Source organism: Streptomyces caeni (genome assembly GCF_042678285.1).
Classification (GTDB): domain Bacteria; phylum Actinomycetota; class Actinomycetes; order Streptomycetales; family Streptomycetaceae; genus Streptomyces; species Streptomyces caeni.
Genome location: NZ_JBHUDX010000030.1, coordinates 16,782 through 129,057, shown reverse-complemented (window position 1 = coordinate 129,057; position 112,276 = coordinate 16,782). Strand labels below are relative to the sequence as shown.

106 protein-coding genes and 4 pseudogenes (1 of these 110 running past the window's edge) are annotated in these 112,276 nt (G+C 70.9%); 28 read left to right on the top strand and 82 right to left on the bottom strand.

Going from position 1 to position 112,276, the window contains the following annotated elements; translation table 11 throughout:
- The 6 genes in view from zwf to ACFSL4_RS13140 are tightly spaced (at most 40 nt apart) and all read right to left on the bottom strand, a layout consistent with a single transcriptional unit that may run on beyond the window.
- On the bottom strand, positions 1-1,386 hold the 5' portion of the coding sequence (gene zwf / locus ACFSL4_RS13165; protein ID WP_381081933.1) for a glucose-6-phosphate dehydrogenase. It extends 51 nt beyond the left edge of the window; only the first 1,386 of its 1,437 coding nucleotides appear in the window; it begins with the start codon at positions 1,384-1,386; the stop codon falls past the left edge of the window.
- The gene (gene gnd, locus ACFSL4_RS13160) at positions 1,383-2,420 is read right to left on the bottom strand and encodes a phosphogluconate dehydrogenase (NAD(+)-dependent, decarboxylating) (protein WP_381081930.1); all 1,038 of its coding nucleotides are present in this window, start codon (positions 2,418-2,420) and stop codon (positions 1,383-1,385) included. The genes zwf and gnd overlap by 4 nt, the downstream gene beginning before the upstream one ends.
- A 13-nt stretch (positions 2,421-2,433) precedes the next feature.
- Positions 2,434-4,074, bottom strand: a complete 1,641-nt coding sequence (gene pgi, locus ACFSL4_RS13155) for a glucose-6-phosphate isomerase (protein ID WP_381081928.1) — start codon at positions 4,072-4,074, stop codon at positions 2,434-2,436.
- Positions 4,075-4,086: 12 nt separating this feature from the next.
- Positions 4,087-5,160 carry a transaldolase gene (gene tal / locus ACFSL4_RS13150; protein WP_381081925.1) on the bottom strand — a complete coding sequence of 358 codons (1,074 nt, stop codon included), beginning with the start codon at positions 5,158-5,160 and terminating at the stop codon, positions 4,087-4,089.
- A complete protein-coding gene (gene tkt, locus ACFSL4_RS13145; protein WP_381081923.1) occupies positions 5,157-7,244 on the bottom strand; it encodes a transketolase in 2,088 nt (695 codons plus the stop codon). The genes tal and tkt overlap by 4 nt, the downstream gene beginning before the upstream one ends.
- A 40-nt stretch (positions 7,245-7,284) precedes the next feature.
- Complete coding sequence (locus tag ACFSL4_RS13140; RefSeq protein WP_381081920.1) at positions 7,285-8,169, bottom strand: universal stress protein; 885 nt, start codon at positions 8,167-8,169, stop codon at positions 7,285-7,287.
- Positions 8,170-8,339: 170 nt separating this feature from the next.
- Between ACFSL4_RS13140 and ACFSL4_RS13135 the strand changes: the two genes are divergently transcribed.
- The 3 genes from ACFSL4_RS13135 (at position 8,340) to ACFSL4_RS13125 (ending at position 12,433) form a co-directional block, all read left to right on the top strand.
- The gene (locus ACFSL4_RS13135) at positions 8,340-9,083 is read left to right on the top strand and encodes an HAD family hydrolase (RefSeq protein ID WP_381081918.1); all 744 of its coding nucleotides are present in this window, start codon (positions 8,340-8,342) and stop codon (positions 9,081-9,083) included.
- Positions 9,080-11,428, top strand: a complete 2,349-nt coding sequence (locus tag ACFSL4_RS13130) for a glycoside hydrolase family 65 protein (protein ID WP_381081916.1) — start codon at positions 9,080-9,082, stop codon at positions 11,426-11,428. Before ACFSL4_RS13135 ends, ACFSL4_RS13130 begins: the two co-directional genes overlap by 4 nt.
- Before the next feature lie 252 nt (positions 11,429-11,680).
- A complete protein-coding gene (locus ACFSL4_RS13125; RefSeq protein ID WP_381081913.1) occupies positions 11,681-12,433 on the top strand; it encodes a YoaK family protein in 753 nt (250 codons plus the stop codon).
- A gap of 630 nt (positions 12,434-13,063) precedes the next feature.
- Here ACFSL4_RS13125 and ACFSL4_RS13120 read toward each other — a convergent pair.
- Both ACFSL4_RS13120 and ACFSL4_RS13115 read right to left on the bottom strand, forming a co-directional pair.
- Entirely contained in the window at positions 13,064-15,142 is a 2,079-nt protein-coding gene (locus ACFSL4_RS13120; protein WP_381081911.1) for an FUSC family protein, read from the bottom strand.
- Positions 15,143-15,301: 159 nt separating this feature from the next.
- Entirely contained in the window at positions 15,302-15,814 is a 513-nt protein-coding gene (locus ACFSL4_RS13115; protein WP_381081908.1) for a hypothetical protein, read from the bottom strand.
- Positions 15,815-15,902: 88 nt separating this feature from the next.
- On the opposite strand from ACFSL4_RS13115, the pseudogene ACFSL4_RS13110 reads away from it, so the two are divergent.
- The 4 genes and pseudogenes from ACFSL4_RS13110 to ACFSL4_RS13095 form a co-directional block, all read left to right on the top strand.
- Positions 15,903-16,007, top strand: a pseudogene (locus tag ACFSL4_RS13110) (IS5/IS1182 family transposase); the annotation flags it as partial.
- A gap of 153 nt (positions 16,008-16,160) precedes the next feature.
- Positions 16,161-16,373: a hypothetical protein gene (locus tag ACFSL4_RS13105; protein WP_381081906.1), complete on the top strand. Its 213-nt coding sequence runs from the start codon at positions 16,161-16,163 to the stop codon at positions 16,371-16,373.
- A gap of 319 nt (positions 16,374-16,692) precedes the next feature.
- Positions 16,693-16,896: pseudogene (locus ACFSL4_RS13100) on the top strand (GntR family transcriptional regulator); the annotation flags it as partial.
- A 215-nt stretch (positions 16,897-17,111) separates the two neighbouring features.
- On the top strand, positions 17,112-17,321 hold the full coding sequence (locus tag ACFSL4_RS13095) for a hypothetical protein (protein ID WP_381081903.1): 210 nt from the start codon (positions 17,112-17,114) through the stop codon (positions 17,319-17,321).
- Between the two features lie 214 nt (positions 17,322-17,535).
- Here the strand turns inward: ACFSL4_RS13095 and ACFSL4_RS13090 are convergent, their stop codons facing one another.
- Positions 17,536-17,706: a hypothetical protein gene (locus ACFSL4_RS13090; RefSeq protein ID WP_381081901.1), complete on the bottom strand. Its 171-nt coding sequence runs from the start codon at positions 17,704-17,706 to the stop codon at positions 17,536-17,538.
- A 469-nt stretch (positions 17,707-18,175) separates the two neighbouring features.
- Here ACFSL4_RS13090 and ACFSL4_RS13085 point away from each other — a divergent pair, with 469 nt between their 5' ends.
- Positions 18,176-18,523, top strand: coding sequence for a DUF1330 domain-containing protein (locus tag ACFSL4_RS13085; RefSeq protein WP_381081898.1), 348 nt, complete (start codon positions 18,176-18,178; stop codon positions 18,521-18,523).
- Positions 18,524-18,794: 271 nt separating this feature from the next.
- Here ACFSL4_RS13085 and ACFSL4_RS13080 read toward each other — a convergent pair whose 3' ends face one another.
- Positions 18,795-20,075 carry a S8 family peptidase gene (locus ACFSL4_RS13080; RefSeq protein WP_381081895.1) on the bottom strand — a complete coding sequence of 427 codons (1,281 nt, stop codon included), beginning with the start codon at positions 20,073-20,075 and terminating at the stop codon, positions 18,795-18,797.
- Between the two features lie 281 nt (positions 20,076-20,356).
- Between ACFSL4_RS13080 and ACFSL4_RS13075 the strand changes: the two genes are divergently transcribed.
- Positions 20,357-20,941 carry an NUDIX hydrolase gene (locus ACFSL4_RS13075; RefSeq protein WP_381081893.1) on the top strand — a complete coding sequence of 195 codons (585 nt, stop codon included), beginning with the start codon at positions 20,357-20,359 and terminating at the stop codon, positions 20,939-20,941.
- On the opposite strand, the gene ACFSL4_RS13070 is transcribed toward ACFSL4_RS13075, so the two are convergent.
- Positions 20,884-21,759, bottom strand: coding sequence for an LLM class flavin-dependent oxidoreductase (locus ACFSL4_RS13070; protein ID WP_381081890.1), 876 nt, complete (start codon positions 21,757-21,759; stop codon positions 20,884-20,886). The genes ACFSL4_RS13075 and ACFSL4_RS13070 overlap by 58 nt on opposite strands.
- 217 nt (positions 21,760-21,976) lie before the next feature.
- Positions 21,977-22,996, bottom strand: coding sequence for an aldo/keto reductase (locus ACFSL4_RS13065; protein ID WP_381081887.1), 1,020 nt, complete (start codon positions 22,994-22,996; stop codon positions 21,977-21,979).
- A gap of 186 nt (positions 22,997-23,182) precedes the next feature.
- Between ACFSL4_RS13065 and ACFSL4_RS13060 the strand changes: the two genes are divergently transcribed.
- Positions 23,183-23,749, top strand: coding sequence for a TetR/AcrR family transcriptional regulator (locus tag ACFSL4_RS13060; protein WP_381082149.1), 567 nt, complete (start codon positions 23,183-23,185; stop codon positions 23,747-23,749).
- A 102-nt stretch (positions 23,750-23,851) separates the two neighbouring features.
- On the opposite strand, the gene ACFSL4_RS13055 is transcribed toward ACFSL4_RS13060, so the two are convergent.
- The 4 genes from ACFSL4_RS13055 to ACFSL4_RS13040 all read right to left on the bottom strand — a co-directional run bounded on the left by ACFSL4_RS13055 (position 23,852) and on the right by ACFSL4_RS13040 (position 27,053).
- The gene (locus ACFSL4_RS13055) at positions 23,852-24,538 is read right to left on the bottom strand and encodes an SDR family NAD(P)-dependent oxidoreductase (protein ID WP_381081884.1); all 687 of its coding nucleotides are present in this window, start codon (positions 24,536-24,538) and stop codon (positions 23,852-23,854) included.
- Positions 24,539-24,691: 153 nt separating this feature from the next.
- Positions 24,692-25,150, bottom strand: coding sequence for a thioredoxin family protein (locus tag ACFSL4_RS13050; protein ID WP_381081882.1), 459 nt, complete (start codon positions 25,148-25,150; stop codon positions 24,692-24,694).
- Between the two features lie 138 nt (positions 25,151-25,288).
- Positions 25,289-26,251 carry an ACP S-malonyltransferase gene (locus ACFSL4_RS13045; protein ID WP_381081879.1) on the bottom strand — a complete coding sequence of 321 codons (963 nt, stop codon included), beginning with the start codon at positions 26,249-26,251 and terminating at the stop codon, positions 25,289-25,291.
- Complete coding sequence (locus tag ACFSL4_RS13040; protein WP_381081876.1) at positions 26,238-27,053, bottom strand: SDR family oxidoreductase; 816 nt, start codon at positions 27,051-27,053, stop codon at positions 26,238-26,240. The genes ACFSL4_RS13045 and ACFSL4_RS13040 overlap by 14 nt, the downstream gene beginning before the upstream one ends.
- Before the next feature lie 202 nt (positions 27,054-27,255).
- Here ACFSL4_RS13040 and ACFSL4_RS13035 point away from each other — a divergent pair, with 202 nt between their 5' ends.
- Positions 27,256-27,501, top strand: coding sequence for a hypothetical protein (locus tag ACFSL4_RS13035; protein WP_381081874.1), 246 nt, complete (start codon positions 27,256-27,258; stop codon positions 27,499-27,501).
- The gene (locus ACFSL4_RS13030; RefSeq protein ID WP_381081872.1) at positions 27,498-28,619 is read left to right on the top strand and encodes an Mrp/NBP35 family ATP-binding protein; all 1,122 of its coding nucleotides are present in this window, start codon (positions 27,498-27,500) and stop codon (positions 28,617-28,619) included. The genes ACFSL4_RS13035 and ACFSL4_RS13030 overlap by 4 nt, the downstream gene beginning before the upstream one ends.
- 605 nt (positions 28,620-29,224) lie before the next feature.
- On the opposite strand, the gene ACFSL4_RS13025 is transcribed toward ACFSL4_RS13030, so the two are convergent.
- From ACFSL4_RS13025 to ACFSL4_RS12925, 21 genes are all read right to left on the bottom strand, one after another.
- Positions 29,225-29,869, bottom strand: a complete 645-nt coding sequence (locus tag ACFSL4_RS13025; protein ID WP_381081870.1) for a Rieske (2Fe-2S) protein — start codon at positions 29,867-29,869, stop codon at positions 29,225-29,227.
- Between the two features lie 76 nt (positions 29,870-29,945).
- Positions 29,946-30,455 (bottom strand): DsrE/DsrF/DrsH-like family protein, encoded by a 510-nt coding sequence (locus tag ACFSL4_RS13020; protein ID WP_381081868.1) that lies wholly within the window; start codon positions 30,453-30,455, stop codon positions 29,946-29,948.
- A 95-nt stretch (positions 30,456-30,550) separates the two neighbouring features.
- Positions 30,551-30,688: a hypothetical protein gene (locus ACFSL4_RS13015; RefSeq protein WP_381081866.1), complete on the bottom strand. Its 138-nt coding sequence runs from the start codon at positions 30,686-30,688 to the stop codon at positions 30,551-30,553.
- 28 nt (positions 30,689-30,716) lie between these two features.
- Positions 30,717-31,172: a biotin/lipoyl attachment domain-containing protein gene (locus ACFSL4_RS13010; RefSeq protein WP_381081864.1), complete on the bottom strand. Its 456-nt coding sequence runs from the start codon at positions 31,170-31,172 to the stop codon at positions 30,717-30,719.
- Positions 31,173-31,178: 6 nt separating this feature from the next.
- Complete coding sequence (gene gcvH / locus ACFSL4_RS13005) at positions 31,179-31,619, bottom strand: glycine cleavage system protein GcvH (protein ID WP_381081861.1); 441 nt, start codon at positions 31,617-31,619, stop codon at positions 31,179-31,181.
- 282 nt (positions 31,620-31,901) lie between these two features.
- Positions 31,902-32,333 carry a hypothetical protein gene (locus tag ACFSL4_RS13000; RefSeq protein ID WP_381081858.1) on the bottom strand — a complete coding sequence of 144 codons (432 nt, stop codon included), beginning with the start codon at positions 32,331-32,333 and terminating at the stop codon, positions 31,902-31,904.
- Between the two features lie 5 nt (positions 32,334-32,338).
- Positions 32,339-34,558 carry a (Fe-S)-binding protein gene (locus ACFSL4_RS12995; RefSeq protein ID WP_381081855.1) on the bottom strand — a complete coding sequence of 740 codons (2,220 nt, stop codon included), beginning with the start codon at positions 34,556-34,558 and terminating at the stop codon, positions 32,339-32,341.
- A complete protein-coding gene (locus ACFSL4_RS12990) occupies positions 34,555-35,517 on the bottom strand; it encodes an electron transfer flavoprotein subunit alpha/FixB family protein (protein WP_381081852.1) in 963 nt (320 codons plus the stop codon). Before ACFSL4_RS12990 ends, ACFSL4_RS12995 begins: the two co-directional genes overlap by 4 nt.
- 8 nt (positions 35,518-35,525) lie before the next feature.
- Positions 35,526-36,275 carry an electron transfer flavoprotein subunit beta/FixA family protein gene (locus ACFSL4_RS12985; RefSeq protein WP_381081850.1) on the bottom strand — a complete coding sequence of 250 codons (750 nt, stop codon included), beginning with the start codon at positions 36,273-36,275 and terminating at the stop codon, positions 35,526-35,528.
- 32 nt (positions 36,276-36,307) lie between these two features.
- Entirely contained in the window at positions 36,308-37,315 is a 1,008-nt protein-coding gene (locus ACFSL4_RS12980) for a radical SAM protein (RefSeq protein ID WP_381081848.1), read from the bottom strand.
- Positions 37,316-37,410: 95 nt separating this feature from the next.
- Positions 37,411-38,523, bottom strand: coding sequence for a lipoate--protein ligase family protein (locus ACFSL4_RS12975; RefSeq protein WP_381081845.1), 1,113 nt, complete (start codon positions 38,521-38,523; stop codon positions 37,411-37,413).
- The gene (locus ACFSL4_RS12970; RefSeq protein ID WP_381081842.1) at positions 38,523-39,509 is read right to left on the bottom strand and encodes a radical SAM protein; all 987 of its coding nucleotides are present in this window, start codon (positions 39,507-39,509) and stop codon (positions 38,523-38,525) included. Before ACFSL4_RS12970 ends, ACFSL4_RS12975 begins: the two co-directional genes overlap by 1 nt.
- Positions 39,506-39,991, bottom strand: coding sequence for a glycine cleavage system protein H (locus ACFSL4_RS12965; RefSeq protein WP_381081840.1), 486 nt, complete (start codon positions 39,989-39,991; stop codon positions 39,506-39,508). Before ACFSL4_RS12965 ends, ACFSL4_RS12970 begins: the two co-directional genes overlap by 4 nt.
- Positions 39,988-41,013: a lipoate--protein ligase family protein gene (locus tag ACFSL4_RS12960; protein ID WP_381081838.1), complete on the bottom strand. Its 1,026-nt coding sequence runs from the start codon at positions 41,011-41,013 to the stop codon at positions 39,988-39,990. The genes ACFSL4_RS12965 and ACFSL4_RS12960 overlap by 4 nt, the downstream gene beginning before the upstream one ends.
- Positions 40,994-42,310 (bottom strand): (Fe-S)-binding protein, encoded by a 1,317-nt coding sequence (locus ACFSL4_RS12955; protein ID WP_381081835.1) that lies wholly within the window; start codon positions 42,308-42,310, stop codon positions 40,994-40,996. Before ACFSL4_RS12955 ends, ACFSL4_RS12960 begins: the two co-directional genes overlap by 20 nt.
- A 2-nt stretch (positions 42,311-42,312) precedes the next feature.
- Entirely contained in the window at positions 42,313-43,041 is a 729-nt protein-coding gene (locus ACFSL4_RS12950) for a hypothetical protein (protein ID WP_381081833.1), read from the bottom strand.
- A gap of 18 nt (positions 43,042-43,059) precedes the next feature.
- On the bottom strand, positions 43,060-44,124 hold the full coding sequence (locus ACFSL4_RS12945; RefSeq protein ID WP_381081830.1) for a CoB--CoM heterodisulfide reductase iron-sulfur subunit A family protein: 1,065 nt from the start codon (positions 44,122-44,124) through the stop codon (positions 43,060-43,062).
- Positions 44,125-44,184: 60 nt separating this feature from the next.
- Positions 44,185-45,375 carry a heterodisulfide reductase-related iron-sulfur binding cluster gene (locus ACFSL4_RS12940; protein ID WP_381081828.1) on the bottom strand — a complete coding sequence of 397 codons (1,191 nt, stop codon included), beginning with the start codon at positions 45,373-45,375 and terminating at the stop codon, positions 44,185-44,187.
- Positions 45,372-46,085, bottom strand: coding sequence for a 4Fe-4S dicluster domain-containing protein (locus ACFSL4_RS12935; protein ID WP_381081826.1), 714 nt, complete (start codon positions 46,083-46,085; stop codon positions 45,372-45,374). Before ACFSL4_RS12935 ends, ACFSL4_RS12940 begins: the two co-directional genes overlap by 4 nt.
- A 10-nt stretch (positions 46,086-46,095) precedes the next feature.
- On the bottom strand, positions 46,096-46,479 hold the full coding sequence (locus ACFSL4_RS12930; RefSeq protein WP_381081823.1) for a DsrE family protein: 384 nt from the start codon (positions 46,477-46,479) through the stop codon (positions 46,096-46,098).
- Positions 46,480-46,488: 9 nt separating this feature from the next.
- Entirely contained in the window at positions 46,489-46,734 is a 246-nt protein-coding gene (locus ACFSL4_RS12925; protein ID WP_381081820.1) for a sulfurtransferase TusA family protein, read from the bottom strand.
- Between the two features lie 129 nt (positions 46,735-46,863).
- On the opposite strand from ACFSL4_RS12925, the gene ACFSL4_RS12920 reads away from it, so the two are divergent.
- Positions 46,864-47,253 carry an RING finger protein gene (locus tag ACFSL4_RS12920; RefSeq protein WP_381081818.1) on the top strand — a complete coding sequence of 130 codons (390 nt, stop codon included), beginning with the start codon at positions 46,864-46,866 and terminating at the stop codon, positions 47,251-47,253.
- A gap of 445 nt (positions 47,254-47,698) precedes the next feature.
- Here the strand turns inward: ACFSL4_RS12920 and ACFSL4_RS12915 are convergent, their stop codons facing one another.
- Positions 47,699-48,616, bottom strand: coding sequence for a LysR family transcriptional regulator (locus tag ACFSL4_RS12915; protein ID WP_381081816.1), 918 nt, complete (start codon positions 48,614-48,616; stop codon positions 47,699-47,701).
- A 531-nt stretch (positions 48,617-49,147) separates the two neighbouring features.
- On the opposite strand from ACFSL4_RS12915, the gene ACFSL4_RS12910 reads away from it, so the two are divergent.
- From ACFSL4_RS12910 to ltaE, 6 genes are all read left to right on the top strand, one after another.
- Entirely contained in the window at positions 49,148-50,665 is a 1,518-nt protein-coding gene (locus tag ACFSL4_RS12910; RefSeq protein ID WP_381081814.1) for a 4Fe-4S dicluster domain-containing protein, read from the top strand.
- Between the two features lie 29 nt (positions 50,666-50,694).
- On the top strand, positions 50,695-53,562 hold the full coding sequence (locus tag ACFSL4_RS12905) for a molybdopterin-dependent oxidoreductase (protein ID WP_381081812.1): 2,868 nt from the start codon (positions 50,695-50,697) through the stop codon (positions 53,560-53,562).
- A gap of 31 nt (positions 53,563-53,593) precedes the next feature.
- Entirely contained in the window at positions 53,594-54,718 is a 1,125-nt protein-coding gene (locus ACFSL4_RS12900; protein ID WP_381081809.1) for an Mrp/NBP35 family ATP-binding protein, read from the top strand.
- Positions 54,719-55,249: 531 nt separating this feature from the next.
- Positions 55,250-55,603, top strand: coding sequence for an ArsR/SmtB family transcription factor (locus ACFSL4_RS12895; protein WP_381081806.1), 354 nt, complete (start codon positions 55,250-55,252; stop codon positions 55,601-55,603).
- Positions 55,604-55,829: 226 nt separating this feature from the next.
- Positions 55,830-56,132 carry an ArsR/SmtB family transcription factor gene (locus tag ACFSL4_RS12890; RefSeq protein WP_381081803.1) on the top strand — a complete coding sequence of 101 codons (303 nt, stop codon included), beginning with the start codon at positions 55,830-55,832 and terminating at the stop codon, positions 56,130-56,132.
- 180 nt (positions 56,133-56,312) lie between these two features.
- Positions 56,313-57,422, top strand: a complete 1,110-nt coding sequence (gene ltaE / locus ACFSL4_RS12885) for a low-specificity L-threonine aldolase (protein WP_381081801.1) — start codon at positions 56,313-56,315, stop codon at positions 57,420-57,422.
- 107 nt (positions 57,423-57,529) lie between these two features.
- On the opposite strand, the gene ACFSL4_RS12880 is transcribed toward ltaE, so the two are convergent.
- The 9 genes from ACFSL4_RS12880 to ACFSL4_RS12840 form a co-directional block, all read right to left on the bottom strand.
- The gene (locus ACFSL4_RS12880) at positions 57,530-58,972 is read right to left on the bottom strand and encodes an aldehyde dehydrogenase (RefSeq protein ID WP_381081798.1); all 1,443 of its coding nucleotides are present in this window, start codon (positions 58,970-58,972) and stop codon (positions 57,530-57,532) included.
- Complete coding sequence (locus ACFSL4_RS12875) at positions 58,965-59,165, bottom strand: 2-hydroxymuconate tautomerase (protein WP_381081795.1); 201 nt, start codon at positions 59,163-59,165, stop codon at positions 58,965-58,967. The genes ACFSL4_RS12880 and ACFSL4_RS12875 overlap by 8 nt, the downstream gene beginning before the upstream one ends.
- Positions 59,165-59,965, bottom strand: a complete 801-nt coding sequence (locus ACFSL4_RS12870; RefSeq protein WP_381081793.1) for a 2-keto-4-pentenoate hydratase — start codon at positions 59,963-59,965, stop codon at positions 59,165-59,167. Before ACFSL4_RS12870 ends, ACFSL4_RS12875 begins: the two co-directional genes overlap by 1 nt.
- On the bottom strand, positions 59,962-61,026 hold the full coding sequence (dmpG, locus tag ACFSL4_RS12865) for a 4-hydroxy-2-oxovalerate aldolase (protein ID WP_381081790.1): 1,065 nt from the start codon (positions 61,024-61,026) through the stop codon (positions 59,962-59,964). Before dmpG (ACFSL4_RS12865) ends, ACFSL4_RS12870 begins: the two co-directional genes overlap by 4 nt.
- Entirely contained in the window at positions 61,023-61,967 is a 945-nt protein-coding gene (locus ACFSL4_RS12860) for an acetaldehyde dehydrogenase (acetylating) (protein WP_381081787.1), read from the bottom strand. Before ACFSL4_RS12860 ends, dmpG (ACFSL4_RS12865) begins: the two co-directional genes overlap by 4 nt.
- Positions 61,964-62,758 carry a 2-keto-4-pentenoate hydratase gene (locus tag ACFSL4_RS12855; RefSeq protein WP_381081785.1) on the bottom strand — a complete coding sequence of 265 codons (795 nt, stop codon included), beginning with the start codon at positions 62,756-62,758 and terminating at the stop codon, positions 61,964-61,966. Before ACFSL4_RS12855 ends, ACFSL4_RS12860 begins: the two co-directional genes overlap by 4 nt.
- A 205-nt stretch (positions 62,759-62,963) precedes the next feature.
- On the bottom strand, positions 62,964-63,938 hold the full coding sequence (locus ACFSL4_RS12850) for a PEP/pyruvate-binding domain-containing protein (protein WP_381081783.1): 975 nt from the start codon (positions 63,936-63,938) through the stop codon (positions 62,964-62,966).
- Between the two features lie 436 nt (positions 63,939-64,374).
- Positions 64,375-66,123, bottom strand: coding sequence for a PEP-utilizing enzyme (locus ACFSL4_RS12845; protein WP_381081781.1), 1,749 nt, complete (start codon positions 66,121-66,123; stop codon positions 64,375-64,377).
- Positions 66,108-66,947, bottom strand: coding sequence for an IclR family transcriptional regulator (locus tag ACFSL4_RS12840; RefSeq protein WP_381081778.1), 840 nt, complete (start codon positions 66,945-66,947; stop codon positions 66,108-66,110). The genes ACFSL4_RS12845 and ACFSL4_RS12840 overlap by 16 nt, the downstream gene beginning before the upstream one ends.
- Positions 66,948-67,017: 70 nt before the next feature.
- On the opposite strand from ACFSL4_RS12840, the gene ACFSL4_RS12835 reads away from it, so the two are divergent.
- On the top strand, positions 67,018-67,818 hold the full coding sequence (locus tag ACFSL4_RS12835; protein ID WP_381081775.1) for an IclR family transcriptional regulator: 801 nt from the start codon (positions 67,018-67,020) through the stop codon (positions 67,816-67,818).
- A gap of 1,451 nt (positions 67,819-69,269) precedes the next feature.
- Here ACFSL4_RS12835 and ACFSL4_RS12830 read toward each other — a convergent pair.
- The 12 genes from ACFSL4_RS12830 to ACFSL4_RS12775 all read right to left on the bottom strand — a co-directional run bounded on the left by ACFSL4_RS12830 (position 69,270) and on the right by ACFSL4_RS12775 (position 79,623).
- Positions 69,270-70,331, bottom strand: coding sequence for an NADH:ubiquinone reductase (Na(+)-transporting) subunit F (locus ACFSL4_RS12830; protein ID WP_381081772.1), 1,062 nt, complete (start codon positions 70,329-70,331; stop codon positions 69,270-69,272).
- Positions 70,332-70,421: 90 nt separating this feature from the next.
- Entirely contained in the window at positions 70,422-71,336 is a 915-nt protein-coding gene (locus ACFSL4_RS12825) for a catechol 2,3-dioxygenase (protein WP_381081770.1), read from the bottom strand.
- Between the two features lie 9 nt (positions 71,337-71,345).
- The gene (locus ACFSL4_RS12820) at positions 71,346-71,699 is read right to left on the bottom strand and encodes a 2Fe-2S iron-sulfur cluster-binding protein (RefSeq protein WP_381081767.1); all 354 of its coding nucleotides are present in this window, start codon (positions 71,697-71,699) and stop codon (positions 71,346-71,348) included.
- Positions 71,700-71,709: 10 nt separating this feature from the next.
- Complete coding sequence (locus ACFSL4_RS12815; RefSeq protein WP_381081765.1) at positions 71,710-72,030, bottom strand: phenol hydroxylase subunit P4; 321 nt, start codon at positions 72,028-72,030, stop codon at positions 71,710-71,712.
- Positions 72,031-72,033: 3 nt separating this feature from the next.
- Positions 72,034-73,551 (bottom strand): YHS domain-containing protein, encoded by a 1,518-nt coding sequence (locus tag ACFSL4_RS12810; RefSeq protein WP_381081762.1) that lies wholly within the window; start codon positions 73,549-73,551, stop codon positions 72,034-72,036.
- 13 nt (positions 73,552-73,564) lie between these two features.
- The gene (locus ACFSL4_RS12805; RefSeq protein ID WP_381081760.1) at positions 73,565-73,915 is read right to left on the bottom strand and encodes an MmoB/DmpM family protein; all 351 of its coding nucleotides are present in this window, start codon (positions 73,913-73,915) and stop codon (positions 73,565-73,567) included.
- Positions 73,912-74,937, bottom strand: coding sequence for a ferritin family protein (locus ACFSL4_RS12800; protein ID WP_381081758.1), 1,026 nt, complete (start codon positions 74,935-74,937; stop codon positions 73,912-73,914). Before ACFSL4_RS12800 ends, ACFSL4_RS12805 begins: the two co-directional genes overlap by 4 nt.
- 85 nt (positions 74,938-75,022) lie before the next feature.
- Positions 75,023-75,451: a hypothetical protein gene (locus tag ACFSL4_RS12795; protein WP_381081756.1), complete on the bottom strand. Its 429-nt coding sequence runs from the start codon at positions 75,449-75,451 to the stop codon at positions 75,023-75,025.
- A gap of 215 nt (positions 75,452-75,666) precedes the next feature.
- Complete coding sequence (locus tag ACFSL4_RS12790) at positions 75,667-76,500, bottom strand: alpha/beta fold hydrolase (protein ID WP_381081753.1); 834 nt, start codon at positions 76,498-76,500, stop codon at positions 75,667-75,669.
- A gap of 281 nt (positions 76,501-76,781) precedes the next feature.
- Positions 76,782-77,816, bottom strand: coding sequence for a 4-hydroxy-2-oxovalerate aldolase (gene dmpG, locus ACFSL4_RS12785; RefSeq protein ID WP_381081750.1), 1,035 nt, complete (start codon positions 77,814-77,816; stop codon positions 76,782-76,784).
- The gene (locus ACFSL4_RS12780; RefSeq protein ID WP_381082147.1) at positions 77,813-78,757 is read right to left on the bottom strand and encodes an acetaldehyde dehydrogenase (acetylating); all 945 of its coding nucleotides are present in this window, start codon (positions 78,755-78,757) and stop codon (positions 77,813-77,815) included. Before ACFSL4_RS12780 ends, dmpG (ACFSL4_RS12785) begins: the two co-directional genes overlap by 4 nt.
- A 17-nt stretch (positions 78,758-78,774) precedes the next feature.
- Positions 78,775-79,623 (bottom strand): 2-keto-4-pentenoate hydratase, encoded by an 849-nt coding sequence (locus ACFSL4_RS12775; RefSeq protein ID WP_381081748.1) that lies wholly within the window; start codon positions 79,621-79,623, stop codon positions 78,775-78,777.
- Positions 79,624-79,743: 120 nt separating this feature from the next.
- On the opposite strand from ACFSL4_RS12775, the gene ACFSL4_RS12770 reads away from it, so the two are divergent.
- Positions 79,744-80,469 carry an IclR family transcriptional regulator gene (locus tag ACFSL4_RS12770; RefSeq protein ID WP_381082145.1) on the top strand — a complete coding sequence of 242 codons (726 nt, stop codon included), beginning with the start codon at positions 79,744-79,746 and terminating at the stop codon, positions 80,467-80,469.
- Positions 80,470-80,577: 108 nt separating this feature from the next.
- Here ACFSL4_RS12770 and ACFSL4_RS12765 read toward each other — a convergent pair whose 3' ends face one another.
- The 6 genes from ACFSL4_RS12765 to ACFSL4_RS12740 all read right to left on the bottom strand — a co-directional run bounded on the left by ACFSL4_RS12765 (position 80,578) and on the right by ACFSL4_RS12740 (position 86,443).
- A complete protein-coding gene (locus ACFSL4_RS12765; protein ID WP_381081745.1) occupies positions 80,578-81,078 on the bottom strand; it encodes an RNA polymerase sigma factor in 501 nt (166 codons plus the stop codon).
- 428 nt (positions 81,079-81,506) lie between these two features.
- Positions 81,507-82,379, bottom strand: coding sequence for a polysaccharide deacetylase family protein (locus tag ACFSL4_RS12760; protein ID WP_381081743.1), 873 nt, complete (start codon positions 82,377-82,379; stop codon positions 81,507-81,509).
- Complete coding sequence (speB, locus tag ACFSL4_RS12755) at positions 82,376-83,329, bottom strand: agmatinase (protein WP_381081741.1); 954 nt, start codon at positions 83,327-83,329, stop codon at positions 82,376-82,378. Before speB ends, ACFSL4_RS12760 begins: the two co-directional genes overlap by 4 nt.
- Complete coding sequence (locus ACFSL4_RS12750) at positions 83,326-84,177, bottom strand: SDR family NAD(P)-dependent oxidoreductase (RefSeq protein ID WP_381081739.1); 852 nt, start codon at positions 84,175-84,177, stop codon at positions 83,326-83,328. The genes speB and ACFSL4_RS12750 overlap by 4 nt, the downstream gene beginning before the upstream one ends.
- On the bottom strand, positions 84,177-84,902 hold the full coding sequence (locus ACFSL4_RS12745) for an SDR family NAD(P)-dependent oxidoreductase (protein ID WP_381081736.1): 726 nt from the start codon (positions 84,900-84,902) through the stop codon (positions 84,177-84,179). Before ACFSL4_RS12745 ends, ACFSL4_RS12750 begins: the two co-directional genes overlap by 1 nt.
- Positions 84,899-86,443, bottom strand: a complete 1,545-nt coding sequence (locus ACFSL4_RS12740) for an amino acid permease (protein WP_381081734.1) — start codon at positions 86,441-86,443, stop codon at positions 84,899-84,901. The genes ACFSL4_RS12745 and ACFSL4_RS12740 overlap by 4 nt, the downstream gene beginning before the upstream one ends.
- 197 nt (positions 86,444-86,640) lie before the next feature.
- Between ACFSL4_RS12740 and ACFSL4_RS12735 the strand changes: the two genes are divergently transcribed.
- Positions 86,641-88,182 carry a PucR family transcriptional regulator gene (locus ACFSL4_RS12735; protein ID WP_381081732.1) on the top strand — a complete coding sequence of 514 codons (1,542 nt, stop codon included), beginning with the start codon at positions 86,641-86,643 and terminating at the stop codon, positions 88,180-88,182.
- 238 nt (positions 88,183-88,420) lie between these two features.
- Positions 88,421-88,582, top strand: a complete 162-nt coding sequence (locus ACFSL4_RS12730; protein ID WP_381081730.1) for a hypothetical protein — start codon at positions 88,421-88,423, stop codon at positions 88,580-88,582.
- A 1,218-nt stretch (positions 88,583-89,800) separates the two neighbouring features.
- Here the strand turns inward: ACFSL4_RS12730 and ACFSL4_RS12725 are convergent.
- Positions 89,801-90,712 carry an MBL fold metallo-hydrolase gene (locus tag ACFSL4_RS12725; protein ID WP_381081728.1) on the bottom strand — a complete coding sequence of 304 codons (912 nt, stop codon included), beginning with the start codon at positions 90,710-90,712 and terminating at the stop codon, positions 89,801-89,803.
- A 141-nt stretch (positions 90,713-90,853) separates the two neighbouring features.
- Between ACFSL4_RS12725 and ACFSL4_RS12720 the strand changes: the two genes are divergently transcribed.
- A complete protein-coding gene (locus ACFSL4_RS12720) occupies positions 90,854-91,420 on the top strand; it encodes a TetR/AcrR family transcriptional regulator (RefSeq protein WP_381081726.1) in 567 nt (188 codons plus the stop codon).
- Between the two features lie 431 nt (positions 91,421-91,851).
- On the opposite strand, the gene ACFSL4_RS12715 is transcribed toward ACFSL4_RS12720, so the two are convergent.
- The 11 genes from ACFSL4_RS12715 to ACFSL4_RS12665 all read right to left on the bottom strand — a co-directional run bounded on the left by ACFSL4_RS12715 (position 91,852) and on the right by ACFSL4_RS12665 (position 105,754).
- The gene (locus tag ACFSL4_RS12715) at positions 91,852-95,286 is read right to left on the bottom strand and encodes a phosphocholine-specific phospholipase C (protein WP_381081724.1); all 3,435 of its coding nucleotides are present in this window, start codon (positions 95,284-95,286) and stop codon (positions 91,852-91,854) included.
- 343 nt (positions 95,287-95,629) lie between these two features.
- Positions 95,630-96,418, bottom strand: coding sequence for an SAM-dependent methyltransferase (locus ACFSL4_RS12710; RefSeq protein ID WP_381081722.1), 789 nt, complete (start codon positions 96,416-96,418; stop codon positions 95,630-95,632).
- 112 nt (positions 96,419-96,530) lie between these two features.
- Positions 96,531-96,983, bottom strand: coding sequence for a flavodoxin family protein (locus ACFSL4_RS12705; RefSeq protein ID WP_381081720.1), 453 nt, complete (start codon positions 96,981-96,983; stop codon positions 96,531-96,533).
- 135 nt (positions 96,984-97,118) lie between these two features.
- The gene (locus tag ACFSL4_RS12700) at positions 97,119-97,589 is read right to left on the bottom strand and encodes an SRPBCC family protein (RefSeq protein ID WP_381081718.1); all 471 of its coding nucleotides are present in this window, start codon (positions 97,587-97,589) and stop codon (positions 97,119-97,121) included.
- Between the two features lie 40 nt (positions 97,590-97,629).
- Positions 97,630-97,965 (bottom strand): DUF6191 domain-containing protein, encoded by a 336-nt coding sequence (locus ACFSL4_RS12695; protein ID WP_381081716.1) that lies wholly within the window; start codon positions 97,963-97,965, stop codon positions 97,630-97,632.
- A 135-nt stretch (positions 97,966-98,100) separates the two neighbouring features.
- Entirely contained in the window at positions 98,101-98,781 is a 681-nt protein-coding gene (locus ACFSL4_RS12690; RefSeq protein ID WP_417820693.1) for a transglycosylase SLT domain-containing protein, read from the bottom strand.
- A gap of 751 nt (positions 98,782-99,532) precedes the next feature.
- Positions 99,533-100,714, bottom strand: a complete 1,182-nt coding sequence (locus tag ACFSL4_RS12685; protein ID WP_381081712.1) for a S1 family peptidase — start codon at positions 100,712-100,714, stop codon at positions 99,533-99,535.
- A gap of 219 nt (positions 100,715-100,933) precedes the next feature.
- Positions 100,934-102,793 (bottom strand): GMC family oxidoreductase, encoded by a 1,860-nt coding sequence (locus tag ACFSL4_RS12680; RefSeq protein ID WP_381081710.1) that lies wholly within the window; start codon positions 102,791-102,793, stop codon positions 100,934-100,936.
- Complete coding sequence (locus ACFSL4_RS12675; RefSeq protein ID WP_381081708.1) at positions 102,790-104,151, bottom strand: hypothetical protein; 1,362 nt, start codon at positions 104,149-104,151, stop codon at positions 102,790-102,792. The genes ACFSL4_RS12680 and ACFSL4_RS12675 overlap by 4 nt, the downstream gene beginning before the upstream one ends.
- A 29-nt stretch (positions 104,152-104,180) precedes the next feature.
- Positions 104,181-104,897, bottom strand: coding sequence for a FadR/GntR family transcriptional regulator (locus tag ACFSL4_RS12670; RefSeq protein ID WP_381081706.1), 717 nt, complete (start codon positions 104,895-104,897; stop codon positions 104,181-104,183).
- Between the two features lie 137 nt (positions 104,898-105,034).
- On the bottom strand, positions 105,035-105,754 hold the full coding sequence (locus ACFSL4_RS12665) for a TetR/AcrR family transcriptional regulator (protein ID WP_381081704.1): 720 nt from the start codon (positions 105,752-105,754) through the stop codon (positions 105,035-105,037).
- 187 nt (positions 105,755-105,941) lie between these two features.
- On the opposite strand from ACFSL4_RS12665, the gene ACFSL4_RS12660 reads away from it, so the two are divergent.
- Positions 105,942-107,159 (top strand): saccharopine dehydrogenase family protein, encoded by a 1,218-nt coding sequence (locus ACFSL4_RS12660; protein ID WP_381081702.1) that lies wholly within the window; start codon positions 105,942-105,944, stop codon positions 107,157-107,159.
- 32 nt (positions 107,160-107,191) lie between these two features.
- Here ACFSL4_RS12660 and ACFSL4_RS12655 read toward each other — a convergent pair whose 3' ends face one another.
- The 3 genes from ACFSL4_RS12655 to ACFSL4_RS12645 form a co-directional block, all read right to left on the bottom strand.
- Complete coding sequence (locus ACFSL4_RS12655) at positions 107,192-107,386, bottom strand: hypothetical protein (protein ID WP_381081700.1); 195 nt, start codon at positions 107,384-107,386, stop codon at positions 107,192-107,194.
- Between the two features lie 137 nt (positions 107,387-107,523).
- Complete coding sequence (locus ACFSL4_RS12650) at positions 107,524-108,120, bottom strand: TetR/AcrR family transcriptional regulator (protein ID WP_381081698.1); 597 nt, start codon at positions 108,118-108,120, stop codon at positions 107,524-107,526.
- A gap of 59 nt (positions 108,121-108,179) precedes the next feature.
- Positions 108,180-108,878 (bottom strand): NADPH-dependent F420 reductase, encoded by a 699-nt coding sequence (locus ACFSL4_RS12645; RefSeq protein ID WP_381081696.1) that lies wholly within the window; start codon positions 108,876-108,878, stop codon positions 108,180-108,182.
- Between the two features lie 207 nt (positions 108,879-109,085).
- Between ACFSL4_RS12645 and ACFSL4_RS12640 the strand changes: the two genes are divergently transcribed.
- The 3 genes and pseudogenes from ACFSL4_RS12640 (at position 109,086) to ACFSL4_RS12630 (ending at position 111,415) form a co-directional block, all read left to right on the top strand.
- Positions 109,086-109,976 (top strand): aldo/keto reductase, encoded by an 891-nt coding sequence (locus tag ACFSL4_RS12640; protein WP_381081694.1) that lies wholly within the window; start codon positions 109,086-109,088, stop codon positions 109,974-109,976.
- 19 nt (positions 109,977-109,995) lie between these two features.
- Positions 109,996-110,469: a TetR family transcriptional regulator C-terminal domain-containing protein gene (locus tag ACFSL4_RS12635; protein ID WP_381081692.1), complete on the top strand. Its 474-nt coding sequence runs from the start codon at positions 109,996-109,998 to the stop codon at positions 110,467-110,469.
- 69 nt (positions 110,470-110,538) lie between these two features.
- Positions 110,539-111,415, top strand: a pseudogene (locus ACFSL4_RS12630) (SDR family oxidoreductase).
- Positions 111,416-111,642: 227 nt separating this feature from the next.
- Here ACFSL4_RS12630 and ACFSL4_RS12625 read toward each other — a convergent pair.
- Both ACFSL4_RS12625 and ACFSL4_RS12620 read right to left on the bottom strand, forming a co-directional pair.
- Positions 111,643-111,937 (bottom strand): annotated as a pseudogene (locus ACFSL4_RS12625) (lipase); the annotation flags it as partial.
- Positions 111,938-112,058: 121 nt separating this feature from the next.
- Positions 112,059-112,276: TetR-like C-terminal domain-containing protein (locus tag ACFSL4_RS12620; protein WP_381081690.1), on the bottom strand; the 218-nt coding region annotated here is incomplete at its 5' end.

Below are 112,276 nucleotides of genomic sequence, written 5' to 3'. Positions count from 1 at the left end.
GCCGACCGCCGGTTCCGGGCCCCAGCTCCCGGGAGCGTACGGCTGAGTCTGCGGCGGGCTCTTCAGCAGCGGGGCCGAGATCTCCCAGATGCGCTCGATGCCGTCCGACCGGGTGAACAGCGACTGGTCGCCCAGCATCGCGTCGAGGATCAGCCGCTCGTAGCCTTCGAGGCCGTGCGACAAGCGGAAGGAGTCCTCGTAGCGGAAGGTCATCTCGGCCGGTGCGAGGTCCATGGCCGGGCCCGGCTTCTTCGCGAGGAAGCGGACGGCGATCCACCCCGGGTCCGCGAAGTCGATCACGATCTCGTCGGCCCGGTCCTTGTCCCGCCCGGCGATTTCGGTGGGGAACATCCGCAAGGGAGGTTCACGGAAGCCGAGGGTGATCACCTGACGCTGCTGGGCCAGGCGCTTGCCGGTGCGCAGGAGGAACGGAACCCCGGCCCACCGCCAGTTGTCCACTTCCAGACGCAGCGCGGCGAACGTCTCGGTCTGCGAATCCGGTGCGACGCCGGGCTCGTCGCGGTAGCCCTCGTACTGGCCGCGTACGACATGCGCGGGGTCGACGGGGCGCAGCGCCTCGAAGACCTTGGCCTTCTCGTCCCGCAGCCGCTGGGCGTCGAGCGAGACGGGAGGTTCCATCGCCACGGTGCCGAGCACCTGGATCAGATGCGTGACGACCATGTCCCGGAAGGCGCCGGTCTCCTCGTAGAAGTGGGCGCGGCCCTCCAGCCCGAGGGTCTCGGGCACATCGATCTGCACGTGACTGATGTGGTCGCGGTTCCACACGGGTTCGAGCAGGCCGTTGGCGAAGCGGAGGGCGAGGATGTTGTCCACCGACTCCTTGCCCAGGAAGTGGTCGATGCGGAACACCCGGGACTCGTCGAAGACGGCGTGAACGGTGTCATTGAGCGCACGGGCCGAGGCGAGGTCGGTGCCGAAGGGCTTCTCGACGATCACCCGGGAGCCCTCGCTCAACCCCGTTTCGCCGAGCAGCTTGATGACGGACCCGAACGCGGCGGGCGGAACGGCCAGATGGAACAGCCTGCGCGGCCGTCCGCCGATGGCGTCCTCGGCCGCCCGTACCTTGGCGAGCAGCGGCCCGGGATCGTCCGGGTCGGCGGAGCCGAAGGACAGGGAGGCCTCGAACGTCCGCCAGGCCTCGCCGGTCGGCTCGCAGAGCCCGAAGGCGGCTACCGCGTCGCGTGCGTGCCGACGGAAGTCGTCGTCGTCGAGGGCGAACTGCGCGGGGGCCGAACCCACGACGCGGTAGCGCTCCGGCAGCAGGCCGGCCCGGGCGAGGTGGAACAGCCCGGGCAGCAGCTTGCGCTTGGCCAGGTCGCCGGTCGCGCCGAAGATCACGACCACGTGGTCGTCGGGGCGCCTCATGACCGGCTCCGCTTCTCGGCGTGGCCGCCGAACTCGCCGCGCATGGCGGAAAGGACCTTGTCCGCGAACTCACCGGTCCCCCGGGACTGGAACCGCTCGCCGAGGGCCGTGCTGATCACGCCGAAAGGCACGCCCTCGTCGACTGCGGCGAGCACTGTCCACCGGCCTTCGCCGGAGTCCGACACGCGTCCGGCGAACTCCTCCAGCCGCGGTGACCGGGCGAGGGCATCGGCGATCAGGTCCACCAGCCAGGATCCCACGACCGAGCCGCGCCGCCACACTTCGGCGACCTCACCGACGTCGATCTCGTACTGGTAGGCCTCCGGTTCGCGCAGCGGGGCGGTCTCGGCGTCGGCGGCACGCTCGCGGCACCCGACGTCCGCGTGCTCGATGATGCTGAGGCCCTCGGCGATCGACGCCATCATCCCGTATTCGACCCCGTTGTGGACCATCTTCACGAAGTGCCCGGCGCCGCTGGGGCCGCAGTGCAGATACCCGTCGGGCGCCGTTCCGTCCGTCCGCGTCCGGCCCGGTGTCGGCTCCGCGGAGGCGGCTCCGGGAGCGATGGTCCGGAAGATCGGGTCGAGGCGGGCCACGGGCTCCGGCGGGCCGCCGATCATCAGGCAGTAGCCGCGTTCCAGACCCCAGACGCCGCCCGAGGTCCCGCAGTCCAGGTAGTGGATCCGGCGTGGCGCGAGCTGCTCGGCGCGGGCCATGTCGTCCCGGTAGTAGGAGTTGCCGCCGTCGATGACCGAGTCGTCCGGGTCGAGCAGCTCCGCGAGCCGGTCGAGGGTGGGCTGGACGACGGCGGCGGGCAGCATGAGCCAGACGGCCCGGGGCCGTTCCAGCTTCGCCACGAGGTCCTCCAGTGAGTCGGCGCCGACCGCGCCCTCGCCTTCCAGCTTGCTCACCGCGGCCTCGTCGAGGTCGTGGACGACGCAGCGGTGTCCATCGCGCATGAGCCGGCGGACGAGGTTGGCGCCCATCCGACCGAGGCCGATCATGCCGAGCTGCATGGGGGTGTCGGTTGCCATGGCTTCCCTCCTGCTACGACAGGCCCTGGCGTTTCAGGGCGCGGTAACGGCGGATGAGGGCATTGGTCGAGGAGTCGTGGGTGAGCTCCGGCTCGGCCTGGGAGGTCAGTTCCGGGGTGATGCGGACCGCGAGGACCTTGCCGAGCTCCACGCCCCACTGGTCGAAGGAATCGATGTCCCAGACCGTGCCCTGGGTGAACACACTGTGCTCGTAGAGCGCGACGAGCGTGCCGAGCAGACGTGGCGTCAGAATCTCGCCGAGGAGCACATTGGTCGGACGGTTGCCCTCCATCACCCGGTGCGGCACGGCATCCGGCGGGGTGCCCTCCGCCCGGACCTCCTCCTCGGTCCTGCCGAACGCGAGCGCCTGGGCCTGGGCGAAGATGTTGGACGAGAGGATGTCGTGGTGCTCGCCCAGCGGATTGAGGCCCTTGCCGAAGCCGATCAGGTCGACCGGGATCAGCCGGGTCCCCTGGTGGATGAGCTGGTAGAAGCTGTGCTGGCCGTTGGTGCCGGGCTCGCCCCAGTAGACCGGCCCCGTGTCGTAGTCGACCACGGAGCCCTCGAGGGTCGCATGCTTGCCGTTGGACTCCATCGTGAGCTGCTGCAGATAGGCCGGGAACCGCTTCAGATACCGGTCGTACGGCATGACGCCGACGCTCTGGACCCCGAAGAAGCCCGAGTACCAGACGACGAGCAGCCCCATGAGCACCGGGAGGTTCTCCTCCAGCGGGGCCGTGCGGAAGTGCTCGTCCATGGCGTGGAAGCCCGCCAGCATCTCATGGAACCGCTCGGGCCCGATCGCGATCATGGTGGAGAGGCCGATGGCGGAGTCCATCGAATAGCGGCCCCCCACCCAGTCCCAGAACTCGAACATGTTCGCCGGGTCGATCCCGAACTCCGCGACCCGGCGGGCGTGCGTCGAGACCGCGACGAAGTGCCGCGCCACCGCCTTCTCGCTGCCGAGGGCGTCGACCACCCAGTCGCGCGCGGAGCGGGCGTTGGTGAGGGTCTCCAGGGTGCCGAAGGTCTTGGACGCGACGATGAAGAGGGTCTCTTCCGGGCCCAGGTCCCGGGTCGCCTCCACGAAGTCGGTCGCGTCCACGTTGGAGACGAAACGGAACGTCAGATCGCGCCGGGTGTAGGCGCGCAGCGCCTCGTACGCCATGACCGGCCCGAGGTCGGAGCCGCCGATGCCGATGTTGACGATGTTCCTGATCGGCTTGCCGGTGTGGCCCGTCCACGTACCGGACCGGATGCCCCGCGCGAAGGACGCCATCCGGTCCAGTACGGAGTGGACCTGAGCGACCACATCGGCCCCGTCCACGACGAGTGTGCTGCCGCGCGGCATGCGCAGCGCCACGTGCAGGGCGGGCCGGGCCTCGGAAACGTTGACGCACTCGCCGCGGAACATGCTGTTGCGGCGTTCCTCAAGCCCGCGCTCCCGGGCGAGTCCGCACAGCAGCCGCATCGTCTCGTCGGTCACCCGGTTCTTGGAGTAGTCGAGATAGAGTCCGGCCGCCTGCGCGCACAGGCGCTCACCGCGGAGGGGATCGTCGGCGAACAACTGCCGCAGATGAATGCCTCCGATCTCACGGTGGTGCTGTTCGAGTGCCTTCCACGACGGCTGCTGCCGCAGGGGGGTGATCGGCATCTCCCGGTCCTCTCAGACGAGGGCTGCGCGTTGTGCCGAGATGCGCGCCATGAGGTCGTTCCAGGACGCCACGAACGATGCCGCGCCGTCGCTCTGCAGCCGTGTGGCCAGGGCCCCCACGTCCACGCCCGCCCCGGCGAAGCGGGCGAGCACCTCGTCGCAGCCGTTCCCGTCGGCCGGCATGGGCTCGCCCACCTCGCCGTGGTCGTAGAAGGCCTCCAGCGTGGCGTCGGGCATCGTGTTGACGGTGAACGGCGCGGCGAGCCCGCGGACATAGAGGGTGTCCGACGCGGCGGGGTCCTTGGTACGGGTGCTCGCCCACAGCAGCCGCTGCGTGCGCGCGCCCGCGTTCTCCAGGCGTTGCGCCCGGTCCGAGTCCAGCAGCGTGCGGTACGCCCGATAGGTGTCCTGGCCTACGGCGAGGCCGAGCCTGTCGTGCAGGTCCTGCGGCGTCTGCTCGGCGACGGCCACGTCCCAGCGGGACATGAAGACCGAGGCCACCGACCCCACCGCGGGGTCGAGCCCGCGCTCGGCCCGCCGCTCGACACCCGTCAGATACGCGTCGGCGGCGGCCCGGTAGTGGTCGGCCGAGAACAGCAGGGTGACGTTCACCGGGACGCCCGAGGCGATGCACTCGGTGATCGCCGGCAGCCCCTCGGCGGTACCGGGGATCTTGATGAACAGATTGCGGCGGCCCGCGCGTGCGTGCAGCGCCTTCGCCGCCTCGATCGTGCGCGCCGTGTCGTACGCCAGAAGGGGCGACACCTCCAGGGACACCCAGCCGTCGATGCCGTCCGTCCTCTCGTGCACGGGAAGGAACAGGTCGGCGGCGCGCCGGAGGTCCTCGACGGCCAGTTCGAAGAAGAGGTCCTCCCCCGACAGCCCGGCCGCGGACTTGGCACGGATGGCGTCGTCGTAGGCGCCGGAGGAGATCGCCTTGTCGAAGATCGAAGGATTCGATGTCAGGCCGGTGACGGCGTAGTTGTCGATGTAGTGCTGGATCCTGCCCGAGTCGAGCATGCCGCGGGTGATGTTGTCCAGCCACAGGCTCTGCCCGTGTTCGTGCAGGGATTGCGTCGCCTTCACGGCGTCACCTCCTCACCGGGACCGCCCCTGTCCGTCCGAGCCAGCACCTCGCGCGCCACCTGCGCCACCCGCTCGGGAGTGAATCCGAACTTCGTGAGCAGCTGCTTCAGCGGCGCCGATGCGCCGAAGGTGTGCATGCCGACGACCGCTCCGCCGTCGCCGACATACCGGTCCCAGCCCAGCGTGGACGCCTCCTCGACCGCAACCCGGGCCGCCACTTCGGGCGGCAGCACCTGGTCGCGGTACTCCCTGGGCTGACGGTCGAACAGCTCCCAGCACGGCATGCTCACCACCCGGGACGCGATGCCCTCGGCGGTGAGTTCGTCGTGCGCGGCCAGTGCCGTCGCCACCTCGGAGCCGGTGGCGAGCAGGATCACCCGCGGTTCGCCCGAGGGCGCGTCCACCAGCACGTAGGCCCCCTGCGCGACCCCCGAGGCGCCGGCGATCCGGCCGTCGGCCCGGTCGAGGGTGGGCAGGGCCTGGCGGGAGAGAACCAGCGCGGCGGGCTCGTGGCGCAGCGCGGCGACCACCCGCCAGGTCTCCACCACCTCGCCCGCGTCGGCGGGCCGGAAGACCAGCAGCCCCGGCGTCGCGCGAAGCCCCGCCAACTGCTCGACGGGCTGGTGTGTCGGCCCGTCCTCGCCGACCCCGATCGAGTCGTGGGTGAAGATGTGCACCGTCGGGATCTCCATCAGCGCGGACAGCCGGATGGCCGCCTTGGCGTAGTCCGAGAAGATCAAGAACCCCGACCAGTACGGCCGGAGCTTCGTCAGCGCCATGCCGTTCGCGACCGCCGCCGCCGCGTGCTCCCGGATTCCGAGGTGGAGGTTGCGCCCGGCCCTGTCGCCGGGCTGGAAGTCACCCGCGCCGGCGAACGCGAGGCGGGTTCTGGTCGACGGGGCCAGGTCGGCGGAGCCGCCGAGCACCCAGGGCACGGCCTGGGCGACGGCTGTCAGCACCTGGCCCGACGAGTCACGGGTCGCCAGGCCCTTCGGGTCGGCGGGGAAGGCGGGCAGCGCGCTGTCCCAGCCGTCCGGCAGTTCCCTCCGCTGAATCCGTTCCAGCTCGTCGGCGAGTGAAGGGTGCGCACCGCGGTACGCGTCGAAAGCCTTCTCCCAGTCCGCGCGCAGCCGGGCGCCCCGTGCGCCGATGCCGCGGGCGAACCAGTCCTCAATGCCGTCGGGGATGTGGAACTCGGCGTCCGGCGGCAGGCCCAGGAACCGTTTGGTCGCCCTGACCCCGTCCGGGCCGAACGGCGTCCCGTGTGCCTTCGGTGAATCCTCGACGGGCGAGCCGTAGCCGATGTGGCTGTGGACCAGAATCAGGGTGGGACGTCGGCTCTCGGCCCTGAAGGTGTGGAACGCGCGGCTGACCTGGTCCAGGTCGTTGGCGTCGGCGACGGTGGTCACGTTCCACCCGTAGGCCAGGAAGCGCGCGGCCACGTCTTCTGTGAAGGTGATGTCGGTGTGGCCCTCGATGGTGACCCGGTTGGAATCGTAGATCCAGCAGAGGTTGGGCAACTGCAGGTGTCCGGCCAGCGAGGCGGCCTCGGAGGAGATGCCCTCCATCATGCAGCCGTCCCCGGCGAGCGCGTAGACGTCGAAGTCGAAGAGCGTGTAGTCGTCGCGGTTGTACCGCGCCGCCAGCCACTGGCCCGCGATGGCCATCCCGACGGAGGTGGCCACCCCCTGGCCCAGCGGGCCCGTGGTCGTCTCGACGCCGCTCGTCCAACGGTACTCAGGGTGTCCGGGGCAGCGCGAGTCGAGTCGGCGGAAGGACTTGAGGTCCTCAAGGGTGACCGCGGGTCGGCCCAGCACCTCGTAGTCGGGGTCGACGGCGCGCACCCCCGTCAGGTGGAGGAGGGACCAGAGCAGGGCGGATGCGTGTCCCTCCGAGAGCACGAAGCGGTCGCGATTCGGCCAGATGGGGTCGGCGGGGTCGAAACGCAGGAACCGCTGCCACAGCGTGTAGGCGACCGGTGCCATGCCCATCGGCGTCCCCGGATGCCCGGAACGGGCCTTCTCGATCGCGTCCATGCACAGCCCACGCACGGTGTTCACGGACAGTGTGTCCAAGTCGCTCATGTCTCAGGCCTTCCGCGCTCGTCGGCAAGATGCAGGCCCGTCAGGTGTGCGGTACGACGGCGACCGGGCAGCCGGCGTGGTGGATGGCGGCGTGGGTCACCGATCCGATGTGCGGGCCCAGGGGCCCCCGTCGCATGCGCCGTCCCACGACCAGCAGCCCGGTCGTCGACGACACGGTCTGGGCGAGGTGCTCGCCCGCCCGCCCGGCCACGACCTGCTCGACGACCTCGACCTGCGGGAACTTGCGCCGCCATGGGCCCACGGCGGCGGCCAACTCCTCGGTCCGCTCCGCCTGCGGTCCCGTGCGCGGACCCGGTTCCCCGGCCTCACCGGACGGGTGCCGGAACGCGGCCGGGAAGTGCCAGGCGTGCACGATGCGCAGGGGAGCCGTGCGCCGCGCGGCCGCATCGAACGCGAACGCGAGAAGTTCGTCGCGGGGATGCCGTACGTCCAGTCCGAGAACAATCTCCCGGCGTCTCGCGTCCTCGTCCGGGGCCCCGGCAGCCGTCGTGACCGGGCGTACCAGGACCACCGGTCTCTCCGCCTCCGCGACGGCGGCCTGCCCCACGGACCCGATCAGGAACCCGGCGGCGGCGCCGAGCCCCCGTGAACCGAGGACCAGCAGCTGGGCGTCCGACGCCGCGTCCAGCAGGGCCGTGGCGGGGGCGTCCTCCACCGCCACGGGGGTCATGGCCAGTCCGGGATGCCGTGCGCGACCCCGCTGCGCCGCCTCGCTCAACAGCCGTCGGGCCAGATCCTGTTCGCTGACGACCGTCGGCTGCACCGCGTTCGGGTGCTTCTGCCACCGAGAGGCGAACACCAGCCGCAGCTCCGCACCGCGCAGCGCCGCCTCGTCCGCGGCCCAGTCCATGGCCGCCATGCCTTCTGCGGAGCCGTCCACTCCCACCGTGATGTGTCCGGACATCCGGCCTCCCTACCCCGGTCTTCTGGTTCATCGGCGGTTCTCGGTTGACGACGGCGACGGCTGCCTCCCACACACGTGACAAATCTCATTCTTCACGACTTACGGGCGATTTGTCCTGCTGTGGCCGCGCCTGCCGCTCCACAGGGCCGTGCGCTCCTAGGCTCGCTCACATGCTGGGCCTCCCGAACCAGGTACGTGCCTGCCTCTTCGACCTCGACGGTGTCCTCACCCGGACGGCGAAGGTGCACGCAGCCGCGTGGAAAGAGATGTTCGACGACTACCTGCGTCACCGGGCGCAGCGCGACGGCACCCCGTTCGCGCCCTTCGACGCCGTACACGACTACGACGCCTATGTGGACGGCAGGCCGCGTGCCGACGGGGTCCGCACCTTCCTGGCCTCGCGAGGCCTCGACCTCCCGGAAGGCGCGCCGGACGATCCGCCCGGCACGGAGACGGTGCACGGCCTCGGCACCCGCAAGAACGACCTGCTGCTCCGCAGGCTCCGCGAGGACGGGGTGGAGGCGTACGACGGCTCGGTGGCCTACGTACGGGCCGTCAGGGAGTCGGGACTGCGGCGCGCGGTGGTCTCGTCGAGCGCGAACTGCCGCGCCGTACTGGATGCCGCCGGCATCGCCGACCTGTTCGACGAGCGGATCGACGGGGCCGTCGCAAAGGCGCGGCACCTGCGGGGCAAGCCGGAGCCGGACACCTACCTGGCGGGCGCCCGCTCCCTGGGGGCGGAGCCCGGCGAGGCCGCCGTGTTCGAGGACGCCCTGGCCGGGGTGGAGGCGGGCCGGGCAGGACGGTTCGGTCTCGTGGTCGGAGTGGACCGGACGGGACAAGCCGACGAACTGCGCCGGCACGGCGCCGATGTCGTGGTCCAGGACCTGTCCGAACTGCTGGGGCGCCGATGATCGAGCATCCCGCTTACACGGTGGAGCCGTGGTGCCTGCGCGAGACCGAACTCAACCTGACGGTCCTCGCTCAAAGCGAGTCCGTGTTCGCCCTGGCCAACGGGCACCTCGGCTGGCGCGGCAACCTCGACGAGGGGCCTCACGACCTTCCCGGGTCCTACCTCAACGGCGTCCACGAGCTGCACCCACTCCCGTACGCCGAGGCCGGATACGGCTACCCCGAATCCCGCCAGACGATGATCAACGTCACCGACGGGAAAATCATCCGACTTCTCGTCGACGACGAGCCCTTCGACCCGCGTTACGGTGAACTGACCGCGCACCAAAGGGTGCTGGACTTGCGCGAGGGCGTGCTGCGTCGCACCGCCGAGTGGACCTCCCCGACCGGTCGCCGGGTGCGCATCACCTCCACCCGGCTCGTGTCCTTCACCCAGCGGGCCATCGCCGCGGTCCGCTACGAAGTCGAGCCGCTGGACGACCGGACCTCCGTCGTCCTGCAGTCCGAACTGGTCGCCAACGAGCACCTGCCCGGCGGCGACGGGGACCCGCGGGCCGCCGCCACGACCGCCTCCCCCCTGCAGCACGAGCAGGACTTCGCCCAGGGCACCCGGCTTCGCCTGGTGCACCGTACCGAGCGCAGCAAGCTGCGGATCGCGGCCGCCGCCGACCACATCGTCGAGGGACCGGAAGGCACCACCACGTCGGCCGAGAGCGAGCCGGACGTCAGCCGGCTGACCGTCGCCGCCACCCTCGCACCGGGGCAGGTCCTCCGGCTGGTCAAGTTCGTGTCGTACGGCTGGTCCGCGCGGCGCAGCCTGCCCGAGGTCCACGACCAGGTCGACGCCGCCCTGGCCGCGGCGCGCAGCACCGGCTGGGCGGGGCTGCGCGCCGAGCAGCGAGGCTATCTGGACAACTTCTGGGCGTGCGGGGACGTCGAGGTGCACGGTGACGCCCAGGTCCAGCAGGCGGTGCGCTTCGGTCTCTTCCACGTGCTGCAGGCGGCCGCCCGCGGCGAGGAGCGGGCGATTCCCGCCAAGGGCCTGACCGGGACCGGGTATGACGGGCACTCCTTCTGGGACACCGAGTCCTTCGTCCTGCCGGTGCTGACCTACACCGCGCCGCAGGCCGTCGCCCCGGTGCTGCGCTGGCGGCACACGACCCTGCCGGCGGCGCGCGCACGCGCCCGCCAGCTGGGCCTCGAAGGCGCCGCCTTCCCGTGGCGGACCATCACGGGTGAGGAGTGCTCGGGGTACTGGCCGGCCGGGACCGCGGCCTTCCACGTGAACGCCGACATCGCCGACGCCGTGCTCAGGTACGTCGCGGCCACCGGGGACGAGGACTTCGAGAAGGGTCCGGGACTCGACCTGATGGTGCACACGGCCCGTCTCTGGCGGTCACTCGGCCACCACGACACCGAGGGAGTCTTCCACATCGACGGGGTCACCGGACCCGACGAGTACAGCGCCCTCGGGCGCGACAACCTCTACACCAATCTGATGGCGCAGCAGAACCTACGGGCCGCGGCCGAGATGGCGCTGCGCCACCCGCAGCACGCCCGGGAACTGGGCATCGGCGACGAGGAGGCCGCGCTCTGGCGGGACGCCGCCGACAAGATGGCCGTCCCGTACAACGAGGCACTGGACGTCCACGAGCAGTCGGCCGGGTTCACCCGGTTCCAGCCGTGGGACTTCGACGGGACCGGCCCCGACAAGTACCCGCTGATGCTGCACTTCCCGTACTTCGACCTCTACCGCAGGCAAGTGGTCAAACAGGCGGACCTGGTCCTGGCGATGCAGACGCGCCCGGACGCCTTCACCGCGGAGCAGAAGGCGCGCAACTTCGCCTACTACGAGCCGCTGACCGTCCGCGACTCCTCCCTGTCGGCCTGTACCCAGGCGGTGCTCGCCGCCGAGACCGGCCACCTCCGGCTGGCCTACGCCTACTTGCGCGAGGCGGCCCTGATGGATCTGGAGAACCTTGAGCACAACACCCGTGACGGCCTCCACATCGCCTCACTCGCCGGCACCTGGATCGCCCTGGTGAAAGGCTTCGGCGGCATGCGGCGGCACGGCAGATCCGCGGCCTTCGCCCCGCGGCTGCCCGAGCAGTTGAACCGGCTGTGCTTCACCGTGGTGCTCCGGCAGCAGGCACTGCGGGTGGAGGTCACCGGCTCGGCGGCCCGCTACCTGCTCCTGGGCGACGAGCCGCTGGAGATCACCCACCACGGTGAGCCCCTGCCCCTCACACCGTCCGTAACCGTGGAGCGGCCGATTCCTCCCGCACGGTCCCAGCCGGAGCCGGAGCAGCCACCGGGACGGAGACCGGCGGGTGCCCGGAAGTCCTGAGAGGCCGGCCCTGGCGACGCACAGGCCCGCGGCGGCCGCTCCCGCCTCCGTACGCCCGCGCCGGCGCAGCACCGACGCCCACCACCGCGGCGCCCCTTCCCGCGCGGCGCAACCCCCCCGTACCCGTTGCACACGGTGGCGGCCTCGCGCGGAGCCGCTCGCCGAGCACAGGCCGGTCCGTCCGCCGGCCGCGCTCGGCCCACGGACGGCGCGATTGCCGGGCGGGCGGCGGCACGTAGCGGGATTCAAAGGGTGAACCCCAGGAGGAGTGCCGCTCTGACGGCGGCCACGGTGGTGCTCACCATGACGACGGGGATGGTCGAGGCCGTCAGCTACCTCGCGCTCGGCCCCGTCTTCACCGCCACGCAGACCGGCAACCTGCTCTTCCTCGGCTTCGCCGCCGGTGGGGTGCAGGCCCTGTCGGTGGTCGCTTGCTCGGTCTCGGTGGCCGGATTCGTCGTCGGCGCGGCGCTCGGCGCCCGGTTCGAGTCGAACGTGGACCTCCGCGGCCACCGCTGGTTCGCGACGGCTTTGCTCGTCGAGGGTGCCGTGCTGGCTGTCGCGGGGCTGGTGTCATGGGGGGTCGGCGTCGGCGACGGGCCGCAGACCAGTCGCCACTACCTGGTGACATCGCTGGTGGGCGCGGCCATGGGGATGCGGAACGTGACGACGATGCGGACCCGTGTGCCGGATCTGACGACGACGCTCATCACCCGGGCCCTGACGGCCTTCATCAGCAGTTCGCCGCTTGCACACGACACCAAGATCCCCTCCGGGCCGGGATCCGAAGCGCGGCGCGGGAGCTCGATGACCGCGATGTTTGCGGGCGGCCTGCTGGGCGCGTGGATGCTCCGCCAGGCGCTGGGCCCGCCGCTGGTACTGCTCGCGGTCGCCGCGACCGTGCTGGCGATCGCGGTCTGCTACGGCCTCATCGCACGCCACGGCACGTCGGCACCCGACTGTGGCGGTCCTTCGGGAGGCACCCCCAACAGCCTGGGACGGTAAGGCCGGTTGGCTGGAACGGGACTGCTGGGAGACCGTCGGACACCTCAGCGACGACCTCTTCAGCGGGTCTCCGCAGGCCCGCCGGTCCGGGCCTCGTCGACCAGCTGCGCAGCGACAAGCACGCCGTGCGGGTGGTCACCCGGAACCCCTCCTCGGCGAGGTTCGCCGAGGACATCGAGGTCGTGGCCGAGGACGTGCACGACCGGCCGTCACCCCTGCGCGCCGCGACCGGGGTGTCGCTGCCGGCCTGGCTGGAGCGCAGCCATCCTCAGTGCCCGTTACGGCCGAGCGCAGGCGTACCACTACGACGCCCAACGGGGCACCGCCAGGTGCCTGCCACATCTCAGGTTCCTACCGCGTCCGATTCTGGTGAACCATGACGTAGCGGCGCACGACGAAGCCCGTCGGGGGCTAGCGATCACACAGAGTTACTCGTTGCTTCGCGGCAGCTTCGGGAGCGCAGGGCACACCCGGCAGCGGAGCCTCCGGTGCTGTGAACGGCTTGTCTTTGCGGACCAGCCAGTTCTACCGGGGCTCCGCTTCTCGCGTCCGGCGTTCTTCCAGATCAGACATGACAATCGCGCGGATGTCCTGGTCCGGCGACCCGCTCGGTGCGGAGCGCCGGCATGGTCACCGTCGGTACTCCGAGGAGGGTCCCATCGCGGCGGCGGTCGCGGCGACGCGGTCCAGATCGACCGAGAGCGCCTTCAGCCACGCCTCGGCGTCGTAGTAGAGCGGCGATGCCGGAAGGCCCTGCGGTCGGCCGTGGGCGGCCTCTCCGGGTACCGGGGGGTGGGACCGGGACGGAGACTGGGGCGCGCCGTCGAGGAGACCGCCGACCAGTTCATAGCGCTTGGCCAGTACGTCACCGTCGGTGTCCAGCTCGATCTGCCACGCGGACGCGGGCGACCGGATGTCGGCCGGGGGCCCTCCTGCCAGCAGGCGCAGGGCCCCGCGCAAGGCGTGATGTCCGGCCATCAGTGCCGCATGCCAGTCCACGACCGCAGTGCCGGGTTGTTGCGGCTCGCCCTGGTACTGCGCGAAGGACGATTCCGCAAGTGTCAGGGCACGCCGCAGCGACGGCAGGCTGCTCCGTCTCTCCGCTGCACCCTGCGTGAGGACCGACGTGGTCGAGGTGATGGTCGAGCCGATGGCGCGAAGGAGGGCTGCGACATCTCGGCGGAGTTCCTTCTGGGCGCCTCGGGGCCAGGCGAGCAGCCCGAAGATCAGACCGATTGAGCTGCCGATGAGAACGTTGAGGAAGCGGAACTCGGCCAGTTGCCATGTGGCGGGCGCGAGCTGGGCGAAGACGATGGATACAACCAGGGTGAACAGGCCCTGAGCCCACCCCACGCCGCGCGTCGGCCCGATCCAGAACGCGGCCAGCGTGATCACCGGCAGTGCCACGGCATAGGCTGCGGTGTTTCCACTGACGAACACCAGCATCGCGGCCGCGGCCAGTGCGCCCAGCAGAGTACCGACGAGAGCCCGGGCCACGATCGAAACGGTCTGCGCGGCTGTGGTGCGGATCAGGGTGAGAACGGCCAGCATGGCCCAGAAACCGTGGGGGAGAGAGTCGAGTCCGGCCACCGTTCGAGCGGCTGCCAGCGCCAGGCCGATACGTATGGCGTTCTGGAAGTACACCGAGCGAGGGCTCAGGTGCGCCCACAGCCGATGCCCCCACAGACGCGCTGCGCCCTGCCGCGCGTACCAGAAGCTGCCATCCCGTGTCTCGGCGGACCCCGGGCGCCGTCCCAGTGCGAGGTCGGCCGCGACTGCGAGGGTCACGCCGGCGTAGGCGGCTTCGATGAGCATCGCCTGACGGTGCATGACGATGTCGATGGTTTCGGGCGTCTCCCGTTTCATCGCTACCGTGCGCAGCCGCAGGTAAACCGCCAAGGCTTCCTCCAGTTGTCCCGGGCCGGCCGGGCGGCCCGTACGCAACGCGGCGGTCGTCCTTTGGGCCGACGCCGCCACCTCGTGCAGAAGTGCGAGGGTCTGGGAGTGGGGGCCCTGCGGACCCGGTCCCGGCACCTCCTGCAGGCGGGCCAGCAGGACGCGGGCGGCCATGCCGGTGTGAGCGAGCGCTCGCTCCCGCAGTCCCGGTCCGGCGGGCCGCTCCGACTCCGGCACTGCGGAGGGGCGCAGTGCCTCACCGGCAGACCTCGCCGCTGTGTCCGCCCCGATCGACAGCGTCCATGGCGGCCGTGTCAGTTCGGTTGCGCAGCGCGCCGCGGTCATGGCCGCGTCCGCAGACAGGTCCCGATAGGAGGTGGTGGGCGGGTCGGGCAGTAGCAGACTCTCGGCGAGCACGAGCAGCAGGACGCCAAGTGTCATCCCGCCCAGCCGTTCGCCGAGCGTCTGCGGCGCGTACGGAGGGAAGCACGGCAGGATGTACAGCAGTTGCAGGCCCGCAGCCGCCCCGGCCAGCCGTGGACCGGCCACCGTCGAATACGCGAGCAGGAAGCCGATCACCAGTATCCCCACCGCCGCAGTCCAGGTGCGTACGGCGAGCAGGGTCCCGGCGGTGACGAGGAGCCAGCCGACCGGAAGGAGCTGGGTGATGACGACGGCGCGCTGTCGCCCGGTGCCGGGAATGCGGGAGAGCCCGGCCATCGCCACCACCGCGAACAGGCCGTATGTGGCAGCGAGGGGGTCGTGCAGGCCATAGAGGCAGATGTAGAAGGCGGCGACGGCTGCAAGCGTCACCCGAATGGCTCGCCTACCTGCGTACGCCGAAGTGGACGTACCGTGCCGCACCTCGGTGACGAGCCGGCGCAGGCGCGAGACACCGCGCGAACACGCGCGGGGGGTATTGCCGGTGCCCGTCCCTGAGCCCATGATCAGTCTTTCTGCCCTCTTCCAGTATCACATTCGCCCCGCGCCACGGCACGGCACGGCCTCACCGAGGTGCCCTCGCGTTCGCGTCCGTTCGGTGACGCGGAGATCGCGCCGAAGCCCGTGCGGATGATTCACACCGACCGGGGGCGGACAGGCGTCGCAGGCCAAGGTCTTCGGGCCTCTCCAGGTTCCACAGGCTGGTGAGGATTGCGCTGCGGCCCGTCGTGGGCGCCGGATGGCCGAGGTTCCCAGGCGATCCTCTGAGACATCATCATCGGACGGCGGGCCATGCGGATCGCCTCGTGAGAAGTCGCGCTCCCGACGCACGGCTTCCCCATCGCGGAGCGTCACGGAGATCCGGCACGGCGTCGCCGAAGGGAACTTCTGAGTCATCGCTGAATCCTCACGCACGTCGTTCCTTTCCACCGGCCATCGAAGCTGCGGGTCTCGTGCACGCTCGGCATCGAAGTCGCTGTATTCGGCAGGCTCGAGGAGTGCCGTGGCCGCGCAGCAGGGAAGTGAACGGGTGCGACCCCGCACGGCTGATCGGGTTGAAGGCCGAAGCGGTAACGCCGTTCCGCATCGACCGGCCGCAGGTCTCCACCATCACCGCATGAATGTCCTCGGCACCTTCAAGGCCCTGCGCAGGGTCAGCCTCGACACATCGGCCATCGCTCGCATCGCCCGGGCCGCCCTCGTCCTCCTGCGACTGGAACACGATCGCACGGCCTGAAGATCACGAAGCGTCACGGCGAGTTACCGAGAAGGGTTCACCGATCAGACGACACCCGGGCGGGGCAACCTGTGGCTGCGGCCCGGTACTCATCTGAGATTCGGCCGGTATCTCGCCGAGCGCGGAGCGGATGCCCTCGCACGAGCGGAGGACATGGCGCCGGGACCGTATCCGGGGATCGAACTCGGCGATCCGGTGCAGGGGGTCGGGCCGGCCGGAAGCGTGGTGTTCGCCCCCTACTTGCTCGCGCACAACGTCGGCGACCATGCCGGCTCGGAGAGCGACGAGCGCCGCGAGACCCTCTGCTACCGGCTGCGAGCCGACGGCCACCGAGACCGCCGGCGAGAAGTGGTCACCCGCCGTTGAGTGAATTCGCCGACAGCGCCTGCCCGTCCTGGGGGAAGAACCGGACTCGTCGGCCACCGCCACGGACGCCAGGGCCGGCAGCCCGTGGGCATGCCGATCTGGTCGCATTCCAGTACGGAGCGGAGTTCCGAGAGGGTCCGCGCAACGGTCGACATCACCTCTCCGTCGGGCGGACCGACGGCGCCACATGCGGGAGCCGCTGGCGTCCGCCAGCCAGCCGACAGATCGGCGATGGCATTGATAATCGATCATTTGCTGGAGCATCTAGGCTGATGGCACGGCCCAGACGGCTCGCACCTCCACTTCTCCGGGGAGGCCGATGCTCTCCGTGCAGGTGTACACACATCTGCGGGACGCGATCATGCGCGGGGACTACGCTCCCGGTGACGCCCTCAAACCGCAGGAGCTCGCCAAGGAACGGGGTGTGAGCCTGGCCGTCGTGCGCGAGGCGCTCGTGCGGGTGGCCTGCGAGGGCCCCGCCGACCGGCTGCCCAACCGCGGCTTCGCCGTCCCGGCCTTCTCCGCGGCCGGGGTACTGGCCCGGCACCTCACCCGGACCGCGGCCGGACCGACCGGCTCCACCCCCACGAACCCGTGTACGGAACACTGAGGTGCCGCCCGGCTCCCACCCGGCGTTCAGGCAGTCACAGCGGTCTTGCGGAGGGACCGCTGTCCCGCCTGCGGGTAAGCCGTCGCACCCGGGATGCGCGGCAGCCCGTCGCGGGTGAGGCTGGTGCCATGGCCAAGCGCGTGATCGTCTACCCGCCGCTGGAGAGCGGTGGCCGCAAGGTGGGCATCGACGACCGGATTCTCGGCACCGCGTACAGCCTCCACGACCTCACGGTCTTCCTGCAGAACGCCGGCCTGGCCGGCTGGGACGAACTGGATGTCGCCGAATCCGGCCTGATCGAATGGCATGAAGGCGGGCCAGAGGTGTGGAAGTGCTGACCGCGCGAGCGTCGCTCTGCGGCGCGCGGTAGCGCCGCGCCGCCGTGCGGCGAGTCAAGGTGTGGTCCTCGATCACGGTGAACAGGCGCACCGGCACCCTGGCCATGGTACGAGCGATCTGAAGCGGGGGACCGACGTTCGACTCCATGATGGTGTGGGAGTCGAACCGGTTGGCGTACGAGCGCCTCCACGCCCGGTGGCGACGGCGGGACACTCAGTCCAGGAACGCCTCGGCGGTCTCCGCCAGGCGGCCGGCGTCGTCGAGCCTGGCCGGCACCCTGGGCCGCAGCGAGATCGGGAACTGCTGAGGGTGAGCCGGCCCGGCCGGACAGAGCCGGCGGTGGGCGTCACAGCAGGGTGCGGCGATGATGTGCGGGCGTTCCACGAGGCTCTCAGCGACTACGCCTGCCTGGACGAGGACGCGTTCGGGGACGGAGAGTCGTTCTGCGGGCTCTGGTACCGCCCGGTGTACACCCGCCTGGACATCGGATGGCTGGATGCGGCGCGCGGTGGCCCGGCCGGGCTTCGGCGTCTTCGGCTTCCGCGTCCGACGTTTCGAACGGCCGCCTCTCCTCCTGGTGCCGGCACCGCGGCGCGGGCTCCGTGCGGGGTCTCCTGCCGGCGGCCCCGGGTCCTCGTGCCGTTGATGCGGACCCGTCGCGGACGCTCGGGCGACCAGCCCGCCCAGGCCGGCCGCCGTCGGGGCCGTGGCGGCCGACCGGCGGACGGGCCGGTGGTCACCGTCTTCGCGCCGGCATCGGGCCGGGGCTGCTTACCTGTCAGGTCATCGACCCCCGGCCGGTCCCGATGCCACGATCACCGGCGTACGGAGCCCGACCGACCGGAAGGACACCATGCCTGCCTACGCCATAGCCCACCTGCGGGAGGCCGCTCCCCACCCGGAGATCGCCGAGTACATCGAGCGCATCACCGCCACCTTCGAGCCGCACGGCGGCCGCTTCCTCGTGCACGCCGCGCAGCACGAGGTGAAGGAGGGCGGTTGGCCCGGACACGTCGTGGTCATCGGCTTCCCCGGGATCGCCGAGGCGCGGGCCTGGTGGGACTCACCCGCGTACCAGGAGATCGCCCCGCTGCGCTCGCGGCACGTCGAGGGCGACATCATCCTGGTCGCAGGCGTCCCCGAGGCCTACGACCCGGCCGCCACCGCGAAGGCGATGCGCGAGGCCCTGCAGGCTGGATGACCCTCGGGTCCGGGGTCGGGCTGCGGGCCAGGCGGTGCCCGGCCGCCCAGGGGCCCGCGGAGACGGCCGGCCGCATGCGGCGTCCCCGTCCCCGGCGTGGGAGCGCCCCCTCCCGGCACAGCGTCGACGAATCGCGCGGCGTGGTCGCTTCCTCGCGGTCCGGGCGGCGGCGCGGGGAGCAGGCCGCCCCCTGTTCTCCTGACGGCCCCGCAGCGCGTGACTCGCCGCCAGGATTGCACGGCCGGCCGCCCCGTGGGCCCGCCGGAAGCCGTCAGAACGCGGAGACCCCGAGGAGGGGTTCCTTGACGGCGTCCCCGTCCTGCGACGGCCAGCTCCAGTCCAGGCTGCCCGCTGCCTGCAGAGCGGACTTGACCGTCTGGGGCGACGCGGTGGGGTGGGTGGCCCGGTACAGCGCCGCACCGCCGGCCACATGGGGGGCGGCCATGGATGTGCCGGACATGGTGGCGTAGCCGCCGTTGAGGTACGTCGAGCGGATGCATACGCCCGGTGCGATCAGGTCGACGTCCCGGCCGTAGTTCGAGAAGTCGGCGAAGGTGTCGTCCTGGTCGGTGCGGCACGTCGACCGGCCGAGGCCGCCGGGTTTCCCGTCGAAGTCGGCCAGGGCGCTCACGGTGATCACTTCGTCGTATGCGGCGGGCACGGTCTGCGCCGCGTCGGCGTGGTCATTGCCTGCTGCCACGGTGTAGGTGACACCCCTGGCGACCGAGTTGCAGATCGCCTGGTGCAGGGCGTCGCCATTGGTTCTGCCGCAGTTGCCGTCGTCGGTGCCGGCACTGCCCAGACTCAGATTGGCCACGTCGATGCGGTCGGCGTTCTGGGTGACGTAGTCGATGCCGCAGATGACGCTTGAGGTGCTTCCGGCACCGAAGGGGCTGAGCACCTGCACCGGCCACAGCCGGACTCCCGGCGCCACGCCGACGACGCCGGTCCCGTTGTCCAGGGCCCCGATGGTGCCCGCCACATGGGTGCCGTGCCCGTGCAGGTCGGAGGGCGGCAGAAGGGGCATCCAGCAGTTCTTCCCTCCGGCGCGGTACACGTTGAGGTCCGGGTGGTTCAGATCGATCCCGGTGTCGATGACGGCCACATCCGCATCGACCCGAGTGTCCGCACCGTCGATGGCCGCGGTCGGGCTGAGATCGGCATCGACCCGGTCCACACCGGTCGGAACCGCCTGACCTGTGGCGTAGACCCACTGGTCCTGCTGCACCGACTGCACCTGCGGGTCCTTGGCGAGCGCGGCCGCGGTGCGTGAACTCATCGACGCCACGTAGCCGTGGAGGGCGTGGCGATAGACGTCGTGCACCACGGCGCCCATGGTGGAGGCGTGCTCGACCGCCGCCGTCACCTGGTCGCCCGCGTCCTTGGTGGTCTCCTTGAGCGCAACGATGTACCGTCCGGGGATCTTGTCGGCCTTGACCGCCTCTGTGGTGGCTGCCGGCGGGGACCCGGCCGCGGGCGACGTGGCAGCGGTGCCCGCCGTACCGGCCGCCAGAGCCAGCGCAAGGAGGGTCGCGCCAAAGATGTTGGGCATCCTGGACCTTTCTGAAAATCGTCGGAGCGACGAGACAGCTCAACCGTGATGCGTGGGATGTCCGCATTTCTGCGGTCTCTACTGCTAGCAGGTCCGCGACAGCGGGCGACGGCCGAAGTCCGGCGACGCGTGATTCTTCAACCGCCTGTCAGCCGTGTGGCCGTGCGGCCTGCTTGCCGTAACGTTTCCTCCGTCGCCGCTTCGAACTGGCCGTCCTTCACTCCGACATCGAAGACACACGAGCCGGGCGTTTGCCGGAGCAGGGCGGGCATCATGTCGAGGTGGCTGCTCCCCACGCTCCCCCGCTTGCCGTCGACTGTCGCGGCAACGCCCTGGTCTCCTTCGCCGTGGGAGCGGAAGACAAGCCGCCAGGTGATGCGCCTCCGCCCGTTGCACTGGTGGCCCTGTGGCGCGGTCATCGCGTCCTGACGGCCTTCAACCGGTTCCGGCGGACCTGGGATCCGCCAGGCGGACGGGTCGACCCGGGCGAGAGGCCTCGCCAGGCGGCCGCGCGCGAGCTGTTGCGGGAAACCGGCCACGTGCCCGACGGACCGCTCCGCTTCGTCGGCTTCGCGAGCTTGGCTCTCGCGCCTGACCGGCGCGCCGAAGACGGTGCCCCGTTCACCGGCCGGGCTGTTGACGTCACCCGGCCGTTCCGGCCCAGCGACGAGATCGAGGCCATCCGGTGGTGGGACCTTCGGGAGGCTGTGCCGGGCGACTGCGGCCGCTGGACGTCTGCCTCGCAAGACTCAGCCGCGACACGCCGCCGAGCACCCGCCGCGGGACGGCCGGAGCTTGAAGGGGCCTGTCAGGCCGACGTACGGATGAGTTCGTCCGTGACCCACCGTGCTGTGCCGGCCGGGTAGGGCGCGGACCGTCCGAGGACGATGTGCCGGAAGCCGGCTTCCAGCGCGTCGCCGATCGCGTTCCGTGTCAGGCCGGGCCGGTCGTAGGAGACGGGCAGATGGATCGAGCGGGTGACCGAGGCGGGGTCGCGGCCGTTCTCGGCGCAGTAGCGGTCCAGCAGTGCGCTGCGGCCGATGACGTCGTCGATGTCGCCGCCCGGGATGTTCCACACGTCGGCGTGCTCGGCGACCACGCGCAGCGTCGCGGAGGAACGTCCGCCGATCAGGATCGGCGGATGGGGGCGCTGAACGGGTCTGGGGTCGCCGTACGCCCCGGTGAGCCGGACGCAGGCGCCGTGGAAGTCGAACGGTTCGGGCTCGGTCCACAACCGCCGGATCACCGTGCAGGCTTCGGCGAGGCTTTCCACCGCATGGGCGGTGTCGTGGAAGGGGAGGCCGTGTGCTTCGTACTCGCGCCGGGCCAGAGGATGGCCGGGGCGCGAACCGACACCGATGCCGAAGTCGAGCCGTCCACCCGAGACGATGTCGACGGTCGCGGCGATCTTGGCCAGCAGGGCGGGTGGCCGGAAGCGGTTACTGGTCACCAGTACGCCGAGCCGCAGTCGTCGGGTGTGGGCGGCGAGGGCCGACAGCAGTGTCCGGCCTTCGTAGGTCGGGCCGTCCGGGGGGCCGCCGATGGGCATGAGGTGATCGAACAACCAGGCATGCTCGATCTCCGGGATCGCGTCCGCCTCGCGCCAGACTCGCAGGACGTCGTGGTAATCGACCTGCGAGGGAGCGGTCATGACGCCGAAGCGAGGCCGGGGCGGGTGTGACATGGAGTCCTTGGTCCTTTCCGTTCCTTCACCGGCGCGCCGAACCGGACGTGGTGCCGGGGCTCACACGGAACATGTCTGCGGCAGGGTGCGGAAGTTGGTGCGATACCTCCGTCCCGGGGCCGCCGAGCGAGCCGGAGAGCGGCTTCTGGCCTGCGTCTGCGGGATTCCCGCGGGCCCGGGAGCCGCGGGAGAGGGTGTGGAGCCGCCCCTCGGACGATCAGCGGCGTCGCAGTGACGGGTCGAGCAGCGCGGGCGGGGTGTCGTACTTCTCGTGCGCGGCCAGATCGGTGCCGGGAGCGACGATCGCGTCGATCGCGTCGAGCACGTCGGCGGAGAGCACGGTGTCAGCGGCGGCGAGGTACGAGCGCAGATGCTCCAGCGTGCGAGGGCCGATGAGCGCGGTGGTCACGGCGGGGTGCGCGGTCACGAATCCGAGCGCGAGCTGGATCAGGGTCAGACCGGCCTCCTCGGCGACCTCGGCCAACTGCTCGACGGCGTCGAGCCTGGCCCGGTTGGAGGGGATGGCGGTGTCGAAGCGTTGCGGCATGAACGTCGAGCGGCTGGTGGTGATGTCCCGGCCCTCACGGACCGCGCCCGACAGCCACCCGGAGGCCAGCGGGCTCCACACCAGCACACCGAGTCCGTACTGCTCGGTCACCGGCAGCACGTGGGACTCGATTCCGCGCTGCAGGATCGAGTAGCTGGGCTGTTCGGTGACGTAGCGGCTCAAGTGGTTTTCCCGGGCGGCCCATTGGGCCTGCACGATGCGGTGCGCGGGGAACGTCGAGGAGCCGAAGCAGCGGATCTTTCCTGCGCGTTGCAGGTCGGTCAAAGCCGACAGCGTCTCCTCGTCGCTGGTGGTGGGGTCCCACCGGTGGATCTGGTAGAGGTCGACGTGGTCGACACCGAGCCGGCGCAGGCTGGCGTCCAGTTCGGTGACCAGCCAACGGCGCGAGCTGCCCTGGTGGTTGCGCTCGTCACTCATGGGCATGCCCGCCTTCGTGGCCAGCACGATGTCGTCGCGGCGGCCGGCGATCGCCTTGCCGACCATCTCTTCCGACTCGCCGCCGCTGTACATGTCGGCGGTGTCGATGAGATTGATCCCGGCCTCGAGAGCTGCGTCGACGAGGGCGGTGGCCTCGTCCTGAGTGGTGCGCCCGATCGCGCCGAAGTTCATCGCGCCGAGCGCGAGCGTGCTGACCTGCACACCAGTGCGGCCCAAGGTGCGGTACTGCATGACCGTGTTCCTCCATTGCGGGTGAAGGCGGGTGGAGCGTGGCGGCGATACATGGCTCGTCGGCCCTCTGCTCTGGCATCATGAGCAAACGGAACCGCGTCCCGTTTGACGATACGGAACCACGTCCCGTTTAGCAAACCCGGCGGTGGAAGGATCGGTGCGGTGAAGGACAACGGCGAGAGTGCGATGCGTGCGGCACGGCCCAGGCGGGCGGACGCCCGGCGCAACGAGAAGACCCTGCTGGACGCGGCCGCCGCGATCTTCGTCACGTCAGGCGTCGAAGCGCCCGTGCGCGACATCGCGGCCGAGGCCGGCGTCGGGACGGCTACGATCTACCGCCACTTCCCGACACGAGCGGATCTGATCATCGCCGTCTACCGGCACCAGGTGGAGGCATGCGCCGAGGCCGGCCCCGCCCTGCTGGCGAGCAGCGCCACTCCGTACGCCGCACTGCGGCAATGGATCAACCTCTTCGTCGACTTCCTGGTCACCAAGCACGGGCTCGCCGCCGTGCTGCAGTCCGACAGCGCCGGCTTCGGCAATCTGCACGCCTACTTCCTCGATCGGCTCCTGCCCGTGTGCACCCAACTGCTGGACGCCGCAGCGGATTCCGGTGAGATTCGATCCGGCCTGGACGCCTACGCGCTCCTGCGCGGCGTCGGAAACCTGTGTATCGGCGCGGACAGCGATCCCCGCTACGACGCACGTCGGCTGGTCGAGCTCCTCATCGCAGGGCTCCGTCGACCGCGCTGACTCGGCCGGCCCGCGCCGGAGCACCGGCGCTTCAGGGCACCGGCACGCGGTTCGGCGTCGCACGACCGGGCGTCGCCGCGCCGGATGCGGATGGTTCCGGCGTCAGACAGCCCCCCGGCCGCGGACCGCCGTGGAGCGCAGGAGGAGCAGGGCGGTGTCGTCTGTGCGTTCGTTCGACGGCTGGGCTCGCGCGATGAGCCGGTCGGCGAGTGCGTCGAGGGGTCCCGCACGGACGAGGCCGGGCGAGACCGAGTTGACCCGCACCTTCGGGGCCAGCTCACCCGCGAGCTGCTGGGCGAGGTGCAGCAGCGCGGCCTTGCTGGTCCCGTACGCCCCCACGTTCGGACCCACGTGCGCGGCGCCCTCGGTGCAGATGTTGACCACAGCGCCACCGTGCTCACGCATCCAGGCGCGCCAGGCGCACTGCACGAGCCGCAGCGGCGCCTCCACATTGACGGTGAACGCTTCGCGCCAGCGGTCGGGCGCGGCGTCCATGAGCGGCCCGTAGGGCTGATTGGCCGCGGCGTTGTTGACGACGATGTCGATCCGTCCGAGAGCGCTCAGGCCGAGCTCGGTGAGCTCCCGCAGATGAGCCGGGTCGGCGACACTGCCCGCGAGCCCGACGCCACCGAGTTCCCCGGCGACGCGCCGTACCGCGTCCGGGTCCCGGGCGCTCACACACACCCGTGCACCGGCCCCCGCCAGCGCCTCGGCGACCGCCCGTCCGATGCCGCGCGAGGCACCCGTGACGATGGCGGCCCTGCCCTCCAGTCCGTACCGCGACGTCATCCGCACACCGTCTCATGACGGACCGTCAGGCAACAGCCGCGGGACACCGCCGGATCGGCGGCGGGGGCAGGGGCGGCCGGGCCGTTCAGGGGGAGACCGCGGCCGCAGCGGCCGGCATCCTCGCCCCCGGCGGCGCGGGGACCGGAGCCGGCGTCATCCACCGCGCCGGTGCGGACCTCGGCATGGCCGGCGGGCGCGCCGCTTCGCCCCGGGGATCTTCTCCCCCGACGGCGCACGGTGCTGCGCGGGGGACGGTCCGCGAGCCGTCATCCGGCGGCGGAGGTCGTCCATGTCCACAGCGTTGACCTTGTCCAGGAGGCTTTCCAGGACGCGCTCGGGCAGCGTGCCGGGTTGCGTGTAGAGCACGATACGATCCCGGACGATCATCAGGTTCGGCACCGAGGCGACCCCGAGGGCATCGGCCAGCCTGGACTGCTCGGTGACGTCCACCGCGGCGAACACCATGTCGTCATGGCGGTCGGAGACCCGCTCGAAGAGGGATGCGAAGACGGCACAGGGCCGGCAGTGCTGGGACGAGAAGCCGATCACCATCGTGTCAGCACTCGAACCGACCTCGGCGAAGTTGTCGTACGTCAACTCTATGGTCGTCACCCCGACCTCCCCTTCACGAGGTGCCTCTGCCGGCCGTGCGGGCTGCCCCGGGGCCGTGAGCAGCACCGCACGGACACTTTCAAATACCCCAGGGGGTATTTGAAAAGGGAATCTAGACCACTGGTCGCCCCCCGACAACTACCCGTCGCGAGTTCCCCGCGGGGCGGGACCGTCGACGAACTCGACCGCACCGCCGCGGCGGGCGAGCGAGCGCAGGACCCGGCCCGGGCCCGCCTCCCACAGCTGCTCGACACCCAGCCCTCGTACCGCTTCCAGGGTGTCCGACCAGAGCACCGGCCGCACCAGGGCCGACTCCAGCAGGGCGCGGAACGCCTCCGGATCACGGTGGGGGCGGGAGTCGATACAGGAGACGACGGTGACCCGGCTCGGGCGGATGCCGAGCGACCGCAGCTCGCGCCGCCAGTGAGGCAGGGCACCGGCCATGAGCGAGGAGTGGAACCCACCGCCGATCGGAAGCAGCACCCCCCGGGCGGACGAGGTCTCCAGGCGCGCGGCAACCGATGCCACGGCGGCCGGTTCCCCGGAGAGCACGATCTGCCGGCTGCCGTTGACCCCCGCGATCTCCAGCACGCCGTGCCCTTCGGCCGACACCTGCCGGCGCAACCGGTCTGCGGCCGCGAGGTCGAGCCCGATGACGGCGATCATCGCGCCGGGCCGGCGGAGTTGCTCGGTGTGGCAGATCCGCCCCCGGGCGAGGGCGAGCCGCAGGCCGTCCTCCGGGCGGACAGCGCGGGCGTAGACGAGGGCCGTGATCTCCCCGAGGCTGTGCCCCACGACGACCGGCACGTCGGCGGCCGGACCGAACCGGCTGTACGCCTCGACCAGACCGGCGACGTACGTCGCCGCGGTCGACACTCTGATGTCCGTCAGGTCGAGCTCATCGGCCGCAGACGAGCCCAGCTCGGCCAGCAGCATGCCGACCAGGGGGTGGTCCCGGTGGGCGTGCAGGACGGCCCTGATGGCGTCGGCCCGCACTCCCTGACCGGCGAAGGCGATGCCGGGCGAGCGCCGGCCCGCGTGTATCGCCGGCGGCTCACCGTCGATCACCGAGACGGCGCCTCCCTCTTCACGCGTGTTCATGGACCGCTCCGTTCACTGCGGCGGGAGCCACGGCTCCGGCGAAGGGCGCGGCCATGAGCGACAGGCCACCGTCGGCGACGATCACCTGGCCGGTGATCCAACTGGCCGCGGGCGAGGCGAGGAACACGACGACCCCGGCCAATTCCCGCTCCGTGCCGAACCTTCCGAGAGGTGTCGCGGCGCGCATCGTCTCCCAGGCGGATGCCCGCGGGGCGTACTGCCGGACGGCATCGCCGTCGAGCGGGCCGGCGGACGCGGCATTGACGCGGACGCCCCGCGGCGCGTACTCCACGGCCAGGTAGCGGGTGAGGGCTTCGACCGCGGCCTTCGACGTCCCCACGGCCGCGTACCCGGGAGGCGCCGTGCCGGCCCCGAGCGAGGACAGGTTGACGATCGCCCCGCCTTCGGGCATCAGGGCCGCTCCCTGCTGCGAACACCACAGGGTGCCGCGCAGATTGGTGTCCAGCGCGCGTGTCCAGTCCTTGTCGGTGAGGTCGCCCAGCATCCCGAACGCACCGGAGGCGGCGTTGTTGACCAGAATGTCCAGGCGGCCGTGGCGGGCGGCGACCGTCTCGAACATCCGGCCGACCTGGTCCTGCCGGGCCACGCTGCACCGGAGCAACTCGGCGGACAGTCCCCGGTCGGCCAGTTCCCTCAGCGCCTGCTGCGCCGCGGCTCCGGCCCGCAGGTAGTTGATGACCACATGGGCACCGCGTTCGGCGAGTTGATCGACCACCGCGCGACCGACCCCGTGCGCTCCCCCCGTCACCAGGGCGATCCGGCCGGCCAAGTCCTCTCCCATGACCCCTCCACAACCGACGGGTGCTGCGTCGCGGCGGACGACAAGGGACGGCTCGTCACATGCCTTGCTGCCACCTGTCCACGATGCTAGCGTCTGCGCATATAAGCATATGCGCGTAGACGCATTTAGATAGTGCCCGCGACCACGCGAATACGCGTCCGTCGCCGGTCACGCCGCAACCGCCTCCGAGGAAAGAGGTCAGATGTTGTCGACCACCCCGCAGGAAGTGGCACTCGAAGTGGGCGGCGTCTCGTTCACTTTGCTTCTGTTTCCCAGTACGAGCGGACTGCGCGGCCAGGTGTGGCACGGCGATGAACGGATCGCCGGGCTGCGCCTGTTCCACAGCTCCGACGCCGACCGGCTCGCCGAACTCGCGAGCCGCAACAGCGCCGTGCTCCGCGCGGCCGCACGGCTGTCCGGCACCGCCTCGGGCGGTGGGTCGCGGTGACCGACCACGACGACGTCCTTGAGGCACTGCGCGGTGTCGACGACCCGGAACTGCACCGATCCGTCGTCGACCTGGGCATGGTGCGCGAGATCGTCATCGAGGGCACGGAGGTGACCGTGCGTCTTGCGCTCACGATCGCCGGATGCCCCCTGCGGGAGTATTTCGAGCGCGTGGTGCCGCAGAAGGTGCGTGCGGCCTGTCCCGAAGTGACCGCGGTCCACGTGGACCTGACCGCCATGACCGAGGAGGAGCGCTCGCGCGTCATCGGCGACGTCCGGGTGAAGGTGCCGCGCGTGGGCGACGCCGAGTCCCGTACCCGCATCATCGCGGTGGGCAGCGGCAAGGGCGGTGTCGGCAAGTCGACCGTCGCCGTCAACCTCGCCGCCTCCCTCGCCGCGCTCGGGCACCGGGTCGGCCTGCTGGACGCCGACATCTGGGGTTTCTCCGTACCGCAGATGCTCGACGCCACCGGGCGGCCCACGGTGGTCGGCGACCTCATCATGCCGCTGGAGTCCCATGGGCTCTCCGTCCTGTCCATGGGCAACTTCGTGCCCGAGGACGGCCCGGTGGTGTGGCGGGGGCCCATGCTGCACAAGGCCCTGGAGCAGCTGCTCGGCGACGTGCATTGGGACGACCGTGACTACCTGGTGATCGACATGCCGCCGGGGACGGGGGATGTGTCCATCTCGCTGGCGCAGTTCCTTCCCCGCGCCGACTTCCTCCTGGTCACCAGCCCGCACGAAACCGCCGAGCGGGTCGCGCTGCGCGCCGGGCGGATGATGACCAAGACGGGGATGAATCTCGTGGGCGTCGTGGAGAACATGGCGGGCTTCGTCTGCGACGGCTGCGGCCAGGAGCACGAGTTCTTCGGCAAGGGCGGCGGCGAGCGGCTGGCCGAACTGCTCGGCACACCGCTGATCGGCCGTATTCCGCTCGACCCGGCGGTGAGCGCGGCCGGAGGCGACGGAGCACCGGCGGTCATCGCTCACCCGGACTCCACGACCACCAAGAGGTTCACCGAGCTGGCGCACACCGTCGTCGCGCGGTCACCACGCATCCGGCGGGCCCTGCCGTTGCTCACCATGGGGACCGAAGCCCGCGGGTGCGGCTGCGGATAGCACCGGCGGTTCCGGCCGGAAGAGGCCTGCCGGCGCGCCTCGTCGGACACGGAACGGCCGGCGGCGGCGAAGTCCCGCCGTACGCCGGCCGTCGACGCCGTGCCGGGAGCCGCGCCGGGCTCCGACCGGCCGCGCCTCGCGGCGGGAGCGCGAGCGGATCACGACACGCGTCCGCACCGTCCGTCACGAACTCCGGGACGGGTGCGTCGCCGCACACCGAGATGTGAACCAGCGTCACGCGGCCGGTCGCGCACGCCCTGCGGCGCGACCGGCCGCGGAGGAGCACCGGTTCGGGCCATGTCAGGCATCGGCCCTCGGGGCCGGTGGTGTTCCACCACGACCGGTGACCCATCGAAACCGCGCGGTTCCCCGTCCGCAAAGGCGGCCCCGTGAATGTCCCGCTGCGGCGGGTCGGACACCCGACCCGGCACAGCCGCCGTCTGCGCCCCGCGGAGTCCTGCGCCTCGGTCCCCCGCACCGTACGCACGGCACGGGTCTTGCGCATCACCGCGCGACCGGGCGCGGTCGTGCGGTCACCGCACACCGGGGGCCGGCTGCCGTGGAGCGGACAGCCGGCCCCGGGACCCGACGCGGCCGGTCACCGGTCAACGCAGCACCAGGAAGACCTGTCCTCCTTCCTGGACGAGGGTGAACCTGTCGATGCCGGTGTCGGACGGCCCGCGCACCCGCTCGCCGGTGCAGAGGTCGAACTGACTGCCGTGGCCGGGGCATGTCACCACCGTGCCCTCCACCTCCCCCTGGGACAGGGCCGCACCCGCGTGCGGGCAGCGGTCCGCCACGGCGTACAGCCGACCGCCCAGCCGGTACACGGCGAGCGGCCCGACCGGTGAGTCGCCGGTCCGGAAGACCAGGCCGAGACGCCCGGCGGCGTCGGCCGCCTCGAACAGCACGAACCGTCGCGAGCCCCGCCCTTCGGCGTCCTGCTCGGCCAACCGCGCCGCCAGGCGCAGGGGAAGCGCGCCGCGGTTGACCACGAGGTCGCATCCGGCGCGCTGCGCCTCGACCCACCGGCCGGGATCGGGTACCGCCGAGAAGCCGGCGATCAGTGAATCCGGCCAGCGGCCACGCCAGCCGCGTACGGTCTCCACGGCGTCGGGCTCGTCGATGTCGAGAACGGCCACCGCCGGCTGCCCTTCCACGGGTTCCGTCCGGGACATGGACAGGTTCCGCTCGTCCGCGATCCGGCCGAGCCGGGACGCCAGAGCGGTGTTACCCGTGGCGAGCACCATGGTGGGGACCAGAGCTCTGCTTTCGGATACCAAGGCCGCGACCTCTTCCGTACGGTGGAGCCGTTCGACGGCGGTGTCAGATGAAGAGCTGGATGTCCGCCTTGGCGGCCATGTCGATGAAGCTGGCGGCTCCCAGCGACGGCTGCAGGCCGTCGATGAAGTCCGACGACTTCAGACCGTACAGATCCATGGTCATCTGGCAGGGGTGCATCCGGACGCCGATGGCCATGGCCATCTCCATCAGCTCCGTCGGGCTGGCCACCTTGTAGTCCTTCGCCAGCTTTTTGATCATCTTGGTGCCGGCGCCGCCGAAGTGGATCTTCCCCAGCTTGAGGTGGTCCGTGCCACCCCGGTCCACCAGGGACTCGCCCTTCTGCATCCAGTTGGTACCGGTGATCCGTCTGTCGTTGCGCTGCAGGACCCGCAGGCCCCAGAAGGTGAAGAAGATGTCCACCTCGACATCGGAGGCGGCCGCCGTGGTGGCCAGAATCAGGGTCGGCCACACCCGGTCCAGGTCGCTGCTCCAACAGACCATGGCAAGCCTCTTCGGCTGCTCCTCCGTGCCAGGCACCATGTCCTCGGCCATTTCACACCTTCCAGGTTCTCTGTGGTGGACAAGCTGATCCGCGGAACCACCCGCACGTGCGGGGTTCCCTGACAAACACTCCGGGGTGGTGAGGTTCAGGCATGCTCCACCAGCCAGACCACCCCTTGCGCCATGCGGAACGCGAGGTATCCGACGAAGACGACGGCGAGGAAGATCCAGAACCTCGATACACGGGCCCGGCGGTCTCCCGGTCCTTCCGGAACGGCGCCCATCGGCGTCTCCCTTCTTCTGCGGCTCCGCTCAATCCGCGCAGCGGTAGCACCGGATGTCGTGTTCGGCGATGAACGCCTTGTACTGCTCGAACGCGGTGCGGCCGTCGACAAGACGAGACCGCTCGTCCTCCATGTGCGACGGCCGCAGCCGCGCCATCCAGCCGGCGCCGTACGGGTCCCTGTTGGCCACCGCGATGTCCTCCTCGAACGCCGCTTCGTTGATCGCCAGCAGTTCCCCGGTCAGCGGCGTCGGGAAGGGGCCGACCCACTTGGCGCTCTCGATGACCGCGAGCGGCCGGCCCCGGGTGAAGGTCCTTCCCACGCGCCGCCAGGTGATCTGGACCATCCGGCCGCCCATCGTCTGCGCCACATCGGTCATGCCGAGGACGACCTCGTCGCCCTCGGCCCGTACCCAGACGTTCATCCCCACGTCGTACAGGAGGTCGTCCGGCACCGCGCATCCGTACCAGACCTGGTCGGTCATCGCCCGTCAGCCTCCGTCGCAGACGATTCCCTCGGCATCGAGAAAGCTCTGGTACGCCTCCAGGCCCGCCGCTCCCGTGACCAGGTCGGCCGAGTCCGCCTCCCAGTCGGCGGCGCGGATCTTCGCGACCCAGCCCGCCTGGTAGGGATCGCTGTTGATCAGGCTGGGCGAGCTCACCAGTGCCTGATTGACCTCGACGATCTCTCCGGACACCGGTGCCGGCACCGGGCCGACCCATTTGCCGCTCTCCACCGTCGCGACGTTGCGCCCCTTCCTGACGGTCTTCCCGGCGCCCTTCAGCGTCACCGAGATGATCGTCTTGGCGAGGTTCTGCGCCACGTCGGTCATTCCGACGACGACCAGGCCGTCCTCCTGACGGGCCCACACATGCCGCTCGACGAGGTAGTACAGATCGTCGGGGAGGTTACATTTCTTGACCAGTGCCACCGCTCGGGCTCCTGTTTTCTGTGACTTCGTGTTCTGCCATCAGGTGATGGACGAGCATGTCGAGTGCGACCATGCGGATTTCGCGATCGAATTCCTCGAGAAACGACGGATCGCGTTTCCCTTTCCGGAGACTGTGCTCGTACCGGTCTCCGCACACCGGGCACGTCACCTCGTAGAAGTGGTTGCCCCGCCGTTGCGTGGTCTGGACGGCATCGCGGTGCCGGTCACCGAGATGCGCGTGCAGACCACGGACGGTGCCGTCGAACTCACACCACGGGCACTTCATGCCTTCACCGCTGTCGCCGCCGCGTCCGCGATCCCCTCGACCAGTTCGAGGACCCCCTCGCCGGCCGCGGTGATCGCCACGCGGTCTCCGTCAAGTTCTCTGCCGGCCAGGCCCGCCTGCAGCAGATCGTTCACCTTCTCCCAGGCGACGATCCGCGGACAGGCGAGCACCGCGCCGAGTTCCACGGTCGTCGCTTCTCCCTCGCGCAGCCGGACGAGCACCTTCCAGCCCTCCGGATCGCAGGCCACGCGCAGGGCTCGCCGCACCAGGGCCGCGGCCGCGGCCGACACGTCGTCCTCCGGGAGCCGGCCGTCCGCGGGCTCGGCGGTCTCCCAGGACCGGAACACGAAACCGTCGTAGCGGCGCAGCGTGACGGCCAGTGCCTGCAGCCGCCTGCCGATGTCGGCCCCGATCATCTCCGGACTCACGGGCCTCACACCCCGGCGACTTCGGGTACGCCCGGCGACGCCGGCTTCCGCTGCGCCTCCTTGACCAGTTGGATGATGTCGAGCACCGTCATCGCGTCCTCGTTGCCGGTGGTCTTCACCGCGTCCGAGAACATGGTCATGTCCTTCGGACAGGAGACGATGAACTTGTCGACCCCGACCCGCACGGCCTCACGGATCCGGTTCTCACTCGGCCGTTCGTCCAGCATGGAGTCGTCCATCCAGATGCGACCGCCGCCGGCGCCGCAGCAGAAGGTGTCCGCACGGTTGCGGGGCATCTCGACGAGTTCGCAGCCGAGCGCCTTCAGCAGCCGCCGCGGCGCGTCCACGACACCGTTGTAGCGGGCCAGGTAGCACGGGTCGTGGTACGTCACCCGGTAGCCGAGCGGCTCCACCCTGATGGCACCGGACTCGACCAGGTCGGCCAGCAGCTCCGTGTAATGCCACACCGTGTACGTCGCACCGCGCTCGGGGTACTCGTTGCGCAGGGTGTTGAGCGAGTGCGGGTCCGTGGTGAAGATCTCCTGGAACTGCGCCGCTTCCAGCGACGCGATGTTCTGGTCGGCGAGCATCTCGAAGAGACCTTCCTCGCCCACGCGCCGCACGTCGTTGCCCGCGTTGCGCTCACCCTCGTAGAGCAGCCCGAAGTCGACGTCCGCGTCGTGGAGTATCGACGCCAGCGCCTGCGAGTTGCCCTGCAGCCGGTCGTCGAAGCTCGCGAAGTCGCCTACGAACCACAGGTACTTCACGGGCTCCTTGCGCGCATCCTTGATCTTGAAGTCGAGGCCCTTGGTCCACCGCGACCGCATCCGCGCCGACTTGCCGAACGAGTTGCCCTGCTTCGACAGGTTCTGCAGGGTCTGCTGCAGGGTGGCGTCCATCGTGCCTTCGTCGACCAGCCCGCGACGCAGCTGGACGATGGTCGGCACATGCTCGATGCCCACGGGGCAGACCTCGACGCAGTGCATGCACGTCGTGCAGGACCACAGCGTCTGGGCCTTGACGACATCGCCGGCGAGGGCGGTGTCCGCACCGGTGGCCAGCGGGCCGGTGGCATCCGCACGGGTCTCCCGGTCGAGCAGCGTGATGCCGGACGACTGGGTGTCCGCCCACTGCCGCAGGTCCAGGATCAGGTCCCTGGGCGAGAGCGGGGCGCCCGCGGTACGGGCCGGGCACACCTCGTGGCAGCGGCCGCACTTGGTGCACGCGTCGAGGTCGAGGAGTTCCTTCCAGGTGAAGTCGGAGATCTCCTTGTACCCGACGTGCTCCGCGTCCTCGGGGGGCGCGGGCAGCCGTCTGGCCGTGGACCGGTCGTGCACCAGCAGGTTCACACCGTCCACGATCATGTGCATGGCCTTGGAGAAGGGGATGTACACCACGAACCCCAGGGCCATCAGCGAGTGCACCCACCAGTCGGCCATGTGCGCCGTCTCGGCCGTGGAGGACGACATGCCCGCCGCTTCGAACCCCCGGGCGAGCAGCCAGCCCAGCGGCGACCACACCTCGAAGGCGGGGAAGTGGCCGGCCAGGATCCGGAACGCCTCCAGCAGGTAGCCGGTGACCAGGATCCCCCCGAACAGGTAGATGAACGCCCAGTCCCCCGCGACGATCCTGGCCCGGGAATAGCCGCCTTCCGGCTTCTCCGCACGGGTGTAGTCCAGCTTGGCGGGCCGTCTGACGCCGCGGCGCAGCGCCATGTACGCCAGGCCCAGTACCGCGGTGAACCCCATCGTGTCGAGAACGACCGAGTACACCAGGTAGAAGGCGCCCTTGAAGAAGCTGACCTCGTGCCCCAGGAACAGCGTCCCGGCCTTCCGGACGATGTCGAAGTCGATCGTCAGGATGACCGTTCCGATGAACAGGGTGATGAAGCCCCAGAAGATGAAGAAGTGCGCGATGCCCGCTGCCCGGTCCCTGCGGAACACCGAGGAGTTGGTGGCGACCGCACCGACCGACCAGTTGTCCTCCCGTTGCCCGACACCCTTCGCGGGCCTGCTGACCAGGGACTGCCACAGGACGGCCTTTCTGCCTGCCGCCCGGCCGCGGCGGTACTTGCGCACCCGCCGCCAGAAACCCCAGAAGAACACGCCCATGGTGACGAAGGCCAGGACGTAGAACGCTATCTCGCCCACGGCGGAGAAGCCCTGGAAGACCTCCCGGGTCTCCTCCGCCGCCGTGACGGGCATGTCCGATGACGCCACGGTCACCCCTGAACCCTTTCGGCCAGTGCGGGAACCAGGTCGAACAGGTCCTCGGTGGTGCCGAAGTGCGCGACGTCGAAGATCGGCGCGTTCTCGTCCGTGTTGCACGCGATGATCAGTTCGGCGTTGCGCATGCCCTCGAGGTGCTCGGGTGCGCCGGAGATCCCGAACGCGAGGTACGCCTTCGGCTTGACCTTGAGGCCGGACTTGCCGACCTGACGGGTCTTGGGCAGCCAGCCGGAGTCGATGACCGGCCGCGAGGCCGACAGCGGGGCACCCAACGCGTCGGCGAGTTCCTGCACCAGCTCCAGGTTCTCCTGCGACTCGATGCCGCGCCCGGCCGACACCAGGACGTCGGCCGCCGTGATGTTGACGTCGCCGCCCTGCGGTTCGACGACCTGCCGCAGGGTCGTGACCAGGCCGCCGAACTCGTCGGGGGCCGGGACCCGTAGGACCTCGTGGGCGCCGGCCACCTGGCCCGCCGCGGACGGGAAGCTGCCGCCCACGACGGTGCAGATGCCGCGCTCGCCGGTGATCTCGACCTCGGCGAGCACCTTGCCGCCCAGGATCTGGGAGGTGGCGACGACCGCGTCCCCCTCGGCCTTGAGGTCGGTGACATAGGCGGCCAGCGGGGCCTCCCACAGGACGGACAGCGCCGCACCCAGGTCCAGGCCGATCGTGGCGTTGGACAGCAGCAGCAGGCGCGGTGAGCGCTCCCGCAGCACATGCCGCAGTGCGGCCTCGTACGCCTCGGGCACGTACTCCGCCAGCGCGGGGTGATCGATGGAGACGACGGCGTCGGCGCCTTCGAGCTGTGAGCTCAGGTCGGCGGGCCCGAACACGGCCACTTCCGCCGTGCCGCCCCAGCCGGCCGCGAGTTCCTTGGCCTTGCCCACAAGCTCGTGGGTGATCTCGGAGATCTGCCCGCCGGCGTGCTCGGCGAGCACAAGAACGTTGCCACTCATGCTTTTCCTCATCCCTTGATCAGGCCGCGCTCGCGCAGCAGCTCGACGATCTTGTCCGCGATCTCGTCGGTGCTGCCGGTGAGCATCTCGGCGTGGCTGGTCTGCTCGGGCCGGTACATGCGTCGCACCGACAGACCCGAGCCCGCGGTCTCCTCCGGGACGGAGACCTCCCGCAGCTCGCCGGCCTGCATGGCCTGACGGATCCGGGTGATCGGGGCGTAGCGCGGTGTCTCGCGGGAGGCCTGGAGGCCGATGACCGCGGGTACCGGCAGCTCCAGCTCGTGCGACCGGCCGCCGGCGAACTCCTGGCGCACCACGAGCCTGCCGTCCTGCGCCTCGACGCCGATCACCACCGAGATGTGGCGCTGGCCCAGGCGCGCGGCGAGCATCGGAGCGAGCTGTCCGTCCAGGTCGTCGGGCGCCTGCACACCGGTGATGACGAGGTCGGCCGGCTCCTCGGCGAGGTAGGCGGCGAACGCGGCGGCGCGGGCGTGGGTGTCGGGGCCTCCGCCGTTCAGCTTGACCGCACCGTTTGCGCCCTTGGCGATGGCGGTGTAGAGGGCCTGGTCGATGTCGGGGTCCTCGCCGAGGCCGACGGCGACGACCTCGGCGTCACCGGTGGCGTCCTTGATCAGCAGCGCCTCCTCCAGCGCCTGGTCGTCCCACTCGTTCAGTACGAACTTGAGGTATTCACGGTCGATGTCGGTCTCGTCGGGAGTCAGCTCGATCTCCTCGACGAGGTCCGGTACTGCCTTCATCGCAACGACGATGCGCATGAGTACATGTCTCCCTAGCTCAGGACTTCGTCGAGACGCATCTGCTGACGGATCTCGACCAGATCGTCCGCGGTCGGAACAAACGGGTAGTCGCGGAAAGGCTCTGCGGGACGGTAGGAGCCGTAGGGCCTGGTACACCCGGGCTCGCCGTTCTCTCCGGGACATCCGTTGGTGACGAAGGGGATCCCGGTGTCGACGATCGCGTCCACCGTGGCCCGGTCGGCGTCGATGGAGAGCAGGTTTCCCTCGTCGTCGAAGCGGAAGCCGTCCAGGCCGTAGCCCTCGGTCTCGATGAGGTGCTTGGCCAGCTGGACGCGCCGCCACCGCTGGATCGGCGACTTGGGGTGTTCGGCCATCCGGGAGTCCGGCTCGGGGTTGAAGCAGAACAGGTAGGAGAAGATCTCCTGCTCCCGCAACTGCACGAAGAGCCGGACCAGATCCTCGTCCGCCTCGCCGAGCCCGACGAGGGTGTGCACGTTGACCTTCCACGGACCGAAGATCTCGCGGGAGTCGGTGATGACCTCCCAGTACTTCTCCCACTTCAGCCCACCGGCCGGGACGTCGGTGCGCAGACTGCGGAAGAGTTCTTCCGTCACCGCGTCCAGTCCGATGCCGATCATGTCGACGCCCAGTTCCTTGAAGCGCTCCAGGCGCTCGCGGTTGAGGGTGGGCGGCGCGGCCAGGATCGACAGGGGAGCCCGCACGGCCTTCACGATGCGCTCGGTGATGTCGCAGGTGTCACGGTAGGCGTGACCGTGCGTCACCATCGAGATGCACAGTCTCGTCATGCTGCTTTCGAACTCGGCCATCCGCTCGACGAGTTCGTCGGTGCGCACCAGCGGCCACTCGACCCGGATGAACGACTTGTCGTCGTAGGCACCCGGGCGCGTGCGCGCGAGGCCGCAGTAACCGCAGTCCGACTGGCAGCCGTCGCTGTAGTTGAGCAGCAGGTTGATTCCGCCGAAGTCGAAATCGCGGCTGAACCGCCCGGAGCGGAACCGCAGTGCGATCGCGCTCGCCATCGAGATGCGAACCCATTCCGGGCTGGTTTTCCGTTGCGTCGCCTCCGTCGGCGACGGGAGAAGGGGAAGCTGTCGGCCCATCTCGTCTGTGCCTCTCAACTCTGCTCGGGGAAGTAACACGAGCCCGCGGACCGCACGGGCGCGGCGGTGGCCAGTCGTGCCGCCCGCTGTCCGGCGGTCAGGACGGCGGTGGTGATCTGCTCCGCACCGACCTGCAGCGCCTGGTCGGCGCCCGCGGCCGATACGACCTTGGTGACGGTGTCCCTGCTCAGCCGCTGCCAGCGCAGGTCGGACTCCAGCTGCACCACGGCCGACGGCAGTTCGGCGAAGTCGCCGACGATGACGGCGCTCTTCACCAGGTCTCCGTGTGTGGACAGGTACAGCCGCATCAGTCCGGCCGGCGTCTTCAGCACGGCGGTGCCGCTGCCGTCCGGGACGACGCTCCGCTCGCCGAGCCAGGACTGCGCCCGGTAGCGTTCCTCGGCGAGCACCGCGGCCCGGGCCAGTTCGCCCTGCTCGGGCACGCTCGGCTCGAACTCGGCTCCGAACGTCCGGGAGAAGCCGTACCGGATGGAGTCACGCAGCGCGGCGCCGTCGTAGGACCTGCCGGTCTCCCGGGTCACGGTGGTCACCCGTTGCCGTACGGCACTCGCGGCCTTGTCCGCCAGCTTGGCCGCGGGGATCCGCAGCACACGGAGCATGAAGTCGACGTCGAGGTCGGCGAGGATGCTCGCGTGGAAGAGCATGCCGCCCCGCTCGTCGACGTACAGGCCCAGGCCGGCGATCTTGCGCCCCTCCACCTCCAGGTCGTTCTTGCCCCGGAAGCCAGCGGTGATCCCGAGTTCGGCGAGCCCTGCCACGATGGCCGTCGAGCACTCCTCGATGATCTCCCGGGGGCGTTTGTCGGCGGGAGCGCGGTCGACCAGCGCCAGGCCCAGCTGACCGGCGCCCATGATGATCGCCCCGCCGCCGGTCGGCCGCCGGCTCACCTCGGTGCCGGTGCGGCTGCACGCCTCGAGATCGACCTCGGCCTCCAGGAGCTGGTAGCGGCCGATCAGCGCACACTGGCTGCGGTAGGTGTACAGCCGCAGGGTGGGCGGCCGGTACGGCGCACCGCGCGCATAGCCGTCCATCAGTGCCTCGTCGAGCGCCAGGCCGTCCGCGGCACGTGCGCCGTCGTCCGCGAGGAGGCGCCACCGGGCCGGCATCAGGCCACCTCGACCGTCTGGTAGGAGACGTCGTCGTCGCCGGTCCAGGTCAGTGAGCAGCAGTACTCGAAGAGCCGGGGCTCCAGCCCCCGTGAGCGGGCGTACTCGATCGCGCCGTCCGCCGGGTAGGCGATCCCGTTGAGGCCCAGGTCGACGGCCGCCTGATCGAGGTCCTTCTTGGCGTCGCCGAGCGGCCGTGCGCAGCCGAGGTTGATGGTGGTCGCGGGGGCCGCCAGCCGCGCGGTACGGAAGAAGTCCGTGACGTCGTCGACGGGCGGGGGCGGGATGTGCGCCATGGGCGTGCCCACCAGGGGCACCAGGACCACCAGAATGATCGTGGACACGGGGTACTTGGTGATGATCTCCAGTGCCCGGTGCTCGCCCAGGAACTTCCCGTAGTGCAGGCCCAGAACGATGTGCGGGATGATGCTCAGCCCGTTCTCGGAGAGCAGCGCCAGCGCACGGTCGAAGTCGGAGACCTTCAGATCCAGGTGGTAGACGTCCCGGATGGTCTCGTCGGCGCCGATGATGTCGAGCATCACCCCGTCGACGCCCGCTTTCGCCAACCCGGCGGCCAGTTCGGGGGAGACCACGCCCGAGTGGACGATGACCTTCATCCCGAGTTCCTCGCGGATCCGCGGGATGTGCCGCAGATGCGGCAGCAGCGGGACGCCGCCGCCGCGGGTGGACCCGCCGGAGACCAGCAGGCCCTCGCTGCCCTGCGACTTCAACCGCTTGGCCAGGGCGAAAAGGTCCTCGTCGGCCTTCACCGACACCATGCCCTCAAGGACCTTGGACTGGCAGTGGTCGCAGCTGAGCGCACAGGCCGACCCCGTCACCGACACCGGCAGGAACCGCTGCGGACTGGCCGGTGCCCACTCCGAGGTCTGCCACCGCTTCAGGCCGGGGGCGTAGAAGTCCATGACGTCGGGGAAGTTGGCCCGTCGTATGTCCAGGGCCGTCGTCGGCGCTGCCGGGAGACTCATCGGGCGATCACTCCCTTGAGGCGGTACTCGTCGGCCTTGGCCGCGAACCAGGCCGTGATGTCGTCCGGTGCCGACAGCAGGCCCGCGAGCTCGGCGTCCTCCTCGCCGAGCGACATCTCGATCAGCCAGCCCCGGCCGTACGGGTCCTGTTCGACCAGGCCGGGGTCCCCCAGTGCCTCGTCGTTGACCGTGAGCAGCGTGCCGGACAGCGGGCTGATCAGCGGGCCGACGAACTTCGCCGCCTCCAGCTGGCCGATCGGCCGGCCACGCACGATCTCGGCACCGGGCTCGATGAACGACAGCTGCGCCAGCGTGCCGTTCGTCTCCACCCCCAGGGCGTCGAAGCCGACCCGCACGGTCCCCGGCCCCGCCGGTTTCACCCACATATGGATGTCCCGGTCGTAGCTGCGGTCCAGTGCAAGCCAGAAGCCCTTCACCTCCACCAGGTCGCTGTGGTGGATGGACTCAACGTGTTCCGTCACAGGCTCTTCCCATCCGATGCCGCGAAGGCCGCGGCGAATTGGCGTCCAAGGTCCCCGTATGCGCCGAGCACGTCCGGCGCTTTCGCCAGCGGGACTCCGGCAAGTGCGTCCTCGGCCTCCCGCATCTCCCCGCCGGGGATGAGGGTGGACAGCCGAGCACGCTCCACCGAGTCGTCCACCACGCTCGCCATGACCAGGGCCTGTTCGTGCTGGGCCGCGAACACCCATACGCCGGCACGCACCTTGACCTCCCGGGTCCGCCGTCGCGGCCGGCGTGCCGGTCCCGCGATCCACTCGTCGCTTGTGAAGCGCTCATCGAGTTCGACCAGCGCCTCGCGTTCCACTCCGGTGAGGTCACCGGGCACCGGCTGGAGGCCGAGCGCGGTCGCATAGGCGTCGACCGCGGCTCGCCGGAACACCTCCGGGTCGGCGGGTGTGGCACTGACGTAGCGCCGCATCAGCCGCAGTACCTCCGAGCGCATTCCCTCGTCGGGAAGGCGCAGCACCCTGGCGGCACGCTCATGGTCGAACCCCTCGATGAGGTTGCCGCAGACCACCACCGCGTCCTCGATCTGGCCGGCGCCGTGTCCGCAGATCTTGCGGTCTTCGACGGCGATCTCCATGTTGCGGTCCAGCGATGCGTCCACCCCGGCGGCCCGGTAGGCGGCAACCGCCGGAGAGAGCATGTCGCGCAGGGCTCTGGCCCGTGACGGCGAGACATCGGCGGCGGGCAGGGCGATCTGGAAGAACAGCTGGTCGCTGTCCAGGTAGACCGGCCCGCCGCCGACCATCCGCCGGTAGACGGGCAGCCCCTGCGCCGTGCAGTACGCGAGGTCCACCTCCTCGATGCTGCGGTGGTATCCGAGGCACACGTACGGCTCGGCGGGCCGGACGAAGGACAGGGTGGGCGGCGCGCCCGCAGACACTCCGTAGGCGATGGCGTGCCAGAGCGTCTGCGAGCGCAGGGCCGAGGTCCGCCCGAAGTCGATCACTCTCAGAGAGCTATGAGGCAGCCGGTCCATGCCCCATCGCCTCGTCGATGATCTCGATGATGTCTCGGACCTTCAGGTGGTCGTTGCCGGTCGACTTCGCGGCGTCCTCGAACCGGGACACCTCGTAGGGGCAGCAGACGACCAGTGTGTCGGCACCGGTTGCGGCCGCCTCGCGGACCCGCCGCTCGGAAAGCCGTTCCGTGGTGTGGTCCCTGGTGAAGCCGTCCAGCCACATACCGCCACCGCCGCCGCCGCAGCAGTAGCCGTTCTCGCGGCAGCGGCCCATCTCGACGAGTTCGATGCCCGGGATGGCGTTGATCAGTGTGCGGGGCGCGTCGTACTCGCCGTTGTGCCGGCCGAGGTAGCACGGGTCGTGGAAGGTCACCGTGAGGTTCAGCTCGCGCTGCCACTCGATCCGGTCCACGAGCGGGGCCAGAAGCTGGGTGTAGTGCAGCACCTCGAAGGTGTGCCCCCGCTTCGGGTACTCCTTGACCAGTGCGTTGAAGCCGTGCGGATCGGGAGTGACGATCCGGTTGAACTCGTACTTGGACAGGGTTGCCGCGACGTCCTCGACGAGCGAGTCGAACAGTCCCTTCTCACCGGCGAGGCGCTGGGAGTCGCCGAGGGTCTTCTCCTCGTGGCCCAGGATCCCGAAGTCCACGCCGAGCGCGGTGGCCACGCGGGCGAACGCCCGGGCGGCCTCCTGCCCGCGGGGGTGGTAGCTCCAGTAGTCCTCGACGTAGAACAGCACGTCGACCGGGGAGGGGTCCTTGGGCAGGACCTTGACCGGCACACCGGCGTCCCGCGTCCACTGGGCACGCCTGCGCGGGTTCTCCCCGAGCGCGTTGCCGTAGCGGAACGTCTTCTGGAAGACGTCCTGCAGTTCCGAGGGCACATTGCCCTCGGCGAGCGCGCCCTCCCGCGCCTCCGGCATGATCTGGATCATGTCGACTTCCTTGGGGCACACCCTCAAGCAGTTCCCGCAGGTGGTGCAGAGCCACAGGTCGGGGTCCTCCAGCAGGTCCACACCGGTCTGGACCTTACGGTGGATCTTGCGCGGACCGTACTCGCCGACCAGGTCGACGGGGCAGACCGGCACGCACTTGTTGCACCCGTAGCACCACTCCAGCGACTCCGTGCCACCGCCGCCGGCCATGTCGCGCAGTCTGGCGAAACCGTCCGGACCGTAGTCGCTGAGCACCCGCGGTTCGAACATCCGGTTCCACATGGCCGGGAGTTCGACCTCGCGTCCGGAGATCGGTGAGGCGACGACCGCCGACTCCTTCTCGACAGCGGTCGGAGATACCTTGCGCCCTCCGATAGGCATGTTCAAACCTCCAGGTGGTAGACGCCCAGTAGGCGGCGGATGAGATCGGGCATGGGCGGCACCACCTGGTTGAACTGCTCTGTCATACGCATCCGCAGGATGGTGTACATGTAGACGCCGTAGACGGCGGCAAGGAACACATCGGTGCCGAACCGATTCCGGCCGTCGGTGGTGAGCCCGGCCGATCTACCGAGGTCGTCGACGAAGTCCAGGGCCTGCCCGACGGCCAAATAGGTCTCCCCGCGGGGCGAACCGGCCGCGAGATCGACGTCCTCGGTGGTGACCAGGCGGAGCGCACCGGTCTCGGTGCGGGGATCCCAGATCCACCGGGTCCACAGCCAGTACCGCTCGGGGGAGGTGAAGTGCAGCAACTCCCCCGGCAGGTCGAAGGCGGTGTCGGGGAACTCGGTGAGCACCGCGTCGAATCGCTCGATGCGCTCCGGCAGCCCGTCCCGGGCGTGCAGCAGGTCGTTGACTGCGGCTCCAAGACGCTCGGGAGACACCGATTCGATGATCCGGTCGGCGCTGCGACGGGTCGAGAAGACCCATCGCAGAACCGCCCGCAGTCCCTCGCGGTCGAGCTCTTCCGGTGTCTGCAGCAGCGTCTGCAGGGCCAGGGACTTGCGTTCCAAGTCCCCGGCTATCGCACCCAGTTCCTCGGCGGAGATCCTGTCGACGATCTCGCGCATGAACTCCTGGGCGCTGGGGGTGTCGACGACGGGTCCGAGCATGACGAGCCTCCGCGGGTCTCAGTTGGCGGCGGCTGCGGCCTGGGAACGGACGAACGCCATCGCCTTCATCGCCGCGTTGGAGGCGGACGAGACGGTGTCCTCCAGATCGGCGGGGCCCAGTGCCGCGCCGCAGGCGTAGATGCCGTCGCGGTCCGTGGAGACCGGGTCCAGTGGGGAGCCGGCCGCCTCGATGAAGCCGTACTTGTTCTGCTGCACTCCGAGTACCCGGGCCATGGTGCGGGTGCCGGCCGAGGGCTCCATTCCGACGGACAGCACCACCATGTCCATCGGAATCTCCATGGGCCGGCCCATGGTGGTGTCCTCGCCGCGGATGAGCAGGCCGTCGCCCTTCTTCAGGACCTCGGTCACCATGCCCTTGACGTACTGGACGTGGTGTTTCTCCTGCGCGGGCCAGTAGATCTGGCTCTCCCAGTAGCCGTACATCCGCATGTCGATGTAGAAGATGTAGACCTTGCAGTCGGGGAGCAGCTCGCGGACCTCGATGGCCTCCTTGGAGGCGATCCCGCAGCAGACCTTGGAGCAGTACTCGTTGCCGATCTGCCGGTCACGGCTGCCCACGCACTGGATGAAGCACAGGCTCTTCGGCGCCTCACCGGTCGACGGCCGCACCACCTGGTGCTGCTTGAGCATGGCCTCGAGGTCGGTCAGGGTGAGCACGTCCTCGTACTCGTAGTACCCGTAGAACTGGGTCTCACGTCCCGGGTCGAAGTGCTGGAACCCGGTCGCGACGATCACCGCGCCGACGTCCACCGACTCCTCGCCGTCCGGTCCTCGCAGCGTCACCGAGTACGAGCCCGGCTCGCCGGCGAATCCGACCACCTCGGTACTCAGCCGCACCTGGGCGTTCGGGTTCGATGTGACGGCCTCGGCCATGCTCTGCATCTGCGGTTCGGCCTCGGCCCCGTAGGGTGTCAGGCCGGCGTAGTTCTCGGCTACGGGGGTACCGCCGAGGAAGTCGCGCTTCTCGATGAGAAGCACCTTCCCTCCGATGTCGGCGATGCTCTGCGCCGCGCGCAGGCCGCCCGGGCCGCCGCCGACAACGGCCACCGTGTCGAATGCCATCTGTCCTTCCCTCTGCTCTTTCCTGCTCACCGCGGTTCGGCTTGCGCCGTTCCGGCACGGTCAGTTGTCGACGTCGTCCCAGTCGAGGAAGCGCTTCTCGCCGTTTTCGAGCCGCTTGAGGTCCTGCTGGAACTCGGCCCATGCCTGCTTCCAGTCGATGCCCATCTTTTCCAGCAGCGGCCGGTAATCGGCCGAGTGCCAGTGCAGTTGGCACACCTTGTACGGGTGGGCACCCATCGCCAGAGCGGCGAACTGGGCCTCGCTCATCACGGCCACACCGACGTTGCGGTCGTGCGCCTTGGCCGCGAACTGGCTCTTGTCGAGGGTGGTCACACAGCCGGTGTCGTGGGTGAGGACGACATCCGGATCCGCTTCCTCCTTCATCACCTCGATCTTGCGCATGGTGGCGAAGGAACGGGTGAAGTCGCGCTGCACCAGGATGTGGCGGAAGCCGAAGCCGCAGCAGTCGTACCAGGTGGAGTACTCGCGCACATCGGCGCCGAGCTGCTGGGCCAGACCGGTCACCACGGCGGTGCGCTGACCGCCGTAGACCTCCGGGTCGAAGATCGCGTCGCCCTCCACCAGCTTGTAGTAGTGGCAGGCGGGGTGCACGGTGACCTTGACCGCGGACATGTCGCGGACCTGGTGCGCCGCGATCTCATGGCGCAGGGCGTAGAGGTACTCCGAGTAGTGGACGATCTCCTCGGGCAGCACCAGTTCCTTGCCCAGCTTGGCCATGACCCCGCGCACTTCGGCCCGCAGACCAGCGTGGTGGATCAGCTCCTCGCGGACTTCCTTGTAGTGCCCGAAGGATGTACCGCAGTGGATCAGGGGGAAGTACCCGGTTTCCGCTGCGGCGGCGAAGTTGCGGACGGCGACGGCGGCTTGGGCCGCGGCGTTGGACGTCGCGCTGGCGTAGTAGTTCCACGCGGTGCACGAGGTCTGGTCCTTGGGGTCGTGGTAGTCGTACCCGAGCTTCCGCATGATCCAGAAGATCGAGGTCGAGTAGCCGGGGATGTGGCCGCACTGTCCGCAGGACTTGTGGTGCCACAGGTGCGCCTTCTGGATGCGCTTTTCCCGGCCGTACTTCGTCGGCACGGTGATGGTGTCACCGGTGATCCTCTGCACGACGAGTTCGCCGGCTTCTTCCAGCTTCAGGAGCTCCGCTCGCGGGTCCAGCAACGAGCGGCGGTCCTCGCCGCGTTCGAAGGTCTGTTTCCTGTTCTTCAGAGCTTCGATCGGAATGGTCATACCTCGATTCCTTCCTCTTCGAGGCGGTCTTCCATGACTTCCTGGAGGATCGCGTGCAGACCGCTGTCGACGTCCTTGATCAGGTCGAGCGACCCGGTGTGCAGCCAGATGAGGTAGAGCTCTACGAGGGTCTTCTCCGCGACGTCCCAACCGGTGGACGTGGTGTGCAGGGTCTCCGAGGGCAGAGCCCGCCGCCACAGGTCGAGGTTGTGCGAGACGTCCGCGGTTTCCGGCCCCCAGTCGGGGAACGCATCGGCCTGGAGCATGTCGGGCGAGACCTGGGTACCCGTCGACATGATCTTGTAGATGATGCGGGTGTAGCCCGCCAGCGCCTCTTTCGCCGATGGCAGCCCGTTGTTGACGGCGACCTCGCGCATGATCGTGATGATCCCGCCGGGGTTGTTGCCGCGGGGACAGCGCAGACACGAGAAGCACTGCGAGCAGTCCCAGATGTCTTCCTGCATCTGCTGATAGATCAGCTCGACGTCCTCCCGCGCCGCCGCCTGGGCGATGCGCCGGGGGCTGAAGTCGTAGAAGCGCGCGGAAGGACAGGCCGCCACACAGATTCCGCATTCGTAGCAGCCGTAGAGGTAGCCGGAGTATCGAGGGTCGGCCTTGACCTCGTTGACGAGCCGTTCCTTCTCCGCGTAGGAGACATCGGCGTATCCGGCGACATCCGGCGCCTTGTAGTAAGCGGCCGTGTCAGTCACAGTCCACTCCCTAGAAGCTGATCACTGCGTCGGCGTTGAGCGCGAGATCGTTGAAGGCGGCGCCGCCGATCATCTCGACACCGTCGATGAGGTCTTCGATCTTCAGGTCGTTGAGGTCGAGCGACGGCTGGCAGACCAGCAGTCGAACGCCGAGGCCGGTCGCCTGCTCGATGAAGCGGCGCAGGGGCTGACCGCTGTCGCCCTTGGGGCCGATCTTGTCGACGACGTCACGGCGCAGCAGCGTCGCGCCGTACATCGTGAAATAGATCATCACTTCGGCGTCCATCGCCGCTGCCGAGGCGGCGAGGAAGAACGGTGTCGCAGATCGCGCGGGGTCGTTCACCCCGTGGGTCTGCACGTAAATGATCTTGCTGTCATACTCGTTGGTCCACATCGCGGCGCCTCACTTCTCCCGGCGCAGAAGGACGTGGAAGACATCACCGTCCTTGCGGATGTCGAGCAGCGCGTTGCCGGTGCGCTCGGTCCAGGCCCGCATGTCCGGTTCGACTCCCGGGTCGGTGGCCAGCAGTTCCAGGACCTGACCCTGGTTCAGGGCCTTCATGGCCTGGGAGGTCTTGATCACCGGCAGCGGGCACATCATGCCGGCGCAGTCGATGACTTGGTCGGGTGCGGGTAGCGGCTCGGCCACAGCATCCCCTCTCGAAGGGCGGTCTCATATTCACAGGTTCGCATATAGTTATATGCGTGCCTGGATCTGTCCAGAGGTCGGACCAGACCCGTCACAGCGATCTGTTCGGACAGCCCGGACCGGAGGACCATGACCATCTCTGACCTGCACTGCGACGTCTGCAAGGCGTTCGTCCCCGGTTTGACCGGCGGTTCGGAGCCCGTGGACGAACCGGGGCCGACCGGTGGCGTGCGCTTCGTCTACCACCCCGGCCGACCGCAGTTCCGGGACACCTCGGGGCTGATGTGCGGGCACTGCTGGGCCAAGGCCGAGCAGTGGCTCGGTGCGCGCCACCGTTCCCGCCGATGCGCGGTCTGCGGCGCGGCGGTGGACCGCCACAGCAGCCTTCATGTGCACCGCTTCGATGAAGCGTCGGCCTGGCGCCTGTGCGCGCAGCACTCCGTGGAGTTCCTCAACCGCCTCCGGACGGTCCAACCCAAGCTGGATCCGGCGACGTTCAGGTTCCCGTCCACCGGGTAGAGGCCGTCCGACGACGGCACTTCCGCCGGTCGGGCGAGGCCGTCCGGTGCCGCGCGGCCCGGTGTGAAGAACGGGCCGGTGGCCGGTTCTCCCCGTCGTGGAGGCGGGGGCGCCGCGCGTTCCTGCCGTCAGGGCGCCGGCTGCGCTGTGCGGCCGGTCGGCGGCGCGGCGTCTGCGGGCGTCTCGAACGGCGTGCGCCGCCTCACCTCCACCCGGACGCGTTCCCCGGCTCGACGCAGATCCCCGGCCGGATGTGACGAGCCCTCAGCCGCTGCCCTGCGAGCCCGGTCGTGCGCTTGGCCGGGTCCGGTGGGCATCGGGCGGGTGACACTGCGTCCGACGCGCGACGCCGTGCCGGATCCGCAGACCGGGATCGCCTCGCACAGGCGGGAAGGGGGCTCTCCGGTACCGCTCCCGGCCCGGACCGGCGGGTCGCGTTCCGGGTTCAGCCGGTCTGCGCGTTCGCGGCGATGGCCGCCAGGTCCCCGGCGGGCCCCTGCAGACGCTGTCCCGCGGGCCAGATCACGCGCAGGTCCCGCGTGAGGTTGACGCCTTGTATGGGCAGGCGCACCAGGGTTCCCGCGGCCAGCTCCCCGGCCACGGCGTTCGAACTCAGCACGGCGGGCCCCATGCCTTCGATGACCGCACTCTTGATCGCCGTGGTCGAGGACAGTTCGAGCAGGGGTGGGGGCAGTGTGACCGTCGAGGTTTGGCTCAGGGCCCTCTCCAGCGCCCGGCGCGTTCCCGAGCCCTGCTCCCTGCTGATCAAGGGCGTCCGGGCAAGCTCGGACGGCTGGATGGGCTGCTTGCGGCGCGCCCATGGGTGGCGCCGGGCGACCACCAGGACAAGGTGGTCGTGAGCGATGATCTGGGCCTCCAGCCCCGGGGGAAGATCCGGACCTTCCACAAAGCCGAGGTCCGCCTTTCCGCTCAGCATGGCGTCGGCCACGTCGGCGGAATTCCCGGAAACGAGTGCGACCGCGATATGCGGATCCCGCGCCCGGAGTCGGACCAGCCACCGCGGGACGAAATACTCCGCCACGGTAAGACTGGCCGCAACCCGCAGCCGGGCATCCTTCTGCCCGCGCAGTGCCGCGATGCCCGCCTCCAGGTCCCGCGCGGACTCGATCGTCTTGCGCGCCCAGTCCGCGATCAGCAGCCCTGACTCGGTCAGCTGTGAGCCGCGCGGAGATCGCGTGACAAGCGGAATCCCGATGCTGGACTCCAGCCGGTGGATGCGCTCGCTCGCCGCGGGCTGGGAGATGCCGTGGGCCGAGGCGGCACGGCCGATGCTGCCCAGCGTGGCAATGCTGAGCAACAGCTCGAATCCGGACAGCTCGGTCACCCGGCGCGGCAGGGGCATGGCGCAATCCTATGACTCAGAAGAAGGGATCGCGAAACCATCGCGCCCGAGCCGCGCCCGGCGGCGGCCGCGGCGCGGTGCAGGGCGTTAAACCCACCCCTTCCGGGCACGGGCACCGCCGGCCCCGACACCACTCGCCGCCGGCGTGCGCGAGCGCCGCCACATCGGCATGGCGGCCCTCGCGCACGCGGTCAGGAGGGTACGTGTCCCTGTCGGCCCGGTCGGACAGGGAGCGGCTCCGGTGATACCGGCCGCCGGCATCAGGGATGAAAACACGCCGGTTCCGCGGCGGCGCGCCGGCCGCCTCGACGGCACCGTCGACAGCCGCCCTCACGGTGTCGAGCCCGAAGACCGGGGGGGGCAGCGCCGGGATGCGCGCCGGGCCTTCACGTCCACCCATAGGCACATCCTATGTGCCCATAGCGCACTGACGTCTACCGGTCCTCACAGCTCCGAGGCACCCTGGGCCGGACTGAGTCGTGGACTTCTCGGGCGATGTTTTGAGCCCCACCCGCATCTGGAGAGCCGTGCATGAAATATGGCTTCGCAATCGATCAACGTACGTGTATCGGCTGTCACGCCTGTACTGTCGCGTGCAAGACTGAACACGAAGTTCCATTGGGGCAGTTTCGGACATGGGTGAAATACGTCGACAAGGGAGAATATCCTTCGACCACCCGTGAGTTCGGAGTCATGCGGTGCAACCACTGCACCGACGCCCCGTGTGTGAAGATCTGCCCGACAAAGGCACTCAACAAGCGCGATGACGGGATCGTCGACTTCGACAATTCCCGTTGCATCGGCTGCAAGAGCTGCATGCAGGCCTGCCCCTACGATGCGATCTACATCGACGAGGACACCCACACCGCCGCCAAGTGCAACTTCTGCGCCCATCGCATCGACGAGGGCCTGGAGCCGGCGTGTGTCGTCGTGTGCCCCACCCACTCGATCTGGGTCGGCGACCTCGACGACCCGACGAGCGGCATCAGCCGCCTGGTGAACGAGAACCAGACCGCCGTGCGGTCGCCGGAGCAGAACACCGGGCCCAACGTCTTCTACCTCGGTGCCGACCGCGCGGTCCTCGACCCGCTGAACGCGCCGGTGGACGACACCTACATCTGGGCCAAGCCGGACGAGCACCGGCTGGCGACCGCCGGCGACCTGCCCGGTGACCCGGTCACCAACGCCCGCACCACCCTCAACACCGCCCACCCCCGCCCGTGGGGCTGGCGGGTGACCACCTACCTGTGGACCAAGGCGGTCGGCGCCGGCGCCCTGATGGTCACGGCCCTCGCCCTGATCCTCGGGATCGACCTCGACACCGCGAGCCTCGCCACCCCGCCGGCGATCGGCCTGGCCATGGCCGGTATCACCGGTGTCCTGCTGGTGTGGGACCTCAAGCGGCCGGAGCGGTTCCTCTATATCTTCCTGAAGTCGAACTTCTCATCATGGCTGGTCATCGGCTCGTACTTCCTGGTGGCCTTCGGCGGCGTGGCCACCCTCTGGCTGGCCGCGGTCATCTTTGACGTCGACGGAGCCCTCGACATCCTGCGCTGGCTCGCGATCCCGGCGGGCGCGATGGCCGCCGGCTACACCGCCTACCTCTTCGGCCAGGCCGAGGGACGCGACCTGTGGCAGTCCGCGGTGCTCTTCTGGCACCTGCTCGCCCAGGCGGTCATGGTCGGTGCCGGTGCGCTGGCCGTGCTCGCCCCGCTCGTCGACCTCTCCGAGGACGCCAGCCAGCTGCTGGCCCGCTCGTTCGTGATCGCCGTTGCCGCGCACCTGCTGATCACCTGGGTGGAGTTCGGCGGCAAGCACGCCTCGCGCAACGCCTCCGTCGCGGCCCACGTCATCACCCACGGCCGGTACGCCAAGACCTTCTGGCTGGGCGGGATCGTGCCGTCCGTCGTCGCCGGCGCCCTCGCCGCGACCGGCTGGTCCGGTGGCTCGCAGGCCGCCCTCGTGGTCGCCGGGCTGGTGGCGCAGGCCGCCCTCCTCGCCCACGAGAGCGTCTTCGTCCGGGCCGCGCAGGACGTGCCGCTGTCCTGACGGCAGCCGAACCAAGGAGCTTAAGAGCCATGACTACAGCCCCCAAAAAACCCACCGCGAACGGTGGTGCACCCTCCGCGCCCATGCCCGGAGCCCGCACCCACGAGCACCTGCGGAACTACCCGCCGGTCGAGAACTGGGACAACCACGTCCAGTACGACGCCAAGGCGCACTCCGCGGGCAAGAAGGTCCCGCACACCTACTCGCTGATCCCCACGATCTGCTTCAACTGCGAGTCCTCCTGCGGCCTGCTGGCCTACGTGGACCACGACGACCTGTCGATCAAGAAGTTCGAGGGCAACCCGGCCCACCCGGGCTCCCGCGGCCGCAACTGCGCCAAGGGCCCTGCCACGATCAACCAGGTCAAGGACCCCGAGCGCATCCTCCACCCGATGAAGCGGGTCGGCGAGCGGGGTTCCGGCAAGTTCGAGCAGGTCTCCTGGGAGGAGGCGCTCAACGACATCGCCGCGCGCATCCGGAAGGCCATCGTCGAGGACCGCAAGGACGAGGTCATGTACCACGTCGGCCGGCCCGGCGAGGACGGCTTCGCCGAGCGTGTCCTGCAGGCGTGGGGTGTCGACGGCCACAACAGCCACACCAACGTCTGCTCCGGTGGCGGCCGTACCGGCTACACCCACTGGATGGGGTATGACCGGCCGTCGCCGGACTACGCCAACGCCAAGACGATGGTGCTGCTCTCCGCCCACCTGGAGACCGGCCACTACTTCAACCCGCACGCCCAGCGGATCATGGAGGCCAAGCAGAACGGCGCCAAGATCGTCGTGCTGGACCCGCGGCTCTCCAACACCGCCTCCCACGCGGACCTGTGGATCGCGCCGTGGCCGGGCACCGAGGCGGTGATCTTCCTCGCGGTCGCCTCCTACCTGCTGCGCACCCGGAAGATCGACGAGGCGTACATCAAGCGCTGGGTGAACTGGGACGTCTACATGCGGCGCCTGCACCCCGACGCGCCGATGGACTTCGAGGTCTTCCTCGAGCGGCTGACCGAGGACTACGCCCAGTACACCTTCGAGTACGCGGCGAAGGAGGCGCACATCTCGGTCGAGCAGGTCGAGGAGCTGGCGCGGCTCGTCGCCGACGCGGGGACCCGCCTGGCCACCCACACCTGGCGCTCGGCTCCCGCCGGCCACCTCGGCGGCTGGCAGATCACCCGCAGCCTGTTCTTCCTGAACGTGCTCACGGGCAGCGTCGGCACCGTCGGCGGCACCCACCCCAACGGCTGGGACAAGTTCATCCCGCACTTCCCGGAGATGCCGGAGGCGAACGAGATCTGGAGCGAGTTCCTGTGGCCGCAGGAGTACCCGCTCACCACCAACGAGATGTCGATCCTGTTGCCGCACCTGCTCAAGGACGGCCGCGGCAGCGGACGGCTGGAGGTCTACTTCAGCCGGGTCTACAACCCGCTGTGGATCAACCCGGACGGGTTCACCTGGATCGACGTCCTCAAGGACGAGAAGAAGATGGGCCTGCACGTGGCCCTCACCCCCACCTGGAGCGAGTCGGCGACCTTCGCCGACTACGTCCTGCCGATGGGGCACGCCTCCGAGCGGCACGACACCATGTCGTTCGAGACGCACGCCTCCAAGTGGATCGCCTTCCGGCAGCCGGTCACCCGGGTCGCCATGGACAAGAAGGGCATCCCCTACCAGGACACCCGGGACGCCAACCCGGGCGAGGTCTGGGAGGAGAACGAGTTCTGGTTCAACCTCTCCTGGAGGATCGACCCGGACGGCTCCCTGGGGATCCGCAAGTACTTCGAGTCCAAGGCCCGTCCGGGTGAGATGATGACCCAGGACGAGTACTACGAGATCCTCTTCGAGCACAGCGTGCCCGGGCTGCCGGAGGCGGCCAAGGAGCTCGGCATGACTCCGCTGCAGTACATGCGGAAGTTCGGTGCCTTCGAGGTGGCGAAGAACGTCTACCGCCTCGACGAGCGCAAGCTGAGCGAGGCCGAGCTCGACGGGGCGTTCCCCGACTCCAAGGGTGTGCTGCGCAAGCCTGTCACCCTGGAGACCCAGCCGCCGCTGGTCGGCGAGGCCGGCGCGGTCGGTGTCGAGCTCTCCGACGGCTCCAAGGTCCAGGGCTGGCTGTCACCGTCGCGCAAGCTGGAGCTCTACTCCGAGACGCTGGCCGACTGGGGCTGGCCCGAGCACGCCACTCCCGGATACATCGAGTCGCACGTCGGCCCGAGCAAGATCAACCCGCAGCAGGACCAGTTCGCGCTGATGCCGAACTTCCGTCTGCCCACCCTGATCCACACCCGGTCCGGCAACGCGAAGTACCTCAACGAGATCGCCAACACCCACCCGCTGTGGATGAACAAGGGCGATGCCGACAGGATGGGCGTCAAGACCGGCGACCTGGTCCGGGTGTCGACCGAGATCGGGCACTTCGTAGTCCGCGCCTGGGCGACCGAGGCGATCCGTCCCACGGTCGTCGGCCTCTCGCACCACATGGGACGCTGGATGCAGGACGGGCACCCCGGCAGCCGCTGGGTCATGGGCAAGGTCGACCTCGACCGGTCCGCGGACGGCGTCTGGAAGCTTCGCTACAAGGAGGGTGTCAAGCCCTTCAAGAGCGAGGACCCCGACTCGGAGCGGATCTACTGGGACGACCCGGGTGTGCACCAGAACCTCGCCTTCCCGGTCCAGCCGGACCCGGTCTCGGGTATGCACTGCTGGCACCAGAAGGTGACCATCGAGCGCGCCCGCCCCGGCGACCAGTACGGGGACGTCGAGGTCGACGTCAACAAGTCCCGTGAGGTCTACAAGCGCTGGCTCGGCATGACCCGTCCGGGCCCGGGCCCGGACGGCAGCCGTCGGCCGGAGTTCATGATGAGGCACGTCACGCCGAAGCGTTCGGCGTACCGGGCCTGAGCACCAAGGGAAACACAGGAGGAAGACAACGATGGTCCTGCGGCAGTCCCGCATCTCAGCGGACGTCGACGCAGTGCGCGCCGCGCTGTCCACCGTCGAAGACCCGGAGATCCACCGGCCGATCACCGACCTCGGCATGGTCTCGGCGGTCAGAGTGGGACGTCGCGGGACCGTCGACGTCGAGATCTCCCTCACCACCGCGTCCTGCCCAATGAAGAACACCCTGCGCGACACGGTCGTCGCGGCGGTGCGGGAAGTTCCCGGCGTCAAGGAGGTGAATGTCGACTTCGGGGTGATGAACGAGCGACAGCGGATGGAAGTCGCACGCACCCTGAACGACGGGCGCACGAACAACCCCTTCTCCGGCCCTGAGTCCACGGTCCGCGTCTATGCCGTCGCCAGCGGCAAGGGCGGCGTGGGGAAGTCGTCGGTGACCGCGAACCTCGCGGTCGCCCTCGCCCGGACCGGCAGAACCGTCGGCCTGCTGGACGCGGACGTGTGGGGCTACTCGGTCCCGCAGCTGTTCGGCGTCCGGCGGGCCCCGGTCGCCCTCAACGGCACGATGATGCCCATCGAGGCGCACGGCGTACGGCTGATGTCCACCGGGTTCCTGGTGGAGGACGAGACCCCGGTCGTGTGGCGGGGACCGATGCTGCACAAGGCGCTGGAGCAGTTCCTCGGCGATGTGCACTGGGGCGATCTCGACGTGCTCCTGCTCGACCTCCCGCCGGGGACCGGTGACATCACCCTCTCCCTGGCCGAACTCCTCCCCGCCATGCAGATGGTGGTGGTGACCACCCCGCAGGAGGCCGCGCAGACGGTGGCCACGCGGGTCGGACGGATGGCGCGCAACCTGCGTCTCCCCGTCGCCGGTGTCATCGAGAACATGTCCCGGCTCGCCTGCGGCACCTGTGGATCGCAGACCGCGTTGTTCGGCTCCGGCGGCGGAAGCCGGCTGGCGAAGGCACTCGACACCGATCTGCTCGGCGAGGTGCCGCTCGACCTGGCACTGCGCGAGGCGGGCGACATCGGGGTGCCGGTGGTGGCCGGCACCCCGGACGCGCCGTCGGCACGGGAACTGGCCCGCATCGCCGCCGCGCTGCCCGTCGTGCGCCGCAGCCTGGTCGGCATGCCGCTGCCGCTGTCGGTGGTCTAGGGGGTGTTTCGAAAGTCCTGTGCGGTGCCCGCGGTGTCCGGTGCGTGCTCTCGGCGTGCCGGACGAAAGCCCTCGTACTGGACGTACTTGGGGTTCCGGCCGGTGCGGCGAGTGGGGGTGCCCCCTGCTCGAAGAGCTCGGGGGAGCGTGCCGGGCGCCGTGGGTGCTGTGCGGGACTTACGAAACACCCCCTAGCGGCAGGACAGACCGCCGTCACACGGGCGCACCGCGTCCCGGGGGGATGCCGATCGGCTTTACGGGCATTCCCCCGGGAACAATCGAGGCTTCACGACTGAGGGTTTTCCACAGGCCGCGGGGTCCTGTACATATTGTTTCCTCTTGGTGACAGGACCCTGGTTCCGGCCCCGTCTCCCAGGTAGTGTGTCGGAATGCAGCGTGATGGCTCGAAAGAAGATCACGTGATGTCATGCGGCTATTGACGGGTTCCCCCTGCAGAGCGGCTGGGAATTCGTCCAGTCCGGCGCAGTGTCCGCGAGCCCGGGCCTGTGCCTGCCCGACAGAGGAGCCAGTGTGGCACAGATCGATCCGGCAGGGATCAGTGAACTGCATGCTCGCGTCTGCAAGGCTCTGGCGGATCCTACGCGCCTGCTGCTGATCAACGAGTTGCGGGACGGGGCGCGTTCGGTGGGCGAGGTGGCCGAGGCGCTGGAGATCCCCCAGCCGAATGCCAGTCGGCATCTCTCGATACTGCGCGACCGGGGGGTTGTGACGATCGAGCGGGTGGGCAGCAACAGTTTCTACAGGCTCAGCAGCGACAAGGTGCTGGCCGCCGTGGACCTGCTCCGGGAGTTCATGACGGAGGAGCTCGGCTGGCGCGACGGTGCCCACCAGGAACCCGGACCGGAACTCAAACCGATTCGTTGACCGGCCCGGAACCGGTGCCGCTCGTGTGCCGCCGGGGCTCCGGGGCACATCCGCTGCCGAGATCTACGTCACCCGCCGTCCGGAGGACGGTGCGCACCTGAAGTTCTCGCAGGTCAACGGAGTAGTGACGGCATAGGTATGCCATGGCCCCGACTACCCTGGTGATACGCTGGACATGTGATGAGTCTGGGAGAGGGTCACGATGGAGCGCGCTGACGCATCTGAGATGTACCAGCTGTATGCGCGCGTCTGCAAAGCGATCGCCGACCAGAAGCGCTTGTTGATCATCAACGAGTTGCGGGAAGGCCCCCGAACGGTGGGTGAGATCGTCGAGGCTCTCGGAATCTCTCAGCCCAACGCCAGCCAGCATCTGGCCATGCTGCGCGACCGTGGCATCGTCCGCACGCGCCGAGAGGGCAGCAACGTCTACTACACCCTCACGAGTGTGAAGATTCTCCAAGCTGTGGATCTGCTCTGCGAGTTCATGGCGGAACGTACCTCTGGGACCGGGGGCATGCTCGCCGGCTGAACCGGCAGCCGTCTGCGGCAGGAGCAAACCTGCGGACACGGGCGGTGGTGGTCCTTCGGCTGCCCCCGCCGTCTCCCCGGCGGGCTGGGAAGCGTGCCCGGGCACCCGTTCGCCTGCGACACCGCCCATGGTGACGCCCCGCACTCCGGGGGCCGTCGCGCCGCATGGCAGGGTGAACCCATGCCGACCCCTGATGCCACCCATGACACCGATGCCGCCGACGCGAGCGATGTCGCCCACCAGCAGCCCCGACAGCTCATCGACCTGCGCAGTGACACCGTGACCCGGCCCGGCCCGGCGATGCGCCGGGCGATGGCCGAGGCCGAGTTGGGCGATGACGTCTTCGGCGACGATCCCACCGTCAACGCCCTGCAGGAGCGGATCGCCGCTCTGCTGGGGTTCGAGGCCGCCTTGTTCGTCCCCTCGGGGACGCAGAGCAATCTGTGCGCGCTGCTGACCCACTGCGGCCGCGGGGACGAATACATAGCCGGCCAGTTCGCCCACACCTACCTGTGGGAGGGCGGGGGCGCGGCCGTGCTCGGCGGCATCCAGCCGCAGCCGCTGCCGCACCGCGCGGACGGGACGCTGGATCCCGCACTCATCGCGGCGGCGGTCAAGCCGGACGACCCGCACTTCGCGCGCACGCGGTTGCTGTGCCTGGAGAACACCACCGGGGGCCGGGCCGTGCCGGTGGACTACCTCAAGGCCGCCACGGGCGTCGCCCGCGACCATGGGCTCGCCACGCATCTGGACGGGGCGCGGCTGTTCAACGCGGCGGTCGCCGACGGGGGCGACCCCTATGAGCGGGCGCGGCTGATCGCCGAGCCCTTCGACAGCGTCTCGGTGTGCTTCAGCAAGGGCCTGGGCGCGCCGATCGGTTCGGCGCTCGTGGGATCACGGGACTTCGTGGCACGGGCACGGCGCTGGCGGAAGGTCCTGGGCGGCGGGATGCGGCAGGCGGGTGTACCGGCGGCCGCGGCGCTCCACGCGCTCGACCACCATGTGACGCGGCTCGCCGACGACCACGCGCACGCCGCGCTGTTCGCCGAGGGCATCAAGGACGTGGCGGGCCTGACCGTGGAACCCGCCCGGACCAACATGGTCTTCGCGGCGCCGGCACCGGGCCTCGGCACCGAGGAGGTGTGCGACCGGCTGGCGCGGCGCGGCCTGCTGTGCGCGGGGTATCCGGGGCAGCTGCGTTTCGTGTTCCACCTGGACGTGTCGCGTGCCGACGCGGAGCGCGCCGTGGACATCGTGCACGAGGCCTTCCAGGACGCGGCAGCACACTGAAGGCGGCGGGGTGACCCACCGTCTCGGCGGGACGCGGACCCTGCCGCAGAACCCCTGTGGCTCCCTCCCGGAGGCGGGAGGGAGCCACAGGGGGCGTCGTCCGCCGGTCAGGCGGGGGCGATCTGCATGACGACGGCCTTGGGTTCGGTGAAGAACTCGCGGCTGAAGTTGCCGCCCTCGCGGCCGACGCCGGAGTCGCCGACGCCGCCGAAGGGTGCCCGCAGATCGCGGACGAAGAAGCAGTTGACCCAGACGGTGCCCGCCGTGAGCGCGGCGGAGACGCGATGGGCGCGGTGCAGGTTCTCGGTGAAGAGCATCGCGTTGAGGCCGTACGGGGTGTCGTTGGCCAGCCGCACCGCCTCCGCCTCGGTGTCGAAGGGCTGGACGACGACCACCGGGCCGAAGATCTCCTCGCAGACCTGGCGGGAGCCGAGCGGCATGTCGACGAGCACGGTGGGCTTGACGACCCAGCCGTCGCCGAGGCCGCCGGTGAGCATCCTGCCGCCCTCCGCCCCGACCGTGTCGACATAGCCGCGTACCTTGGTGTAGTGCTCCAGCGAGGCCAGCGGGCCGAACTCCGTCGTCGGGTCCTTGGGGTCGCCGATCACCAGGGCTTCGGCCGCGGCGGTGAACCGGGCGAGGAACTCGTCGTAGATCTCCCGCTGCACATACAGCCGGCTGCCGGCCAGGCAGACCTGGCCCGCGTTGCGGAAGATGGCCTGGATCGACCAGTCCACCGCGTTGTCCAGATCGGCGTCGGCGAAGACCAGGTTGGCGCCCTTGCCTCCGAGTTCCAGACTGACCGGGGTCAGATTGGCCGCCGCGGCGCGGGCGATGACGCGGCCGGTGCCGGACTCGCCGGTGAAGGTGATGCGGTCGACCCGGGGGTCCTCGGTCAGGGCCTGCCCGGCCGAGTCCGGGCCGTAGCCGTGGACCACGTTGAGCACGCCCGGGGGCATCCCCGCCTCCAGCGCGAGGCGCGCCAGGACGGTGGCCGACACGGGGGTGTCCTCCGCGGGCTTGAGGACCACGGTGTTGCCCCATGCCAGAGCCGGCGCGACCTTCCAGGTCTCCAGCATCAGCGGGAAGTTCCACGGCGCGATGGCCGCGACCACGCCGGCGGCCTCGAACCGGGTGTAGCTGTGGTGGCCCGAGTCCATCGGCAGGGCCTCGCCGGTGGCCAGCCGCGCATGGTCGGCGAAGAAGCGGAAGTTGAGTGCGGAGCGGGCCACGTCGTGCCGCGCCTGGACCAGCGGCTTGCCCATGTCGCGGGTGTCGGCCAGCGCCAGCTCGTCGGTGTGCTCCTCCATCAGGTCCGCCAGCCGGTGCAGGATCCTGCCCCGCTCCGCGAACCCCATCCGCGGCCACGGGCCCTCGTCGAAGGCACGGCGCGCCGCCGTCACCGCGCGGTCGGCGTCCGCCGCACCGCCCAGGGGCACTTCGGCCCATGCCTCACGGGTCCATGGATCGACGGTGTCGAAGCGGGCGCCGTCCAGTGACTCCACCTCCGCCCCGTCGATGACATGCCCGTAGAACTCCTTGTCAGCCATGGGGCGACTCTCTCTCTGCGATCGTCACATCTCCTGCCGCGAAGTGCGTCTTGGGCACCTCGCGCACCACCACCCGGACGTTCTGCTTCGGCGCGCCCACCGCGCGCACCACGGCGTCGGTGAGCTCGCTGATCAGCGTGCGGAGCTGCTGGGGGGTGCGGCCCTCGATGAGGGTGATCTCGACCAGTGGCATCAGCCGTCCGCCTCCGTACCGCCGTTGAGGAACACCGAGCCCAGGTGGGTGAAGTGGCAGGCGATCTCGGCGCCGGGCGGCGCGAACACCGCGTCGGTCATTCCTCCGGTCAGCACCACCCAGCCGGGCTCGATGGCCAGGCCGCGACGGCCGAGGTCGTTGGCCGCCAGTGCCAGGGCCTCGGCCGGGTGGCCCTGGACCGCGGCGCCGGTGGCCGAGTCGACGATCTGGCCGTCCACCTCCACCAGCACCGCTTCCAGCGCCAGGTCGAGGGTCCGCGGGTCGAGGCCGACCGGCCCGGTGACATAGGCGCCGGAGGAGGCGTTGTCGGCCACCACGTCCGGCAGGGTGAACCGGAAGTCCCGGTAGCGGCTGTCGATCACCTCGGCCCCGCCGCACACCGTGCCGACCGCCGCCAGCGCCTGGGCCGCCGTGACGCCCGGGCCGGCGAGCCGGTCCTTCATCACGAAGACGATCTCCGGCTCCACCCGGGGGTGGATCAGCTTGTGCTGCGGGACCGGCTCCCCGGCGGGCAGCGCCATGGCGTCGGTCAGCCACGCGGTCAGCGGCGAGTCCACGCCCATCCGCTTCTGCTTGGCCCGGCTGGTCAGGCCCAGCTTGACGCCGATCAGCCGCTCCCCGCGGTCCCGGCGGCGCCGCAGCGTCTCGTCCTGGATCCGGTAGGCGGTGGCCAGGTCGAGCTCCGGCCACTCGTCGGTGAGCGGCGGACGGTCGCTGCGGGCGTCCTCGCAGCCGAGCAGCACCCCGGCCGCCCTCTCGACGTCCCACGTCGTGCTCATCGGCGCACCCCCTGCGCGGCCAGGTCGCCGAGGTCCCGCTCCTCGGCGAGCTGCAGGGCGATGTCGATGATCATGTCCTCCTGGCCGCCGACGTACCCGGCCTGCCCGACGCGCTCCAGGATCTCGTGCGCGGGCACCCCGTAGCGCTGCGAGGCTCGCTCGGCGTGCAGCAGGAAGGAGGAGTAGACGCCCGCGTGGCCCTGCACGATCGCGGAGCGGTCCATCCAGGGCAGCCGGGGTATGACCGGCTTGACCACGTCCTGGGCCGCGGACATCACGCCCTGGACGTCGATGCCCGCGTTGATGCCCATCCGGTCCAGGGTGGCGGCCAGCACCTCGGTCGGCGCGTTGCCCGCGCCGGCGCCCAGGGCGCACAGCGCGCCGTCGATCTGCCGGGCGCCGGCCTGGTAGGCCAGCACCGAGTTGGCGACGCCGAGCGAGAGGTTCTGGTGGCCGTGGAAACCGACCTGCGCCTCATCGCCGATCTCGTCGAGCAGCGCCCGGACCCGGGCCTGGGCGTCGGAGAGGACCAGCGCCCCGGCGGAGTCCACCACGTAGACGCACTGGGCGCCGGCGTCGACCATGATCCTGGCCTGCTTCGCGAGCGCCTCGGGGCCGGTCCGGTGGGAGAGCATCAGAAAGCCGACGGTCTCCATGCCAAGGTCGCGGGCCGCACCGAAGTGCTGCACGGACACGTCCGCCTCGGTGCAGTGGGTGGCGATCCGGGCCACCGACGCGCCCACCGAGCGGGCCCGCTTGAGGTGCTCGACGGTGCCCAGGCCGGGCAGCATCAGCACCGCGATACGGGCCCGCTCGGCCTCGTCCACGGCGGCCGCGATCAGGTCGAACTCGTCCTCCAGCGAGAACCCGTAGTTGAAGCTGGACCCGCCGAGGCCGTCGCCGTGCGCGACCTCGATGACCTCGACGCCGCTGGTGTCCAGGGCGTGCACGATCGCCCGTACCTGGCCCTCGGTGAACTGGTGGCTCATCGCGTGGGAGCCGTCCCGCAGGGTCGAGTCGGTGATGCGCAGGTCGCGTGGCTTCTCGGCAGGGGCACTCATGCCGACACTCCTTGCTTGGCGAGGCGGGCGGCGGCCAGCAGCTCGCCCACCCGGGCGGCGGAGGCCGTGATGATGTCCAGGTTTCCGGCGTAGTCGGGCAGGTAGTCGCCGCGCCCGCGGACCTCCAGGAACACCGCGACGCGGGCCATCCCGCGCCACTGCGCCCGCGCCGGGTCGTACTGCGGTTCGGCGCGCAGCGTGTAGCCGGGTACGTACTGCCGCACGGCGGTGACCATGGCATGGATGGACTCGGTCACCTTGTCCTGCAGCGCTCCGGGCTCGGCGGCCTCGGCGGGCACCGAGCAGAACACCGTGTTCCGCATGATCATCGGCGGCTCGACCGGGTTGAGGATGATGATCGCCTTGCCGCGCTCGGCGTTGCCGATCCGCTCGATGGCGGTGGAGGTGGTCTCGGTGAACTCGTCGATGTTGGCCCGGGTGCCCGGCCCGGCCGAGCGGGAGGCGATCGAGGCGACGATCTCCGCGTACTCCACCGGCACCACCGAGGACACCGCCGACACGATCGGCACGGTGGCCTGTCCACCACACGTGATCATGTTGACGTTCATCGCGTCGAGGTTGAGGTCGAGGTTGACCGGCGGGCAGACGAACGGCCCTACGGCGGCCGGGGTGAGGTCCACGGCCACGATGCCCGCCTCGGCGTACCGGGGCGCGTTGGCCTTGTGGGCGTGGGCGCTGGTCGCCTCGAAGACGATGTCCGGCAGCGGGTCCTGGCGCAGCAGCCAGTCCACGCCTTCGTGACTGCTCTCCAGCCCCATCCGCCGGGCACGGGCCAGGCCGTCGGAGGCCGGGTCGACGCCGACCATGAACCGCGGCTGGAGGACCTCGCTGTGCCGCTTGAGCTTGAACATCAGGTCGGTGCCGATGTTGCCGGGGCCCACGATGGCGGCGGTGGCGCGCCGCTTCCCGTTGCCGCTCATGAGTTCTCCTTCGCGAAGCACGCGGTCACCGAGCCGAGGCCGGCGAATGTGGCGGTGAACGAGTCGCCCGGGCGGACGGCGACCGCCGCGGTCACCGAGCCGGGCAGGATCACATGGCCGCTCTCCAGCACGACGCCCCGTGCGCCGACCGTGTTGGCCAGCCAGACCAGCGAGTTCAGCGGGGATCCGAGGACGGCCCCGCCGGCGCCGGTGGCCACCAGCTCGCCGCATCGGTGCAACGTGCATCCGGACAGGCGGAGGTCCACCTGGTGCAGCGGAGTGGGCCGGCTGCCCAGCACCACTCCGCCGGAGGAGGCGTTGTCGGCGATGGTGTCCAGGATGCCGATCTTCCAGTCCCTGATCCGGCTGTCGATGAGCTCCAGGGCGGGGATCACGAAGTCGACGGCGGCGGCCGCCTCGGCCACCGTGACGCCGGGGCCGCGCAGCGGACGCTTCAGGACGAACGCGATCTCCGGCTCGACGCGCGGCTGGAGGTAGTCCGAGGTACGGATCGGCTGGTGCTCCGGGTGGAACATGTCGTCGAGGAGGTGGCCGTAGTCGGGTTGGCCGACACCCATCTGACGCTGCATCGCCAGGGAGGTGAGGCCCACCTTGTGCCCCTTGATCCGGGCCCCCGCGGCCAGTCTGGAGCGGATCTGCAGGAGTTGGATCTCGTAGGAGTCCTCCAGTGTCATGCCGTCGTACGTTTCACTGAGCGGCTCGACGGGCCTGCGCGAGGCGTACGCGGCCGCCAGGAGGCCGGCCGCCTCGGCCCGGGACACCACTTCCACGTGAGACCTTCTTCCAGTTCGGCACTCGGATGCGGACCGGCGCGGGTTCGCTCACCGCGGCGGTACGGGGCGCGGTGCAGCGGTGCACTCCGGTGGGGTGCCGGTGCGGTTCGATGCGGTGCGCCTGCCGACTGACGCTATGGGGGCGCGGCGGGCGGCGCCCTTCACGTTCCGTGGTCCGGAACGTTCGCGGGAATGGGGTGGATCACAGGTCGCAGAGGAAGGCGGCCGGGTCCCAGCGGGTGTCGTCGTTCCTCGGGGCGGTGCCGGTCACCGGGCGGGCCTGGAGCAGCCACACCCGGCCCTCGGGGTCGATGGCCCATTCGATGTCCACCGGGTGGCCGAGCACCTCCTCGGCGCGGTACACCGTCTCGGCCACGCGGGTGAGGTCCTGGCCGGACAGCAGTGGTCCGCGGCGGGCGGGGATGCCGGGAGCGGCGGGGTCGTGCCGGAGCACCCGGCCGTCGGTGCGGGCGACCTCGGCCCGTTCCGGTGCCGGTCCGCCCGCCACGGCGCCGCCGACGCCGGGGGCGGCCTCCACCACCGCCCGGTCCCGGCGGCCGGTGACCGGATGCATCGAGAAGGCCACCCCGGAAACGCGGGCGGGCACCATTTCCATGACGCCGACCCCCATCGCCAGGGCGTCGACCGGCAGGCCGGCGTGCATCCGGTAGGCGAGGGACCGGTGGGTGAACAGGCTCGCCCAGCAGCCCTGGACCGCGGCCACCACGGCGTCGGAACCGCGGACGCCGAGGAAACTCTCGAACATCCCGGCGAAGCTGTGGTCCGTGCCGTCCTCCGCGACCGCGGAGCTGCGGACGGCGACGGGGCCGCCGCGGCGGAGGGCGAGGGAGGAGAGCGCCCGGACGATCCCGGCGCGCAGGGGCCGCGCCACCGGGGTCTCGCGCAGCAGCCGGCGCAGTCCGGCGGAGGCGTCGGCGAGGGCGGTGTGGTCCAGCGGGTCCGGTACGGCGCCGAGGTGCTCGGGGAGCACGGCTGCCAGGCCGGAGGCCGCCCTGTGGCGGTGGAACGCGTCGGCGGTGACCGCGAACCCGTCGGGCACCCGCAGCCCGGCCCGGGCCAGCAGGGCGAGGCGGGCGAGTTTGGCCCCGGCGACGGCCGCCCCGTCGGGACCGGCCAGGCGGTCGAGCGGGACCACGCAACGGCTCTCGGCACTCATCGGACCCCCCGTCTCCTCTCCCCGGTCATCGCCCTCCGGCAACCGCCGAACACCGCCACGGCCGCGTGCCGGCTGCCGCACGTCGCCGTCGCCGCACGCCGGCCGCCCCTCGTCACCGTCGTCGCCGGCCGCCGGGCGCTACCGGGCACCGCTGTCACCACACCCCGGCAACCACCGAACACCACCACCACCGCCACACGCCGACCGCCACACGCCACCGCCGTCGCCGCACGCCGACCGCCGCACGTCACCGCCGTCGCCGACCGCCGGGCGCTGCCGGGCACCGTGGTCGGGCTTCCCTCCGCCGTGGCGCGCGGAACGCCGGCCGAGGGGGTGCCGTTCGGGCCGCCACCTCCGCCCCGAGGCGGCGGCAAGCCGTGTGGGCAGAGGCCGGCGGCGGCACCGGCCCGGGGTTCCGGAACCCTCGACGCGGTCGTCATCGGCGCAGGACCCGGACGGTGCCGTGGGTGCCGTCGACCTCGACTTCGTCTCCGTCGCGGATGGCGTGGGTGGCCGTGCCGACCGCGGTGACGGTGGGGACGCCGTACTCGCGTCCGACGATCGCCGCGTGGGAGAGGATTCCGCCCGCGTCGCACACGCAGGCCGCGATCACCGCGAAGGCAGGAGTCCAGTTGGGCGAGGTCGACTCGCAGACCAGGACGTCCCCCGGCCTGAGCCGGTGCAGCGCTTCCGCATCGGTGAGCACCCGTGCCCTGCCCCGGGCGGTGCCGCGCGCCGCGGGCACCCCGGTGAGCCGGCTGACGGTGCGCGTGGCGGCCGCCCGGATGTTGCCGAGGAAGGTGCGGTCGATCCCGAAGACCTCGGCCAGCACCGGGTCGTGGGCGTCCTCGTCGGGCACCGTGCCCAGCGCCTTCGGCAGCGAGGACCGCCGGGCCCGCCACCGCTCGAAGTAGTCCCGCCGCTCCCCCACCAGCCCGCGCAGCGCCGGGTACGCGGAGCGCCCCTCGGCGACCGCGACCAGCTCGGGCCAGAACAGGAACATGGCGTCGTCACGGCGGTCCGCCCCCGCCCGCTCGGCGATCTCCAGGCTCGCCCGGCGCAGCGGCAGCGCGACCCGCAGATCGATCGAGACATTGTGGTCGTCCTGCCACTTCGGCAGGTTCGCCGCCCGGCAGGAGGCGAGGGCCGAGTCGAACACCCGCTGCTCCCGGCCGGTGAGACGGCCCCGCACCTCGTCGGCGGCGGCGTCGCGCTGCTCCCGGGCCCGGGTCAGCTCGGCGTCGAAGTCGTGCTCGGCGGGCAGCTGGAGAAAAGAGGCGATCATCCCCAGGGCCGGGGAGGGATCCTCCAGCCAACTGGGCAGCGCGACGTCCGAGGTGCCCTCGGTGCGGTGGCCGTACACCTGCAGGAAGTCGCCGAACCGGCTGGCCCACCGCGCCTGCGCTCCCCCGGCCGCGGCCAGGCCGGCCAGCACCCGGTCGCCGGGAGCGGCGGTGAGACGGGCGGCTGCCAGCCCCGCACGCCGGGCGGCCCCGGCCAGCTCCCACAGCGCCCGGTCGGTCTCCATCACCTTGGTGTGCTCGCCCTGGAGCAGCACACCGACCAGCGCCGGGTCCACGCCCAGTGAGTCGCACAGGCGGCGGAAGGCGACATGGTTGGCCAGCAGCGGGTACATGACCTCGAAGTGGATCTCGAAGGCGCGGCGGTGGAAGCGCCGTGCCTCCCCGAGGTGGCCGACGAGCTCCGCGGTGTCCAGCCGGGCCGGGTCGATCGACCGCAGCCGCTGCCACCACTGGTCGATCTCGTCTTCGCGAGCCGCCCAGATCCCCGGGAACTCGTCCAGGAACCGGTTCAGACCTGCGCGCAGCCGGGTCGCCCGGGCCCGGCGCTCGAACTCGGAGGGCACCTGGATCGCCGAGGCGTAGGTGTGGGTGCCGACGAGGCGCTGGGTGATCCCGCGGCTGCCGGGCAGCGGCAGGCACTCCGCGGCCAGCTGGGAGGCCCAGCTGTAGCCGTCCTGGTTGGCCAGCAGGCCGAGCGGGGTCAGGCCGCGCGGCCAGTGGAAGTCCAGGAACCAGAAGCGGGACTCGTCCTCCTTGCCGAAGGGCCGGAACGGCTCCACCGCGTAGGCCGACTCGGCGTACTCCGGGCGGAAGCCCGGGTAGCACTCCGTGTCGGCGAACTCGGCCGTGCTGTCCGTGGGCGTGCTCAGGCTCCCAGGCACTGGGCGACCTTGCGGGCGGCGATGGTCACCAGCTGGGCCTGGCGGCCCAGGTCCCTGGCGATCTCGGCCGCCGGGCCGACCAGGGAGATGGCGGCCCGGGACCCACCGGAGCGGTCCAGCACCGGGGCGGCCACGGAGGCGGCGCCGTCCTTGGCCTCGCCGAGGTTGGTGGCGAAGCCGGTACGGCGGACCTGGGCCAGCGCCCGGTCGAACTCCTCCGCGCTGCGGATGGTGCGCTCGGTGCAGGCGGGGAAGCCGGCCGCCTTCCGGGCCGCCGCCAACCGGGGGTCGAAGGCCGCGATCACCTTGCCGGAGCTGGTGGCGTGCACCGGCCAGCGGCGGCGGACGCGGGCCATCAGCGGGATCGCCCGGATGCTTTCCAGCCGTTCGATCTGGAGCACGTCGACCCCGTCGGCGATGGAGAGGTGCACGGTGCATCCGCTGACCTCGCGCAGCTCCTCCAACATGGGGAAGGCGGTCCGGCGCAGTTCCACCCGGCTGTGCGCGATCTGGCCCAGTTCGACCAGGTGGAGGCCGAGCCGGTACTGCCGGGTGGCGGGATCCTTCTCGGTCAGTCCGCGAGCGCACAGCGCGCTCAGCAGCCGGTGCGCGGTGCTCTTGGCCACACCCAGGCGGCGGGCGACGTCGCTGACGCCCAGCTGCTCCTCCAGCGCGAAACACTCCAGTACGTCGAGGGCCGCGCCCACCGACCTCAGGCCACCGTCCTTCAGAGCTCCGTCGGAGCCTTCGGGGCCTTCGGGGCGTTCCCCCACGGTCCTCGCCGGGCCCCGGGCGGACAGAGCCGGTCCGGTGATCGCAATCATAGGGGGACCTCCACATTGAGAGCCGCGCAGTGCCTGGACTGTGACTCAAATGTCCCTAACAATGCAACTGATGTTTCCCATTGAGCGGGACGGTCCCGCACCCTCCGTACTGGCCCGTGCCGTGTCGGTGCTCGACGCCTTCTCGCCGGCCGACACGACGGTCTCCGTCTCGGAGCTGGGGCGTCGCACCGGGCTGGCCAAGTCGACCGTGCACCGGCTGGCCGGGGAGCTGTGCCGGCTCGGTCTGCTGGAGCAGACGCCGAAGGGGCTGCGGCTGGGGCTGCGCCTGTTCGAACTCGGCCAGTTGGTGCCCCGGCAGCGCGATGTGCGGGAGGCGGCGCTGCCGCTGATGGAGGACCTGCGCGAGGTCAGCCGCGCCACGGTGCACCTCGCGGTGCGGGAGGGGGTGGAGGTGGTCTACGTCGAGATCCTGGGCGGCAAGGCGTCCCCCAACCTGCCCTCGCGGGTCGGCGGGCGGATGCCCGCCCATGCCACCGGCGTCGGCAAGGCGATGCTGGCCTTCTCTCCGCCCGAGGTGACGGCCGAGCGGATCAAGGCGGGTCTGCCACCGTGCAGCCCGTTCACCATCGTCGCTCCCGGGTCCCTGCTGCGGGAGCTGGAGCACGTCCGCCGGACCGGGATCGCCTACGACCGGGAGGAGTCGGGCGTCGGCACGGTCTGTGCCGCGGCGCCGGTGCTGGGCGCGGGCGGGCTCCCGGTCGCGGCCCTGTCGGTGACCGGCCGGAGCACTCAGCTGGACATCGAGCGGATGGGACCCGCGGTACGGACCACCGCGCTGGCCCTCGGGCGTCAGCTGGTGGCCAAGGGCAGGACCGGAAAGGCGCCCGCCACCCGCAGACAGCCCGCATGACGGGTGTGTCTGACCCTCTCTGGTGAGGCCCGCGAAGGAGGACCCCGGCGACGCGCCCTCGAGCGGGCCCGCGGCCCGCCGCCCACCGGGGACCGAGGGTGTCGCGTCCACGGACGGGGAACGCGTCATCCGCCGGGCTCGAAGGGCTCGTTCGGCATCTCTGCGGGTTCCCGCTCCAGCTCGTCGGCCTCCTTGCCCAGGGCCGTGGCGGTGGCCCCGGCCGCAGTGCGGATCCTGTCGCGGGCCGCGAGGCCGAGCGCAGCGGCTCCGGCGGCGTACGCAGGTCAGCACTGCCTAGGCCCTGCCTCTCGGCAGAACCGATTCGGCCGCCCGCAGCAGCGTCTCGTGCGCGGTCCAGAGAGCGAGCACGCCACACGTGCCCGCCCGCGGGCGGATATGCGCCGTGCGGCACGCGGAAGTACGGGGCGGAGCAGGCGGCATCCCCGCGTACCCCGTCAGCCGGTGCGCGGGCGAGGCGGCGGTTCCGCTCTCCCGCGCGGGCACCGGGTCGAACGGCTTGCCGGTTGTCAACGGCGACCGGGTGCCCTCGCCGTGCGGGGTCGGCGAGCGCGCAGAAGCCGGGCGAGGCGCACCCGGCCTCCCGCGTCGCGGAGGCTGTGCCGGCGCTCCCCGGCCAAGACCTGCGGGCCCGCCCGGACGACGAAGAGGATCATCAGTGCGGGAACGAGGAGAACAAGGAGGATCACGGCACGTCCCGTTGGTCGGCGGCAACTGGTGGGGGCGTTGTCAGGATGCGCCCACGGGCCGGACCGCGCATGTCGTCGGGGTGGCCGGAGCAGGCCGACCGCACAAGATCACCCCTACGGCCGATCAACGAGGTGGAGGCCACCGCGCGGGCATGGGGCCCCTGGGATCGCCTGCGCGACCTTGTGGCACACCGCGGCCGCCGGTGACCGGTCGTGCGGGGTGCCTCACGGGAGGAGCGGCCCGATTCACGGGGACGGTCGGCCGGAGAGTGCCACGACGCGGGAGACTCCGAGGACCTTGCCGCGCGCATCCGGCGCCTGCGCTGCGAAGCACGGTCCGGGGGCGTTCGTGGTGATGGCTGTCTCGAACCCGGACCGGGCGACGTGTGCGGCGACGGCGGACAGGCAATCGGGGTCGGGTCCGGCGAGTACCCGCCATGCCCCGGTCTGCGTCGAGCCGTTCCAGGATGCGTAGACGACACGGCTCCCGCCGTTCGATCGTGCCGCCGCTTCCTTTTCTCGGCGTCCGACGGGCCCACGACACACGCGTCACCATTGCCGGCCTCCTTGTCACCCGGCAGCACAACCGGCGTATCGCAGCCCTGGTCACCGCCGGTGTCCTCCCCGGCGACCGCAGTGCCCGGTCCACGGGCCGCTCGCCCTTCCCCCACCTCCCCCGGCTGCTGCCGCGGCCCCGCACCTGCGCCGCCGAGAATGTCTTCCAGACTGCTCAGCTCCCGTGTCTCACCTCTTGATCAGGGGCGAGCGGACGGCACCCGCCGCCCTGTCGCCCTCGCTGAAGAAGTCCTCCCGGTAGATGTCGCGGGGGAAGAGCCTCTTGCTCATCAGCGTCTTCAGGGCGGCCTCCACCATCGGCGGCGGACCGCAGACATAGCCGACGTGGCCGCGCAGCGAGGCGTGGTCGGCAGCGAGGACGTCGGTGACCAGACCGGTGGCGAAGCCCTCGGCCTCCTCCTCGGACAGACAGGGCCGGTAGCGGAAGCGGTCGGGGTGGCGCTCCTGAAGGCCGCGGAAGAAGTCGACGTCGTAGAGCCACCGCCGGGTGCGGGCGCCCTGGTAGAGGGTGAGGTGGGCGCGGTGGGCGTCGTTCTCCAGGGCGTCCAGGATCATCGCCTTGATCGGCGCCAGACCGGTTCCTCCGGCGACCATCACCGCGGGCTCGTCACGCGAGGTGCGCAGCACGAAGCGCCCGTACGGTCCGGAGAGCGGGATCCGGTCGCCGACGCGCAGGGTGCTGAAGATCCAGCCGTCGGTGGCGGCGCCGCCCGGCGTGCGCCGGATGTGGAACTCCAGGGTGCGCGGCCGGGACGGCGGGTTGGCGATCGAGTAGGTGCGGTCCACTCCGCTGCCGGGCACGGTGAACCTCAGGTACTGCCCGGGGTTGAAGGCGAGGTCGCGGTCGAGTTCGACGATCAGCCGCAGGGTGTCGAGGGCGATCTCCTCGACCGCGGCGACCGTGCCGGTGAAGTCGGTCACCGGATGGACCGGGACGTCCTCGTCCACGTCGACGTCCGCCTCGATCACCACGTCGGACCGCGGTCGGGCGCAGCAGGTGAGGGTCTTGCCCTCGTCGCGTTCGAAGTCCATCAGGGCGAACGCGGACGCGTCGCCGTGGTCCACCTCGCCGTCGAGGATCTCCGACTTGCAGGTGGCGCAGGTGCCGTGGGTGCAGGAGTGGGGCAGCCAGACGCCGGCCCGCAGGCAGGCGTCCAGGATGGTCTGGTCCTCCCGGCACTCGACTTCGCGCCCGATCGGTTCCACGGTGATGCGGTGGGTCTGGGTCATGCAAACAACTCCGGGCTGGGATGGGGGGCCGTGCGCCCGCGTGGGCGCGGACGCACGGCTGCGCTTGCTGGGGCCTGTGCCGGGGTGGCCTCAGGTGAGGACGCTGGTGAAGCGCTCGTTCAGTTCCCGCCCGACGTAGAAGATGCCCTTGGCGAGCTGGTCGGGGGTCCAGGTCACGCAGGGACGGTCAGGGTAGGACCGGTAGCCGCCGGCGAAGACCTCGTTGCGGTTGCCCGAGGGGTCGAAGAAGTAGATCGTCTTGCCCCGGGTGATGCCGTGATGGGTCGGGCCGACGTCGACCGAGACGTCGTCCATGGCGAACAGGTCACCGGCGTGCAGCACATCGGCCCAGTCGCCGAGTTCGAAGGCGAAGTGGTGCAGTTTGCCCTGCGGGCCCTTGATCACGGCGATGTCGTGGACCTTCTGGCCCGCGCTCATCCAGGTGCCGATGTACTCGGCGTCGTCGTCGAGCGAGGTGGCCACCCGCTCCGTGGTGTAGAAGTCCAGCACCTCCGCGAAGAAGCGGTCCATCAGGTTGACGTCCTCGGCGGTGATCAGCGCGTGGTCGATGTTGGGCACGCCGACGCCGACCAGGTGCCGCGGGAACACCTCGGGGTTGACGGTGCCGACCTCGGTGCCGACCAGGGTCATGTCGTGGTACAGCTCCAGGACGTGCTCGGACGGCGTGAAGATCCGGATGCCGTCGCTGACCTCGGGGTTCTCACCCTTGCTCATCCGCTCCACGCGGCAGCCGAACTGCTGGGCGCGCTTCTCGAACCCGTCGAGGTCCGACGGGTCCTCGACCTTGTAGCCGAGTCTGCCCAGGCCGACCCCGCCCTCGTCGAGGACGACCGAGTGGTGGTCCCACTCGTCCCAGCCCTTGAGCAGCAGCCGGCCGGGCTCCTCCTGGACGGGGTACAGGCCCAGGGTGTCGACGTAGTGGCTCCTGGCGTCGCTGAGGTCGGTGACTCTCGCGTGGACGTATCCCAGGCGCATGACTGCCATGGCTGGCTCCTAATTCTCGGTGCCGGTCCCGCCGGCGGACGTGCTGCCCGGCCGGAAGGCCAGCAGCGGGTGGATGACGCGCAACCTGTCGTTGCGCAGGGTGATGCAGACATCGCTGGTGGGGACGGCGCGGCAGGTCAGGCAGGTGCCCGAGCCGCGCTCGGCCGCGGGCAGGACGGTGTCGGCGACGGGTTTGCGGTACTCGACGTCGCCGGCCACCAGGTCCACCTTGCAGACCCCGCACCCGCCGCGTCGGCAGCCGATCCGGTAGGCGTAGCCCGCGCGGTGGAGACCGTCGAGGACGGTCTCCCCCTCACGCAGTTCCACGACCACTCCTTCGGGCTGCACGGTCACTGTGGGCATCGGGGTGCTCTCAGCGGTGGAAGGAGACCAGGCTCTTGTGGCCCACGCCGAGGGCGTCGAGCGTCTGGTCGTCGGACGGTTCGACGGTCCTGCCGTCGACGCTCCAGTGCCAGGCGGTGGCCGGGTCGTAGTCGGGGTCGGCGGACGCCCAGGGGTCGACGACCGTGGAGCGGAACTCGGCCCAGGTCATCGCCCTGGGTGTGCGGAAACAGGCGGCGGCTCCGAACCACATGTTGTCCCGCCACCACAGGTGGACCAACTGGTCCTCGCCGTAGAGCTCCTGACGGGAGCTCGACGGGAAGTCGTACGGTGCGATCGCGCGGACCGGCATGGCTCAGCTCCCCACCGGAGCGCCGGAGTGCCAGCGCTCCCAGTTCGTGTTGTCGGCGGACCCGGTGTACTCACCGCCGTCGCCGTCCTGGATGCCGTACCAGGCGAGGACCTCCGGCACCGAGGGGCCACCGCAGTTGCCCTGGTAGATCTGGTGCACCGGCAACCATGCCTGGACGTATTTCTCGGGCTCGCGCTCGAAGACCCACTGGCAGCCGTCCGAGCAGAAGTCGAACCGCTCGCCCTTGTACTCGCTGCTGCGCTGGCAGATCGTGGTGGGATCGCCCGGCTCGGTGAACAGCATCGGGATCTGGCACACCTGGCACAGCTGGGGCAGCCCCGGGTAGAAGAAGCGCCCGCCGCCGTCCACCACCCGCTGGGCCTTGTCCCACAGCGGCTTGTAGTACTTCTCGAAGGTGTCCGGGTAGTTGGCCGCCAGCCACTGCTGGTCCTCGGCGCCCGGGACCGAGGTGGTGAACGCCGCGGCGAAGCTGAACTGGTGGAGCACCCAGTAGACCTGGTGGCTGAGCGTCTCCTTCTCGTCGATCGCCTGCTGCACGTGGCGCGGCGGGCGGATGCCGTAGAACTCCAGGTCGGGGAAGAGTCCGTTGAGCATCTGCTCCTCGAAGTAGAGCTCGAACGCCTCCTTCCAGCTCATCACCTTGCGCGGCAGCATGTAGTCGAGCATCTGGGCGATCAGCGCGGTGACGCGGTAACCGCGCCAGAACCACTTGTCGATCCAGGCCTGCACGATCGGCACGTTGGCCTCGTCCTGCTCCAGCAGGAACTTGATGGCCTCAAGACCGAGGGTCATGTGCCGGCTCTCGTCGCTCTGCGCCGAGAACCCGAAGGTCATGGTGGGCAGGTCACCGTTGAAGCTGGCGCCGGACATGAACGGTACGAACAGCAGGTTCGTCAGCAGGTACTCGAAGGAGAAACCGATGGCGATCAGGAACTCGAACGGGCCGGCGGACAGGGCGTCGTCGAAGTAGGACTTCGGGACGCTGAGGTACCACACGCGGTCGTGCATGGTGTTCCAGGAGTGGAAACCGCCGTAGTACTTGTTGTACGTCGACAGGGTGTGGATCTCGGTCTGGGTGTGCCGCAGCTCGTCGACCGACTGGCACAGGGCCGCGAACCGCGGGCCGGGGCCGTTGAGATGGCGGGCGAGGAAGGCGAAGTTGCGGTGCGCCTGGTATTCCAGCGGGGTGACTCCCTGCAGGAACAGCTTCATCGCGTTCAGGTACCTGGCGTCCGACAGGGACAGGTGCCCCTGGCTCTGCGCGGCGCCGTCGAGCACCGCGTACAGCCGCTTGTCCTTCTCGGCCTGGTACTTGTAGTAGGCGTCGACGGTGAGCCGGAAGGGGTCCTCCCACTTCGACCAGTCGTGGATCTTGATGCCCTCGAAGGCGGTGTACGGGAAGACCTTCTCAGGGTCGACGTACGAGGGCTCCCAGTCCAGGTCACGGGTCAGCGCCGAATAGCGCTGTTTCATCGACAGCTTGCGCGGGGTGACGGCCATGTCGTTGGTCTCCTCAGTGGTCCCAGGCGATGACGATCTCGTCGTCGTCCCACTCGGCGAAGTGGCCGGAGTAGGAGACGATGGCGAGCTGGAACTCGTGGGTCTCCCACGGGCGTCCCAGCCGTTCCTCGACGCTCTCCCGCGTGATCACCAGCCGTCCCGGGGACTGGATCTTCACCAGACCGGGCAGCCGGAGGACCGTGAGATCCCCGTTGACGGACTCGATCGCCTCCACGAGCGCTCGGGTGTCCTCGTTCTCCTGCAGGTCGACGCCGACGTTGCGGACCCGCCGTCCGGCGCCGGGGGCGGCCGCAGTGGGGTTCTTCGCGTCGGGGCTTCGGGTGTCGGGCCCGGTGGCGGTCATGCGTTCTGCTCCTTGATCGGCGCGCCGAGGGCGCTCAGGGCGGTCCGGACCGCGGCGGCGGCCTCGTCGACGGCGGCCCGGCAGTCGGCGTCGACCAGGCCGTCCGCCGTGGCGGCGAGGGCGCTCACCGCCTCGACCGCGGCCGGCAGCCGGTGCTCCACCGCGGCGGCCAGCGCGGCACCGTTGGCGGTGCCGTGCCCGGGGTCGGCCAGCCACGCCTTGTACAGCGCGTCGATCCAGCGGCACTGGTCGGCGAACCAGCCGTTCAGGTGCTGGGCCACCAGGCTGTAGCCGCCCGCGCCGCCCAGCAGCGCCGCCTCGTCGAGCCTGCGGTACAGCAGGGCGTAGATCAGCCGGTCGGTCAGGTCCTGGCCGATCATCGCGACGGCCCAGTCCTCCTCGACCAGCAGTTCCTCGACGTAACGGCGCAGCGGCTGCAGCGAGGGCTGGTCGAGCCAGGCCCGCTTGGCCTCCTCCAGCAGGGTGGCGGTGCCGCCGCCGAGTGCGATCCCGACCCGGCTGAGGATCTGCGCGTTGCCCACCCGGTCGAAGGCGGCGAAGGCGCAGCACTGGGCGGTGCTGGCGCCGTAGCAGAACCGGGCCGCGGCGGTGCTGACCATCTGGGCGCCGGACTCGTAGTGCCGCAGGGGCAGCACCACGTGGGCGATCAGCTCCCGCCAGGGCTCGGGCAGCCGGCCCAGCAGGTCCCGGCTCTCCAGGTACTCCAGGGTCCGGGCGAAGGCGTCGTGCAGCGAGGCGCGGGTGGTGACGTAGGGGGCGTAGTAGTACTGACGGGGGTCGGTGAAGGAGTACGGGTCGGTGAGCCGGAAGGTGCTCCAGCCCTCGTCGTAGAGCTCCTTGTCGGGCGCCCACAGCGGCCGGTAGTGGAAGTGCTCGGTGGCCTGGACGTCGATGGTGCCCTCTTCGTACCGGGATGCCGGGCGGTCGCCGTACCGGTCGATGAGGTACTGGAAGGTCTTGCGTCTCGGTTCGATGACCTGGGTACGCAGTTCGTACTGCAATGTGGTCTCCTCGGGTGCTTGCGAGGACTGTGGCCCGTGCCACAGGAAGGGGGCCAGCGCCGTTCCGCAGCCGGGAACAGGCCGGTCAGACGGTGGCGGGACGGCGGGGCACGTCCGACTCGACCAGCAGCAGAAGAAGCAGGTCGGTCAGCGCCTCGGGGCCGTCCAGCTCCCGGGGCTCGGTGGCGGCGAGTCCGTCGCCGACGAGCCGCCCGTAGGCGGTGCCGTCCGCGAACCTGGTGGACACCCGGACGCTGCGGCCCCGGTAGTGCACCGAGAACGCCAGCTCGCCGTCCGACAGTTCGTCGGTCAGCGCCAGGTGGTCGTCCGCCCCCGCCAGCACGGCGTTGGCCTCGCAGACGAGCTGTTCGGCCAGGGCCCGGACGGCCACCTGCCGGTCGGCCCCGGTTCCCGCCGACGCGGGCGCGCTGGGACGGGTCCCCGGGACGGGGCGCTCGCCGGATCCGGGGTCCTGCCCCAGGATCTCGGCGACGCGGAGCATGAATGGGGTCACGTGAACACTCCTCCTGGCCGGTCCTGCCCCGGCCTGCGGATGAGGCTGCGCCGGACCGGCCAGGGGCGCCACCGGCGTTCCTCACGCCGGAACATGCGGGGGTGCCGACGGGGCCGCGAAGCCCCGAACACGGCTGCGGGGCAGCGGCGATTCGGGGGTCTATGGATGGTGGGGACGGGAGCCCGGGGCACGCGGACCCCCGCCGCACACACCGCTCAGGAGGTCAGGAAGTCGCCCACGAGTTCGTTGAACGCGTCGGCCCACTCGATCTGTGTCCAGTGGCCGCAGTGGCCGAAGACATGCAGCTGCGCGGCGGGGATCAGCTCCAGCAGCCGCAGCGAGTTGGCCGGCGGAATGACCTGGTCCTCCCGGCCGTGGACGATCAGGGTCCGGTGCGGCAGGGCGCTGATCTCCTCGTCCGGGGTGACCAAGGCGTCGGCCCAGCGCTGCCGGGGCGCCGGGAACATCGCCGAGAACGCCTCCTGGAAGCCGGGCTGCACGCTGGCCCGGTACCTCACCTCGGCCAGTTCATCGGTCACCAGTTCCCGGGAGTGGGCGAAGATGTCGAGCAGCCGGCGCATGTTCTCGATGGACGGCTGATAGCCCCAGACCGCGTCCAGCCCCTCCCCCTCGGTGAGGTGGAAGGGAACGCCCGCGCTGCCCATCAGCACCAGGCGGTCCACCCGCTCGGGGTGCCGGGCGGCGGCCCGCAGGGCTATCGCGCCGCCGAAGCTGTTGCCGACGATCGAGGCCGAGGGCAGCTCCAGGGCGTCCAGGAAGCCCACCAGCTGGTCGACCCACAGGTCCAGGCCGTAGCTCACCCCCTCGGGACGCTCGCTGAAGCCGAACCCCGCCATGTCCGGCGCCAGCACCCGCATCCGCTCGGCCAGCGCAGGGATCGTCAGCCGCCAGTTGGCGTACGCGGTCACCCCGGGGCCCGAACCGTGCACCAGCACGACCGGGCTGCCCGTCCCCTCCTCCAGGTAGTTGGTGCGGATCCCTCCCGCGACCACGTCCGCGCCGATCTCAGGCCGCTTCTCCCTGTCCATGCACACTCCTGTCCGAGCCACAGCGGTTGTCAGCAGTCCCCGCGATCCTGCGGCCACGGCCACGGCCCCGCCCGCCGCGTTCCCCCCTCGGGAACGCGGCGGACACCGCCCTCGGTACGCGCTCTTCCCGGCGACGAGGGCGTCGCCGCGGGGCGACGGCCGCGGGCTGTGCTCCAGACCCCCGAGACGCTGCGGGAGTCCCCGCGCGGCGGGCGGACATGGTGGTGCGCAGGTGTCCTGGCCGCGGGCCGGACACCTGCGCGTGACGGAGCGTGCGGGTCTCAGTTCCCGGCGGCGGCCGCGGCGGCGAGGTCGAGGGCGATGTCGGTGATCATGTCCTCCTGACCGCCGACCATCTTCCGGCGGCCGACCTCCACCAGGATGCTGCGGGTGTCCAGGCCGTAGCGGGCGGCGGCGTTCTCGGCGTGGCGCAGGAAGCTGGAGTACACGCCGGCGTAGCCGAGGGTGAGGGTCTCGCGGTCGACGCGGACCTCGCGGTCCTGCAGCGGCCGTACGAGGTCGTCGGCGGCGTCCATCAGCGGGAAGAGGTCGCAGCCGTGGTCCCAGCCCATGAGATCGGCGACGGCGATGAACGCCTCCAGCGGGCAGTTGCCCGCGCCCGCCCCCTGGCCCGCGAGGGAGGCGTCGACCCGGGTCGCCCCGCCCTCCACGGCGACGACGGTGTTGGCGACGCCGAGGGCGAGGTTGTGGTGGGCGTGGATGCCCGTCCCGGTCGCCGGGTCCAGGACGTCGCGGTAGGCGCGGAACCGTTCGCGTACCCCGTCCATGGTGAGACGGCCGCCGGAGTCGGTGACGTAGACGCAGGTGGCGCCGTAGGACTCCATCAGCTTGGCCTGGCGGGCGAGTTCGGCCGGCTCGGCCATGTGGGACATCATCAGGAACCCGGCGACGTCCATGCCCAGCTCGCGGGCTGCGGCGATGTGCTGGGCGGAGATGTCCGCCTCGGTGCAGTGGGTGGCGATCCGCACCGAGCGGATGCCCAGGGAGTGCGCCTGCTTCAGGTCGTGGAGGGTGCCGATGCCCGGCAGCAGCAGCGTGGTGGGCACGGCGTTGCGGGCGGCGTCGGCGACCGCCTCGATCCACTCCCAGTCGGTGTGGGCGCCGATGCCGTAGGTGATGCTGGAACCGGACAGGCCGTCGCCGTGGGCTATCTCGATCGCCGCGACACCGGCCGCGTCGAGGGCGGCGGCGATGGCGCGGGCCTGCTCGACGGTGTAGCGGTGGCGGACGGCGTGCATACCGTCCCGCAGGGTCACGTCCTGGACGTACAGGGCGGGGGGCTGGCCGGCGGTCATCGGGACGCCACCTCCGGGGTGTGGTGCGTGGCCATGCGCTCCGCGGTGCGCAGCGCGGCCGAGGTCATGATGTCGAGGTTGCCGGCGTAGGACGGCAGGTAGTGCGCGGCGCCCTCGACCTCGAGGAAGACGGACACCTTGGCCGCCTGCCCGCGGGTGCCGGGGGGCAGCAGTGAGCGCAGCGGGTCGTCGTCGGCGACCCGGTCGAACTGGACCTTCTGCTTGAGCCGGTAGCCGGGCACGTAGGTCTGGACCCGGCCGACCATCTCCTCCACCGAGGCGGTCACGGCCGCGTCGTCGCAGTCGCCGACCAGGCAGTAGACGGTGTCGCGCATGATCAGCGGCGGCTCGGCGGGGTTGAGGACGATGATCGCCTTGCCGCGGGTGGCGCCACCGACCTTCTCGATGGCCGCGGAGGTGGTCTCGGTGAACTCGTCGATGTTGGCGCGGGTGCCGGGACCGGCGGAGCGCGAGGAGATGGAGGCCACGATCTCCCCGTAGTGGACGGGGGTGACCGCGCCGACGGCGGCGACGATGGGGATGGTGGCCTGGCCGCCGCAGGTGACCATGTTGACGTTGGCGGCGTCCAGGTGGGCGTCCAGGTTGACCGGCGGCACGACGTACGGGCCGATGGCGGCCGGGGTGAGGTCCACCACCCTGCGGCCGAGGGAACGCAGCACCCGGTCGTTGTGGTGGTGGGCGCCGGCGGAGGTGGCGTCGAAAACGATGGAGACGTCGGCGAACTCGTCGAGCTTCACCAGGCCGTCGACGCCCTCGTGGGTGGTGACGACCTTCAGACGACGGGCGCGGGCCAGTCCGTCGGAGTCCGGGTCGATGCCGACCATGGCGCCCATCTCCAGGACGTCGGAGGTCCGCAGCACCTTGATCATCAGGTCGGTGCCGATGTTGCCGGAACCGATCACCGCGACCTTGGTGCGCACCGGGTCGGTGGCGCTGCTCACTGCTGTTCTCCTTCTTCCGTCGCCGCCGGTTCCTCCGGGGCGAATGCGACACGTACCGAACCCAGGCCGGAGATCCGTGCCTCGAACAAGTCGCCGGGCCGGGCGTCCGCCATGGGCCCGAGGGCGCCGGTGAGCACGATGTCTCCGGCCCGCAGCGGATCGCCCGCCGCGGCGAGGGCCGACGCGAGCCAGACGGCCGCGTTGAGCGGGCCGCCGAGGCAGTCGGCCCCGGTTCCCGAGGAGACCTTCTCGCCACGGCGGGTCATCGTCATCTGCACCAGCCGCGTGTCCACGGCGGTCAGCGGCACCGGGCTGGTGCCCAGGACGAACAGACCGGAGGAGGCGTTGTCGGCGACGGTGTCGACGATCGTGATGTCCCAGCCGGCGATCCGGCTGTCCACGATCTCCAGGGCGGGCAGCGCGAAGTCCACCGCGCGCAGCACGTCGGCCACCGTGCACCGGGCGTGCGGGAGGTCGTCGCCGAGGACCAGGGCGACCTCCGCCTCCACCTTGGGCTGCAGCAGCCGACCGGCGGGCACGGTGCCGCCGTCGGGGACCGCCATGTCGGACAGCAGTGCGCCGAAGTCCGGCTGGTCGACGCCGAGTTGCCGCTGGACGGCCGGGGAGGTCAGACCGATCTTGCGGCCGACCACCCGGAGGCCCTTCGCGTCGAGGGCCCGTTCGGCGTTGAGGCGCTGCACGGCGTACGCCTCCGCGATGCCCCCGTCGGGGAGCAGGCTCCGCACCGGCGGGCACGGCACCCCGGTGCGGGCCGCACCGGCCAGGGCGTCGGCGGCCCTGACCACCGCGGCGGGCGGGGAATCGGTGGGCGGGGGTGTCGGCATGCGAGCACTCCAAGGGAAAGTACGCGGGAACGTACGAGGGTGTGACGAGGTCCGGTATAGACGCGGCCACACGACAGCGGCAATTATTGTTCCGTGACACGGAACGCCGATCAGGGCAACATGCTGGAGAAGGCAGCGGTCATCCTCGACTGCTTCCGCCCGGACGGTGGTTCGTACCGTCTGACGGAACTGGCGGAGCGTACGGGCTTGAGCAAGACCACCACGCACCGGCTGGCCGCCGATCTGGTGCGGCTGGGGTTCCTGGAACGTGACGGCGCGGCCTACCGGCTCGGCGGCAGGCTCTTCGAGCTGGGAACCCTGGTGCCCCGCCGCCAGGGACTGCGCCAGACGGCGCTCCCCTTCGTCCAGGATCTGTACGAGGCCACGCGCGAAACGGTGCACCTCGGCGTGCGGGACGACCGGCACGTCGTCTACCTGGAGCGCGTCCACGGCCACGACCCGCTGCCGCTGCCCTCCCGCGTCGGCGGCAGGCTCCCGCTCACGTGCACCGGTGTGGGCAAGGCCCTGCTGGCCTTCTCCGGCCCCGAGCTCACCGAGCAGGTGCTCGCCGAGCCGTTGCCGGGCCTCACCCCGTACTCGGCCACGGACCCCGACCGGCTGCGCACCGCCATCGAGCAGGTGCAGGTCTCCGGTCTGGCCTACGAGGAGCAGGAGGCCGCGCTCGGGGTGTGCTGCATCGCCGCGCCGGTGTTCGACGGCGGCGGCACGGCCGTCGCCGCCCTCTCGGTCGCCGTCCCGCAGGCCCGCTTCCGCCCCGCCCAACTCGCCCCGGCGGTCCGCACCGCCGCCCTCGGTCTGTCCCGGACCCTGCGGCAGGGTGGCTGACGACGGCGTGCGGACCGCCGGCCGGAGTGCGCGTCCATCCGGCCGGTGCGGACGGCCTGCCCGAGGGCGGCGGTCAGCGGCGGGTTTCCCACCACAGGACCACCAGGGTCACCGCGCCGCTGCCGAGCTTGTACGCCGCCCCGCGCAGGAACTCCCCCGGGACTCCGCGCCGCTGCCGATCCGCCCCTCGCAGCAGCCGATCGCCTCGTACAGGCCGCTGCTGGACTCCATCTTCTTCAGTTTGTCCCGCGCGGCGGCCAGCGCCTGGACGATGGGGCCGTTGATGACGAACGCGGGCGCCCGTCGCTCCCGTTCGAGCCGGTCGTGCACGGCCCGGCGCACGATGGCCCACGCGCCCTGCTCGAGGTTCCCCGTGCTCAGCAACTGCGTCCAGCCGGCGTGGATCTGCAGGAACACCTCGTGGATGACCTCTTCGGCCACGGCGCGGGTACCGAAGTGCACCTCCGCGTACGCGTGGAACACCTCCTGGTGCCCGAGGCAGAAGGCTTCGAAGTCCAGCGGGAGCTCCAGCGGCAGGTACATGGACTGGGACCGCCCGGCGCCGTACTCCGGAGGCGGGGCGCCCTCCGGGGCGTTGTAGTGACTCACGCGAGCCTCCCGTCGACTGGGGACATGACGGTGATCCTCTCCCTTGAGGGCCCGGCACAGGTCGGCGCCAACTCGCTTCTGTGGAAAGGCCGTTGGGCCTGATCCCCACCTAAGTGCCTCGCGGCCCGGATCACTCATCCCACCCCGGGAAAATCACCGACCGCCCCCGGCCGAGCACCCTGTGTATGTTTCAACAAGCAGTGCTAGTCACCTTCGGGTGCCTGCTGACCAGGCGTAACCCGGCGGAGGGAAGAGGCGAACACCTCTCCGGACCCTCATCGTGTTCTGCGTCACACCGCGGGCCACCCGCGCGCACCGTCACACACCGGCGCGCACGCCCCATCGCGCCCCCCCCGCAGGCCACCTGCCACGACCGCCGGCGCCCGGGGGAGACGTCTCCGCGTCCGTTGTCCCGGCGCCGGCCCGTGTCACAACCGCGGGTCGGGCCGGTCCACCACGCGGGGCGGCAGCGCGAGCGAGCGGGTGTGGTGGGCGATGTCGGCCAGCGGGGCGAGCCAGGTGTCGGCGCAGCCTGCCACGCGCTCCACGAGTTCCTCCAGCGCGGCGGCCCTGGACGGGCGGCCGCTCAGGAAGGGATGCGTCGTGAGGACGAAGCAGCCGCCCTCCCTTCTCATCGCCTCGAACTCCAGGGTCCAGATCTCCAGCGCCTTGCGGGGGCTCTCGATCAGCCCCGTCCCGGAGATGTCCGGCAGATAGCAGTACTGCTCCCAGTCGTCCAGTGCCCACTGGACCGGGACCTCCACGAGGGAACGGCCGCCGGGGACGGCCAGTTCGTAGGGCGTGTCGGCGTCCATGAGGCTGCTGTCGTAGAGGAAACCGCGGTCCGCGAGCAGGCCGGGCGACCGGTGGGTGAGTTCCCACATGGGCGCCCGGTAGCCGACGGGCCGTACCCCTGCGACCTCTTCGAGCGCGTCCAGCCCCTTGTCCAGGAAGGACGCCTCGGTCGCGGTGTCCGTACCGGTGAGCGGTTCGTGCAGATAGCCGTGGTGGGCGATCTCGTGTCCCGCCGCGGCGATGGCACGCACACTGCCGGGGTGGCGGCGCGCGGTCCACCCGGGGACGAAGAACGTGGCCCGGACACCGTGCCGTTCCAGCATGCGCAGCAGACGGGGCACGCCGACCAGCGGGCCGTACGACTGATGGCTCATCAGCGACATCCGGTCGGCCGCCTGCGGGTGCGTGCTCAGCACGGCCGATTCGGCGTCCACGTCGAAGGTGAACGAGGCGGCGGCCCGTTTGCCCGCGGGCCAGCTGACCGGCGGCGCGGGGCTGGGGCTCACGCGCCGGCCCCGGGGCGAAGTGCGGCCAGGGAGACGAACTCATAGGCGAGGTTGGCGGCGGCGACGCAGGTGATGTCGGCGTGATCGTAGGCGGGTGAGACCTCCACGACGTCGGCGCCCACCAGGTTCAGCCCGCGCAGGCCGCGGAGAATGCCGAGGAGTTCGCGGCTGGTCAGCCCGCCGGCCTCCGGGGTGCCGGTGGCGGGGGCGTGGGCCGGGTCGAGTACGTCGATGTCGACGGAGACGTACAGCGGCGCGTCGCCGATCCGCTCGCGCAGCAGTGCCACGACGTCGGCGACGGTGAGGCGTTCGAAGTCGGCGCAGTGCACGATGGTGAAGCCGAGTTCGGCGTCGTCCGAGAGGTCCTGGGGGTCGTAGAGCGAGCCCCGGATGCCGACGTGGGCGCTGGACCCCGGCAGGAACAGCCCCTCCTCCGCGGCGCGGCGGAAGGGGGTGCCGTGCGTCAGGGGGGCGTCGTAATAGGTGTCCCAGGTGTCGAGGTGGGCGTCGAAGTGCACCAGGGCCACCGGGCCGTGGACCCGGTTCATGGCCTTGAGCAGCGGATAGGCGATCGTGTGGTCACCGCCGAGGGTCACCAGCCGGGCACCGTCCCTGATCAGCGCGTGGGCGCCGTCCTCGATCTCCTTGGAGGCGGTGGCGATGTCGTACGGGTTGCAGGGCAGGTCGCCTGCGTCGACGACCTGCTGCCGGCCGAAGGGCAGCACGTCGAGCGCGGGGTTGTAGGGCCGCAGCAGGCGTGACGCCTGGCGGATGTAGGAGGGGCCGAAGCGGGCGCCCGGCCGGAAGGTGACGCCGGCGTCGAAGGGGACGCCGGCGACGGCCACGTCGTAGCCGTCGACGTCCTCCAGCCGGGGCAGCCGGGCGAAGGTGGTCAGGCCCGCGTAACGGGGGCTGGTCTGGCCGTCGGTCTGGCCGACGGGCGGGGTCATGCGCGGCACCGGGTGGTTCCTCCGTTGATCTGCAGTGTCTGGCCCACCAGTGAGCCGATACGAAAGTCGGTCAGAAGAGCGACGGCCGCCGCGATCTCCTCCGGGCGCCCGATCCTGCCCAGCGGGATGCCGGCGGCGTAGGAGCGGCGCATCTCGTCCAGTGACAGGCCGGCCGCTTCGGCGTCCACGCGCAGTTGCGGGGTGTCGGTGACACCCGGGGCCACGGCATTGACCAGGATGCCCTGGGGGGCCAGTTCACGGCCGAGGCTCTTGGTGAGGGAGATCAGCCCGGCCTTCGAGGCCGCGTAGGCGGTGGCCCCGGGCCAGCCGGTGACCCCCCACTCCGAGGACACCACCACGATGCGGCCGCGCCCGCGGCGCCGCATCCCCGGAAGCACGGCCTGGACGAGGTGGAAGGTTCCGGTCAGATTGGTGTCGACGACCTTCCACCAGTCGTCCTCGTCGTGCGTGGCGAGCTCGCCCATGGTCATGTAGGCGGCGTTGCACACCAGGACGTCGATGTCGCCGATCTCTTCGCTCAGCCGCGCCACGAGGTCCCGGACGAGTGCGCGGTCACTGACGTCGGCGGGCGCGCGCACACCGCCCACGGCGTCCGCCACCTCGTCCAGACGGGGCCCCGGAACACGGTCGTTGACGGCGACCAGGGCCCCGTCGGCGGCCAGCCGTGCCGCGATGGCACGGCCGATGCCCTGCGCCGCTCCCGTCACCAGGGCACGGGTTCCGGCGTGCGTCCGCCGGGGCTCGGCCGGCGGGGTCGCGGATGCCTGGGCCCTGCCGGACGGGGTCCGGTCGGGCGGGTTCGCCTCCTGCGGGGTCCTGGGCGGCATCAGATCACCGCTCCGCTGTTCGGGGAGAGTACTTCTCCGGTACAGAACGTGCCCTCGTCGAGCAGGAACAGGACGCAGGCCGCGATCTCCCGCGGCCGGGCGAGGCGCCGGGCGGGCAGCGTCTCCAGATAGGCGGGGGCGCGCCAGGGCGAGTCCGGGGCCAGCAGCGGCGTGTCCGTGGGACCGGGCGCGACGGCGTTGACCCGGATGCCCCGGGCGGCTGTTTCGGCGGCGAGGCTGCGCACGGTTCCGATGACGGCGCCCTTGGCCGCCGCGTAGTGGGCTCCGTCGTCGCCGCCTCCGATGGCGAGTTCGGAGGTGATGGCGACGACGGAGCCGCCCCCGCGCTCCGTCATGCCGGGCAGCAGCGCGCGTACCGGGTTGACCAGCCCCCCGAGGTGCACCCGGAGCATCCGGGTCCACTGCTCGGGTGTGATGTCGTCGACGGCCGTGGCCTCGTAGTGGCCGGCGGCGGTCACCAGGGCGTCGACCGGGCCCAGCCGGGACTCGGCCAGGCGGACCGCCTCCTTCACGGAGGCCGGGTCGGCCACGTCGGCGGTGAGCCTCAGAGCGGTGGAGTCCCCGGAGGGGCTGTGCCGGTCGAGGCCGGCGACGAGCCATCCGGCCTCCGTGAGGGTGGCCGCGCAGGCCGCTCCGATGCCGCTCGCCGCGCCGGTGACCAGCGCGGTACGGCGCCGGGGTGGTTCGAGGGGTGCTGAGATCATGGCTGCGCGGGCTCCCCGGCGACGGACGGTCCGGCGGCGACGGGGGACGCCTGCCCGGGAACCGCCGCGATGTCCGAAGCGGCGGCGAGGCGTTCGGCCAGCGGCTCCCTCATGCGGGAACGGACCGCCAGGAAGACGACCGCTCCCACGGCGGTGAGGACCCCGGTGGTGAGGACCATGCTCCAGCGCAGGTACCACTCCTGCCCCATCGACGCGCGGGGCCAGGCGATGTTGACGGTCTGGGCGATCGCCCACAGCGCGGCGAGCAGTGTGACGGGGGTGCCCCACCGGCCGAGGCTGAAGGCGCCGGGCCGCCAGGTGCCGCGCAGCCGGGCGATGAGAGCTCCCACGACGGGGATGGCGAAGGAGATCTGGAAGCCCATGGTGGTGAAGTTCACCAGCACGCCGTACAGCTCGGATCCCGCGACGAGGATCAGGACACCGGCGACCAGGGCGGTCAGCGCGATCGCGTTGACGGGCAGGCGCTCCGGGCCCGCGAGCCTGGCCAGCCGACGCGAACCGGGCAGCGCGTGGTCCCGTGCGGAGCCCCACAGGCAGCGGGAGACGGCGGCCTGCACGGCGAGGAAGCTGGAGACGAAGCCGATCACGAACATCAGCAGCAGGGGCCGTCCCACGGCCTCACCGAGATGGCTGGTCAGCGTGTACGTCACCGGGTCACCGGTCTGCTCGGCCATCACCCTGCCGAGGTCGGGGATCGACAGGATGATCGCCACGCTGGAGAACATCACCAGGGCGGCGACGGCCAGCAGGGCCAGGATGATCGCCTTGGGCACGTTGCGCTCGGGGTTCTCCACCTCCTCGGCGATCGACCCCGCCGACTCGAAGCCCACGAAAGACCAGCCGACGAAGGCGATGGCGATGAGCATGGGGCCGCCGAGCCAGGAGCCGGCGCCCTGGGTGCCGAACCCGTCGAAGAGCACGCTGACCGGATTCACCCGGTGGAAGAGGAGCAGATAGGCGCTCAGGCCCAGCGAACCGGCGATCTCGCACAGGATGCTGGCGATCACCATGACCTTCAGCACCTTGCGGCCGATCATGTTGGCCAGGCTGCCGATCGCCAGGATGGCCAGCGCCGTGCCCGCCGTCTGCGTGCGGCTGGGCGCCTCCACCCCGAGCGCCTCCAGGAGGAACCCGGAGGCGCCGTAGGCGAGGGTCGACAGGGCGATGGTCAGTCCCCAGGCATAGGCCCACGCGGCCGCCCACCCCCAGGACGCGCCCCGCACATGCCGCGCCCACTGGTACACGCTGCCGGCGAAGGGCCAGCGGGAGGCCATCTCCCCGAAGACCAGGGCGATCAGCAGTTGGCCCGCCAGGACGATAGGGAACGCCCAGAAGAACGCCGGGCCCGCGGTGAACAGGCCGAGGGTGAAGATCGCGTACAGGGCGACGATCGGCGACACGTCGGCGAAGGCCAGCGAGAACGCGGAACGGAAACTGAATCCACGGTTGAGCCGCTGTTCTCCTGCGCCGGGCGCCGGGGCGCCGTCGGCGCCCGCCACCGCTGGTGGTCTGTTGCTCATCTGGTCGCTCCTCGTGTCGTCACTGGTCCTCGGTGCGGGAGGTGGCCTGCGGTGGTGAGCAGTGTGATCGTGCGGGGCCGTCCGATCCACGAGGCGATCGCAAAGTCCGGGGATTGCTCTTTGAACGATCGCATAAGAGTATTTCGGCGAAGAAACAAGCCGGACGGAAGCCGGCGGCGGGCAGGAGCGAGCCGGGGGTGATCGTGAGGACGAGCGTCGCGGACCTCCTACGGCTGCCCCACCTGCGCCTGAGCCTCTTCGCCGGCGGTGAAGGACTCGGCCGCGCCGTGTCCTGGGCGCACGCCTCCGACCTGGACACGGCGCGGGACTGGATGGCCGGCGACGAACTGCTGATGCGCAACGGATTCACCCTGCCCTCCAACGGTGCCGACCAGGCCGGGCTGCTCCAGGGGATCGCGGACGCCGGGGCCAGCGGCCTGGTCATCGGCGAGGATCCGCGGACGCCCGTGCTGCGCAACGAACTGGCCGCGGCCGCGGAAGCCTGCCGTGTGCCCGTCCTGGTCGCCCCGTACTCGGTGAGCTTCGCGGCGATCTCCCGGGCCGTCGCCGACGCCAACTCGCGCGCGGACGCGGCACGGGTCGCCCAGGTGGAGCGCGTGTACGCCGCGGTGCGCGACGCGCTCGGCGGCACCCCCAGCGAATCACCCGTCGTCCGCGTGGCACGGGAACTGGGCTGCCGGTTGCACCTGCTGGACCCCCGCACCGGCCACCCTCTGGGCCCCTCCCGGCCCGAGCCCGCCCCCGGGCTGGTCCGGGCCGTGCTCGACGCCGTGCGGGAGAGGGACGGGCGGATACCGGGCGTGGTGCATCTGCCTCTCCCCGGCGGGGCCAGGGCGCTGATGGTGGAGATCCCGGCCGCGGAGCCCACCGTGCTGGTCGCGGTGGACCTGCCCGCACCGGCGTCGGACACCTCGCTGCTGCACCACCTGGCGACCGTCGCGGCCCTGGAGGTCGCGCGGCACAGCATGACGATGGAGCACCGGCGGCGCATCGGGGCCGAGTTGCTGGCCCACATGCTCGACGCGCGGACCGACGAGGCGACCGCAAAACGGGAGCTGGCGGACTTCGGACTCGAACCGTCCGACTGCGTGCTCGTGGCCGTACGGCGCGGCGACTGGGCCGGGCAGCGTGATCTGCACCTCACCCTGGAGCGGCACCGGATCCCCTGGCTCCTGCTCAGCCGGGCCCCGCTGCTGTACGCGCTGCTGCCGGACGAGGACAACGCCCTGTCCGCCGTTCGCGGCAAGCTCGGGAACGCCGCGGTCTTCGGCATCAGCGACCCCCTCGGCACCGCCCGGCGGACGCCGGCCGCGCAGCGCGAGGCCGTGTGGGCCCTGTCCGTGGCGGCGTCCCGGCCCGACCGGAGCGCCCGCTACGGCGACGACCACGGGTACACCGTGCTGCGCGGCGTCGACGAGGCGCGCCGGCAGGTGGAACGGACCCTGGGCCCGCTGCTGGCGTACGACGAGCGGCACGGCACGGAACTGGTGGCCTCCTTGGAGGCGTTCCTGCGCTGCCGCCGGTCGTGGCAGCGCACGGCGGCGGCACTGCGCGTGCACAAGCAGACCGTGATGTACCGGATGCAGCGGGTCGAGCAGATCACGGGCCGCGCCCTGGCCGAGACGGCGGACCTGGCGGAACTGTGGCTCGCGCTGCAGGCGAGGGAACTGCTGGACGGCCCCTCCCGGCAGTGGCCCGCCGCGGACGAACCGGACTGACCGGCCCCGCCCGCCCAGCCGACCCGGGTCGCCTCATCCCGGGAGCCAACTCGCTCAGCGCCGAAAACATGTGACGGCCCGTCATGAGGCAGGGGGGGCATATCGTACGTCATCATGCCGGGTGGAGGTGCGAACCCGGGGAGAGTGATCGCGGATGCCCGCGCACCCCGTACACTCGTCCACCGCCTCCGGTACCACCGGGAAACAGGACACAGCCGTAGGGGAAAGGCACTTCGACGTGAGCTTCGCACCCAGGACCGACGCGCCCATCTACGACACCCTGGTGGGCGAGCGGGGAGACGTCCCCGCGGAGACCCGCAGGGTCGCTGAGCAGACCCAGCGAGAGGTGGCCCGGGCACTGGACTTCCGCTCGGTGCACACGCCTCTGGGACAACGGTAGGCGCCGTGCGGCGGCCGGTGCCGGCGGCGCCCTCGCGCCCTCCTCCTCGCTCCACCGGCGCACCCCGGGGGCCGAAGGCCGCACGTCGGCCTTCGGCCCCCGGCGCGATGCAACGGCCGCGCCCGGTCACGGCGGCGGAGGGCGGCCCGGAGACGATCCCCGACAACCGTCCGCGCCGGCGGCCGGGCCACTCGGAGGAGAACCCCGAAGCCGTGGGCAGGCCCACCGATCCGGCGGCCGCCGAGAAGGCCACCGTCACCCGACCGGCTCCGGCCGGCTGCCGGCCCGCGGTGAGCACGTCGCGTCCGTCCCCGGCACCCGAAGTCCGAAGCGCGTCGAGGAGAACGCCGGCGCCGCCGACACCGCCCGGCAGCGCATGGCACCGGGTGACCGCCCGGGGCTCCGGACGAAGCCCCTTACGGACGAAGCCCCTTAGCCGCGGCCGGAGAAGTGGTGGTGATGATGACGCCGGTGCCACATCCGGTACCAGCCGTGGTGCCGGTCCCAAGCACCAGCGCGGTCCCGTTCCCGGTCACGGTCACGGTCACGGTCGCAGTCCGGAACCTGCGCACGGACGCGGTCCCGGCCGCGGTCCCGGTCCCGGTCCCGGCCACGGTCGCAATCCTGGGCACGGGCGCGGTCGCTCCCGACGGCTTCCGGACGATGGCTGCCGGAGTGGCTTGCCCTGGTGGCGCGGCCATGACCGGCTCCGTCGGCGAGGGCCGGCACGGCAGCCGCTCCGACGAGGGCGCCCGAGGCCACACACGTGGCGATCAGGCGGACCGCGGTACGAGAAACAGACATGAAGCTGTCCCCTCACGTTCGTGCGCGCCTGCCCCGGGTGGGGCCGACGCACGATCCGAATTCCCGGCCGGGCGCCGAGGACCGACACTCCGGCCCGACTGGACGGTACGAGATCGCCACCGGGATTCGCGTCACAAAACGCTGATATGTCCCCAACTGCCCCTTATGGGAACCATCCGAGCGGCGTGAGACCGGCGGCTCATGACCCGCCCGGAAGGCCCCCCGCCACGCCTCCCCCGATCGGCACGGCGGCTTCCGTGACGGCACGGGGCCTGCCGTACCGGGGCCCCGAGGCGACAGACCGCCGACACCGTGGCCCGCGCGCACCGCACCCGTAACACCTCTCTGACGCCCGCCACCCCGCCCGGCCTGCGCGACGCCCTCCCGGCACGGCCCTGGGCCGGCTCGTGACGCTCACGGCGCCGGACGCGCGGCGGGGACCGGCGACAGCCGGTAGGCGTCTCCGTGGGTGATCACGCGGCCGCCGGTGGGGGGCGGGAAGTGGGTGCCCAGCACAAGCGTGTCCGTGTCGGCGAGGGAGCCGAGCAACGAGCGACGCGTGGCCTCGGACCGCTCGGGGTCGATGTCCACGCAGCTGCCGATGGAGGGGTGCGCGAACTGGACGGGGTGGTGGATGCAGTCTCCGGTGATGAGCGCCCTTTCGCCGCCGCTGCTGATCTGCAGGGCCACATGGCCAGGGGTGTGGCCGGGCGTGGGGAGCAGGCGCACCCCGGGGGCGACCGGCGTGCCGCCGGCCGGGACATCGGCGAGGTCGAGCAGCCCCGCCTCCTCGACCGGGATCACGGAGTCGCGGAACATCTGCCGGCGTGGCTCGTCCATGGCGTGGCCCGCCCAGAACTCCCGCTCGGTGCGGGAGGTGAGGTAACGGGCGTTGGGGAAGGTGGGGACCCATGTGCCGTTGACCTCACGCGTGTTCCAGCCGACGTGGTCGGTGTGCAGATGGGTGAGGATCACGAGGTCGACCGAGTCCGGGGGGAATCCGGCGGCGGTGAGGCGGTCGAGGTAGTCGGTCCGCAGGCGGTGCCAGGCGGGGTTCGCCCGCGTCTTGCCGTTGCCGATGCCGGTGTCGACGAGGACACGCAGTCCACCGGCCGAGAGGGCGAAGCTGTGGCTGTCGATACGCAGGGAACCCCGGGCGTCGGCGAAGTCGGGGCGGAGCCATTCCTGCCCGTCGACCACGTCCGCGGTGGCGTCGGGAAGCAGCCACGCTCCGGTCTGCGGGGGCAGGGCGACTTCGTCGATGCGGTGGACCGTGATGTCCCCGACGGTCCAGGACGGGGTCAGGGCGGCCGGTGATGTCCTCATGCTCTGTCGCTTCCCTTGATCTGTGTCTGCCGGAGCATCAGCACTAAACGCAACTGGTTTGCTTTTGAGTACCATAGACACCATGGTCCGACTAACGCAAACATTCAGCTTTTACGAGGGGTCCTGCTCTGAGGTGAGGCCATGAGCCGCAGACAGATGGCGCGCCCCGGCGGACGCAGCGCCCGCGTCCAGGCGTCGGTCCACACCGCCGTGCGCGAACTGGAGGCGGAGGTGGGCCGGGACGCCCTGACGGTACCGCTCGTCGCCCAGCGCGCGGGGGTCACCCCGTCGACGATCTACCGGCGCTGGGGCGACCTGCGGGAGCTGCTGTCCGACGTCGCGGTCGAGCGGCTGCGCCCCGACGCGGCTCCCCAGGACCGCGGTTCCCTCTCGGCCGACCTGATGGCATGGGCCGAGCAGTTCGTCGACGAGATGGCGTCTCCCCCGGGCCGCGCCTACATCCGTGACGCCCTGCTCGGCGACCCGGACGGCAGCAACGCCGGCCAGTGCTCGGATTACGCGGCCGAGCAGATCGACGTCCTCCTCGCCCGGGCGGCGGCCCGCGGGGAGAACGCGCCCGACGTCGAGACGGTGATCGACCGCGTCGTCGCCCCGGTGATGTACCGCGTTCTCTTCCGGCCGGCCGGGCTCGACGCCGCGTACGCCCGCCGGCTCGTGGCAGAGGTCCTCGGCGCTGTGGGCCGGTGATGCTCCCCCGACGACCGCGACCGCCGCGTAAGGGCGGCCGGGGACACGGCGGTCCTCGTCCGGCGGGGCGCCGGGAACCCGTCACTGCCCGGCAGGGGCATCGCCGGCACCCTTCCGTATGACGACGAACCCCGCGTCGGCCGGTCGCACCCTGGCGTCCCTTCCTGCGGTCCGCGAGCACCTGAGTACACCGGATCCGGTCACGTCGACGCACGGGAGGCGGCCCCGGCGGGCACGATGGGGCGCGCAACGGGTCCGAACGGCTCAACGCGCCCGGGCCCCGCTCGGTTCCACGACGCCGATCGGTCCGGCCGAAGGACGCGGGTCCCCGCCGGTGGACACGGCGGGCCGCTGGGGGCGGGAGCCGCCGTCGTGCCCCGCCCCCGGCGGGCCCGCGCGGGGCCGGTCTGCTCCCCGCGCGGGCACGTGGCTCACGCGTCGTTGATCGGGCCGGTGCCGAGGCGAACGTTGTCGATCGCCCAGAACCAGTTGTTCCCCGCGTTGTGGAGCCGGAAGTTCACCTTGACCGAGGTGGCTTTGGACGGGACCGCGAAGGAAAGGTCGACCAGGTGGTTCTGCTGGTCCTGGCCGCCGTTGGTGTTTCCTGAGGTCGCACTGGAGTAGTGCAGCACGCGGGTCGCCTGGCCGGAGTCGAACTCGACCGTGACCTCGGCCTCCTGCGGGCTCTCCTGACGGTAGTGGGAGTCGAAGCCCAGGTGGAGGGTCGAGGTGCCCGGCGGGATGGCGACCGTGGGAGTGGTCAGCGTCGAGTCGAACCGTCCGCGGCTCGCCGGGTTGCCGGTGTCGTCCCAGTCATCGGGGTCGGCCACCGCGACGATCCCGAGGCTCCGGCCGAAGCCCGGCCGGTCCTGCCCTGCCGGGAACCAGAACTGCTTGGAGAGGAAGGACCAGCCCTGCAGTTCCCTGGTGCCCTGCGGCATCGTCGACGCGTTGGTGACCGTCCAGCCCTCGGGCGCGGTCCGAGTCCAGCCCGCCAGGCCGGGACGGCTGAGGTCGACGGCCGGCGCCAGGGACGGGGCGACGGACTCGAAGTCCTCGGCGAGCAGATAACCGGTCATGACGGGGCCCACCTCGGCGGTCAGGGACGCCGTCTGCTCCTTGGTCCGCCCGCCCAGGCTCGCGGTGACGGTGGCCTTGACCGTGGCGGACGTACGGGCGGCCGACCCGGGCGCGACGACATCCCACGTGAGCGCGGCGGACGAGCGGGCCGGCACCGTGGCCGGCGCAGGGGCCGACGGGGTGGCGGTCCAGCCGTCCGGCAGGGTGAGCGTGCCCGCCAGGCCGGTGAGCGGGGCGCTGCCGGCGTTGGTGACGGTCGCGGTCACGGTGAGCGGTTTGCCCGGGGAGAGCACCGTGCCGTCGGTCTTCGGCGAGGCCGACGGACCGGTCAGGGCCATGCTCATCGCGGCGGCGACCTTGGTCCGCACGCGCGCGTCGGCGATCTTCAGCAGACCGTCGCCGTCGGCGTGCGCAGCCACGATCAGGCTCCCGACGGTGGCGTCGGCGGCCGGTGTGACCGTGAAGCGGACATCGGCGGATTTCCCGGCGGCCAGTGACCGCGGCGCGGACCCGGACCGCTCGACCGTCCAGCCGGAGGGGGTGAGCAGGGTGGCCGTGAGGCGAGCCAGCTCGGTCGCGCTCCGGTTCGTCAGGGTGACGACGACCTCGGCCGGGCTGCCCTGGGCGAGCGGGGTGTCCAGGGGCGGCAGCGGCTCGGGCAGGGTGATCGAAGCGGCCAGTGCCGGGAGCACGCCGGTGGCCGGGTCGGTGACACCCCGCTTGCCGTCGGCCAGGCGGCCGGTCATACGGCGCAGAAAGCCCGGGTCGCGCTTGTCGACCACGACGATGTCGTACCAGCCGTGGCGGGAGAGGCGGACCGGCACGATCCGCTTCTGTCCGGGCGCAAGGGTGACGGTCCGTACGTGGTCGCCGGCGTCGCGCGGGTAGACCGACTCGCCGACGAGGAGCGTCCGGGTCGTCGAGGAGGGATTGACGCAGTGGACCATGACCTGGCCCGGTCCGGCCTGCTCGACCAGGTACGCCTCGGCGCCCTCGCCGGCGCCGCGCAGTTCCCACGTCGACCAGCCGGGGCCGCGCACCTGGAGGTCGTAGCCGTCGGACCCGGGGGCGACCGTGTCCACGGTGCTTCCGCCCGCGGCGACCGTCCAGGTCCGCGGCTCGCCGCCGTCGCCGGGGTACGCGGTGACCGTGGCGGCCGCGGTGCCGGTGTTGCCGAGCCGCAGCCGGACCCGGCCGTCGGTGACGTCGGCACGCAGCGACAGGCGGTACGGCAAGGGACGGGTGGGGCGGGTGCCCGCCTCCTGCACCGGGAGCGCCTGCTCCTTCGGCGGAACGGGGTTCCATCGGCCGACCGGCGCCGGTACCGGGCCGGGCTGCTCCACCTCGGGCTGCAGGTGGGTGCGGTGGAAGTCGAAGACGGAGGTGAGGTCGCCGAAGACGCTGCGGCGCCAGTCGCTGATGTTGGGCTCCCGGACCCCGGTCAACTGCTCCAGGAAGCGGATCACGGAGGTGTGGTCGAACGCCTCGGAGGAGACGAAGCCGCCCACCGTCCACGGCGAGACGACCGTCATCGGCACGCGCGGGCCGGGGCCGACCGGGCGGCCGTTGAACCAGTCGTCGCCGTTGCCGGAGTCGGGCTTGGGCGCGACCGGGGCGGGCACGTGGTCGAAGTAGCCGTCGTTCTCGTCGAAGTTGATGAACAGCACCGTCTTCGACCAGGTCTCGGGGTCGCTCGCGAGGGCGTCGAGCAGATCGTAGACGAGGTTGGCGCTGCCGACCGGGGTGGAGGAACCGGGGTGCTCGGAGAGCGCCGCCGTGGGTACCACCCAACTCACCCTGGGCAGGGTGCCGTTCTTGATGTCCGCCGTCAGCCGGGAGATCAGGGTGTCCGGCTCGGAGCGGTAGGCGCCGCGCAGGAAGAGCCGGCGCTCGGCCTCGGTCAGAAGGTCCACGCCCTGCTGGAACTGGGCGAGGGCCTCCTGCCGCTGCGCGGAGGTCTTGCCCCAGAGGCTGTCGTAGAACTGCTCGGTGGTGGAGTACTGTCCGCTGACCTTGGAAAGGATCTTCCGGCCGATCTGCTTCCACGGCCGGAAGTACTCGACCGCGTTGTCGGTGAAGTTGTCCCACTCCTGGTAGATCTGCCACGGGACCCCGGCCGCCTCCAGTCGCTCGGGGTAGGTGGTCCAGTCGTATCCGGCGTGGGTGTAGGAGTAGGCGGCATTGGTGACGGCTCTGTTCACGCCGTCCGGCTCGAAGCCCGTTGTGCCGGTCCACAGGTAGTTGCGGTTGGGGTTGGTGGAGCCGTACACGGAGCAGAAGTAGGAGTCACAGATGGTGAAGCGGTCGGCCAGTTCGTACTGCAGGGGTATGTCCCGCCGGTCGTAGAAGGCCATGGTGCTCTGCCCCTTGGCGGCGATCCAGTCGTCCCACCAGCCCTTCGCCCATGCCTGGGTGCCGTCCGGGAAGCCGTGCGGGAGCGAGCCCAGGTACTGGATGTCGCTCTCCGGGCGGCCGGCGTCGACCGCCGCCCGGCGTGCCGAGAAGGGAAGGACGTCGCCGCCTGCCCTCGGCTGCTTGAAGACGTCGGCGCCGCCGGGCAGGCGCAGGGGGGTGCGGTCACCGAAGCCGCGCACGCCCTTGAGGGTGCCGAAGTAGTTGTCGAAGGAACGATTCTCTTGCATCAGCACGATGACGTGCTCGATCGCGTTCATGCCGCCGCGCGGCATCGGCGCGGCCATGGCTCTGAGGAGCGAGGGGGGCAGGAGGGACAGCGCGGTGCCACCGGCGAGAGCACCGAGGATCCCGCGGCGGGAGATGTCGGACATGGTGCGGAGGCTATGGCCCCGGCACAGCGGTCAAGAACCCTCTGCGACAGAGCTTCGCTCACTGTTCATACGGAGGCATCCGGCGTTCGCACTGGTCACACGGCCGGGTTGGGCAGACGGCGGGCAGGACGACGGCAACGCGGCCGAGCAGGCGCGGCACCCCGCGCGCCCATGGGGGCGCCGGGGCCGCCGTGAGATCGTCGAACGCCGCGCCGCCTGCGCCCGCAGGCCCGGCCAGGCCGTCGACGCCTCACCGGCCCTGCGGCTCCCGGCTCCGGTCCCGCTCGACGTCGTCTCTTCCCCCCTGCCCGCACGTCGATTCAGACGGATTCGCGGAGGGCGATCAGGGGACGCGGGCGACGGCGGTGTAGATGCCGCTCCCTTCGGACGGTGGCGCGGGAGGGCTCTTGAACCACTCCGTCGCCGTCACCAGCCCGGGATCGACGAGTTCCAGGCCGTCGAAGAAGCGCGCGACTCCCGGGCGGGTGCGGAAGCCGAGCCGGATGCCGCCCTTGGCGTACTCGGCGGTGACCTGCTCCGCGAGTTCCGGGTAGAGGTCGGACGCGGCGTGCGACAGGACGAGGTGACTGCCCGACGGCAGCGCGGCGAGGAGGGAGCGCACGATCCCGTAGGCATCCTCGTCGTCAGGGATGAAGTGCATGAGCGCGATCAGCGACAGTGCGATGGGACGTTCGAAGTCGAGCATTCGCCGGGCATGCTCGATGATCTCTCCCGGCCGGCGCGCGTCGGCCTGGATGTAGTCGGTGGCCCCCTCGGGGTGGCTGACCAGCAACGCCTCCGCGTGCCGCAGCACGATCGGATCGTTGTCCGTGTACACAACCTTCGCGGTCGGCAGGATGCCCTGGACGACCTGGTGGAGGTTGGGTTCGGTGGGGATGCCGGTACCGATGTCGAGGAACTGGTCGATGCCCTGCGTGGCGAGCCAGGCGGCTGCCCGGTGCATGAACTCACGGTTCTGACGAGCGGCGTCATGCGCCTCGGGGGGCAGCTTCTCGCCCACGGCCTCGTCGATGGGGTAGTTGTCCTTGCCGCCCAGCAGCCAGTCGTACACCCGCGCGGGATGCGCCTTGCTGGTGTCGATGTGCAGAGGGTCGGGTGTGTCGGTCGTCATGACGGACTCCCGTCGCGCGAGTGGTCAAACGGTACGGTCGATCACCGCAGTCTCGCACACCATGTCCCTTGCCGAGACACGGAATTGACGGGCCCCGCCACCGGGGCCGCGCTCAGCCCGTCAGTCCGGCGGCCACCGTCGCGCCCAGCTCCCAGCACGCCTCGGTGTCGGCCTTCCCCGGCTCACCGGTCGCGGTGACCGCCTCGGCCACGCGGCGCCAGCCGAGCCCGGTCGTGATCGACTCGATACCCCGCACCGCCCCCGTCACACCACTGCCGCCGTGCACCCAGAAGCCGAAGGGCCGGCCGCGCGTCTCGTCAAGGCAGGGGTAGTAGATCTGGTCGAAGAAGTGCTTGAGGGCTCCGGACATGTAGCCGAGATTCGCTGGAGTGCCGAGCAGATACCCGTCGGCGGACAGCACGTCGGACGCCGTGGCGGACAGTGCCGCCCGCCGTACGATCCGTACTCCCTCGATCTCCGGCGTCCCCGCGCCGGAGAGCACGGCTTCGAACAGCGCCTGGCAGTTGGGCGACGGGGTGTGATGCACGATCAGCAAGGTGGCCATGGCCCGAAACCCTGCCGGGAAGCCCGGTGCGGCCGCAACCGGCGGCGCGGCCGGGGGCCGTCACCCTGTGGCCCCCGTTGCTCGTCCCGGCGGTCGAGCAGGACGCCGCGCGCTCGCCGGAGGGCACTCGACCGGTCACTCGGAACGCCGGTCCGCCTCGACGAGCCGGGCGAGGTTCGCCAGCGCCATGCGCGTGCCCGTCTCGTTGTCGGCGGCGGGCACGGCGTCGGGAACGCCTTCGTGCACCACGAGCACATCGGTGCCGCCGTCCGCGTCGCTCAGCGTGGTGGTCATCGTCATCATGCCTCGAAGCGCGGGGTCCGCGGTCTCGAACTCGAGCGCCTCGACCACCCGTTCGTCCGGCACGAGCGTCACGAAGTGGCCGTGGTACGTGTCGGTGCGGGAGGCCGTCTTTCCGGTGCCGGCCGGCGCGTCGTAGGTGAGCGAGACGCGGAACCTGCCGCCCTCGCGTGCATCGAAGTCGTGCACGTGACATGTCATGCCCGCCGGCACCCGCCATGCCGCGATCGCGTCCGCGTCCACCAGAGCCCGGTAGACGGCTGCACGTGAGGCGTTCACGTGCCGGGAGACCTGGGTCGAGTACATGGGGGCACCGTAGCCTCCCGGTTCCCCGCGCGGCTCACGTTCACCGCTCTTGCCGGCTCGGGTCATGGCCTGGGAGACGGACGACCGCGGTCCCTCCCTCCAGGTCCACCGTCGTCCGGTTCGGCGGCGCCCCGTCTTCCTCGTCGTCCCGCATCACCAGGGCCGACTGCCGCTCCTTGAGTTCGTTCTGCTTCCCCGGCGAAAAGCTCGCGTGGAGCTGCTCGAACCCGGTGGCCGATATCTGGCCCTGCCGGACACTGTTCCGCCAGGGGAGCAGTCCGGCCCGCCCGGCACGGAGGAGCAACTGATCGGTGAAGGCCACGGCGGTCAGCAGGACGACCAGGCCGGGCAGGGTCATGAAGACGGCGAATCCCATGCCCCCATTATCCGGACCGGTGGACGTCGCCCGCCGCCGCGGTGGCGGCCCCGGCTCTTCTCCGGGGACCGCCACCGCGGTGGGCTGTCCGCCCGCCATCGGGCGGGCCGGCCGAACGGCAGGCCGACCGGCCGGTCAGTAGGGGCCGTTGACGTTGTCGATCGAGCCGTAGCGGTGGTACGCGTAGTTGCAGGCGGCGGTGATGTTGGCGACCGGGTCGTAGATGTCCCACGAGGTGCCCGGCACGTGGTACGTGTCGAACGTCGGCTGGATCACCTGCAGCAGGCCCTTGGAGGGGTGTCCGGCGGCGGCGTTGGAGTCCCAGAGGTTGATGGCCTTCGGGTTGCCCGAGGACTCCCGCATTATGTTGCGGTAGATGCCGTTGTAGCTGCCCGGGATGCCGTTCTTCGCCATGACCGCCAGCGACTGCTTGATCCAGCCGTCCAGGTTGTTGGCGTAGGTCTGGGTCTGGGTCTGGGTCTGGGCTTCGCCGGCGGAGGAGGACCCGCCGGGCAGGGTCAGGACCTGACCGGGCCGGATGATGTACGGGCTGGAGATCTTGTTGGCCGCGGCGATGGCCTGCCAGCCGCCCGGTACCTTCCGGGAGCGGGCGATCCCGAACAGGGTGTCGCCGGACTTGACGGTATAGGTGGCCGTACCCGTGGCCTGCGCCGCGGTTCTCGCGACGGCCGGGGTGCCACTGGCCGCCTGGGCCGTCCCGGGCATGGCCGTACAGGCCAGGGCGAACGCGCCGGCGACGACGGCACCCCCCACGGAGAACCGGCGTGCCCGGGCCGAGTGGTTGAAGGCGGGAATACGCATGGTGCGGACCTCGTTCCAAAATTGCATGTCCGCAGTTGCCGGTTCCCCTTCGACAATCGACCCCGCGTTTCATTTAGCGGCGCGCTGCGGCGGGGACATTGTTAGCCGCGAGGAAATTACTCGACAATTACCCTTTTTACTAAGCTCGTTAGTGGAGCCGGACCGCCGTACACAACCGGACTCCCAGAAATGGGCGAGTTAAGGCGGCAAAAAGCACTAAGCGGCCTCGTAAGTGAGTTACATCACGCCCCTGCCATTGATCTATACATCCGCCACGAGATGACAATGGCACTTTATAACAGACCTTAAGCAGTGATAGACCACTAAATTCCCTAATTAACCAAACAGCCATTTAGCCTCATCTTCGGATCTAATGGAGTAAATCAGACACGACCTCGACGGCTCCCGGAAGGGAAGAGGCCGCGGTGATGCATCCCCGGCACCGGCAGTGCCGCCGTCCGGCCGGTCCGTGAGAGTGAAGTGGCCGCCGCGTCCGATGAATTCACGCTCACCCTCGGACGCCTGTTTAAGGCCGCACCGCCCAAGGGTGCGCCCGTTCTCGCGAGTTCGCCCGGCAGAGCGATTACCGACGACAAGGCACAATGCAACTCCCCCACCGCCCGCCCGTTGCCGGGTGACGAATTCATCGCGGTCTCCGGCACGGTCGGCCGAGCCGGCCCATGAAGACGGCGACGGTGCCGCGGGCCTCATGCCAGGACCCGCGGCACCGTGTGAGGACGGACGCTCAGGCCGTGTGGAGGGTGAGTCCGTAGCGGTTGAGGATCTCATTGACCGGCTGGTACCAGGTCTCGCCGCCGGAACTGCAGTTGCCCCAGCCTCCGGAGGTGACCCCCTGGGCCTGGTCGCCGCTGATGAACGAGCCGCCGGAGTCGCCGGGTTCCGCGCAGACGTTCGTCCTGGTCATCTCGCGCACCGCGCCCTGGCTGTAGTTGACGGTCTCGTTCTTGGCGAGAACCGTGCCGCAGTGCCAGTGGGACGTCGAACCGGAGCGGCAGATCGAGGCGCCGATGGGGGCTTCGGCCGAACCGCGCACCAACCGGTCGGAAACGGTGCCCCAGCCGAGCACCACGGGAACCGTCCACCAGCCGCTGCCGACGTCGACCCACGCGTAGTCGTTGCCCGGGAAGGACGAGCCCTGGAAGGCACCGATGTAGGACCCGTCCCAGCCGTTGACGCCCATACCCGGCTGCCCGCAGTGGCCGGCCGTGACGAAGCCGCCGTAGACGGAGAAGCCGATGGAACAGCGCACGTTGCCGGTGTAGTACGGATCTCCGCCCACCGTTCCGGCGGCCAGGGTGCGGGGACCCTGGCGCGTCTCCCGCACGGTCACCGGGCCGGCTCTGCGGGCGCGGGCCACGAAGGCGGTGACATCGTTGTCGCTCTTGTGCGCGGACACCACGGTGATGACGACCGCACCCGCCTTGGGGTCGACGTGCCATCCGCCGACGCCGGCCGGGGCCTTCAGCGCGTCGATCTTCTTCATCGTGGCGTCGAGTTGCCGCTCGCTGTGGGCGGTGGGTACGACCCGGGCACCCGTCGCCTCGACGGCCGCCGTGCGGGATGCGTCGGCGAGGGCGACCACGAGTCTGCCGCTCTTCGCCTCGAACCACGAACCGCCGTAGGCGGCACCGGCGGCCCGGCGCGCCCGGCGCTCGACCCTGCGGGCCGCCGTCTCGGCCGCGAGTCTCGTGACGGCCTGCCCCTTCGTCAGGTGCAGGTCCCGTTGCAGGGCGGCGATCAGGGCCGGGGATGCCGCGGCGTCGGGCGTCGCGGCGGTCACGGCGGTGGCGCCAGCCGTGGCGGTGTCGGGTGCGGAGGTGGCGGCCGAGGCCTGGGGCAGGCCGGCGACCGCACCCAGGAGCAGGGCAGCGGACAGGCCGGCGCACAGCACCGTCATGCGTCTCATGTGGGGGTTTGCCTTTCGTCGTTCCGGTCACGGCGGATGGAGCGGAAGGGCGTGATGAGAGCGCTCTCAGTCGGGTACGGGGTCGAGGGTAGCCACCTCTGGGCAATCAGGTCCATGCCAGGTGCGTCTTTGGTACGTGCCAACTCCACGGTTTGGTAAGGACGTTGCCAGCGGTGAGGTGTGAAGGGTGCGCCGGGACCCCGATGGGGCCCCGGCGGTTCACAGCACTTTCGTCACAAAGCGCTGGGAGATCGCGAGGGCGGCCGCCATGATGCTCAGCTGCGGATTCACCTCGGGACAGCTGGGCAGCACCGAGCCGTCGGCGATCAGCACGCCCTGCACACCACGCAGGTGCCCGTCCGGGTCCGCCGGTGCCCTTTCCGGATCTCCGCCCGCGGCCGCCGTGCCCGTGGGATGGAAGGCGGACACATGGAGGCGGCTCGCGGTCATCGGCTCGAGCAGGGCTTCCAGTTCGGCCGGAGTGCGGGCGCGCGGGGCCTGGGGGACGCCGGTCAGCACCTCCTCGGCTCCCGCGGCGAACAGCAGGCGGCCCATGGCCCGCTGGGCGTCCAGCAGACGACGGGCGTCGCGCTGCGCCAGGTCGTAGCGGAGCACGGTGCGCTCCCGGCCCATGACGCGTCCCGAGGGCAGGTCCGCGATCATGGCGCCGAGTGTCGCCAGCCGGTCGGTCTCCTCCAGTTCGCGGCGCAGTTCACGGCCGACGCCCGGCAGGACGAACGAACTCATGCCCGGGGGCGCCGCGGTGGCCTCGATCAGGATGCCGTCGGCGCGCAGATGCTCCACCCCTACGCTCTGCAGGACGCCTTTCCAGCCGGTGACGGGCCGGTCGAAGCGGCCCGCGACGCTGATGGCCGGGTGCACGCTGAGGTTGCGGCCGAGCCGCGGGTGTCCCCCGAGGCCGGAGCGGCGCAGCAGCGGCGGGCTCTCAAGGGCTCCGGCGGCGACCACGACCAGCGGGCTGAGGATCTCCAGTTCGCTGCCGTCGGGGCGGCGGACCAGCACCCCGGCGGCCCGGGGACCGCCCGGCCGGTCGGGGTCGGTGAGGATGCGCCGCACCCGGGCACCGGTCACGATGCGCGCGCCGACCGCGCAGGCCTGCGGAAGGACGGACAGCTGCACGCTCTGCTTGGCGCCGGTGGGGCAGCCGACGATGCACTGGCAGGAGCCCTTGCAGCCCGAGGCGTTGCGCAGCAGGGGTGCCGCGGCCCAGCCCAGTTCCTCCGCTCCGGCCAGGGTGAGCAGCCCGTTGTTGCCCAGGACGTCCAACGGCTGCCGCCCCACATTCAGGGTGAGTTCGACCTCCTCGAGATGGGCGTCTAAGCCGTCGGCGGCCGCGAACCCGTAGCGGTCCCGCCAGCGGGTGAGGACGTGGTCGGGGGTGCGGTAGCAAGTCCCGGAGTTGACGACGGTGGTGCCGCCGACCGCACGGCCCACGGGCAGGACGAGCGGCGGGTTGCCGACAGCGATCGTCGCGCCCGCGTCCCGGTAGAGGTCGGTGAAGCGGTCCAGCGGGGTCCGCCGGCCGAACGACGCGGTGGTGTGGTGCTCCCCCTCCTCCAGGACGACGACGCGCATACCCACGCGTGCGAGCGTCCTGGCGGCCATGGCGCCCCCGGCCCCCGATCCGACGACGACGGCATCGGCGGTGGAACGCGTGGGCCAGTCCCCGGAAGGCGTGCAGTCGAGCGGCGGATCGTCGGGGGCCGGCGGCGCGGAGCCGGGGTCCCGGTGCAGTGTCCGTTCGGTGGCGGCCGCCAGCAGCAGGGGCACCTTGACCGCGTCCAGGAGGGGCAGCAGGGCGCGGCGGGAGCGGAGCGAGGTCACGACGTTCTCGCGTTCCGCCGGGGTGAGGGCGGACAGCCGCTTGCCGGTGCGGGCCACGGCGTAGGCGTCCATCATCGTGGCCGCGCCGCGCACCGCCGTCCGAGCCGGGGCCGGCATGGCGTCGAGTACCGTTTCCAGCCGTCGCGGCACGGCCCGGGCCCAGTCGGCGGTGCCGTCGTCCGCGAGCAGCGCGGCGGTGAATCCCGCCAGGGCGGCGGTGGTCCGGGTGCTCATCGGTCACCGACTTCCGCGTGGGCGGTGCCCGACAGCCGCCATGCGGCCTCCTGCCGCCAAGTGCCCCACCAGCGTTCCAGCCGGATCTCCGCGTCGGCCGCCTCGCTGTTGCGGCAGACCGCGGGAGAACCGTCGGGGTCGGTGTAGTCGAGAGTCAGCGTCCTGTCCTGCGGCTGGGTCACGGTCACCCGGATGCGGCGCAGTCCGGCACGGCCCCGCACCCGCCACTCGGGCAGGCCGATGTCCGCGCGGAACCGGCCGATTCCGGCCCAGCCCACGGCGGGGCGTTCCGCACGGCGGGGCCAGGTGCGGCCGTTTCGGCGCAGGCGCAGGAAGACGAGGGGCGGCAGCCGGTCGAGTCCGCGGCGCATGGACACGGCGGCGACGATCTCCAGGATGTCGCCGCCGCCCAGGTCGGCGTGGAGCCAGGACCAACGGCGGGCGTTGCCGTGGCCGTAGATGCGGGCGCTCGCGCCGGGGGCGCCGTCGAGCAGCAGTTCACCGGCGCCGTACCGGACGGTCCCGCTGTAGCGGGCCCGGGCGGCGGGCAGCATGTGGGAGGCCGGCAGCACGGGACGTCGCCAGGACCAGCGGGGGAAGGTGTGCAGGGGCCGGCCCTCGGGCTTCTCGGTGAGCTTCCAGGTGAACGGCCCCGCGGAGCCCTCCAGCCGGCCGGGCACCGCGGAGCCGGCCTCGGTGGTGAACCCTTCCGGATGCCCCTTCCATGGGAGGGGGCCGAACCGTGCGTGCTCGACGGGGCCGTCCTTGGGGAAGACGGCCGCCCAGCCGTGGGCGTAGGCGTCGGAGCCGTCGGTGGGCGCGACGATTTCGTGGTGCAGCCAGACCCCACTGCCGGTCGCCGGATCGGTCAGGGTCGTGTACCAGACCTCGGTCCGTCCCGGTTTGCCGTCCCAGCGCGGCGCCAGGTGCTCGTCCGCTGCGGGCGGGGCCGCACGGGGGAACCGGAAGCTGGCGAGGAACGGCAGCAGGCCGGTGGCGAGGGGGAAGCGCAGCGTGCCGTCACCGACGTGCTCACCGTTCTCGCACAGGACGTACGGCAGTACCGTCATCGATGTGAGCGGGCGCTTGGGCGACACCGACTTCCAGCCGTCCAGTGTGAGGCTCCGGCCCTCCATGGCGAAGGTGATCCGGTAGCGGATCCGGCGGCGGGCGAGGGGCGAGATCTCCAACTCGCCCACGGCGTCGGGGTCGTCGGCCCGCCCCGCTATCCGTACCCGTCCGGTCAGCCGCGCCTGCGTGGTGCGATGGGGCAGCATCACACCCTCGGCCTCGGCCCGGAGGTCGAGCCGCAGCGGGCGGTCGCGGTCCTCGTCGGCCAGGCGCACACTGCCCAGCATCGTTTCCCTGAACGCCGTTCCTCGCGGGGTCACCGGGCACCGTCCCGGCGTCCCTCGGGGCGTGCCAGCCCTTCGAGCATGATGCGTTCCGTCGTCGACAGGTAGTCGCCCGCGGCGGCACGCGCCGCTTCCGCGTCGCGGGCGGCCACGGCCTCGACGACCGGCTCCAGCCGGTCGTGAGCGGTCCTGGGATCCTGGAAGGGCCCGACCAGTGCCGCGCGCACCGGCAGGTACGCGTTGAACAGGGTGTTGGTCAGCAGGACGTACACCCGGTTGCCCGTTGCGCGGGCCAGTGCCCGGTGCACCTCGGCGTCCGCCAGTTGCACGGGGTCGCCGCCGTCCGCGTTCCCGACGGCCGCCAGCAGGGAACGCAGTTCGGCGACCTGGGCCGCCGTGGCACGGGCCGCGGCGCGTTCCGCGATCAGCGCACCGATGCTGCGGCGCACTTCGAAGATCTCACCGATCCAGTCGGGGCTGTGGCGCACGAGCATCGGCAGGAGATCGGCCCCGCCCAGACGCAGGAAATCGCGCACACGGGTACCGACTCCGTGCCGCGTCTCCAGCAGCCCTGCGTGCACCAGCCGGCCGAAGGCGTGCTTCAGTGTGGTGCGGGTGACTCCGAACCCGTTGGCGAGTTCGCGTTCGGGAGGCAGATAGCTCCCGGCCGGATGGCGCCCGGTGAGGATGTCCTCACGCAGCCGTTCCTCCAGGACGTCGACGATCGTCTCGCGTGGCAGTGCTTCCACCCGGGCCCCCAACGGATCAGTGGTTCAGTGGCTGAGCCACTGAACCACTGAAGCGATGTGGCGTCAATGAGCAGGGCTCGGTCCGTGCGGAGCCGTGGTGCCGGGCACGGCGGCCGACCCGTGCCCGCGGCGCGGCCTCAGGCCCCGCCCGGGCCGCGCAACCGCTCCAGGAGGACGGCCGCACTCTCCAGCAGCATGTCGAGCGCTGCCGGATAGGCGCTGGTCACCATGCGGGTGGCCAGGAGCGGCGCCGCCTCGGCGATGCGCGGGTGGGTCGAGGCGGGCAGGCGGGCGTACGTCGAGCGCCACATGTCCTCGTCGGCGAGCAGCGCGGCACGGGGCAGCGCCAGGGAGGCGGCGTCGAGGGCGGCGAAGGCGAGCGTCTGGTCGATGAAGGCGTGGTAGATCCGTACGGTGTCGGGCAGCGGGAACCCGGCCCCGCGCAGTACCTCCAGCACCGTCTCGTCCGCCGCCAGTTCGTTCGCCCGGCCGGTGACGCGGCCTGCGGTCAGCTGGGCCGCCTGGGGATGAGCCACGTAGGCGGCATGGATGCGCAGGCCGATGGCGCGCAGGTCGGCCTGCCACCGCCCCGTCGGCTCCCAGCCGCGCAGGGCCTGCCCGACGAGGGCGTCACCGATGGCCAGGGTGAGGTCGTCCATGCCGCGGAAGTAGCGGTAGAGGGTGCTCGGATCGCAGTCGAGCGCCATGCCCAGGCGCCGTGCGGTGAGTCCGGTGCTGCCGTGTTCCCGCAGCATCCGCAGCGCGGCCTGGACGATCAGGGTCTCGGACAGCACGGTGCCACCCTTGGTGGGGCGGCGCCGTCGCCGCTTCTCCTCGGGTACCACCTGTTTCGGCACGACGATCTCCTCGCCCTCGCCCGGACCGTCCAGTCCGGCTGGGCCCGGTCCGGTCCGGCCCTCACCCTTACGCCAACGCCATTGACCTTACACAAGCAGCGGGCGTTGTATCTGCGACCGAGGGCGCGCCTCGTTTTCCCAGGGCCGAAACGGCCTAGAGACACAGAGAACGACAGGAGTTCTTGCCATGCGCGTACTGCTCGTGGGAGCCGGCGGTGTGGGCACCGCGATCACCCGGATCGCCGCCCGGCGTGCCTTCTTCGACACGATGGTGGTGGCCGACTACGACCCGGCCCGGGCCGAGGCCGCGGTCACGGCCCTCGGCGACGACGGCCGTTTCGTCGCGGACACCGTGGACGCGGGCGACGAGGCGGCGGTGGCCGCCCTGCTGGCACGGCACCGTTGCGACGTGCTGCTCAACGCGACGGACCCGAGGTTCGTCATGCCGCTGTTCCGGGCGGCGCGCACGGCCGGCGCCACCTACCTCGACATGGCGATGTCGCTGTCCCGGCCGCACCCGCACCGCCCGTACGAGGAGTGCGGGGTCAAGCTGGGCGACGAGCAGTTCACGCAAGCGGCCGACTGGGAGAAGTCGGGCACGCTGGCGCTCGTCGGCATGGGCGTGGAGCCGGGGCTGTCGGACGTGTTCGCCCGGTACGCGGCCGACGAACTCTTCGACGACATCGAGGAGATCGGCATCCGCGACGGCGCCGACCTGACCGTGGACGGCTATGACTTCGCACCGTCCTTCAGCATCTGGACCACCATCGAAGAGTGTCTGAACCCGCCCGTCGTCTACGAGGCCGGGCGCGGCTGGTTCACCACGGCGCCGTTCAGCGAGCCCGAGGTGTTCGACTTCCCCGAGGGCATCGGCGAGGTCGAGTGCGTGAACGTGGAGCACGAGGAGGTGCTGCTGGTCCCACGATGGATCGACGCCCGCCGTGTCACCTTCAAGTACGGGCTCGGCCGGGAGTTCGTCGAGACGCTGAAGACACTCCATCTTCTGGGCCTGGACCGGACCGACCCGGTGACCGTACGCAGCGCCGGTGGCCCGGTCGCCGTCTCGCCCCGGGACGTCGTCGCGGCCTGCCTGCCGGATCCCGCGACCCTGGGCGAGCGCATGCGCGGCAAGACGTGTGCGGGCACCTGGGTGCGCGGCAGCAAGGGCGGGGCGCCGCGCGAGGTGTACCTGTACCACGTGGTCGACAACCAGTGGTCCATGGCGGAGTACGGCTGCCAGGCGGTCGTGTGGCAGACCGCCGTCAACCCCGTCGTCGCGCTGGAACTCCTCGCCGCGGGCACCTGGTCCGGCTCCGGCGTCCTCGGCCCGGAGGCATTCCCGGCCCGGCCGTTCCTGGACCTCCTGACGGCGTACGGCTCACCGTGGGGCATGCGCGAGCAGTGACCTCATCCGAGCACCGGGGGCGGGCCGCCTCCTCAGGCGGATTCCGCCGGGAGGAGGCGCGTCACCATGGCGCCGACCGGTGCGTCGAGCCGGTGCGGCGCGAGGAGTTCGGGGACGGTCAGGTCGTCGGCGATCAGCCCCGGCATGGCCGGGCAGGGCAGGACCGCCCCGGTACGGCCGCCGGGCAGGCCGCACCCGAGGTGGAAGTCGATGTCGGCGTCGAGCACGGTTCGCCGCGCGGGTGACGGGCGTCCAGCCGTAGGGCGGACGCCCGCCCCGGTCATGCGATGCCGGCCCCCGCCCCCGGTCTCCTCGCGCCCAGGGCGTGAACGAGGACTTTCCCACCGCCCCGGAGGCGGCCTGGTCAGGGAGCGGGTGTGCGCAGCCCCGCGAGGGCCAGGTCCACGGCGTGGCCGGCCCACCCGGGGGCGCCGCCGCGGCCGGCCATGTAGTCGGCGTAGAACGGGCCCAGCAGCGCCGACACGGCAGCCTCCGGGTCGAAGTCCTGCCGGATCTCCCCTCGGCCCCGGGCCTGTTCGAGCACCTCGCCCAGCAGGGCCCGGCGTGGCAGCACGGTCCGCTCGCGCAGCAGGGCGAGCAGTTCCGGAGTGTGGGCCTCCTCCGCCAGACAGGTTCCGATGAGGGCCATGCCGCGCACACGTTCCACCGTGGACGCGAAGTCCTCCAGGATCGCCACCAGGTCCGCGCGCGTATCGCCGCTCGGGGCCGGGGCGTCGGCCATGCGCATGGCTTCCAGCGCGGCGGTGACCAGGTCTGCCTTCGTCTTCCAGCGCAGATGGATGGTGGACTTGCTGACCTGTGCCGCCGCGGCCACCTGACTCAGGCTCATACGGGTGTAGCCGTGGGACGCGAGCAGTTCCAGCGTCGCACGGAGGATCGCCGCGTCCTTCTCCGCGGACCGCGGCCGTCCTGCACCCCTCCCCTTGTTCCTCTGCTGCATTGTTGCAGGATAAGACCTTTCCCGAACCGGCCGGTTCGGTCCGGGCGAGAGGCCGCAGGTCAGGCGGCGGTGCGGGCTCCCTGGATGTGGAAGTTGAAGTCGGCGTGGCCCAGCGCGCCCCACAGGCGCAGCCAGAGCGGCAGCAGCATCTCGGTGCCGCGCGCCGTGCTGATGCCGCCGAGGTCGATCACGCTCTGCTGGGGCCAGCCGAAGTCGACGAGGCACTCGATGACCAGCTTCTTGGCGTCGGCATCGTCGCCGGAGACGAAGACGTGGTGCTCACCGGGCACCCTGGACGGCTCCACCATGACCCGGGAGTTCATGGTGTTGAGCGCTTTGACGACCTTCACGTCGGGGAAGGCGCGCTGGATCTGCTCGCCGAGGCTGTCGGTGCCGACCGGGTCCAGCGAGGGCGGCATGCCCTGGGAGAAGTCCAGCGGATTGGCGATGTCCAGCAGGACCTTGCCCGCCAGGTTGTCGCGGCCCGCGGCCTGAAGGGCCTGCAGCGAGGCGGCTCCGGCCGTGGTGTTGACCACCGACTCACCGAAGGCCGCGGCGTCCGCGAAGTCCAGCAGGCGCACCTGGAGGTGCTCGGCGAGCCACGGTCCGATCGGTGGGTTGCCGTAGGAGTCGGGGTCGGTGCGGGCCAGGGTGGCCTCCGGGTCGCGGGTGCCGATGGCGACCTCATGGCCCAGGCTGACCAGCTTGCCGGCGACGGTCCGGCCGACTATGCCCGTGCCGAGGACTGCGTAGCGCATGTGAGGGGTCCTTTCGGGGGTGCTGGTGACGACGCATGCGGGTCTGTCGCCACCTGCCGAAAAAGTAAACCGAGTGGTTCGGTATTTCAAGTCACCGCGAGCCGTGTCGTCGCTGGCGGACCGCGGCGGGTCACCGTCTCCCGCGCCGCCGCTGACGGGAGTTCGATAAACTGAACCAGTCGTTCAGTTCAGTCAGGAGGCTGGCACATGTCCACGCCACCGACCGCCGCCGCAAGCGGCGTCTTCGCCCTCGGGGGCGATCTCACGGTGAACCGGCTCGGCTTCGGTTCCATGCAGCTGACCGGCAAGGGGGTCTGGAGAGATCCGAAGGACCCGGACGAGGCCGTACGGGTGCTGCGGCGCGCCGTCGAGCTGGGGGTGAACCTCATCGACACGGCCGACAGCTACGGCCCCTTCGTGGCCGAGCAGCTCATCAGGAAGGCACTGCACCCCTACCAGGAGGACCTGGTCATCGCGACCAAGGCCGGGCTCACCCGGCAGGGTCCGGACATCTGGACGCCCCTCGGCCGTCCCGCGTACCTGCGCCAGCAGGCCGAGTTGAGCCTGCGACATCTCGGTGTGGAGCGCATCGACCTCTTCCAGTTGCACCGCATCGACCCGGCCGTGCCGCTGGCCGACCAGGTCGGCGAGCTGAAGAAGCTGCAGGACGAGGGCAAGATCCGCCACATCGGCCTGTCCGAGGTCACCGTCGCCGAGCTCAAGGCCGCGCAGGAGACCGCGCCGATCGTGTCGGTGCAGAACCTCTACAACCTCGCCGACCGCTCCGCCGAGGACCTGCTCGACCACGCGACGGAGCACGGCATCGGTTTCATCCCGTGGTACCCGCTGGCCACCGGCGCCCTCGCCCGGCCGGGCGGCCCGCTCGCCGACATCGCCGAGAAGACGGGCGCGACCGCCTCGCAGCTGGCCCTGGCCTGGCTGTTGAAGCGTTCCCCTGCCATGCTGCCGATCCCGGGCACCTCCTCCGTCGCCCACCTGGAGGACAACATCGCCGCGGCGGCCGTCGAGCTGACCGACGCCGACTTCGCCGCCCTCGCCGCCGCGGCCGGGACGACATCCGCCGGGACCACGAACTGACACGGCCGGAGGAACGGTCATGAGCGTGTGGTTCACCACCGGCACCCGGCGGGGCCCGGGCACCGGGACCGCCGGCAGGGCGCTCGCCGCGGGCCACCGTGCCGTCGCGGCCGCTCGCGGTCCGCGGCCCGTCCCCAAGCGGTTCTCCCTGGCGGGACACCGGCTGCCGGCCACCGCGACGTCACCGCGACGGGGCACGATGATGCCACCCCTGTCATCTGAGGAGACCTCCGGCCCGGGGACGGGCGTGGGCGGCATCCTGCCCCGCCCGACCGGGCCGCGCAGCGACCGCGTGCACGCCACGGTGACCCGCGGCGAAGCAGACCCGTCGGTCGCCGTCGAGGACGTCATCGACCTCCTCTTCGGTCCGCTCGTCTTCCGCCGTCTCACCGTCCACTACGCGCTCACAGACAAGGCCGCGGTCTCTCTCGCCCGCACCGCGCTGAGGGGACTCCTGCGTCGCAGGTCCGGCGCGGCCTCACAGGACCGCTGACACTGCGTGTACCCGACTCGCGGGCTCACCGAAGCCACGACGACGCCAGGAACGACCGGTTTGACGGATATGCCCTTCGGGTACTCCACCTGCCTCGTCCGAAAGCAGGCGCACGACCGGAGGTCCCCTGTGTCCACCCCTGCCTCCTCCGCACCCAGGGTGGCCGTGGTCACCGGCTCCGGCTCCGGCTCCGGGATCGGCCGCGCCACCGCCGGACGCCTCGCCGAGGCGGGGACGGACATCGGCATCACCTGACACAGCGACCACAAGGGCGCCGAGAGGACCGCCGAGGAGGCACGCGGCAAGGGGCGCCGGGCCGCCGTGGCCCGGTTGGACCTCACCCTGCTGCCCGCCGCCACGGACACGTTCGACGGGCCCTGCGAGGAACTCGGCCGCCACGACGTCCTGGTCAACAACGCCGGTACGCACACGGTCACGCCCTTCCTCGACCTGGAGCTGCACGACGTCCGCCAGGTCCTCGACGTCGACCCGGTCGGCCCGTTCCTGTGCGGCCGGCGGGCGGCACGGCGGATGGTCCGGCAGGGCGACGGCGGCCGGATCGTCAACGTGACCTCCGTGCACGAACACCAGCCCCGCGCGGGCGCCGCCCCGTTCTGCGCGGCCAAGGGCGGCCTCGGCCTGCTCACCCAGGTCATGGCGCTGGAACTGGCCGAGTACGGCATCACCGTCAACGCCGTGGCACCCGGCCAGATCGCCACGCCGATGACCGACCGGGAGGACACGGACGTACACGGCGAGCACCGGCCCGGCGTCCCCCCTCAGGCGCCCTGGCGACGCCCGCGAGGTCGCCGCCGTGATCGCCTTCCTGGCCGGCCCCGACGCCTCGTACGTCACCGGCGCGTCCTGGAGCGCGGACGGCGGCATGCTGCGGATGGGTCCGATGGCGGGCTCACATCTGACCGGTGATGACTGGCGGCGCCCCTGAGCCGGGGCCGCGCAGGGCGCCGTCCGGACGGCGAGCGGGCCCAGCGCGAGGACACCGGCCGCCCCGCGCGGCGGAGCCCGGGTTCAGGCGCCGCGGTGCGCGAAGGGGCCCCCGGCGGTGAAGGCCAGTTCGGCGAAGCGTTCGCCGATGCGGCGGTGGGCGGCGGCGTCCGGGTGCAGCCGGTCGGGCAGCGGCAGTCGCGCGGCGTCGGCCCCGCCCTACAGGGCACGGCCGTCGACGAGCAGGTCGTACACGCCGTCGGGGCGGAGCGGGGCGCCCTCGTAGACCCGCTTGGTGGGCAGCGTGTCCAGTTCGACGGCGGTGGCCCGGGTGCGGAAGACCAGCCGTACGCCCGAGAGCTGGGCCTTCGCCATGGCGAGTTGCGCGTCGGCGCACTGGGCGCGCGCCCGGGCGGGCAGCCGGTGCGGCAGCACCCCGCGCGGTGCGCTCCAGGTCGAGGGCGCCCCGCAGGAGGTCCGCGGTGACGGGCGTGGTGATCCAGTCGCGCTCGGTGGGGCGCATGGCGTCAACTCAGTGACCGAAAGGTGTGGACTGTTCGGATGTTCGGATGCGCGGAGCGTCTTGCGGGTGCGCGGAACGTCGTGCGGGTGCGGCGGGTGGGCGCCGATCGGTGCGAGCCCGGTCAGGGCGCGGGCCAGTTCCGCAGCAGGGCGTCGAGGGCGTCCAGGATCCGCGACCACGTCTGGTGTGTGTCGGGGGCGCTGTGACTGAACCCTCCGCCCATCTCCAGGCTGACGTAGCCGTGGAAGACGCTGCCCAGCAGCCGGACCGCATGCGTCTGGTCCGGCTCCGTCAGGTCGTAGCCGCGCAGGACCGCCCGCGTCATCTGTGCGTGGCGGG

Bases quoted from the DNA above. Each gene is read 5' to 3' on its own strand.
- gnd (WP_381081930.1), bottom strand. From the start codon at position 2,420: ATGGCAACCGACACCCCCATGCAGCTCGGCATGATCGGCCTCGGTCGG.
- pgi (WP_381081928.1), bottom strand. From the start codon at position 4,074: ATGCCGATCACCCCCCTGCGGCAGCAGCCGTCGTGGAAGGCACTCGAA.
- tkt (WP_381081923.1), bottom strand. From the start codon at position 7,244: ATGAGCGACTTGGACACACTGTCCGTGAACACCGTGCGTGGGCTGTGC.
- ACFSL4_RS13140 (WP_381081920.1), bottom strand. From the start codon at position 8,169: ATGTCCGGACACATCACGGTGGGAGTGGACGGCTCCGCAGAAGGCATG.
- ACFSL4_RS13135 (WP_381081918.1), top strand. From the start codon at position 8,340: ATGCTGGGCCTCCCGAACCAGGTACGTGCCTGCCTCTTCGACCTCGAC.
- ACFSL4_RS13130 (WP_381081916.1), top strand. From the start codon at position 9,080: ATGATCGAGCATCCCGCTTACACGGTGGAGCCGTGGTGCCTGCGCGAG.
- ACFSL4_RS13105 (WP_381081906.1), top strand. From the start codon at position 16,161: ATGGCGCCGGGACCGTATCCGGGGATCGAACTCGGCGATCCGGTGCAG.
- ACFSL4_RS13095 (WP_381081903.1), top strand. From the start codon at position 17,112: ATGGCCAAGCGCGTGATCGTCTACCCGCCGCTGGAGAGCGGTGGCCGC.
- ACFSL4_RS13085 (WP_381081898.1), top strand. From the start codon at position 18,176: ATGCCTGCCTACGCCATAGCCCACCTGCGGGAGGCCGCTCCCCACCCG.
- ACFSL4_RS13080 (WP_381081895.1), bottom strand. From the start codon at position 20,075: ATGCCCAACATCTTTGGCGCGACCCTCCTTGCGCTGGCTCTGGCGGCC.
- ACFSL4_RS13070 (WP_381081890.1), bottom strand. From the start codon at position 21,759: ATGTCACACCCGCCCCGGCCTCGCTTCGGCGTCATGACCGCTCCCTCG.
- ACFSL4_RS13065 (WP_381081887.1), bottom strand. From the start codon at position 22,996: ATGCAGTACCGCACCTTGGGCCGCACTGGTGTGCAGGTCAGCACGCTC.
- ACFSL4_RS13060 (WP_381082149.1), top strand. From the start codon at position 23,183: ATGCGTGCGGCACGGCCCAGGCGGGCGGACGCCCGGCGCAACGAGAAG.
- ACFSL4_RS13055 (WP_381081884.1), bottom strand. From the start codon at position 24,538: ATGACGTCGCGGTACGGACTGGAGGGCAGGGCCGCCATCGTCACGGGT.
- ACFSL4_RS13045 (WP_381081879.1), bottom strand. From the start codon at position 26,251: ATGAACACGCGTGAAGAGGGAGGCGCCGTCTCGGTGATCGACGGTGAG.
- ACFSL4_RS13040 (WP_381081876.1), bottom strand. From the start codon at position 27,053: ATGGGAGAGGACTTGGCCGGCCGGATCGCCCTGGTGACGGGGGGAGCG.
- ACFSL4_RS13035 (WP_381081874.1), top strand. From the start codon at position 27,256: ATGTTGTCGACCACCCCGCAGGAAGTGGCACTCGAAGTGGGCGGCGTC.
- ACFSL4_RS13025 (WP_381081870.1), bottom strand. From the start codon at position 29,869: ATGGTGCTCGCCACGGGTAACACCGCTCTGGCGTCCCGGCTCGGCCGG.
- ACFSL4_RS13020 (WP_381081868.1), bottom strand. From the start codon at position 30,455: ATGGCCGAGGACATGGTGCCTGGCACGGAGGAGCAGCCGAAGAGGCTT.
- ACFSL4_RS13015 (WP_381081866.1), bottom strand. From the start codon at position 30,688: ATGGGCGCCGTTCCGGAAGGACCGGGAGACCGCCGGGCCCGTGTATCG.
- ACFSL4_RS13010 (WP_381081864.1), bottom strand. From the start codon at position 31,172: ATGACCGACCAGGTCTGGTACGGATGCGCGGTGCCGGACGACCTCCTG.
- ACFSL4_RS12990 (WP_381081852.1), bottom strand. From the start codon at position 35,517: ATGAGTGGCAACGTTCTTGTGCTCGCCGAGCACGCCGGCGGGCAGATC.
- ACFSL4_RS12985 (WP_381081850.1), bottom strand. From the start codon at position 36,275: ATGAAGGCAGTACCGGACCTCGTCGAGGAGATCGAGCTGACTCCCGAC.
- ACFSL4_RS12980 (WP_381081848.1), bottom strand. From the start codon at position 37,315: ATGGCGAGCGCGATCGCACTGCGGTTCCGCTCCGGGCGGTTCAGCCGC.
- ACFSL4_RS12975 (WP_381081845.1), bottom strand. From the start codon at position 38,523: ATGCCGGCCCGGTGGCGCCTCCTCGCGGACGACGGCGCACGTGCCGCG.
- ACFSL4_RS12970 (WP_381081842.1), bottom strand. From the start codon at position 39,509: ATGAGTCTCCCGGCAGCGCCGACGACGGCCCTGGACATACGACGGGCC.
- ACFSL4_RS12960 (WP_381081838.1), bottom strand. From the start codon at position 41,013: ATGGACCGGCTGCCTCATAGCTCTCTGAGAGTGATCGACTTCGGGCGG.
- ACFSL4_RS12955 (WP_381081835.1), bottom strand. From the start codon at position 42,310: ATGCCTATCGGAGGGCGCAAGGTATCTCCGACCGCTGTCGAGAAGGAG.
- ACFSL4_RS12950 (WP_381081833.1), bottom strand. From the start codon at position 43,041: ATGCTCGGACCCGTCGTCGACACCCCCAGCGCCCAGGAGTTCATGCGC.
- ACFSL4_RS12945 (WP_381081830.1), bottom strand. From the start codon at position 44,124: ATGGCATTCGACACGGTGGCCGTTGTCGGCGGCGGCCCGGGCGGCCTG.
- ACFSL4_RS12940 (WP_381081828.1), bottom strand. From the start codon at position 45,375: ATGACCATTCCGATCGAAGCTCTGAAGAACAGGAAACAGACCTTCGAA.
- ACFSL4_RS12930 (WP_381081823.1), bottom strand. From the start codon at position 46,479: ATGTGGACCAACGAGTATGACAGCAAGATCATTTACGTGCAGACCCAC.
- ACFSL4_RS12920 (WP_381081818.1), top strand. From the start codon at position 46,864: ATGACCATCTCTGACCTGCACTGCGACGTCTGCAAGGCGTTCGTCCCC.
- ACFSL4_RS12915 (WP_381081816.1), bottom strand. From the start codon at position 48,616: ATGCCCCTGCCGCGCCGGGTGACCGAGCTGTCCGGATTCGAGCTGTTG.
- ACFSL4_RS12910 (WP_381081814.1), top strand. From the start codon at position 49,148: ATGAAATATGGCTTCGCAATCGATCAACGTACGTGTATCGGCTGTCAC.
- ACFSL4_RS12905 (WP_381081812.1), top strand. From the start codon at position 50,695: ATGACTACAGCCCCCAAAAAACCCACCGCGAACGGTGGTGCACCCTCC.
- ACFSL4_RS12900 (WP_381081809.1), top strand. From the start codon at position 53,594: ATGGTCCTGCGGCAGTCCCGCATCTCAGCGGACGTCGACGCAGTGCGC.
- ACFSL4_RS12890 (WP_381081803.1), top strand. From the start codon at position 55,830: ATGTACCAGCTGTATGCGCGCGTCTGCAAAGCGATCGCCGACCAGAAG.
- ltaE (WP_381081801.1), top strand. From the start codon at position 56,313: ATGCCGACCCCTGATGCCACCCATGACACCGATGCCGCCGACGCGAGC.
- ACFSL4_RS12880 (WP_381081798.1), bottom strand. From the start codon at position 58,972: ATGGCTGACAAGGAGTTCTACGGGCATGTCATCGACGGGGCGGAGGTG.
- ACFSL4_RS12875 (WP_381081795.1), bottom strand. From the start codon at position 59,165: ATGCCACTGGTCGAGATCACCCTCATCGAGGGCCGCACCCCCCAGCAG.
- ACFSL4_RS12870 (WP_381081793.1), bottom strand. From the start codon at position 59,965: ATGAGCACGACGTGGGACGTCGAGAGGGCGGCCGGGGTGCTGCTCGGC.
- dmpG (WP_381081790.1), bottom strand. From the start codon at position 61,026: ATGAGTGCCCCTGCCGAGAAGCCACGCGACCTGCGCATCACCGACTCG.
- ACFSL4_RS12860 (WP_381081787.1), bottom strand. From the start codon at position 61,967: ATGAGCGGCAACGGGAAGCGGCGCGCCACCGCCGCCATCGTGGGCCCC.
- ACFSL4_RS12850 (WP_381081783.1), bottom strand. From the start codon at position 63,938: ATGAGTGCCGAGAGCCGTTGCGTGGTCCCGCTCGACCGCCTGGCCGGT.
- ACFSL4_RS12840 (WP_381081778.1), bottom strand. From the start codon at position 66,947: ATGATTGCGATCACCGGACCGGCTCTGTCCGCCCGGGGCCCGGCGAGG.
- ACFSL4_RS12835 (WP_381081775.1), top strand. From the start codon at position 67,018: ATGTTTCCCATTGAGCGGGACGGTCCCGCACCCTCCGTACTGGCCCGT.
- ACFSL4_RS12830 (WP_381081772.1), bottom strand. From the start codon at position 70,331: ATGACCCAGACCCACCGCATCACCGTGGAACCGATCGGGCGCGAAGTC.
- ACFSL4_RS12825 (WP_381081770.1), bottom strand. From the start codon at position 71,336: ATGGCAGTCATGCGCCTGGGATACGTCCACGCGAGAGTCACCGACCTC.
- ACFSL4_RS12820 (WP_381081767.1), bottom strand. From the start codon at position 71,699: ATGCCCACAGTGACCGTGCAGCCCGAAGGAGTGGTCGTGGAACTGCGT.
- ACFSL4_RS12815 (WP_381081765.1), bottom strand. From the start codon at position 72,030: ATGCCGGTCCGCGCGATCGCACCGTACGACTTCCCGTCGAGCTCCCGT.
- ACFSL4_RS12810 (WP_381081762.1), bottom strand. From the start codon at position 73,551: ATGGCCGTCACCCCGCGCAAGCTGTCGATGAAACAGCGCTATTCGGCG.
- ACFSL4_RS12805 (WP_381081760.1), bottom strand. From the start codon at position 73,915: ATGACCGCCACCGGGCCCGACACCCGAAGCCCCGACGCGAAGAACCCC.
- ACFSL4_RS12790 (WP_381081753.1), bottom strand. From the start codon at position 76,500: ATGGACAGGGAGAAGCGGCCTGAGATCGGCGCGGACGTGGTCGCGGGA.
- dmpG (WP_381081750.1), bottom strand. From the start codon at position 77,816: ATGACCGCCGGCCAGCCCCCCGCCCTGTACGTCCAGGACGTGACCCTG.
- ACFSL4_RS12775 (WP_381081748.1), bottom strand. From the start codon at position 79,623: ATGCCGACACCCCCGCCCACCGATTCCCCGCCCGCCGCGGTGGTCAGG.
- ACFSL4_RS12770 (WP_381082145.1), top strand. From the start codon at position 79,744: ATGCTGGAGAAGGCAGCGGTCATCCTCGACTGCTTCCGCCCGGACGGT.
- speB (WP_381081741.1), bottom strand. From the start codon at position 83,329: ATGACCCCGCCCGTCGGCCAGACCGACGGCCAGACCAGCCCCCGTTAC.
- ACFSL4_RS12750 (WP_381081739.1), bottom strand. From the start codon at position 84,177: ATGCCGCCCAGGACCCCGCAGGAGGCGAACCCGCCCGACCGGACCCCG.
- ACFSL4_RS12745 (WP_381081736.1), bottom strand. From the start codon at position 84,902: ATGATCTCAGCACCCCTCGAACCACCCCGGCGCCGTACCGCGCTGGTC.
- ACFSL4_RS12740 (WP_381081734.1), bottom strand. From the start codon at position 86,443: ATGAGCAACAGACCACCAGCGGTGGCGGGCGCCGACGGCGCCCCGGCG.
- ACFSL4_RS12725 (WP_381081728.1), bottom strand. From the start codon at position 90,712: ATGAGGACATCACCGGCCGCCCTGACCCCGTCCTGGACCGTCGGGGAC.
- ACFSL4_RS12720 (WP_381081726.1), top strand. From the start codon at position 90,854: ATGAGCCGCAGACAGATGGCGCGCCCCGGCGGACGCAGCGCCCGCGTC.
- ACFSL4_RS12715 (WP_381081724.1), bottom strand. From the start codon at position 95,286: ATGTCCGACATCTCCCGCCGCGGGATCCTCGGTGCTCTCGCCGGTGGC.
- ACFSL4_RS12710 (WP_381081722.1), bottom strand. From the start codon at position 96,418: ATGACGACCGACACACCCGACCCTCTGCACATCGACACCAGCAAGGCG.
- ACFSL4_RS12705 (WP_381081720.1), bottom strand. From the start codon at position 96,983: ATGGCCACCTTGCTGATCGTGCATCACACCCCGTCGCCCAACTGCCAG.
- ACFSL4_RS12700 (WP_381081718.1), bottom strand. From the start codon at position 97,589: ATGTACTCGACCCAGGTCTCCCGGCACGTGAACGCCTCACGTGCAGCC.
- ACFSL4_RS12695 (WP_381081716.1), bottom strand. From the start codon at position 97,965: ATGGGATTCGCCGTCTTCATGACCCTGCCCGGCCTGGTCGTCCTGCTG.
- ACFSL4_RS12685 (WP_381081712.1), bottom strand. From the start codon at position 100,714: ATGAGACGCATGACGGTGCTGTGCGCCGGCCTGTCCGCTGCCCTGCTC.
- ACFSL4_RS12680 (WP_381081710.1), bottom strand. From the start codon at position 102,793: ATGAGCACCCGGACCACCGCCGCCCTGGCGGGATTCACCGCCGCGCTG.
- ACFSL4_RS12675 (WP_381081708.1), bottom strand. From the start codon at position 104,151: ATGCTGGGCAGTGTGCGCCTGGCCGACGAGGACCGCGACCGCCCGCTG.
- ACFSL4_RS12660 (WP_381081702.1), top strand. From the start codon at position 105,942: ATGCGCGTACTGCTCGTGGGAGCCGGCGGTGTGGGCACCGCGATCACC.
- ACFSL4_RS12650 (WP_381081698.1), bottom strand. From the start codon at position 108,120: ATGCAGCAGAGGAACAAGGGGAGGGGTGCAGGACGGCCGCGGTCCGCG.
- ACFSL4_RS12645 (WP_381081696.1), bottom strand. From the start codon at position 108,878: ATGCGCTACGCAGTCCTCGGCACGGGCATAGTCGGCCGGACCGTCGCC.
- ACFSL4_RS12640 (WP_381081694.1), top strand. From the start codon at position 109,086: ATGTCCACGCCACCGACCGCCGCCGCAAGCGGCGTCTTCGCCCTCGGG.
- ACFSL4_RS12635 (WP_381081692.1), top strand. From the start codon at position 109,996: ATGAGCGTGTGGTTCACCACCGGCACCCGGCGGGGCCCGGGCACCGGG.